84 protein-coding genes (2 of these 84 cut by a window edge) are annotated in these 115,343 nt (G+C 43.5%); 62 read left to right on the top strand and 22 right to left on the bottom strand.

The annotated features are described in order from the left end of the window. From ACEN82_RS15070 to uxuA, 28 genes are all read left to right on the top strand, one after another. Positions 1 to 867, top strand: partial view of an ATP-binding protein gene (locus ACEN82_RS15070; RefSeq protein WP_413317744.1) — the 3' portion only. 1,038 nt of this gene lie to the left of the window's left edge; 867 of the gene's 1,905 nt are visible here — the last part of the coding sequence; its start codon lies off the left edge, out of view; the stop codon is at positions 865 to 867. A 258-nt stretch (positions 868 to 1,125) separates the two neighbouring features. Further along, positions 1,126 to 2,196, top strand: a complete 1,071-nt coding sequence (locus tag ACEN82_RS15065; RefSeq protein WP_413317742.1) for a fatty acid desaturase — start codon at positions 1,126 to 1,128, stop codon at positions 2,194 to 2,196. A gap of 569 nt (positions 2,197 to 2,765) precedes the next feature. Beyond that, positions 2,766 to 4,295, top strand: coding sequence for a TolB family protein (locus ACEN82_RS15060; protein ID WP_413317740.1), 1,530 nt, complete (start codon positions 2,766 to 2,768; stop codon positions 4,293 to 4,295). A 16-nt stretch (positions 4,296 to 4,311) separates the two neighbouring features. Further along, positions 4,312 to 5,226 carry a TIM barrel protein gene (locus ACEN82_RS15055; protein ID WP_413317738.1) on the top strand — a complete coding sequence of 305 codons (915 nt, stop codon included), beginning with the start codon at positions 4,312 to 4,314 and terminating at the stop codon, positions 5,224 to 5,226. Between the two features lie 180 nt (positions 5,227 to 5,406). After that, positions 5,407 to 6,018, top strand: coding sequence for a gluconate 2-dehydrogenase subunit 3 family protein (locus ACEN82_RS15050; protein ID WP_413317736.1), 612 nt, complete (start codon positions 5,407 to 5,409; stop codon positions 6,016 to 6,018). A gap of 3 nt (positions 6,019 to 6,021) precedes the next feature. Continuing rightward, on the top strand, positions 6,022 to 7,740 hold the full coding sequence (locus ACEN82_RS15045; protein ID WP_413317734.1) for a GMC oxidoreductase: 1,719 nt from the start codon (positions 6,022 to 6,024) through the stop codon (positions 7,738 to 7,740). A 185-nt stretch (positions 7,741 to 7,925) separates the two neighbouring features. After that, entirely contained in the window at positions 7,926 to 9,605 is a 1,680-nt protein-coding gene (locus ACEN82_RS15040) for a GMC oxidoreductase (RefSeq protein ID WP_090524591.1), read from the top strand. Between the two features lie 36 nt (positions 9,606 to 9,641). Continuing rightward, entirely contained in the window at positions 9,642 to 11,069 is a 1,428-nt protein-coding gene (locus ACEN82_RS15035; protein WP_176623861.1) for a Gfo/Idh/MocA family protein, read from the top strand. Between the two features lie 110 nt (positions 11,070 to 11,179). Further along, entirely contained in the window at positions 11,180 to 11,746 is a 567-nt protein-coding gene (locus ACEN82_RS15030; RefSeq protein ID WP_090524595.1) for a gluconate 2-dehydrogenase subunit 3 family protein, read from the top strand. Between the two features lie 149 nt (positions 11,747 to 11,895). Then, positions 11,896 to 13,047: a Gfo/Idh/MocA family protein gene (locus tag ACEN82_RS15025; RefSeq protein WP_413317731.1), complete on the top strand. Its 1,152-nt coding sequence runs from the start codon at positions 11,896 to 11,898 to the stop codon at positions 13,045 to 13,047. A 26-nt stretch (positions 13,048 to 13,073) separates the two neighbouring features. Continuing rightward, positions 13,074 to 14,126: a sugar phosphate isomerase/epimerase family protein gene (locus tag ACEN82_RS15020; RefSeq protein WP_413317729.1), complete on the top strand. Its 1,053-nt coding sequence runs from the start codon at positions 13,074 to 13,076 to the stop codon at positions 14,124 to 14,126. 434 nt (positions 14,127 to 14,560) lie between these two features. Next, a complete protein-coding gene (locus tag ACEN82_RS15015; protein WP_112657970.1) occupies positions 14,561 to 15,868 on the top strand; it encodes an MFS transporter in 1,308 nt (435 codons plus the stop codon). Positions 15,869 to 16,010: 142 nt separating this feature from the next. Then, positions 16,011 to 16,454: a c-type cytochrome gene (locus tag ACEN82_RS15010; RefSeq protein WP_413317726.1), complete on the top strand. Its 444-nt coding sequence runs from the start codon at positions 16,011 to 16,013 to the stop codon at positions 16,452 to 16,454. A 34-nt stretch (positions 16,455 to 16,488) separates the two neighbouring features. Next, on the top strand, positions 16,489 to 17,739 hold the full coding sequence (locus tag ACEN82_RS15005) for a nucleoside permease (RefSeq protein WP_413317724.1): 1,251 nt from the start codon (positions 16,489 to 16,491) through the stop codon (positions 17,737 to 17,739). A 2-nt stretch (positions 17,740 to 17,741) separates the two neighbouring features. Beyond that, the gene (locus tag ACEN82_RS15000) at positions 17,742 to 18,635 is read left to right on the top strand and encodes a hydroxypyruvate isomerase family protein (protein WP_413317722.1); all 894 of its coding nucleotides are present in this window, start codon (positions 17,742 to 17,744) and stop codon (positions 18,633 to 18,635) included. A gap of 50 nt (positions 18,636 to 18,685) precedes the next feature. Beyond that, on the top strand, positions 18,686 to 19,561 hold the full coding sequence (locus ACEN82_RS14995) for a sugar phosphate isomerase/epimerase family protein (RefSeq protein ID WP_413317720.1): 876 nt from the start codon (positions 18,686 to 18,688) through the stop codon (positions 19,559 to 19,561). Positions 19,562 to 19,579: 18 nt separating this feature from the next. Further along, on the top strand, positions 19,580 to 20,350 hold the full coding sequence (locus ACEN82_RS14990; RefSeq protein ID WP_413317718.1) for a 3-keto-disaccharide hydrolase: 771 nt from the start codon (positions 19,580 to 19,582) through the stop codon (positions 20,348 to 20,350). Between the two features lie 303 nt (positions 20,351 to 20,653). Next, a complete protein-coding gene (locus tag ACEN82_RS14985) occupies positions 20,654 to 24,844 on the top strand; it encodes a hybrid sensor histidine kinase/response regulator (protein ID WP_413317716.1) in 4,191 nt (1,396 codons plus the stop codon). 32 nt (positions 24,845 to 24,876) lie between these two features. Next, positions 24,877 to 25,659, top strand: coding sequence for an NIPSNAP family protein (locus ACEN82_RS14980; protein ID WP_139159914.1), 783 nt, complete (start codon positions 24,877 to 24,879; stop codon positions 25,657 to 25,659). Positions 25,660 to 25,940: 281 nt separating this feature from the next. Beyond that, a complete protein-coding gene (locus tag ACEN82_RS14975; RefSeq protein WP_413317714.1) occupies positions 25,941 to 27,188 on the top strand; it encodes an efflux RND transporter periplasmic adaptor subunit in 1,248 nt (415 codons plus the stop codon). 303 nt (positions 27,189 to 27,491) lie between these two features. Further along, positions 27,492 to 28,949 carry a TolC family protein gene (locus ACEN82_RS14970; RefSeq protein WP_413317712.1) on the top strand — a complete coding sequence of 486 codons (1,458 nt, stop codon included), beginning with the start codon at positions 27,492 to 27,494 and terminating at the stop codon, positions 28,947 to 28,949. Between the two features lie 87 nt (positions 28,950 to 29,036). Continuing rightward, positions 29,037 to 29,702: an ABC transporter ATP-binding protein gene (locus tag ACEN82_RS14965; RefSeq protein WP_413317710.1), complete on the top strand. Its 666-nt coding sequence runs from the start codon at positions 29,037 to 29,039 to the stop codon at positions 29,700 to 29,702. Between the two features lie 24 nt (positions 29,703 to 29,726). Then, the gene (locus ACEN82_RS14960; protein WP_413317708.1) at positions 29,727 to 30,950 is read left to right on the top strand and encodes an ABC transporter permease; all 1,224 of its coding nucleotides are present in this window, start codon (positions 29,727 to 29,729) and stop codon (positions 30,948 to 30,950) included. A gap of 28 nt (positions 30,951 to 30,978) precedes the next feature. Beyond that, a complete protein-coding gene (locus ACEN82_RS14955; RefSeq protein ID WP_413317706.1) occupies positions 30,979 to 32,163 on the top strand; it encodes an ABC transporter permease in 1,185 nt (394 codons plus the stop codon). A gap of 21 nt (positions 32,164 to 32,184) precedes the next feature. Then, positions 32,185 to 33,558, top strand: a complete 1,374-nt coding sequence (locus tag ACEN82_RS14950; protein WP_090524622.1) for a sigma-54-dependent transcriptional regulator — start codon at positions 32,185 to 32,187, stop codon at positions 33,556 to 33,558. Beyond that, a complete protein-coding gene (locus ACEN82_RS14945) occupies positions 33,542 to 34,840 on the top strand; it encodes a sensor histidine kinase (protein WP_413317703.1) in 1,299 nt (432 codons plus the stop codon). Before ACEN82_RS14950 ends, ACEN82_RS14945 begins: the two co-directional genes overlap by 17 nt. A gap of 386 nt (positions 34,841 to 35,226) precedes the next feature. Beyond that, on the top strand, positions 35,227 to 36,897 hold the full coding sequence (locus ACEN82_RS14940) for a hypothetical protein (protein ID WP_413317701.1): 1,671 nt from the start codon (positions 35,227 to 35,229) through the stop codon (positions 36,895 to 36,897). A 764-nt stretch (positions 36,898 to 37,661) separates the two neighbouring features. Beyond that, positions 37,662 to 38,855 (top strand): mannonate dehydratase, encoded by a 1,194-nt coding sequence (uxuA, locus tag ACEN82_RS14935; RefSeq protein ID WP_413317699.1) that lies wholly within the window; start codon positions 37,662 to 37,664, stop codon positions 38,853 to 38,855. Positions 38,856 to 38,937: 82 nt separating this feature from the next. On the opposite strand, the gene ACEN82_RS14930 is transcribed toward uxuA, so the two are convergent. After that, the gene (locus ACEN82_RS14930; RefSeq protein ID WP_090524628.1) at positions 38,938 to 39,300 is read right to left on the bottom strand and encodes a nuclear transport factor 2 family protein; all 363 of its coding nucleotides are present in this window, start codon (positions 39,298 to 39,300) and stop codon (positions 38,938 to 38,940) included. Between the two features lie 183 nt (positions 39,301 to 39,483). Here ACEN82_RS14930 and ACEN82_RS14925 point away from each other — a divergent pair, with 183 nt between their 5' ends. The 5 genes from ACEN82_RS14925 (at position 39,484) to ACEN82_RS14905 (ending at position 43,447) form a co-directional block, all read left to right on the top strand. Then, positions 39,484 to 40,032 carry an RNA polymerase sigma factor gene (locus ACEN82_RS14925; RefSeq protein WP_413317697.1) on the top strand — a complete coding sequence of 183 codons (549 nt, stop codon included), beginning with the start codon at positions 39,484 to 39,486 and terminating at the stop codon, positions 40,030 to 40,032. A gap of 11 nt (positions 40,033 to 40,043) precedes the next feature. After that, entirely contained in the window at positions 40,044 to 40,859 is an 816-nt protein-coding gene (locus ACEN82_RS14920; protein WP_413317695.1) for a zf-HC2 domain-containing protein, read from the top strand. A 14-nt stretch (positions 40,860 to 40,873) separates the two neighbouring features. Next, positions 40,874 to 41,737 (top strand): DUF4097 family beta strand repeat-containing protein, encoded by an 864-nt coding sequence (locus tag ACEN82_RS14915; RefSeq protein ID WP_413317693.1) that lies wholly within the window; start codon positions 40,874 to 40,876, stop codon positions 41,735 to 41,737. A gap of 11 nt (positions 41,738 to 41,748) precedes the next feature. Continuing rightward, positions 41,749 to 42,573, top strand: coding sequence for a DUF4097 family beta strand repeat-containing protein (locus tag ACEN82_RS14910; protein ID WP_413317691.1), 825 nt, complete (start codon positions 41,749 to 41,751; stop codon positions 42,571 to 42,573). Between the two features lie 463 nt (positions 42,574 to 43,036). Then, the gene (locus ACEN82_RS14905; protein ID WP_413317689.1) at positions 43,037 to 43,447 is read left to right on the top strand and encodes an RNA recognition motif domain-containing protein; all 411 of its coding nucleotides are present in this window, start codon (positions 43,037 to 43,039) and stop codon (positions 43,445 to 43,447) included. Between the two features lie 88 nt (positions 43,448 to 43,535). On the opposite strand, the gene ACEN82_RS14900 is transcribed toward ACEN82_RS14905, so the two are convergent. After that, positions 43,536 to 44,879 carry an FAD-binding protein gene (locus tag ACEN82_RS14900; protein WP_413317687.1) on the bottom strand — a complete coding sequence of 448 codons (1,344 nt, stop codon included), beginning with the start codon at positions 44,877 to 44,879 and terminating at the stop codon, positions 43,536 to 43,538. Between the two features lie 252 nt (positions 44,880 to 45,131). On the opposite strand from ACEN82_RS14900, the gene ACEN82_RS14895 reads away from it, so the two are divergent. From ACEN82_RS14895 to ligD, 4 genes are all read left to right on the top strand, one after another. Further along, positions 45,132 to 45,776, top strand: coding sequence for a carbohydrate-binding family 9-like protein (locus tag ACEN82_RS14895; RefSeq protein WP_413317685.1), 645 nt, complete (start codon positions 45,132 to 45,134; stop codon positions 45,774 to 45,776). Between the two features lie 31 nt (positions 45,777 to 45,807). Beyond that, the gene (locus tag ACEN82_RS14890) at positions 45,808 to 47,103 is read left to right on the top strand and encodes a sugar MFS transporter (RefSeq protein ID WP_413317683.1); all 1,296 of its coding nucleotides are present in this window, start codon (positions 45,808 to 45,810) and stop codon (positions 47,101 to 47,103) included. A 496-nt stretch (positions 47,104 to 47,599) separates the two neighbouring features. After that, positions 47,600 to 47,776 carry a DUF3606 domain-containing protein gene (locus ACEN82_RS14885; RefSeq protein WP_175489907.1) on the top strand — a complete coding sequence of 59 codons (177 nt, stop codon included), beginning with the start codon at positions 47,600 to 47,602 and terminating at the stop codon, positions 47,774 to 47,776. A gap of 7 nt (positions 47,777 to 47,783) precedes the next feature. Continuing rightward, entirely contained in the window at positions 47,784 to 50,510 is a 2,727-nt protein-coding gene (gene ligD, locus ACEN82_RS14880) for a DNA ligase D (protein ID WP_413317681.1), read from the top strand. 136 nt (positions 50,511 to 50,646) lie between these two features. On the opposite strand, the gene ACEN82_RS14875 is transcribed toward ligD, so the two are convergent. Further along, on the bottom strand, positions 50,647 to 51,153 hold the full coding sequence (locus tag ACEN82_RS14875; RefSeq protein WP_373614187.1) for a hypothetical protein: 507 nt from the start codon (positions 51,151 to 51,153) through the stop codon (positions 50,647 to 50,649). Between the two features lie 208 nt (positions 51,154 to 51,361). Here ACEN82_RS14875 and msrA point away from each other — a divergent pair, with 208 nt between their 5' ends. The 3 genes from msrA (at position 51,362) to ACEN82_RS14860 (ending at position 53,666) form a co-directional block, all read left to right on the top strand. Continuing rightward, positions 51,362 to 51,970, top strand: coding sequence for a peptide-methionine (S)-S-oxide reductase MsrA (msrA, locus tag ACEN82_RS14870; protein WP_090526174.1), 609 nt, complete (start codon positions 51,362 to 51,364; stop codon positions 51,968 to 51,970). Then, positions 51,970 to 52,488, top strand: coding sequence for a peptide-methionine (R)-S-oxide reductase MsrB (gene msrB, locus ACEN82_RS14865; RefSeq protein WP_413317679.1), 519 nt, complete (start codon positions 51,970 to 51,972; stop codon positions 52,486 to 52,488). The genes msrA and msrB overlap by 1 nt, the downstream gene beginning before the upstream one ends. A 146-nt stretch (positions 52,489 to 52,634) precedes the next feature. Further along, the gene (locus ACEN82_RS14860; RefSeq protein WP_413317677.1) at positions 52,635 to 53,666 is read left to right on the top strand and encodes a class I fructose-bisphosphate aldolase; all 1,032 of its coding nucleotides are present in this window, start codon (positions 52,635 to 52,637) and stop codon (positions 53,664 to 53,666) included. A gap of 46 nt (positions 53,667 to 53,712) precedes the next feature. Here ACEN82_RS14860 and ACEN82_RS14855 read toward each other — a convergent pair whose 3' ends face one another. Next, positions 53,713 to 54,810, bottom strand: a complete 1,098-nt coding sequence (locus tag ACEN82_RS14855; RefSeq protein WP_413317675.1) for an alginate lyase family protein — start codon at positions 54,808 to 54,810, stop codon at positions 53,713 to 53,715. Between the two features lie 7 nt (positions 54,811 to 54,817). Beyond that, positions 54,818 to 56,380 carry a M20/M25/M40 family metallo-hydrolase gene (locus tag ACEN82_RS14850; RefSeq protein WP_413317673.1) on the bottom strand — a complete coding sequence of 521 codons (1,563 nt, stop codon included), beginning with the start codon at positions 56,378 to 56,380 and terminating at the stop codon, positions 54,818 to 54,820. Positions 56,381 to 56,586: 206 nt separating this feature from the next. Between ACEN82_RS14850 and ACEN82_RS14845 the strand changes: the two genes are divergently transcribed. The 7 genes from ACEN82_RS14845 to ACEN82_RS14815 all read left to right on the top strand — a co-directional run bounded on the left by ACEN82_RS14845 (position 56,587) and on the right by ACEN82_RS14815 (position 71,781). Next, complete coding sequence (locus tag ACEN82_RS14845) at positions 56,587 to 57,873, top strand: esterase-like activity of phytase family protein (protein WP_413317671.1); 1,287 nt, start codon at positions 56,587 to 56,589, stop codon at positions 57,871 to 57,873. Positions 57,874 to 58,290: 417 nt separating this feature from the next. After that, the gene (locus ACEN82_RS14840) at positions 58,291 to 61,491 is read left to right on the top strand and encodes a SusC/RagA family TonB-linked outer membrane protein (protein ID WP_188831639.1); all 3,201 of its coding nucleotides are present in this window, start codon (positions 58,291 to 58,293) and stop codon (positions 61,489 to 61,491) included. Between the two features lie 26 nt (positions 61,492 to 61,517). Then, a complete protein-coding gene (locus ACEN82_RS14835) occupies positions 61,518 to 63,257 on the top strand; it encodes a RagB/SusD family nutrient uptake outer membrane protein (RefSeq protein WP_413317668.1) in 1,740 nt (579 codons plus the stop codon). 97 nt (positions 63,258 to 63,354) lie between these two features. After that, entirely contained in the window at positions 63,355 to 66,924 is a 3,570-nt protein-coding gene (locus ACEN82_RS14830) for a VCBS repeat-containing protein (RefSeq protein WP_413317666.1), read from the top strand. 144 nt (positions 66,925 to 67,068) lie between these two features. Then, the gene (locus tag ACEN82_RS14825) at positions 67,069 to 68,904 is read left to right on the top strand and encodes a 3-keto-alpha-glucoside-1,2-lyase-like domain-containing protein (RefSeq protein WP_413317664.1); all 1,836 of its coding nucleotides are present in this window, start codon (positions 67,069 to 67,071) and stop codon (positions 68,902 to 68,904) included. Between the two features lie 12 nt (positions 68,905 to 68,916). After that, on the top strand, positions 68,917 to 70,881 hold the full coding sequence (locus ACEN82_RS14820; protein WP_413317662.1) for a hypothetical protein: 1,965 nt from the start codon (positions 68,917 to 68,919) through the stop codon (positions 70,879 to 70,881). A gap of 129 nt (positions 70,882 to 71,010) precedes the next feature. Further along, complete coding sequence (locus tag ACEN82_RS14815) at positions 71,011 to 71,781, top strand: 3-keto-disaccharide hydrolase (protein ID WP_413317660.1); 771 nt, start codon at positions 71,011 to 71,013, stop codon at positions 71,779 to 71,781. Between the two features lie 126 nt (positions 71,782 to 71,907). Here the strand turns inward: ACEN82_RS14815 and ACEN82_RS14810 are convergent, their stop codons facing one another. Both ACEN82_RS14810 and ACEN82_RS14805 read right to left on the bottom strand, forming a co-directional pair. Further along, positions 71,908 to 73,140, bottom strand: a complete 1,233-nt coding sequence (locus ACEN82_RS14810) for an MFS transporter (RefSeq protein ID WP_413317658.1) — start codon at positions 73,138 to 73,140, stop codon at positions 71,908 to 71,910. 56 nt (positions 73,141 to 73,196) lie between these two features. Then, on the bottom strand, positions 73,197 to 73,850 hold the full coding sequence (locus ACEN82_RS14805; RefSeq protein WP_413317656.1) for a FadR/GntR family transcriptional regulator: 654 nt from the start codon (positions 73,848 to 73,850) through the stop codon (positions 73,197 to 73,199). Between the two features lie 185 nt (positions 73,851 to 74,035). Here ACEN82_RS14805 and ACEN82_RS14800 point away from each other — a divergent pair, with 185 nt between their 5' ends. From ACEN82_RS14800 to ACEN82_RS14780, 5 genes are all read left to right on the top strand, one after another. Further along, a complete protein-coding gene (locus ACEN82_RS14800; RefSeq protein WP_413317654.1) occupies positions 74,036 to 74,644 on the top strand; it encodes an RNA polymerase sigma factor in 609 nt (202 codons plus the stop codon). A gap of 48 nt (positions 74,645 to 74,692) precedes the next feature. Then, positions 74,693 to 75,631, top strand: coding sequence for a FecR family protein (locus ACEN82_RS14795; RefSeq protein ID WP_413317652.1), 939 nt, complete (start codon positions 74,693 to 74,695; stop codon positions 75,629 to 75,631). 110 nt (positions 75,632 to 75,741) lie between these two features. Continuing rightward, positions 75,742 to 79,095: a SusC/RagA family TonB-linked outer membrane protein gene (locus ACEN82_RS14790; RefSeq protein ID WP_413317650.1), complete on the top strand. Its 3,354-nt coding sequence runs from the start codon at positions 75,742 to 75,744 to the stop codon at positions 79,093 to 79,095. 33 nt (positions 79,096 to 79,128) lie between these two features. Next, the gene (locus ACEN82_RS14785; RefSeq protein ID WP_413317648.1) at positions 79,129 to 80,643 is read left to right on the top strand and encodes a RagB/SusD family nutrient uptake outer membrane protein; all 1,515 of its coding nucleotides are present in this window, start codon (positions 79,129 to 79,131) and stop codon (positions 80,641 to 80,643) included. Positions 80,644 to 80,701: 58 nt separating this feature from the next. Continuing rightward, positions 80,702 to 82,540 carry an alkaline phosphatase gene (locus ACEN82_RS14780; RefSeq protein WP_413317646.1) on the top strand — a complete coding sequence of 613 codons (1,839 nt, stop codon included), beginning with the start codon at positions 80,702 to 80,704 and terminating at the stop codon, positions 82,538 to 82,540. A gap of 89 nt (positions 82,541 to 82,629) precedes the next feature. Here the strand turns inward: ACEN82_RS14780 and ACEN82_RS14775 are convergent, their stop codons facing one another. The 3 genes from ACEN82_RS14775 to ACEN82_RS14765 are packed head-to-tail and all read right to left on the bottom strand — an operon-like array spanning position 82,630 to position 86,538. Next, positions 82,630 to 83,361, bottom strand: a complete 732-nt coding sequence (locus ACEN82_RS14775; RefSeq protein WP_413317644.1) for an MIP/aquaporin family protein — start codon at positions 83,359 to 83,361, stop codon at positions 82,630 to 82,632. Positions 83,362 to 83,385: 24 nt separating this feature from the next. Next, the gene (gene glpK / locus ACEN82_RS14770) at positions 83,386 to 84,900 is read right to left on the bottom strand and encodes a glycerol kinase GlpK (RefSeq protein ID WP_413317642.1); all 1,515 of its coding nucleotides are present in this window, start codon (positions 84,898 to 84,900) and stop codon (positions 83,386 to 83,388) included. A gap of 57 nt (positions 84,901 to 84,957) precedes the next feature. Next, entirely contained in the window at positions 84,958 to 86,538 is a 1,581-nt protein-coding gene (locus ACEN82_RS14765) for a glycerol-3-phosphate dehydrogenase/oxidase (RefSeq protein WP_413317640.1), read from the bottom strand. A 152-nt stretch (positions 86,539 to 86,690) separates the two neighbouring features. Between ACEN82_RS14765 and ACEN82_RS14760 the strand changes: the two genes are divergently transcribed. Further along, positions 86,691 to 87,455, top strand: a complete 765-nt coding sequence (locus tag ACEN82_RS14760; RefSeq protein WP_413317638.1) for a DeoR/GlpR family DNA-binding transcription regulator — start codon at positions 86,691 to 86,693, stop codon at positions 87,453 to 87,455. 17 nt (positions 87,456 to 87,472) lie between these two features. Here the strand turns inward: ACEN82_RS14760 and ACEN82_RS14755 are convergent, their stop codons facing one another. Continuing rightward, positions 87,473 to 88,657 carry a tetratricopeptide repeat protein gene (locus ACEN82_RS14755; protein ID WP_413317636.1) on the bottom strand — a complete coding sequence of 395 codons (1,185 nt, stop codon included), beginning with the start codon at positions 88,655 to 88,657 and terminating at the stop codon, positions 87,473 to 87,475. Between the two features lie 27 nt (positions 88,658 to 88,684). Next, complete coding sequence (locus ACEN82_RS14750) at positions 88,685 to 89,719, bottom strand: LacI family DNA-binding transcriptional regulator (RefSeq protein ID WP_413317634.1); 1,035 nt, start codon at positions 89,717 to 89,719, stop codon at positions 88,685 to 88,687. A 258-nt stretch (positions 89,720 to 89,977) separates the two neighbouring features. Here ACEN82_RS14750 and ACEN82_RS14745 point away from each other — a divergent pair, with 258 nt between their 5' ends. From ACEN82_RS14745 to ACEN82_RS14725, 5 genes are all read left to right on the top strand, one after another. Further along, the gene (locus ACEN82_RS14745; RefSeq protein ID WP_413317632.1) at positions 89,978 to 90,598 is read left to right on the top strand and encodes an RNA polymerase sigma factor; all 621 of its coding nucleotides are present in this window, start codon (positions 89,978 to 89,980) and stop codon (positions 90,596 to 90,598) included. Positions 90,599 to 90,677: 79 nt separating this feature from the next. Continuing rightward, positions 90,678 to 91,712 (top strand): FecR family protein, encoded by a 1,035-nt coding sequence (locus ACEN82_RS14740; RefSeq protein WP_413317630.1) that lies wholly within the window; start codon positions 90,678 to 90,680, stop codon positions 91,710 to 91,712. 11 nt (positions 91,713 to 91,723) lie between these two features. Beyond that, entirely contained in the window at positions 91,724 to 95,176 is a 3,453-nt protein-coding gene (locus ACEN82_RS14735) for a SusC/RagA family TonB-linked outer membrane protein (RefSeq protein WP_413317628.1), read from the top strand. Between the two features lie 18 nt (positions 95,177 to 95,194). Continuing rightward, entirely contained in the window at positions 95,195 to 96,727 is a 1,533-nt protein-coding gene (locus ACEN82_RS14730) for a SusD/RagB family nutrient-binding outer membrane lipoprotein (protein ID WP_413317626.1), read from the top strand. 84 nt (positions 96,728 to 96,811) lie between these two features. Further along, complete coding sequence (locus ACEN82_RS14725; RefSeq protein WP_413317624.1) at positions 96,812 to 98,440, top strand: alpha-L-fucosidase; 1,629 nt, start codon at positions 96,812 to 96,814, stop codon at positions 98,438 to 98,440. A 366-nt stretch (positions 98,441 to 98,806) separates the two neighbouring features. Here the strand turns inward: ACEN82_RS14725 and ACEN82_RS14720 are convergent, their stop codons facing one another. The 6 genes from ACEN82_RS14720 to ACEN82_RS14695 all read right to left on the bottom strand — a co-directional run bounded on the left by ACEN82_RS14720 (position 98,807) and on the right by ACEN82_RS14695 (position 106,124). Next, on the bottom strand, positions 98,807 to 102,376 hold the full coding sequence (locus ACEN82_RS14720) for an ABC transporter permease/M1 family aminopeptidase (protein ID WP_413317622.1): 3,570 nt from the start codon (positions 102,374 to 102,376) through the stop codon (positions 98,807 to 98,809). A gap of 91 nt (positions 102,377 to 102,467) precedes the next feature. Then, entirely contained in the window at positions 102,468 to 103,355 is an 888-nt protein-coding gene (locus ACEN82_RS14715; RefSeq protein ID WP_413317620.1) for an ABC transporter ATP-binding protein, read from the bottom strand. 17 nt (positions 103,356 to 103,372) lie between these two features. Further along, positions 103,373 to 104,110 (bottom strand): hypothetical protein, encoded by a 738-nt coding sequence (locus tag ACEN82_RS14710; RefSeq protein ID WP_413317618.1) that lies wholly within the window; start codon positions 104,108 to 104,110, stop codon positions 103,373 to 103,375. Next, positions 104,094 to 104,501 carry a GntR family transcriptional regulator gene (locus ACEN82_RS14705; RefSeq protein ID WP_354482011.1) on the bottom strand — a complete coding sequence of 136 codons (408 nt, stop codon included), beginning with the start codon at positions 104,499 to 104,501 and terminating at the stop codon, positions 104,094 to 104,096. Before ACEN82_RS14705 ends, ACEN82_RS14710 begins: the two co-directional genes overlap by 17 nt. Positions 104,502 to 104,512: 11 nt before the next feature. Next, on the bottom strand, positions 104,513 to 105,283 hold the full coding sequence (locus ACEN82_RS14700) for a hypothetical protein (protein WP_413317616.1): 771 nt from the start codon (positions 105,281 to 105,283) through the stop codon (positions 104,513 to 104,515). Further along, the gene (locus ACEN82_RS14695) at positions 105,276 to 106,124 is read right to left on the bottom strand and encodes an ABC transporter ATP-binding protein (protein WP_413317614.1); all 849 of its coding nucleotides are present in this window, start codon (positions 106,122 to 106,124) and stop codon (positions 105,276 to 105,278) included. The genes ACEN82_RS14700 and ACEN82_RS14695 overlap by 8 nt, the downstream gene beginning before the upstream one ends. Before the next feature lie 122 nt (positions 106,125 to 106,246). Between ACEN82_RS14695 and ACEN82_RS14690 the strand changes: the two genes are divergently transcribed. Further along, complete coding sequence (locus tag ACEN82_RS14690) at positions 106,247 to 106,438, top strand: hypothetical protein (RefSeq protein WP_139159915.1); 192 nt, start codon at positions 106,247 to 106,249, stop codon at positions 106,436 to 106,438. A gap of 111 nt (positions 106,439 to 106,549) precedes the next feature. Then, positions 106,550 to 107,329: an exodeoxyribonuclease III gene (gene xth / locus ACEN82_RS14685; RefSeq protein ID WP_413317612.1), complete on the top strand. Its 780-nt coding sequence runs from the start codon at positions 106,550 to 106,552 to the stop codon at positions 107,327 to 107,329. A gap of 66 nt (positions 107,330 to 107,395) precedes the next feature. Here xth and ACEN82_RS14680 read toward each other — a convergent pair whose 3' ends face one another. From ACEN82_RS14680 to ACEN82_RS14665, 4 genes are all read right to left on the bottom strand, one after another. After that, positions 107,396 to 108,007 (bottom strand): hypothetical protein, encoded by a 612-nt coding sequence (locus ACEN82_RS14680; protein WP_413317610.1) that lies wholly within the window; start codon positions 108,005 to 108,007, stop codon positions 107,396 to 107,398. Positions 108,008 to 108,158: 151 nt separating this feature from the next. Continuing rightward, positions 108,159 to 110,018: a DNA topoisomerase 3 gene (locus ACEN82_RS14675; RefSeq protein WP_413317608.1), complete on the bottom strand. Its 1,860-nt coding sequence runs from the start codon at positions 110,016 to 110,018 to the stop codon at positions 108,159 to 108,161. Positions 110,019 to 110,145: 127 nt separating this feature from the next. Further along, positions 110,146 to 111,231, bottom strand: coding sequence for a phosphotransferase enzyme family protein (locus ACEN82_RS14670; RefSeq protein WP_413317606.1), 1,086 nt, complete (start codon positions 111,229 to 111,231; stop codon positions 110,146 to 110,148). A gap of 82 nt (positions 111,232 to 111,313) precedes the next feature. After that, the gene (locus ACEN82_RS14665) at positions 111,314 to 112,339 is read right to left on the bottom strand and encodes a LacI family DNA-binding transcriptional regulator (RefSeq protein ID WP_413317604.1); all 1,026 of its coding nucleotides are present in this window, start codon (positions 112,337 to 112,339) and stop codon (positions 111,314 to 111,316) included. 415 nt (positions 112,340 to 112,754) lie between these two features. On the opposite strand from ACEN82_RS14665, the gene ACEN82_RS14660 reads away from it, so the two are divergent. Both ACEN82_RS14660 and ACEN82_RS14655 read left to right on the top strand, forming a co-directional pair. After that, complete coding sequence (locus tag ACEN82_RS14660; RefSeq protein ID WP_413317602.1) at positions 112,755 to 114,068, top strand: DUF3472 domain-containing protein; 1,314 nt, start codon at positions 112,755 to 112,757, stop codon at positions 114,066 to 114,068. A 25-nt stretch (positions 114,069 to 114,093) separates the two neighbouring features. After that, positions 114,094 to 115,343, top strand: the 5' portion of a protein-coding gene (locus tag ACEN82_RS14655) for a Gfo/Idh/MocA family protein (RefSeq protein WP_413317600.1). Its footprint extends 100 nt past the window's final position; 1,250 of the gene's 1,350 nt are visible here — the first part of the coding sequence; its start codon is at positions 114,094 to 114,096; its stop codon lies beyond the right edge, outside the window.

The following is a 115,343-nucleotide window of genomic DNA, read 5'->3' as shown; positions in this document are numbered from 1 at the left end:
TTGCAAAAGGTTATAATCATTACACTGCTCATTTCATTGCTGGTTGTAATATTGGCTTTGTCGGTTACCTATTACCTTTATAAACAAAAGCGGGTTTTAAATAACCGGATGCGCAAGCAGCATAAAGCCTTATTAATTCAAAAAGAACTGATAGAAGACCAATCGGCAAACCTGGCAAATATTAATAATCTTAAAGATAAGTTACTGGCTGTAATAGGGCATGACCTGCGTACACCGCTTGCTAATCTGAATTCTATATTACGTTTATACAACACCCGTGTTTTAAGCGATGATGAAGTTCAGGACCTGATGAAGGAAATAGAGCCGGTAGTACAGGGTGCCGAATTAACCCTTTCAAACCTGCTTGAATGGGCGGGCAGCCAAATCAAAGGCGTTAATCTTGAAGCATCGGCAGTCGATATTTATTTAATTGGCAATGAAATCGGGAGGATTTTTAGTTACCTTTTTCAGCAAAAAAACATCAGGTTTGAAAACATGGCTCTACCCGGGATGTGTGTACAGGCCGATGAAAGGCATGTAAAAGTAGTTTTAAGTAACCTGGTTAGCAATGCTATTAAGTTTACGGGCAATTACGGTATTATTAGTTTACTAAGCACCGTTGATGAAGGCATGGTGGTGATCAGTGTTAACGATACCGGCAACGGTATTCCTGCAGAAAAACTTGGCAAGTTATTTAGCCTTAATACGAAATATACAGCAACAGGTACTTCCGGCGAGAAAGGCACCGGCATTGGTTTGTTTTTATGCAAGGAGCTTATTGAGTTTAACGGCGGCAGGCTTTGGGTAAATTCAGAAGTAAACAGGGGCAGCACCTTCAGTTTTAGTCTTCCTTTAGTAACAGATTAAACTCTCCTCAAAAATTATTCCTATTTTAAATTAATGGTCTGCTATACGATTAATGCTTATTAAGTAATATATAGCTGATATTAACTTTTATAATTTCTTATAAAGAAATTTAATTATTTTGAAAAAGTTTTAATCATTTGTTGGGTAATTTAAATCTATTTATCCCGTTGTTACGTATAAGCAGTTGGTACTTTTTACTATATTGTGACAATTTATAACAATTCTCCGACAATTTTAAACTAATCTCCCACACACTTAATGGCATTTTTAAACACTGTGCTCGAACCACCTGCATATGGTTGGACAGATGGACTTGGCAACCTCTCAAAACCTACTAACACACAAATTGTAAAAGAATTTTTTAAACGGCTAAATGTATTCAGGGATAAAAAAAACTGGCTTTCGTTTTTAAGCTGGTCGCTGGTGCTGGCTTTAGTGCCGTTCCTGGGGCTGTTCATCTTTAAATATTTCAGTATCACAGGTCTCATTGTTGCCTTTGTGTATGGAATGATCATTATGGGTACCCATGGCACCATCTGGCACCACAGGTATTGCACCCACGGAGCTTATAGTTTTAAAAATAATTTCTGGCGTTTTTTTACTCAAAACCTTACATTGAAGATCATCCCTGAAGAAATCTACGCAGTATCGCACCATGTGCACCACGCATTATCTGATCAGCCGGGCGATCCATACAATGCACAAGGTGGTTTTATGTATTGCTTTTTAGCTGATGTTAACCACCAGCCCATAGCACGAAACATGGACGAGGCCACTTACAAAAAATGTGTTAACCTGATGAAACACACCGGGGTAAATACAAATACTTACAAGCAGTATCAAAAATGGGGTACCTTGGCTAATCCAACCCGAACTATAATTGGTATTATACTGAACTGGGGCTTTTGGTTTACAGCTTTCTACCTTTTAGGCGGACCGGCATTAGCCTATGCTGTATTTGGCTCTGCCGGCATTTGGGCAGTTGGTGTACGTACATTTAACTACGAAGGTCATGGAAAAGGAAAAGATATGCGCCGTGAAGGTATCGACCATAACCGCGAGGATATGTCAATCAATCAGTTGTGGCCGGGTTATGTAGCAGGTGAGTGGCATAACAACCACCATTTATATCCTAAAAGCGCCCGCTCTGGCTTTAAACCATATCAGTTTGATTTGGCCTGGTGTTATATTAAAATGATGAGTATGCTGGGAGCTGTAAGCTCATACCGCGATTCAAAAGCTGATTTTTTGAAGGAATATTGTACACCTGTTCCGGTAGCAGTACCTGCAGCTGTACAGGTTACCGAAATATTAGTAGCTGCGGAGTAAGCTGTTATTAAATACATTAAAAGGCCAGAGCGAGGTGATTGCTATGGCCTTTTTGTTTGGTTTGCCGCCACTTTGGCTGCTGTTAGTATTGTCATCGTCATCTTGTGGAAAGAAGAAAAGGCGTGGGATTGCGCGATTCCCTCCCCTGGGAGGGTGTAGGGAGGGGTTTCGTCGACGTGCCTATACCGGAAATAGCAGATGAACCCCTCCCTGCCATTACACATTTCCATCACACCCCTCCCAGGGGAGGGAATTGAAAAACTTTTGCCGTTGTTGGTGTTGTCACCAACAACTATGCGCTGTGCAATTCAACTGGTGATCTCCGCTCTATGTCATCCGATGCGTTAACCTATCTGGTGGTTGTTGGTGACAACACCAACAACGGCAATGTGACAATACCAATAACAACAGCGTCCTGTTTTAATCTCCTCTCCGTGTTAAAATTACACTTTGTAAAAATCTGGCTATATATCAAAAATGTGGAGAATTGTTAAAATAGTACTATCTTAATAGCGAATTGATTATATACCTTAGTGAACCGATTATAGTGTACACTAAACACCAAACCAATGCGCTGTAAAATATTAAATGTTGTGTTATGCATAGCTTGCATTGCCTTGTTTTCTGCCCGGGTTAGTGCTCAGGACGTAGGAATATTTGAAGGCCAAACCGATGTTGGTACGGTCAAGCATCAGGGCAGCGGTGTATATGACGCTAAATTACAGCAATATACGCTTACCGGTTCGGGCCAGAATATCTGGGCTACGCATGATGATTTTCACTTTGTGTGGAAGAAAATGAAAGGCGATTTCATTCTTCGCACCAACGCTGCATTTATAGGCAAAGGTGTTGAAGCGCATCGCAAGGTTGGACTAATGGTTCGCACCACGCTTGATTCAAATTCAAAACATATCAATGCTGTTGTTCATGGTGATGGTCTTACCTCGTTGCAATACCGTAAAACAGTAAGCGGCATTACCGAAGAAAAGAAGGCATCCATTACCGCGGCCGATGTGATCCAGCTGGAACGCAAAGGTAATACCTATACCATGTCCGTTGCCCGCAAAGGTGATTTGTTTGTGAGCGAGGAGGTAACCGGTCTTGACCTGGGTGATGATGTTTATGTGGGCATTTTCATCTGTTCGCACAATGCGGATGTTACGGAGAAAGCGGTATTCAACAATACACGTATCGTCACACCCGCTCCGGCCACATTGATACCTTATAAACAATACTTAGGCAGCGCCATTGAGTTACTTGACCTCGAAAATCAGAACGCGACAGTGGTTTATCAGTCGCCAAAATCACTCCAGGCCCCAAACTGGACGCTTGATGGCAAATCACTCATTTATAACAGCGAAGGTTCACTTTTTAAATTCGATCTTAAATCGCATATACCAACGGTACTCAATACCGGCATCGCTAAAAATAATAATAACGACCACGTGCTTTCCTTCGATGGCAAAATGCTGGCTATCAGCAGCGGCGATGGTGGCCCATCAATAGGATACACAGTTTCGTCGGCCGGTGGCGAGGCTACACGGGTAACCCAAACCGGGCACGGCGCAAGTTATATGCATGGCTGGTCGCCCGATAAAAAGTACATCGTTTTTTGTGGTGAGCGCAATAAGGAATTTGATGTGTACCGCATTCCGGCCGGCGGCGGACCTGAAGAACGGCTTACCAACACACCCGGACTTGATGACGGCCCTGAATATTCGCCCGATGGAAAATACATCTACTTTAATTCGGTGCGCAGCGGCCTGATGCAGGTTTGGCGCATGAAAGCAGATGGCAGTGAACAAACCCAGCTTACTAATGATGATTATAACAATTGGTTCCCGCATATTTCGCCGGATGGTAAATGGATTGTCTATATCACCTTCCTTAAAAGCGAAGTATCCCCCGGCGACCATCCTTTTTATAAGCATGTATATTTAAGGCTGATGCCGGTAGGCGGAGGCCCCTCAAAAGTGGTAGCTTATTTATACGGCGGTCAGGGTACTATCAATACCCCGTCATGGGCGCCGGATAGTAAGCACCTGGCCTTTGTAAGCAACTCTGATTTATTGTTTCCTGTATTTCCAATAGCAAAATAACCTTAAACATATAACCATGTATACATCACGCAGATCATTTTTAAAAACCGGCGCAATGGCAGTAGCCGGGGCGGCACTACTTCCTGATAGTTTATTTGCCGCTACGGATAGTAAGCTTAAACGGGTAGGGGTGCAGCTTTACAGCGTACGCGATGCCATGAAGGCCGATCCGCAGGGAACGCTTAAAAAGATAGCTGATGCAGGTTACGCACATGTGGAACATGCTAATTACATCGACAGGAAATTTTACGGCTATACTGCCAAAGAATTTAAAAAGATCCTGGCCGACCTTGACCTGAAAATGCCAAGCGGCCATACTGTAATGACGCCTCAGCACTGGGATGCAACCAAAAATGATTTTACCGATGCGTGGAAATATACCGTTGAAGACGCGGCCACCATGGGGCAAAAGTTTGTGATAAGCCCATGGCTGGATGAAAAGGTACGTACAGATACTGATGCCCTGAAACGTACAATGGAACAGTTTAACAAATGCGGTGAGCTTTGCAAACAATCGTCAATGATGTTTGGCTACCACAACCATAACTTTGAGATCAGTACTAAAGTAGGCGATATTACCCTTTATGATTATATCATCCAAAATACTGATCCGGCTTTGGTGGCCCAGCAAATAGATATCGGTAACATGTACACTACCGGTGGCAGAGCGTTGGAGTTTATCAATAAATATCCCGGCCGTTTCCAGTCCATGCACGTAAAGGACGAGATTAAAGTACCGCCCCACGGAGGCGACGATACTGAAAGTACCGTTTTAGGCGCGGGGATCCTGCCAGTTAGGGATATTGTAAAGGCCGGGGCAAAAAAAGGAGGCACCTCTTTGTTCATTATTGAGCAGGAAGCATACCAGGGCAAAGACCCAATCGATTGTGTAAAAATTGATTTACAAATCATGAAAAAATGGGGCTATTAATAGTATAAGACTAACTTACACCCGTGAAGATTTAATTTTTACAGCCTTTGATTTTGAATTGTAATTATTAAGTTTGGGAGCATATTATAAATCATATTAAGCCTTTCTCGTTACCTGTTCAGTAAGCTAAAAGTTTTGTGACAGATAAATGGGCTTCGCTAAAACAATTTAGTTTAAACAATGGACCGGCGTACCGTCATTAAAAATCTGGCTTTGATAATAGGAGGGGCTGCATTGCTCCCGGCCTGTTCGCAGGATAAAGCAAAGTCGAAGGTTGCACTCAAAAATATCGATATCACTGCCGATCAGGAACAGTTGATAGGCGATGTAGCAGAAACTATTATACCTAAAACAACAACGCCGGGTGCGAAAGACCTGTTGCTTCATTTATTTGTATTGAAAATGGTGGATGACTGCTATAAAAAGGACGATCAGCAGGCGTTTGTAACCGGTATGGGACACTTTGCAGACCAATCCCAGAAATTATATAGTAAAACGTTTGACCAACTGGATACTAAAACCCGTGAAGCATTTTTGCTGGATATAGAAAAAGAGGGAAAGGCAGAAGAAGAGGCAGCCAGGAAAAACGCTGATAAAAAAGACGCTGCACCTGCCACGCCTCCTGCCGGCAAATATTCGCCCGAGCTTAAGAAGTTTTACAGCATAGTAAAAAGGCAAACCATCAACGGTTATACCAATTCAAAATATTTCATGACTAAAGAGGTGGTATATGAGCTTGTGCCGGGCAGGTACAATGCGCATTTCCCTTACAAACAAAAGCAAGCAGTATAAGTAATGGCTAATTTAAATATCGACAGCGTTAAAGAACGCACTTTCGACGCGATAGTAATTGGCTCGGGAATGAGCGGAGGATGGGCTGCTAAAGAGTTTGCGGACAAAGGACTCAAAACATTGATATTGGAGCGTGGCCGCGATGTGAAGCATATTAAGGACTACCCAACTACCAATATGTACCCCTGGGAGTTTGAACACCGGGGCGAATTGCCGATGGCTGTACAGGAAGCCAATCCTATTATAAACCGCTGTTATGCTTTTGGAGAAAGCGCCGCGCATTTTTTTGTTAAAGACGCCGAGCACCCATATATTCAGGATAAACCCTTCGACTGGATCCGTGGATACCAGGTTGGCGGCAAATCCCTGCTTTGGGCACGTCAAACCCAGCGCTGGAGCGATTTTGATTTTGAAGGCCCTGCCCGCGATGGTTTCGCGGTAGACTGGCCTATCCGTTACAAAGATATTGCACCATGGTATAGTTATGTAGAGAAATTCGCCGGCATTTCGGGTAACCGTGATGGCATTGCCGAATTGCCGGATGGTGAGTTCCTACCCGCATTCCCGTTAAATACTGTTGAAGAATATTTCAGAGATCACGTAAAAAGTAAGTATAAAAACCGACATGTGATCAGCGCTCGTTGCGCCCACCTGTCAACCCCTAATCAAATCCATCTGGATCAGGGCAGGGTACAATGCCAAAGGAGAACGATCTGTGAGCGTGGCTGCCCCTTTGGCGGCTATTTCAGCGCTAACGCTACCACTATCCCCTGGGCTTTAAAATCTGGCCACGCCACCTTAAGGCCATTTTCGGTAGTGGAATCTATTATATATGATGATAAGCTGGGTAAAGCTACGGGTGTGCGGGTTATTGATACCAATACCAAAGAAGCTATCGACTACTACGCCAAAGTAATATTTGTCAATGCAGCGGCGTTAAATACCAACCTGATATTGCTTAATTCCAAATCGCACCGCTTCCCTAATGGGCTGGGTAATGATAGCGGTGTGCTGGGTAAATATGTAGCTTTCCATAATTATTCGGCCCATATTGGTGCCGAGTATGACGGTGCAAAGGAATGGACTACAGATGGCCGGAACCCTGCAGGTGGTGGTTATATGCCAAGGTTCAGAAATGTGTACAAACAGGAAACTGATTTTTTACGCGGTTATGCTTCAGGCTTTGGCGCTTACAGATCCCCGCAGCGCAGCTGGGACGGCGTAGGTAGCAGTCTGAAAGATAACCTGGCTAACAAAGAGCTTGGCCCGTGGCGTGTAGGCTCGCACATGATGGGCGAAACCATCCCGAAGGAAAGCAATTTTGTAAGTCTTGATGACAAGCAAAAAGATGCCTGGGGCGTACCATTATTAAAGATGAACATTGATTACGACGATAACGATGAGAAGATGAAGAAGGATTATGTGGAGCAGTTAACCGAGATGTTCACCAGCGCGGGTTTTACCAACATTAAAGCCAGTACCGATAAACGAGCACCGGGGCTTGATATTCATGAAATGGGCGGTGCCCGTATGGGGAATGATCCTAAAACATCGATATTAAACAAATGGAATCAGGTGCATAGCGTTAAAAACGTATTTGTTACCGACGGCGCCAGCATGACGTCAACCTCGTGCCAAAATCCGTCACTAACTTATATGGCCTTTACGGCAAGGGCGGCCGATTATGCCATGAGCGAGATGAAGAAGGGGAACCTCTCCTAAATCCTCTCCAAAGGAGAGGACTTAAAAAGGGCGGCGTAAGGGGGGGGACCCTCTCCAAAGGAGAGGGCCGGGGTGAGGTCCTTCGTGTAAAAAAAACACAATGTAATATTTGGAAAATGAATTTTATTCATACATTTAACGACACAACCAAGTACTAAACAAATTTAACTAATCATATTATTCGTATGTCTGCAAACACTTATGACGCAATAGTCATTGGCTCAGGAATTTCAGGCGGGTGGGCTGCCAAGGAACTAACACAAAAGGGTTTGAAAACCATCATGCTTGAGCGTGGCCGTAATATTGAGCACATTAAAGATTACGTAAACGCAACCAAAGATCCATGGGAATTTCCGCACAGAGGCGGCCGTACCCAGAAAATGATTGATGATTACCCGGTTCTTAAACGCGACTATCCGTTAAATGAAACCAACCTTGACTATTGGGCAAGTGATAAAGATAGTCCTTATACAGAGATTAAACGTTTTGACTGGTTCCGTGGTTACCATGTAGGTGGCCGCTCACTGATGTGGGGACGCCAATCGTACCGCTGGGCTGATGTTGATTTTGAAGCCAACTTAAAAGATGGCATCGCTGTCGACTGGCCTATCCGCTACAAAGACATCGCTCCGTGGTATAGCTACGCCGAGCAATTTGCCGGGATCTCCGGTAATAAAGATGGTTTACCTATCCTTCCTGATGGCGATTTTATGCCGCCTATGGAAATGAACGTGGTTGAAAAAGACGTTTCAAAACGCTTGAAAGAATTTTATAAAGAAGCGCGTCACATGATCATCGGTCGTACGGCTAATATCACTGTACCGCATAACAACCGTACCAACTGCCAGTACCGTAACAAATGCTGGTTAGGTTGTCCGTTCGGTGCTTATTTCAGCACACAATCGGCTACATTGCCTGCGGCTATGGCTACCGGTAATTTAACCGTTCGCCCATGGTCTATCGTTACCAAAATATTGTACGATAAGGATACCAAAAAAGCCAAAGGCGTTGAGGTATTGGATGCTGAAACCAATAAAACTTATGAGTACTTCGCAAAGATCGTTTTCGTAAACGCATCAACCATTAACTCGGCCTGGATCCTGATGAACTCGGCAACCGACGTTTGGGAAGGTGGCTTAGGCAGCAGCAGCGGCGAGCTTGGCCATAATCTGATGGACCACCACCTTAATGTTAGCGCTTATGGCCGGATTGAAGGTTATGAGGATAAATATTATTTCGGTCGCCGTGCAAATGGTTTCTATATCCCTCGCTACCGTAACCTTAACGGCGAAAAGCGTGATTACATCCGTGGTTTCGGTTACCAGGGTTCGGCAAGCCGCGAAGGCTGGAGCCGTGACATTGCCGAACTGAACATTGGCGGTGCGTTTAAGGATGCATTGACCGAGCCAGGTTCATGGCATATAGGTATGGGCGCTTTTGGCGAAACATTGCCTTATCACGAAAACAAGGTTACCATCGACAAAACCAAAAAAGATAAATGGGGCTTGCCTGTTGTTGCCATTGATGCCGAATTGAAAGCGAATGAGCTGAAAATGCGTATCGATATGGAAAAAGACGGCAAAGAAATGCTGGAAGCTATTGGCGCTAAAGATGTACAAACTTCAAGCACTAATCCGTTCCTTGGCCGTGGTATTCACGAAATGGGTACCGCACGTATGGGCCGTGATCCAAAAACTTCAGTATTGAACGAGTGGAACCAGGTTTGGGATGCTAAGAACGTATTTGTTACCGATGGCTCATGTATGACTTCGGCAGCTTGCCAAAACCCATCGTTAACTTATATGGCCTTAACTGCACGTGCTGCTAACCATGCTGTTGAGATCCTAAAAAAAGGCGAAATTTAACCAACATCACATAAAAACAACCTAATAAAAACACCTATGACTGAAGAAAAGGACAAAACCCCAAACCCGTCGAGACGGCAATTTATTAAAAGCAGCGCCATAGCGGCCGCTGGTTTTATGATAGTTCCGCGCCATGTTTTGGGCGGTAAAGGTTTTATAGCTCCAAGCGACAAGTTATTGATTGCCGGCGTAGGTGCCGGTGGTAAAGGGCAAAGCGATATAGCTAATTTTTACAAAAGCGGCAAAGCCGAGATCGCCTTCCTGTGCGATGTTGACGACCGCAGAGCAGCAAGATCACGCAGCGATTTTCCTAAGGCAAAGTATTATAAAGACTGGCGCGAAATGTTTGACAAAGAACACAAGCATTTTGACGCTGTATCGGTTTCAACACCCGATCACAACCACGCTATTATTACCTACAATGCTATGCAGCTGAACAAGCACGTTTATGTTCAAAAGCCGCTAACGCATGACATCTGGGAAGCCCGCCTGTTAACCGAGGCAGCCAAAAAATATAAGGTAGTTACACAAATGGGTAACCAGGGTTCATCAAACGATGGTACACGTTTACTTTCAGAGTGGTATGATGCCGACTTGATTGGTGATGTGCACACTGTTTACTGCTGGACAAACCGCCCTGTTTGGCCTCAAGGTATTGCATGGCCGCCACCACAGCCAAACATTCCTAAAGAGTTGGATTGGGACCTGTGGTTAGGTACAGCACCTAAAAAAGATTACGTTGATAAACTGGTTCCGTTTAACTGGCGCGGCTGGTGGGATTACGGTACCGGCGCCCTTGGCGATATGGGCTGTCACCTGGTTGAAGCTCCTTTCCGCGTGTTGGGTATCCAATATGCAAAAGATGTACAGGCCAGCGTTGGCAGTGTTTACGTAGATGAGTTTAAAGAAGGCCATTTCCCTGAAAGCTGCCCTCCATCAAGCCACATCACTTTAACATTCCCTAAAACCGATAAAACCAAAGGTGATGTTACATTGCACTGGATGGATGGTGGTATCCAACCAGAAAGGCCTATCGAATTGCTGGCAAGTGAAAACTTTGGCGGTGAAGAAGGTAACGGTACTTTGTTCATCGGCACAAAAGGAAAAATGTACGCAAGTACTTATTCTGATGCGCCAACGTTGTTACCAAAATCGCTTACCAAAGATGCGAAAGCTCCGCAGAAATGGGCACGTGTACCGGGCGGCGCTAACGGCCACTATGCACAGTGGGTTGAAGGCTGTATTGCCGGTTACGGTAAAACAGAGCTAAGCTCATCGTTTGATAAGGCTGGTCCGCTTACTGAGGCTTTATTGATGGCTAACCTTGCGGTTCGCGGTCATGAGCTGAATGGCGGCAGGGTAAAATTGGTTTGGGATAACCAGGCTATGAAAGTTACCAACTTTGATGCTGTTAACCAATATATAAAACGCGATTACCGCGAAGGTTTCGTGTTAAAAGCGTAATTTAGGATACGTGATTAGTTGGGGAAAGACTTACGAAGTTTTTAAAACTTCGTAAGTCTGGTAAACACTAATTCACTAACCCAACTAATTCAGTAAATCAATAATTAAACATGAATAGAAGAGAAGCGATAGGCAGGGTAGGTTTGATCCTTGGCGGTACCATCATCGGCGCCGAGTTCTTCATCTCCGGATGTAAACCATCTTCGCCGAAAGTAAACGACCTTTTTACACAGGATGATGTGGCCCTGATGGATGAAATTGGCGAAACTATTTTACCTGCAACTTCAACCCCGGGTGCTAAAGCTGCCGAAATTGGCAAATTTATGACCGTAATGGTACAGGATTGCTATACTGCCGATGATCAGAAAATTTTCACCAAAGGCCTTAAAGACCTGAATGATGCGAGCGACAAAAAATTTGGCAAAAAGTTTTTAGAGGCTACACCTGAGCAACGTACCGAACTGTTAACCGAGCTTGACAAAGAGCAAAAAGCCTATACCAAAACAAAAAAACCGGAAGATCCTAACCATTACTTCAGGATGCTGAAGGAATTAACCCTGCTGGGTTTCTTCACTTCAAAACCGGGTGCCACACAGGCCTTACGTTATATAGCCGTTCCTGGTAAATATGACGGTAACCTGCCATACAAAAAAGGTGATAAAGCCTGGGCAACCTAAAAAATTGCAATATCAATTGATTATACCTTTGATTTTTATAAAATTTGAATTGCTATCAAAAACAGCATTATTACATAATGCTGTTTTTGATGTATACAATCGATTGAGAAGCGTTTAATCATCAAAAACATCAACCCCAACAAAAACAAATGAAATTAAGATTAGGAATGATAGGCGGCGGACAAGGTGCCTTTATTGGTGCCGTACACCGCATAGCTGCCCGTATTGATGGCGAATATGAACTGGTTTGCGGCGCTTTTAGCAGTAATGCCGAAAAATCACAGGCCAGCGGCCTTTTGCTTGGCTTACCGGCAAGCCGCTCATATAGCTCATACCAGGAACTTATCGAAAAAGAAAAGCAACTGCCCGAGGATGAACGTGTGCAGGTAATCAGCATTGTAACGCCTAATCATGTGCATTTTGCCCCAACCAAAATGGCGCTGGAGAATGGTTTTCACGTGGTGCTTGATAAACCCATGACCTTTTCGCTTGAGGAAGCTAAGGAACTGGAAAAAGTAGTTAGTGCATCGGGTAAACTTTTTTGCCTTACGCATACTTACACCGGTTACCCCATGGTTAAGGAAGCTAAGCAACTGATCAAAGCCGGTAAGATAGGAACCGTTAGAAAAGTTTATGTTGAATATCCGCAGGGATGGTTGAGCAGCTTTTTAGAAGGAGAAGATAACAAGCAAGCCTCATGGCGTACCGATCCGGGTAAAAGCGGGATTGCCGGTGCCATGGGCGATATCGGTACACACGCCTTTAACCTGGCCGAGTATGTTACCGGCTTACAGGTTACTAAAATTTGTGCGGATATTAACATCGTAGTTGAAGGCCGCAAGCTTGATGATGACGGCGCGGCGTTGTTAAAATTTAACAACGGTGCAAGCGGCGTGCTCACGGCTACCCAAATTGCAGCCGGCGAAGAAAATAATGTGAAGATCAGGGTTTATGGTGAAAAAGGCGGTTTGGAATGGCACCAGAGCGATGCTAACTCGCTTACGGTGATGTATACTGATAAACCTGCCGAAACCTGGCGCACCGGTGGTGGTTATACCAGCTCATTCGCGCAGCATAATACACGTACGCCTGCCGGTCACCCCGAAGGTTATTTGGAGGCATTCGCCAACCTGTACCGTAATTTTGCTTTGACTGTTAAAGCCGGTTTAGAAGGTAAGCAGGCCACTCCCGAAGAACTTGATTTTCCGGGTATCGAAGAAGGCGTTCGGGGAATGGCCTTTATCGAAAATGTGATAGCATCAGGTAAATCGGATGCCAAATGGACTGATTTCACTATTTAATTTACCATCTATTTAAAACAAAAAACATGACTACTATAAAAGGACCTGCCATATTTATAGCACAGTTTATAGGAGACGCGGCACCATTTAACAGCCTTGAATCTATTTGCCAGTGGGCAGCAGGTTTAGGCTACAAAGGTGTGCAATTGCCAACAAATGATACCCGTTTTATCGACCTGCAAAAGGCAGCCGAAAGCAAAACTTATGCTGATGAAATTAAAGGTATTGTTAATGCCGCAGGGTTGGAAATAACTGAGCTATCAACCCACCTTCAAGGCCAGCTGGTAGCGGTAAACCCGGTTTATGACGATCTGTTCGACGGTTTTGCACCCGAGCATTTACGTGGTAACCCGGCCGAAAGGCAAAAATGGGCTGTGCAGCAGTTGAAATATGCAGCGCAGGCTTCGAAAAATTTAGGTTTAAATGCTTCGGTTACCTTTAGCGGTGCCCTGCTTTGGCCTATGGTATACCCATGGCCGCAACGCCCTGCCGGGATTGTTGAAACCGCCTTTGGTGAACTGGCTAAACGCTGGACACCGATACTGGATGTTTACGAAGAAAACGGTATCGACCTTTGCTACGAGATTCATCCGGGCGAAGACCTGCATGATGGTATCACTTACGAAATGTTCCTTGATCATGTAAAAGGCCACAAACGCGCCAACTTACTGTATGATCCATCGCATTTTGTATTGCAGTGCCTGGATTACCTGGAATATATCGATCTGTACCATGAGCGCATAAAAATGTTCCATGTTAAAGATGCCGAGTTTAACCCAACAGGTCGCCAGGGTGTTTACGGTGGTTACCAGAACTGGGTTAACCGCGCAGGCCGTTTCCGCTCATTGGGTGATGGTCAGGTAGATTTTAAATCGATATTTAGTAAATTAACACAATATGATTATAAGGGATGGGCCGTGCTTGAATGGGAATGCGCGCTTAAACATCCGGAAGATGGTGCAAGAGAAGGCGCTCCATTCATTAAAGATCATATTATCCGTGTTACCGAACGTGCTTTTGATGATTTCGCCGCATCAGGTTCTGATGACGCTTTCAACAGGAAAACGTTAGGGATATAATTTTTTGATTTCGGAATTCGGATTTTCGATTTCGGATTTATCAAAAAAAAACGTCATGCCGAACTTGTTTCGGCACCCCACAAGATAGCTATGCGAGCGCTTAGCATGGCTGCCTGGCAAGTGGGGTGCTGAAGCAAGTTCAGCATTACGACATGATTTAAGACTTACGAAGTTTTTAAAACTTCGTAAGTCTGGATCTACAAATGCCAGATCAAAAACGGGTGTCATGCTGAGCCTGTCGAAGCATAGTGGGTTAGGCCTCTGCGCACGACCCTTCGACAAGCTCAGGATGACAGGCCTGCGCCCTGGTGTAATTAATGATTCGGCCTGTAAAGATGGGGTTTACCAACCGGCGAATACAGCTGAAACAATTCAGTAATAGCATTTTGATACAGCCAATTAACCAATTATCAAATAACCTTAAATAATTTAAAATGCAAACTATTAACCGTACACAGCTATTCAGGGCAAGCTGCCTGTCGTTGCTGGTAACCTCATTATCATTCGGTATCCGTGCCGGGATTTTGAATGACCAGGGCGTAAGATTTCATTTGAACGCTTCGCAACTGGGCACCATTGCAGCAACTGCTTTCTGGGGCTTTCCGCTGGCTATCATTGTAGGCGGCTTTATTGTCGATATCATTGGTATGAAAAAGCTGCTGGTGTCAGCCTTCGTATTTCACCTGGTGGGGATCCTGCTTACCATTTTTGCCAATGGCTACTGGACGCTGTTCCTTTCTACCTTAATGATTGGTATTGCTAATGGTACGGTTGAGGCTTCATGTAACCCGCTTGTAGCTTCGTTATATACAGATAATAAAACTACAAAGCTTAATCACTTTCACCTCTGGTTCCCGGCGGGCATCGTGATCGGTACGCTCATTGTGTTCGGACTGGATACCACTTTGGCCCATGGCGTATCGCCCAAACCATACTGGATTTCGCAGGTTGAAATTGCTTTGATGCTGATCCCTACCATTGCTTATGGGTACCTGTTCTCGAAATTGGATTTCCCGGTTACCGAGCGTGTATCTGCCGGTGTAAGTACCGAGGATATGTATAAGGCATTGATCAACCCCTTGTTCCTGTTCATGATCATTTGTATGTTCGGAACAGCTATTACCGAATTATTCACCAACCAATGGACTGACGTTTTATTCAAAACAGTTACGGACAACGCCATTCTTATTTTAACTTTTGTTGCCTCGGTACAGGTATTGGGCCGCGCGTTTGCAAGCCCTATAGTTCATCGTTTGGCGCCTCAGGGAGTGCTGCTGATCTCGGCCATATTATCAGCTTTGGGCATTTATTTGATGGTACACCTGCATGGTGATGCTATCTATTTTGCAGCAGTAGTTTTTGGTTTGGGGGTAGCTTTCTTCTGGCCATGTATGATAGGCTTTGTGGCCGAAAACCTGCCGCGTACAGGTGCCGTAGGTTTAAACCTGATGGGCGGTGCCGGTATGTTCGGGGTATCTATTTATATGATGTTCATGGGCGGTTTTTACGATAAAATCATGGCTTCGAAATTACCGGCGGGTGCCAGTTTGGACGCTTACCGTTCGGCGCCGGCGGGCTCGGATATGGCTAAAGCGTTTGATGCTGCACGGTCGGCTGCGGGTCCTGAAGTATTAAATACCACCCTGATTATCCCGATTGCATTAATCGTTGCATTTATAGGATTGGTAATTTATATGCGCTCACGTAAAAAAACCGCTTCATTAGGCGCTATATCGGTTTAATGAGGCTTTATTTATGATAAAAAATTGTAATTTTCGCCTCATTAACCAACCCAATTAAAATTACATGATGAAAAACAGCGGGGACTTTGTTAAGGAACAGATTTTCTGTTAGGTTATCATCGAAAACCACAATTAAACTTTTATGAAAAAAGTATTCTTTATTCTTTGTATCAGCGCAGTGGTTACTGCCTGTGGCGGAAATTCATCAAAAAACACCGGCGGTAGTGATAGCACTAACGGTGCAAATCAAACAGCCAAGGCTGCCAATTCTGACGCCGATACTGTAGTAGCAAAAACCGGTACCGAACCGGCAGGCGGTTCTGCAGGTTCATCAGCCGGCGAAAAATTAATTGCAACGTTAGATTGCAGCACCTGTCATAAAGTTGACACCAAGGTTATAGGCCCTGCATTCCAGGATATCGCTAAAAAATATGATGCTTCACAGGCTAATATCGATATGCTTGCCAAAAAAATCATCAGTGGCGGCAGCGGTAACTGGGGCAACATCGCCATGACCCCGCACCCTTCATTACCTGAAAGTGATGCCAAAGAAATTGTACAGTACATTTTATCATTAAAAAAATAATAAGGGTAATTAAATCCGACCTTAAAGTATAATTATGACTATCGGAATTAGGGTAAAACTTTCAACAATGATGTTCCTGGAGTTCTTTATCTGGGGCGCGTGGTTTGTAACAATGGGCACTTATTTAACGGTTACGTTAAAAGCTACCGGAACGCAAAATGCCGGTGCTTACGCAACGCAATCATTAGGTGCCATTATCGCTCCTTTTGTGATCGGACTTATTGCTGATAAATACTTTTCGGCACAAAGGATCCTGGGTGTACTGCACCTGTTGGGCGCGGCTTCACTTTATTATGCAACTACCATAGCTGATTTTGATAAGTTTTACCCTAATATCCTGTTTTACATGATCATTTACATGCCAACACTGGCACTGGTAAATTCGGTTTCATTTAAGCAGATGCAAAACCCCAGTAAGGAATTCCCTTTGATCAGGGTGTTCGGCACAGCCGGGTGGATCATTGCAGGGATAGTTATCGGCTTATTAGGATGGGAGAAAAGCGGAACGCTTGTGCTCACCTTCAAAATGGCATCAATAGCATCCCTCATATTGGGTTTATTGAGCTTTACATTGCCTGATACCCCTCCGGTAAAAAGAGGGCAGAAGACCACATTTGGCGATATCATTGGCTTAGATTCAATCGGCTTGTTAAAAAACAGGTCGTATTTAATTTTCTTTTTGGCGTCGGTAGCTATATGTGTACCATTGGCGTTTTACTACAACTTTACCAACCCTTTTTTAAATGAAGTGGGCGTTAAAGCCGCTGCCGGTGTACAGGCCATGGGGCAGGTATCCGAGCTGGCGTTCATGGCAGCGATGCCTTTGTTTTTTGTGCGGTTCGGTGTAAAAAAAATGCTGGCTATCGGTATGCTGGCCTGGGTACTGCGGTATATATTCTTTGCCTACGGCGACGCAGGTTCAAGCTACTGGATGCTTATTGCGGGTATAATAATGCATGGTATCTGTTACGATTTCTTCTTTGTAACCGGGCAGATCTATACCGATAATTTAGCGGGCGAGCGTTTTAAAAGCGCGGCCCAGGGCTTTATTACCTTAGCTACTTATGGCGTAGGTATGCTTATAGGTTCGTACATTTCAGGCCCTATTGTTGATCATTGGAAAGTATCAGATACATCACATAACTGGCAAACCATTTGGCTTATACCTGCAGGTATTGCCGCTGTGGTATTGATATTATTCCTCGCTTTATTTAAAGATAAAACAAGCATGGCCACAAAACCAGGTTTGGATATTCAGGAACCATCAGCACAAACCGAAATATAATTATGGCATCAAATCAAAACAGGCGGTCGGCTATCAAAAGCATGATCGCGGGCACGGCGGCAATTGGCGCGTCGGGCGTATTATCCTCATTTACCACCGAAACTGAAAAACATATGCAGGCTGATGATAAGCTCAAAGGCAATATTAACCATGCTGTATGCCGCTGGTGTTACGGCGATTTTACGGTAGATCAACTTTGTGCCGCCGCTAAGGATATCGGCATAAAAGGGATCGACCTGGTTGGCCCTTCAGACTGGCCTACACTTAAAAAATACGGTCTGTTCTCATCTATGTGCAATGGTGCCGAGATCAACCTTACCGACGGTTTTGGCGATAAACAGTTTCATGCCAAACTGCACGAAAATTATACCAAAATGATCCCGCTGGTTGCAGAGGCAGGTTATAAGAACCTGATCTGCTTTAGCGGCAGCCGTCGCGGTAAAACCGACGAGGAAGGCTGGAATAACTGCGTTGAAGGCCTTAAACCTATGGTAGCCCTTGCCGAAAAACACAATATCATACTGGTAATGGAATTGCTGAACAGCAAAATTGACCATAAAGATTACCAGTGCGACAGGGTAGAGTGGGGAGCAGAACTTTGCCGCAGGCTCGGTTCAGAACACTTTAAATTGCTGTATGATATTTATCACATGCAAATTGATGAGGGCGATGTGATCCGTAACATCCGTGCTAACCATCAATACATCGCTCATTACCATACCGGCGGTGTTCCCGGCCGTAACGAGATTGATGAAACACAGGAACTTTACTACCCGGCCATTATGCGTGCTATTGTTGAGGTAGGGCATAAAGGCTTCGTAGCCCAGGAGTTCATCCCAAAACAGAAAGACAAAATAGCTTCGCTTAAAAAGGCGGTGCATATTTGTGATGTTTAAACCTTACATCACCTTATCACTCTAAAAAGCTAAACTAATAAAACAAATACATGACAACCAGAAGAACATTTTTAGCACAAGCCGGATTAATGGCAGCAGGCGCAATGCTTGCGCCGAAATTGGTATCGGCGAAAGCTTCAAATAAAGTGGGCCTGCAATTGTATAGCCTGCGCGATCAATTACCCAAAGATGTAAAAGGTGTTATTGCACAAGTGGCAAAAGCCGGTTATAACGAGGTTGAAACCTTTGGCTTTAACAAAGAAACAGGATATTGGGGATTAAAAGGTAAAGAATTTAGTCAGCTATTAAAGGATAATGGCTTAACAACTCCAAGCGGTCATTATGGACTGGACGAATACTTTGGCTCTGGTAAAACTGACGACCTGAACGCATACATTGAGGTTGCCAATACCATTGGCCAGTCGCACATTATTATCCCTTCTTTAAACCACAACTTTATTAAAACTGTTGATGATTGTAAAGGCGTGGCCGAAAAAATGAACAAGATTGCCGGGATACTGAAAGCATCGGGCTTAAAATTAGGTTACCATAACCACAACTTTGAGTGGGCACCGGTTGGTGACACTACTTTTTACGATGTAGTGCTTGCCAATACCGATCCTAAACTGGTAGCCATGGAAATGGATATTTACTGGGTAGTGCGTGCCGGTAAAAACCCGGTTGAGATTTTTGAAAAACACCCCGGCCGTTTCGCTTTTGTGCATGTTAAAGACAGGGATAAAACCAATGCCGAACTGAATACTGAAATAGGTAACGGTGATATCGACTTTAAAACCATATTGGGTAAAGCTAAGCTTGCAGGCATTAAGCACTTTATTGTTGAGCAGGAAAACTATACCAATATCGACCCGTATGTGAGCATTGCAAAAAGCGCCTCATACCTAAAAAATACGCTTCACGTTTAAACCAATTATTTTAGAGAGATGAAATATCCATTAATACTAACCGCCCTTTTAGCAGGCAGCTGCTTCATGGCAAACGCGCAAAATGCCAAACCTGAAGACACCGAGATTTGGGAACCGGTACCTAAGGTAGTTACACCGGGCAAAAATTTAGGCGATGCCCCTTCAGACGCAATTATTTTGTTTAACGGTAAAGGCCTTGACGAATGGGTTTCTGTTGAAGATAAAACTCCGGCTAAATGGCTGGTTAAAGGTGATGTACTTACCGTAAATAAAGCTACAGGTAATATTGAAACCAAAAGAACTTTCAGCAATTACCAATTGCATATTGAATGGAAAGTGCCTGCTAACATTACAGGCAGCGGGCAGGCCCGCGGTAACAGCGGTGTATTCCTGGCCTCAATAGGTAAAGGTGACGCAGGCTATGAGCTGCAGGTTTTAGATTCGTATAATAACAAGACCTATGTTAACGGTATGGCAGGCAGCTTGTATAAGCAAGTGATCCCACTGGCAAACCCTGGTCGCAAACCCGGTGAGTGGAATGTTTATGATGTAATTTGGACCGCCCCTGTATTTAACGAAGACGGTTCATTGAAATCGGCAGCAAGAGCTACCGTATTTTTCAATGGCGTGTTGGTTGAAAACAACTTTGAGCTGCTTGGTCCTACTCAATACATCGGCAAACCATCTTATGAAGGTAAAAAACATGGCCCGTCGCCAATTAAGTTACAGGCCCATGGCGATAAGAGCGAGCCGCTTAGCTTCCGCAATATTTGGGTAAGAGAGCTGTAAACAACGCTGCTATTTTTGAAAATATGATGAGCCTCCCGGTAATGCCGGGAGGCTTTTTTTATGATATTTAAAGGCGAAATCTACGGTTGCTAAGCGCTGTCGCTATTTACATAGTGTATTTACTAATCAGTCTGTTAGCTTTGGTCTTTGTGTATTTCGCTTTCCGTTTTTATATCATTGCTTTTTTTTGTCTACATTAAACTTATAAATATTATAGCCGTATAAGTTAACTATAAACCATTTTGTTTCTCTTTTTAAGGAACGGATTTTCACGAAAATTAAAACTCAACACCGCCTGTTATTTTGAATATCTATAAATATTTATTTGTTGTGGTTGCCTTATTGATTGCCCGAAATGGGTTTTCGCAGGATAGGAACCTTAAGTTTGAGCATATTGGCACCCGGGAGGGCTTATCACAAATTAATGTAAGTACCATAATTCAGGATAGCCGGGGTTTTATGTGGATAGGTACCCGCGACGGCCTTAACCGGTATGACGGGTATAGCTTTGTGATATATAAGCACAGTATCCAGGATGATAATTCATTAAGCAGTAACCTGATATCAGACATTGCCGAAGATAAAGAGGGCAACATATGGCTGGCCACGCTTTTTGGCTTAAATAAGCTCGACCGCAAAACAGGTAAGTTTATACATTATTTTCATGACAGCGCCAATTCAAACAGCATCTCAAGCAATTTTGTAAACAGGCTGATATTTGATCATGATGGTATTTTATGGATAGGGAGCCAAAAAGGCGGGCTCGACAGGTTTGATATCTACCAAAATAAATTTACCCATTACAAACACAACGAGGCCGACCTGTCGTCATTAAGTGACGATGATGTAACAGCGTTAAAGGAAGACTCCAAGCACCGTTTATGGGTTGGTACCCTGAGCCACGGCCTTAACCTGTTTGACAGAAAGAAGGAAACTTTTACACGATATCAAAGTCAGCCGGGGGTAAATGCCAGCATTTCAGGAGGGTATGTAAGTACTATTTATGAAGATATTGCGGGCAGGTTATGGGTAGGAACCGAAGATGGCGGGCTTAATTTATTTGACCCGGGAAAAGGCACATTTAAACATTACCTCCAGAATAAAAAAGATTCGGGCACCATCTCGGGCTATACTGTTTTGGCATTAAGCATGGACCTGAACGGTAATTTGTGGGTAGGTACCGAAAATAATGGCGTTAATATCCTGAACCCGGTTACCGGAAAAATAACAGGCTATAAGCATGATGATATTGACAGGGGCAGTATGAATGGTAATTCCATTTACAGTATTTGCCGGGACAGGATGGGTAATATGTGGCTTGGGGCATTTAGCGGCGGCATTAACCTGTATAAGCGCAGTACCGAAAGCTTTTCGCATTTCAGGCATAGCTCATCGCCAAACAGCCTGGCCAATAATTTTGTACTTTGTCTGCATGAAGATGAGGATAGTAATATTTGGGTAGGTACCGACGGGGGCGGCGTTAATGTGTTTAACAAGGATGGTACTGTTAAACACTATGTGAATGATCCGGCTAATGCCAATAGTCTGGCAGGAAATTATGTATTGAACATCATCCAGGATTTTAAGGGTGACTTTTGGATAGGTACCTGGGCTGATGGTTTGTGCCGGTTTAATCCCCGCACCGGCAAGTTTACCAGCTTTAAACATGATCTGGCAAAACCCGGCAGCTTAAGTAATAACAATGTTTATGCCCTTACCCAAACCCGCGATAACCGCATTTGGGTAGGCACCTATAACGGCGGCCTCGACCTGTACGACGAAAAATCGGGCACATTTTCGGCTTTTAATTATGATCCTAATGATCCTAAAAGTATCAGCAGCGATAGGATCTATTCCCTGCTTGAGGATCATAACGGCAATTTTTGGGTTGGCACTTTTGATGCCGGCCTCAATTTGATGGATAGGAAAACAGGTACCTTTACCCGGTTTCAGCACGACGAGAAGCGTAACAGCATCAGCAATAACAGCGTCCCCGATTTGTTTGAGGATAGTAAAGGCCGCATCTGGATTAGTACACTTTCGGGGCTTAATCTATTTAACCCGGTTACCAAACATTTTACGGCGTTTACAACCAAAAATGGCTTACCAAGCGATGTTATTTATGCTGTGCGCGAAGATAAGTTGGGCGCCATATGGGTTAGCACCAATAATGGCTTATCCAACTATGATCCGGTTAAGAATACCTTTAAAAACTATACTATTGAAGATGGTTTACAGGATGAAGAATTTAAATCACATTCGGCCCTGCAAACTAAGGATGGCAGGATCTTTTTTGGGGGGATTAATGGTTTCAATTCCTTTACACCCGCACAGATCTTAAAACCATCCGCCTTTATGCCCCTGGTTATCACCAATTTTCAATTGTTCAATAAAACAGTGAAAATTGCCCGCGATAAAGATGATCCGTCACCCTTAAAACAGGATATCAGTGACACTAAGGAAATCAAATTATCATACAAACAATCGGTAATAACATTGCAGTATGCGGCGCTTGATTATTCTTCATCCGATAAAAAGAACTACAGCTATATCCTCGAAAATTTTGATACGGACTGGAATAACGTTGGTAGCCGCAACACGGCCTCCTACACTAATTTGCCGCCGGGCGAATATACCTTTAAGCTAAAATATCAGAATACGTCGGGCTTATGGTCGCCGCCTACCACTGGCTTGAAAATTACTATTGTGCCTCCGTTTTGGCTAACCTGGTGGTTTAAATTGATAGCAGCGGCAGCTATAATTGGTTTGATATACTTTATTTATGCATACCGGGTTAAGTTTTTAAGGGCACAGAAAATTGTATTGGAACGGCAGGTTAAAGAACGTACCGAAAGCCTGGTAAAGATGACAGCAAATGAACGCGTTGCCCGCAAGGCTGCAGAAGAAGCCCGTGAGGAAGCCGAAAGCGCCAATAAAGCCAAGAGTATTTTCTTGGCTACCATGAGCCACGAAATCCGGACACCTATGAACGGGGTTATTGGTATGGCAACATTACTGGCCAGTACCCGGCTTACCAGCGAGCAGGAGGAGTATACCGAAACCATAAAAAATTGCGGCGATGCCCTATTAACGGTTATTAATGATATCCTCGATTTTTCTAAAATTGAATCGGGCAATATGGAGCTTGACGAAGAGGATTTTGACCTGCGCGATTGTATAGAAGGCGTTTTGGATGTTTTTGCTGAGAAAGCTTCGCGGTTAAATCTTGACCTGGTTTACCAGGTTGAACATAATGTGCCGGTACAAATTATTTCCGATTCAATACGTCTTCGACAGATCCTGATTAACTTGGTAGGCAATGCGGTGAAATTCACAACCCAGGGCGAAGTTTTTATACTGGTAGGGGTAAAAGAGCAAAAAGATGACGACCTTGAATTGATCTTTAAAATAAGGGATACAGGCATCGGCATTGCCGAGGATAAACTGGAGCGCTTGTTTAAGCCGTTTTCGCAGGTTGATTCAAGTACCACACGTAAGTATGGGGGAACCGGTTTAGGTTTGGCTATAAGCGAAAAACTGGTTAAGCTGATGGGCGGCGAAATCAGCGTACAAAGTGAGATAGGCAGAGGGACTACTTTCTCGTTCACCATAAAATCAAAAGTGGGACAAAAGGTAAAACGAAATTACGTTTACCTTAACCTTGCCGAATTGGAAAACAAGCGGATTTTATTTGTTGATGACAATGCCACCAATCGCGATATAATTGACACGCAACTGAGGCAGTGGAAATATGAGCCTGTAGTTGTGGCATCGGCAACTGAGGCATTGAAAGTGCTTAACGATCAGGATGGGCATGTTGACCTGCTGATAACAGATATGAGCATGCCCGAAATGGATGGCCTGCAGCTGGCTAAAGAAGTAAAACGGAAATTTCCTGAAATGCCCATTGTATTATTAAGCTCGATAGGCAGTGAACAAAGTAAACGGGAAGACAACATATTTAATGCGGTATTGACTAAGCCTACAAAGCATAATCTGTTACATAAGCATATAGTTGAGCAGTTAAAAGCCGGCAGCGGTATTAAAACTGAGTACCAGCAGGTACAAACAGCGTTTTCTAAAGATTTTGCTAAAAATTACCCCATGAGCATTTTGATAGCCGAGGATAATTTAATAAATCAGAAACTTGCTATGCATATGTTAAGTAAAATGGGCTATAGCGCCGATATTGCGGAAAATGGGCATGTTGCGTTAAATGCTATGGTAACAAAACATTACAGCCTGATTTTGATGGATGTACAAATGCCCGATATGGATGGTTTGGAAGCAACGCGCTTTATCCGCAGTAATATGCAGGACCAGCCGGTAATTATTGCCATGACCGCTAACGCCATGCCCGAAGATAAGCAGGCATGTATTGACGCCGGCATGAATGATTACCTGAGCAAGCCCATGAAACTTTCCGACTTAATGGAGATGCTTGAAAAATGGGGTAAATATATAAACGGACATAATAAAGGTTTAATGAATTGACGTTATATTTACTTCGAAAATATAACGCAGTTATGAACCCTTTTGTTAAATCATCTATCGCTTTTTTTACCTGTTTATTTATCGCTGCAGTGGCATTGGCAAATGCACCGGCACGTAATTATTATCAACTTAAAATATACCATTACAAAACCCAGGCACAGGAAAATACCATTGAAAAGTATTTACAACAGGCCTATATACCTGCGCTGCACCGGGCCGGTATTAAGAATGTGGGTGTGTTTAAGCCTGTAAGCCAGGTAGATACCGCGAAGCTGTTATATGTATTTACACCCTTTCAATCATGGGATAAGTTGATGGGTATCGATCAAAAGTTACAGGCCGATGCGGCGTATCTTGCCGATGGAAAGGATTACATTGACGCCGCTTATAATGAGCAGCCTTATACCCGTTTGGAAACTATTATACTGCAGGCTTTTCCGGGCATGCCTTCAACAGCGGTGCCTAATTTGACCGCTAAAAAAGCCGATAGGGTTTATGAATTGCGCAGCTATGAAAGTCCTACCGAGAAATACAATGTCAATAAGGTAACCATGTTTAATGTGGGCGATGAAATAGGCCTGTTTAAACGGCTTGGTTTTAATGCCGTTTTTTATTCGGAGGTTATTGCGGGCAGCCATATGCCTAATTTAATGTACATGACCACTTTTAACAGTAAAGAAGACCGGGACAAGCATTGGGACACTTTTGGTAAAGATGCTTACTGGAAAACGCTTTCGGCTAAAGCTGAGTATCAGCATAACGTTTCCCATGCTGATATTATCTTTCTGCGCCCGGCAGATTACTCAGATTTTTAAGCGAACTTCTTGCTAACGAGCTTGATCTACAGGTGAATTTTTCGTCCCCTCAGGGTCTCTCGCAGAGGACCCTGAGGGGACACAACATCTCCGCCAGGAACAACTCAACGATATAAAAATTAATCAGCGAAATCAACGCGATCAAAAAAGAATCAACGGTCGATAACAGCTATTTTGTCCGATATCGATCACTTTTTTTAAATTAAAAACATGTAACTTATTGTTAGTTAATGTTTTAATATTGGTATAGCTCTTGCAAAACCTTATCCAAATTTATCACAATGGATAAGGAAATTACACTTGAAGTTACAGCTGCCAAACGCAAAAAAAGCGCGGTCGTCATCATTATCAGCATAGCTGTTTTGGTGCTTGCCGTAATGCTTTTGCGCGGATATATTAAATCAACCATTGCCAGGGCCGAAATTACAACCGCCAAAGTTGAAATCGGCAATATCGAAAACACCATCAATGCCACCGGCGAAGTTTTGCCGGAATTTGAAGAGATCATCACAAGCCCAATAAATGCATCCATCAAAAGTGCGCTGATGGATGCAGGTAATAAGGTTAAAGCCGGCCAATCGATATTAACGCTGGATAAATCGGCTACCCAAACCGATTACGAAAAACAAAAGTTCCAGCTCGAAACTAAACGCACCGAGATCAGCAAACTCAAGCTTGATCTGAACAAAAGCTTCTACGACATCCAATCAAACAATGATATTAAACAGCTTCACATCAGCAACCTTGCCGATGCCGTTGAAAATGCCAAACGCCTGTATAAAGCAGGTGGCGGCACCCGCGAAAATATTGAACAGGCCGAGCTTAACCTCAAAGTTTCACAGCTTGAAAAAAAGCAACTGGAAAACGAGATCAAAAGCAAGCAGCAAACCATGCAGCTGGAGATTAAAGAAGCCGAAATAGCTGCAGATATCCAGCAGAATGATTTGAAAGAATTACAACGTAAGCTTGACCTGGCCAACGTGGTGGCAACACGGGCAGGGGTGATCACCTATGTAAACAAAAATATTGGCGCCAATATCCACGAAGGTGAAACCCTGGCCCGTATCGCCGACCTGGGCAGTTTCAGGATCCAGGGCAGTATTTCTGATAACTCTGCCGATCAGCTGCATAGCGGCTTGCCGGTTATTGTACGGATCAATGATGATCAGTTAAGGGGACATGTAAGCAACGTATCCCCATCGGTACAAAACAGCATCATTTCGTTTGATGTGCAGCTGGATGACCGGGCCAGCAAATTGCTCCGGCCCAACATGAAAGTCGACGTTTTTTTGGTGACGGCTACACATAATAAAATTATGCGCGTGGCTAACGGCCCGGCATTTAAAGGCCCTTCTGTTCAGGACATTTTTGTACTGAACAATGGTAAAGCTGAACGCCGCACGGTACACATTGGTCTCACCAATTTTGACTATGTAGAGATCCGGGACGGCGTAAAACCCGGTGATGTGGTGATCACATCGGATATGAGCGAATATAAAAACTCGATGGAAGTGACGGTAAAAAATTAGAAACAGGAGCTTATGATACGGTTGGTGTTGTCACCGACAGATGCTGGGAAGAAAAAAAAATTGGGGATTGTGCGATTCCTTCCCCTGGGAGGGTGTAGGGAGGGGTTTCATCGAGGTACCTATTTGTTTGAAATAGCGGATAAACCCCTCCCTGCCACTACACATTTCCATCACACCCCTCCCAAGGGAGGGAATAAAAAAATCTTCCGAACACGAAAGGCGACAACACCAACAACGGCGGGAATAAATGAAAAAATTAAAACAAAAGTCTCACCCTTTAGGGGGAGATTTAGAGGGGGCATCATGAAATTTCTATACACCATATTATTATTAACCATAACCACAGGAGCGCTGGCTCACAATGGCACCGATACTCTGCGGCTAACGCTGCAGCAGGTGGTTGACATGGCCAAAGCCAATTCAATAGCCGCCAAGCAGGCTGCTACCGTACGCGAAACCAAGTACTGGGAATACCGCACCTACAAATCAAACTACCAGCCGCAGCTGGCCTTAAGCGGTACTTTACCGGGCTATACCAAAACATTTTCGCAGGTGCAGCAGCCCGATGGCACTATACTTTTCCAGCCTATTCATAATGATAACTCGTCGTTACAACTTAACTTTAGCCAAAGTATTACTGCTACCGGCGGTACTATTTATGGCACCACACAATTACAGCGGTTTGATGATTTTGACAGGCATAATGTATTGTATAACGGTATCCCTTACGGTATAAATTATTCACAGCCGCTGTTTCAGTTCAACAGCCTTAAATGGGATAAAAAAATTGAACCTTTAAAGTTTAACGAAAGCAAGCAGGTTTACATTGAAGCCCAGGAAAAGATAGCGGTTGACGTGGAAGGGTACTTTTTCGACCTGCTGCTGGCCCAGGTAAACCTCAAGATTGCCGAAACCAACTTAACTAATACCCAGGGGATCTTAAAGATAGCCAACCTCAAGTATGAGTTAGGGAAGGTATCAAAAAACGAGATCCTGCAACTACAGCTGGAAAAGATCAACGCACAGAAAGCCGTTGGCACAGCCAGGCGCGATATGGAGATTGCAACACTGAACCTGCGCAGTTTTACGGGGCAGGAAGGTAGTGAGCGGATAGTACTGGTAGTACCGAAAAATATTAGCCAGATGACCGTATCATCAGATAAAGTGCTGGCCGAAGCTTATGCCAACCGCTCGGATGCCATTGCTTTTTCACGCCGTATTGCAGAAGCAAAACGTGATGTGGCTAAAGCCAAAGGGCAAAATGGTTTAACCGCCACACTTACCGCCAGCCTGGGCTTTTCAAATACAGCTACCAATATTCCTGATGTATACAAGAACCCTCAAAACCAGCAATTGCTGCAGGTACAGCTTTCTATACCGATACTGGATTGGGGCAGGTCCAAATCCCGAGCTAAAACGGCTTTAGCAAACCAGCAGTTTACCGAGTATGCTGTTGAGCAGGATAAACAAACTTTTAAACAGCAGATAGTAACCCAGGTATCGCTTTTTAATGTAATGAAAGAGCAACTGGTTTATACCGCGCAGGCCGATAGCATAGCCGCCGAGAAATACCAGATAGCACGTGAACGCTACGTTTTAGGCGACCTAAGCATTACCGACCTTGGCATAGCCTTCCGCGAAAATGACCAGGCCCAGCGTGATTATGTAGCTGCCCTCCGTGATTTTTGGGGTGCTTACTACCAGTTGCGTTACCTTTCGCTCTACGACTTTGAAACAAACAAAAAAATCACCTATAACTAAATCAATAATTTATTTAAAAAAAATCTAAACACATAAACGATAAAAATCACTAAATCACTAATTCATTAAATCAATAATTAATTACTCATGATACGTTTACAAAACATTGAAAAGGTATACCGTACTGATACCGTAGAAACCCTGGCCCTGAACAGCGTAAGCCTTGACATTGCCAAAGGCGAATTTTTATCCATCATGGGCCCCTCGGGTTGCGGCAAAAGCACTCTGCTTAACATCATGGGCCTGCTCGACGCACCCTCAAAAGGACAGATCAGGATTGACGATCAAAAAACAGAAGGTATGAATGATAAGCAATTGGCCCGGTTCCGCAATAAAAAGCTGGGTTTTATTTTTCAAAGCTATCATCTTATTAACGACCTGCAGGTGCTTGACAATGTAGAGCTGCCGTTGCTTTACCGGGATACCACCGCCAAACAACGCCGTGAGCTGGCTGCCGAAGCACTGGAAAAGGTAGGGCTTGCTAACCGTTTAAAACATTTTCCTACACAACTGTCTGGCGGTCAGCGGCAGCGTGTAGCTATTGCAAGGGCCATTGTAGGCAAGCCCGAAATTATTTTAGCCGACGAGCCTACCGGCAACCTGGATAGCGCCATGGGCAATGAAATTATGGAGATCCTCCTTAACCTTAACCGTAACGACGGCACTACGATAGTAATGGTAACCCACGATGAAAATATGGCCCATAAAACCCACCGTTTGGTACGCCTGTTTGATGGCGCCCAGGTTCAATAATTAACCGGTTTTAAAACTAATGTTATGCTTAAAAATTATTTTAAAATAGCCATCGCGGTACTTAAGCGCCGCAAGTTTTTTACATTCATCAGCTTGTTCGGGATTAGTTTTACGCTGACCATCCTGATAGTTTTAACAGCTTTTATTGATAAGGTAATTGGCGATAACTACCCGGATAAAAAGCGTGACAGGTCATTGTATATTACCCGGATCCAGGAGTCGGGGGATAACAATATGATGTCGAGTACCTTATCTTATTATTTTTTAAGCCATTATACGGGTATGATGAAAACCCCTGTAAAGGTTGCCATATCATCTATGTTTAAGGGAACCAATACCTATGTCAACAACAAAAAGATAGCTGTAAACTTCAAATACACCAATGCCGATTACTGGGATGTGCTGGATTACGATTTTACAGAAGGGAAACCGTTTAATAAGCAGCAGGTAAGCAATGCAGATCGTGTAGCTATCATATCAGAAGATATGAAACGGCAATACTTTGGCGATGTAACACAGGTGGTAGGTAAGTACATTGAGGCAGATAACGTGAATTACAGGGTAATTGGTGTTGTTAAGAACGTACCGGTAACTAATTACATGCTTTACAGCGATATCTACCTGCCTTATACCGTATCAAAAGAAGATTATAAAAGCAAAGGTTATCTGGGCGGTTATCTGGGCATTCTGCTTGCCAACTCGCCAGGGGATGTCCCCAAAATGAAGGCCGAATATGAGAATATTATAAAACGGGTGCCTGTTGAACGAAAGGAATTTAAACACCTTTACAGCCATGCCAACACTTTTTTCAGGAGTTATGTTGATACCGGAAACGAAGAACATTCTGGCGTATTCATAGTAGTTACGGCCATAAGCATATTTGTATTTATTTTTACCCTGCTGCCAACGCTTAACCTTGTCAACATTAATATCACTCGTATTATGGAACGTTCGTCAGAAATTGGTGTACGGAAGGCTTTTGGTGCCTCGTCAAAAACATTGGTTTACCAGTTTATTGTCGAAAACCTGATACTTACTTTATTGGGCGGTTTAATTGGGATTGTTCTATCGCTGATTGTGCTTTCTGCCATCAATAACGCCAACCTCATAGCCAATCTTGAGTTAAGTATCAACTTTACAGTTTTATTTATTGGCTTGCTGGTTTGCCTTGTGTTTGGCCTGTTATCTGGCGTTTATCCGGCCTGGCGCATGTCAAAACTAAATGTGGTTACGGCATTAAAAGCTTAATGGTCATTTACTTTTAAATCAAAATATTATGTTCAAGCATTTATTTAAACTCATCTGGAATAAAAAGAAGCAGAACTTTCTGCTCATTACCGAGATGCTGGTATCCTTCCTGGTATTGTTTGCGGTATTTACACTTATGATGTATTACTATAACAATTACAAAAAGCCCATGGGTTTTGATTACCAGGATGTATGGGTTATTAATTATAACAATTCATATCAAACCAAAAATGTGGATTCGCTTAATCTTTATTACGAAACGCTTCGCAAAACAATAAAATCATTACCCCATATAAAAGAAATCACTTTTGTTAGCGGCAATATTCCGTTTTCATCACGGACAAACGAAAGCGGGTTGACTTTCAGGGGTAAGCACGTTCAACATCTTAATAATTTTACTGTTGAAGATTACTATCAAAAAGTAATGAATGTTACTTTATTAGAAGGGCGCTGGTTTGATAAGGAAGATGTGGTTGGCAAAAACAAAAGTATCATTATTGATGCTGCTTTAAAGGAAGCTACGTTTGGTAAAGAACCTGCTGTTGGGAAACTTTTAGGCAACGATGATGATAAAAACAAGTTTAAGGTAGTCGGGGTAATTCAAACTATAAAAAAGAACGGGGATTATTTAAACCCAGGGCCGGGTATGTATTTCAGAACGGATACAGGCTCATTCCGCTGGCTCGATAAGATCCTGGTAAAGGTTGATCATGGTGCCGATGCTGCCTTTGAAGGTAAACTGTACAAAACAATGGCCAACTATATGAAAAATGCCAATATCGAAATTGAACACCTTGCCAGTAAACGAACCGATGCTAACTACTTTGCTTTGGTGCCTATGATCATATTGGCTATCGTGAGCACATTCCTGGTGATTAACGTGGCGCTGGGCCTGTTTGGCGTATTGTGGTATAATATTAATAAGCGCAGGGGAGAGATAGGTTTACGCCGGGCCATTGGTGCTACAGGTGGCGCGGTATCAGCCCAATTAGTGTCCGAATCTATGATCCTGGCAACGCTGGCCCTTATTATCGGGACCTTTTTCGCGGCCCAGTTTCCATTGCTAAACGTTTTTGATTTGCCTGCAATTGTTTATATCGAAGGGATATTAATATCTGTTTTGTTTGTTTACCTGCTGGTGCTCATTTGTTCGCTTTACCCCGGCAAACAGGCCGCGGCTATTTACCCGGCTGTTGCTTTACACGAAGAATAATTACGATATTAACCGCCTGTTATGATATTGGTTATTGATGATGATATTGCCGTACGCACCTCGCTTATCCTGCTGCTAAAAAGCGAGGGGTATGATGCTGCAGGTACCGATGAGCCTGCCGAAGCCCTTAAGATCATTAAGAAAAAGGCTCCTGAGTTGGTCATTTTAGATCTTAATTTTTCGATAGATACATCAGGGCAGGAGGGAATGGAACTGCTTGCAAAGATCAAAGCTTTTAACAGCGCTATCCCCGTGATCCTGATCACCGGCTGGGGGAGCATTGAATTGGCAGTTAAAGGTATGAAACTGGGCGCCAATGATTTCATCAATAAGCCGTGGAATAACGAGTACCTTATTCAATCAGTTAAAACCCTGCTCGATCTGCAGGATAAAAAGACCGAGCACCATACCCGTAAGCAACTGGATAAAACCTACAACTTTGAAAATATTGTAGGCGAAGATCCCCGGATGCTCGATATCCTGGAAACCATTGGCCGGGTAGCCTCAACCGATGCATCGGTGCTGATCATGGGCGAAAGCGGCACAGGTAAAGAGCTGATAGCAGAGGCCATTCACCAAAATAGCCTGCGTCGTAATAAGCCGTTTATTAAAGTAAACCTTGGGGGCATCTCAACATCGTTGTTTGAAAGCGAAATGTTCGGCCATATCCGCGGAGCGTTTACCGATGCCCGGTTTGACAGGGTAGGCCGCTTTGAAATGGCAAATAAAGGCACCATTTTTTTAGATGAAATAGGCGACCTGGATGCCGGCAGCCAGGTAAAGCTGCTCCGCGTATTGCAGGACCGCACCTATGAAGTATTGGGCAGCAGCCGTACAAAAACGGTTGATACCCGTGTTGTTTGCGCCACAAATAAAAACCTTAACGAGATGGTGGCCCGGGGTACTTTTCGCGAGGATTTATTGTACCGGATCAACCTCATTACAGTTTACCTGCCGGCCCTGCGCGAACGGCCGAAGGATATTCCATTGTTGGTTAGCTTTTTTATTAATAACTTGAAGCAGATCTATAACCGGCCCAATTTGTCGGTAGCACCATCGGCTATGAAGTGGTTACAGCAGTTGCCTTTACCGGGCAATATACGGCAGTTGAAAAACCTGGTGGAGCGCTCCATTTTGGTGAGCCGCAGGGATGAACTGAGTATCGATGACTTCCGGTCGCAACTGGAATTATCACCTGTTAAAAAAGGAAACATCCAGTTGCCGGGCGTGGGTACTTTAACTTTAGAAGAGGTTGAGGTAGAGATGATAAAACGGGCTTTAGATCATCATAAAAACAAGATAAGCAAGGCTGCCGCTGCTTTGGGGCTTACGCGCAGCGCCCTGTACCGGCGGCTCGAGAAATACCAGATCCCGTACGATGAAGCTGAGGACTAAATACATTTTATTCGTAGTGATCCTGCACCTGCTAACCCTGGTGCTTACTTATTTTATTTTCAACGATAACAAGATCTATTTTATCATATCGGAGGTGGTTGTGATCATCTCTTCGGTAATTGCCGTGCAGCTTTACCGGCAGCTCATTCAGCCACTAAAAATGCTGATGCAGGGCGTTGAGGCTATTAAAGATAAAGATTTTAATGTGAAATTCCTTTCAACCGGCAAGCACGAGGTTGACGCGCTGATTGATGTTTATAACCAAATGATGGACGAGCTAAGAACCGAACGGACACGACAGGAGCAGCAGCATTTCTTTTTAGAAAAGCTGATCCATACCTCGCCAACAGGTATCATCATCCTTGATTTTGATGACCGTGTGCAGCAAATAAACCCTAAAGCTTTGCAGGTTTTGGGTATTGATGAAAAAGCGGTGGTTGGTGAATTGATTGGTGAATTAACCAACCCGATTTTTGAACATATCAAAGCTCTTAAATCGGGCGAAACGGAGGTAGTTAAGCTGGACGGTATCAACTCATTCAAACTCCAAAAATCGCATTTTATCGACCGGGGATTTTCGCGCCATTTTATTATGCTGGAGGATTTGACCGCTGAGATCCTGGCAGCAGAAAAGAAAGTTTATGGCAAAGTGATCAGGATGATGGCACATGAGGTGAACAATACCATAGGCCCGGTTAATTCCATCATGCAATCGGCTATGAAGACCGACCAGCTTTGGCAAAGTCACAATTTCGACCCGATAAAAGACGCCCTGCAGGTTGCAATGGACAGGAACCAGAACCTTAACCTGTTTATGCGCAATTTTGCCGATTTGGTGAAACTGCCGCCGGCCAACAAACAGCCTGTAGTATTGCAAAAGCTCTTAGCATCGGTAGTAAAGCTGATAAATATCCGTGCCAAAGAAAAAAATGTGGCGTTAGTCCTTCATTTACCCGAAGAACCGGTTAATATTATGGCTGATGAACAACAACTGGAGCAGGCATTCATCAACATTGTAAAAAACGCCATTGAGGCTATTGATGACCAGGGATCAGTAACCTTTACCATCAACCTCAAAGAAAAAAAGCTCGTTATCACTGATACCGGCAAGGGTATTACAGCCGAACAAAATGCCAACCTGTTTACTCCCTTCTTCAGTACCAAAAAAGACGGGCAGGGGATAGGCTTAACCCTGGTGCGCGAAATCATGCTGAACCACGGCTTTGAGTTTTCGTTGAAAACCGTTGCCGATCAGCAGACGGAGTTTGTAATTTATTTTTGATAACATAGGCGACGGGGCTATAAATATTGATGTGATGGTTGTATACTAATAAAAGTTATGTCATTGCGAGGAACGGCACAGGCAAAAGCATTTGGGGCGACGTGGCAATCTCGTAGCTATGCACATCGGACAAGCATTGGCTACGAGATTGCCGCGCTGCGCTCGCAATGACATAAAAAATCAATATCTCCGCCGCCACTCGGCCCCAGCCGAGTGGCAACTATCAAGCGGCCTCCGGCCGCCGTTGAAAAAGCCGGCCAGGGAAGAGGGTTGTGTCATGTCAATAAAAATCCAAGATTGTATTAGTTTTTGCTTAATCCTTTTAGTAACGTTGTAAACCAATTTAAATGTTACCTTAACAGATAATCACTGCAATTACATCTACTATGCAAAGACGGCATTTTATCAAAATTTCTGCAGCCACCGGTGCTGCAATGCTTTTTAGCAGGCTTACTTATTCGGCTGCAAACGGAGCCGCGATGATGAACGCTCCTGATGAGATTTGGGCTCAATCCGGTACCGATTGGGTTAAGCTTACTGCGTCAAACGGATTTCACTACGCGCATAAAGAAATAAGCGTAAGCTTGAAAACTAATGGTAATGCACTTGGCATATCCGTTTCATCACCAAAACAGGAATTAAACGCGATAAGATTAAAGTGGAAACACAACACTGCTGCATCAGCCAAGTTCCTGGGCGATCATTGGGAACGTTCTTATGGCGACCTGCAATGGAAAACCATGGTTGCCGGCATTAAAAATCCGTGGTATGTAATTATTCATGATGATAAGCAAACGGCTTGCTTCGGGGTAAAAACCGGTGCTAATAGTATTTGCTGGTGGGGCGTAAATAATGACAGCATTGAACTTACCCTGGATACAACTTCGGGTGGTGTGGGGGTGCTGCTGGGCGACAGGCAACTGCATGCTGCCGATATTATAACTACCAATGCTAAAACAGGAGAAGATACTTTTGCCGCAACCCATCGCTTTTGTAAAATGATGTGCGAAAAGCCGCGCATTCCAAAGCAACCGGTATATGGTATTAACGACTGGTATTTTGCCTATGGCAACAACTCGGCCGAACTTATCAGAAAAACCACCGCGATGATGGCCGAACTGGTTACCGATCATAGCAACAAACCATTTTCGGTAATTGATGCCGGTTGGGCCACTTATTCGCCATTATTACCCGGTGATGGTGGCTGGAATGATGACTTTTCAAAGCCAAACGATAAGTTTAAGGATATGCATGCGCTGGGCGATGAGATCAAAAAATTGGGTATGCGCCCCGGCTTGTGGATGCGTCCGCTTTGTGCTAAGCATGATGAAAAGGCCAGCTTGCTGGCTCCGAAGATTCCCGGAAGGGATGATCCGAAAAATCCGGTACTCGATCCAACCATCCCCGAAAATATAGCCCGCATTAAACATAATTTTAACGTGTACAAGCAATGGGGATACGAAATGGTAAAGCATGATTTTAGCACTTATGATATAGCAGGTCGCTGGGGTTTTGATATGAAGGACAGCTTTACTTCGCCGGGCTGGCATTTTAACGACAGGACAAAAACCAACGCCGAGATCATCCTGCACCTGTACCACTCCATCCGTGAAGCCGCGGGTGATGGCATTTATGTGATAGGTTGTAATACGATGAGCCACCTGTCGGCCGGGGTGTTTGAACTTTGCCGTATCGGCGATGATACCAGTGGTCATGAATGGGCGCGTACCCGTAAAATGGGCGTTAACACGCTCGCTTTCCGCCTGCCACAGCACAATGCCTTTTATGCAGTAGATGGCGATTGCGTAGGTCTTACTAAAGATATTGAATGGAAAAGGAACAAGCAGTGGCTGCAATTATTAGCCGAAAGCGGCGCACCGCTGTTCATCTCCGGTCAGCCCGAAGCCATGGGCGAAGAGCAAAAGAGAGCAGTTAAAACAGCTTTCGCACAAGCCGCCAAAGTACAGCCACTGGGCCAGCCATTGGACTGGATGGAAACAATAACACCCGCTAAATGGAAGCTGAACGGTACGGTGGTGGATTTTGATTGGGCGTAAACCAAGAGAGGGGCTTGTCACCCTGAGCCAGTCGAAGGGCCGCGCGCAAAGGCCTTGCCCACCATGCTTCGACTGGCTCAACATGGGCCGTTGAAAAAATCCCCTTTTCCGTCAGCAGGTAAGCTTCGGGTGAAAGCGGGCAGAACAATGGTGGCCTTGAGCGCAGGAAGGGGCATAGCAAGTTTTTGCAGAAGTAATGAGAAAGCGCGAGCGTAGCGGGGCAAAATAATTGCAGCCCGTGGTTCTGACCGCTTTGCAGGGCAAAGGCCTTGTGCGAAATGAAGCCTATCTGCTGATTTGACTTTTTGGATACTTTTGTGTCAAGACAAAAGTATCTGGCCCCGCGCGGCCAAGAGCGCGACTATGTAAGTTCAGTACCACTAATGTCTATTATCTGACCATAAGGGTAGCGCTTCATAATGACATGATTGAATGCTATATTGCTTGAGAACCCGGGCAGCACTCAAATTATTTGAATTAACTGTTAATCGATTAAAAAAATATAACGATTATTGGCGCGTGATAAATTGCAGCTTGATGTGTGTTTACTGACATGGCTGTGTCAGTGTTCAATTTTTAAAAATCAGGTGTTCAATGAAATAGGTTGTTAAATGTTATTTTATTGATTATTAGCGTTTTAGTTATTTTGTTGTAATGCTTTGAACAGTTAAGTGCTTGATTATCAATGTTGGTTTTTTTTGAAGTGTTCAACCTTTCTAAAATTGAACACCCTGTTTTGAATATTAAATCTACTACTATATAAAATGAGTGATACCAATACAAGCAATGCCTTCAGCATGATCAACACCATGCGTTGGTATGGCCCTAATGATCCGGTGAGTTTAGCTGATATCAGGCAGGCGGGTTGTACGGGTGTAGTAAGCGCCCTGCACCAGGTACCCAACGGCCAGGTATGGACAATTGAGGCCATTAACGAGCGCAAGGCGATCATTGAGGCTGCCGGGCTTACTTGGGACGTAGTTGAAAGCGTACCCGTACATGAAGCCATCAAAACCCAAACCGGCGACTACCTGCAATACATCGAAAACTATAAACAAAGCCTGCAAAATTTGGCGGCTTGCGGGATCCATATCGTTACCTATAACTTTATGCCCGTGCTGGACTGGACCCGTACCGATCTGGCTTTTACCGTTGAAGATGGCTCAAAAGCCCTCCGCTTTGAAAAAGCCGCTTTTATTGCCTTCGATGTATTTATGCTGAAAAGGGATGGGGCCGAACAGGAATATACCGCCGATGAACTTGCCCGTGCCAAAGCCCGTTTTGATGGTATGAGCGACGATGACAAGCAACTACTTCAGCGTAATATAATAGCCGGCCTGCCCGGTAGCGAAGAAAGCTTTACGCTGGATAAATTCAGGGAAGCCCTTGCTGCCTATGACGGCATTGATGCGGAAAGGCTGAGGCAAAACCTGATCTTTTTCCTGCAGCAGGTTATCCCGGTTGCCGATGCCAATAATATAAAAATGGTTATCCACCCGGACGATCCGCCGTACGCCATTTTGGGTCTGCCAAGGGTAGTAAGCACCGCCGAACATATCCATGCGCTTATTGAGGCTGTGCCTTCATTAAACAATGGTTTATGCTTCTGCACAGGTTCATACGGTGTAAGGCCGGATAATGACCTTCCGGCCATGGTAAAACAATTTGGCGACAGGATCAATTTCATTCACCTGCGCAGCACCCGCCGCAATGAGTTTGGCGATTTTTATGAGGATAACCACCTGGAAGGCGATGTGGATATGTACGCTGTGGTAAAAGAGTTGGTGCAGGTAATGAAACAACGTAAATTAAGTATCCCTATGCGCCCCGATCATGGTCACCAGATGCTTGATGACCTTAAAAAGAAAACTAATCCCGGTTATTCGGCCATTGGCAGGCTTCGCGGTCTTGCCGAATTAAGAGGGCTTGAGCTGGGTATTATCCGCTCAATGGAATAGTGATCTTTATTGCTCCGAAGATAAAAACAAAAGGCCTTTGCGGGTGCGAAGGCCTTTGTCATTTATTATTGGTTAGGTGCGCTTAGCCCATATTATAAAAAAACTGCTCGGCTATAATTTTTCCGTCTTTCACTTCATAAACCGCAATTTCATTCATTGGCATACGGCCGCCTTCTTTATAGGTAACATCCATATCCATGGTTACCGCGAAAAAATTACCGGTAACAATCGGGTCAGATACCTCGCCGCTGTGAATCTCCTGAACCGAGGCATACCAATATTCTGTTTTGCCTTTAACTGCCTCTTTACCTTCGGTAAGCTCCATTGGCGAACCTTTTGGCTCCCGGCTCACAATATTATCTGCATAAAGCTCATCAATAGCCTGAGTATGTTTGCCTTCACGGCAATACTGAACTAATTTTTCTGCTACTTCGGTGGTGGTCATGATCTTATGGTTTTAATTGTTTATATAAAGTTAGTTAATAACACTTCAAACCAATTGCCTGTTTGGTTTAAATTTCTGTTAAGTTTGATCTGCAATTGCATCTTCCGAAAAAAAAACTAAAATTTTCTGTAACCATTTTACGCCGCCGAAGTACTTAAGGTATATTACATAATTACAAACTGATTGAACACGCTTACAGACAATGCCATTATGCTTAAGGTGAAAGCCGGTGACCTTGACAGGATGGGTATGCTCTTTGAACGCTACAATCGGCAGTTGTACGGCTTTCTGTTCCACATGACCTACCAGCGCGAGCTAAGCGAGGACATGGTACAGCAAGTGTTTTATAAGATGCTCAAGTACAGGCACACCTTTACCGGCACCGGCGAATATATCCACTGGATGTACTCCATCGCCCGCAATGTGTTAAAAGATCACTGGCGCAAAAACAAACAGCAGGTACAACACGAGGGCGTGGAAGCGGCTGAAACCATGGCAGGGGGCCTGGCGCCGGATGAACAATTTGAAAAAAAGCAAGCTAAGGCCGAGCTTCACCGGGCCATGGAAAAATTGAGCGAAAGCCAACGCGAGATTTTAGCCCTGAGCCGTTTCCAGGAACTAAAATGCCAGGAGATAGCCGAAATACTGGGCATGACCGAAGGCACAGTAAAAGTGCGCATCCACCGGGCTATGCAGGAGCTTAAAAGTATTTATGTAAAAATGGAACGATAAAACAGTATAAGATGAAATGTGAGCTATATGAGGAACTGTTTACCGGTTGGATAAACAAAGAGTTAAGTCCTGAAGAAAATGGGGCTTTAGAACGGCATATTGCTGGCTGCGCCAATTGCCGTGAAGAGTTACAGGGACTTCAGCAAATATGGGATACAATCGGCCATATCGAAACACCCGAGCCATCGGCCAATATGGGGGTGAAGTTTTATGCTATGCTGGATACCTACAAAGAGTCGGTAAAAGAGCAAAGGAGTTTGTGGGCTGATATTAAATACCAGGTAAGCCGGATCTGGGAGCGGCAGCCACGCTGGCCAATGGCTTATAACCTGGCCATGGTGGTGCTTTTAGTAGGAGCTGGTTACCTGTTTTTCGGAAAATATAAAAGCGATGATCAGGATAAGCAACTGAAAGCCCTAAGCTCGCAGGTGCATGAGCTTAAACAAACCATGATGCTGGCCCTGCTTGAAAATCCATCAGCCTCCGAGCGGATCAGGGGGGTAAGCTATACCAGCGAGATCAAGCATGCAGATAAGCAGGTGATAGACGCTTTACTGGCTACGCTGAACAACGACCCCAATGTAAATGTACGCCTGAGCACGCTTGATGCGCTTACACATCTTACCGGTCACCCGGAAGTACGGGAAGGCCTCATCAAGTCAATAGTTGAGCAGGATTCGCCGCTGATGCAACTGGCCATTGCTGATGTGATGCTGAAACTGCAGGAAAAACGATCAGTAAAATCATTTAAAGAACTGCTGAAACAAAAAGGCCTTGATAATGGCGTTCGCGATAAAATCAAACAAACAATAACCCAACTAATTTAAAAATAAACCAAATCATGAAAAGATCACTATTACCTGTTTTAACAGGTCTGGGGCTTTGCCTTGTTCAAATTTCGGTCCATGCTCAGGATTTTAAGGAACATGTTAGCAAGCAATTTACCCTGCAGGGAGCGGCTTCGGGCACTACACTGGCCATTTACAATATCTGGGGCTCTATAACTGTGCAGGGATATTCGGGCAACCAGGTATCAATTGAGGTAGATGAAACCATCCGGGGCAAAAGCGCCGGCGATGTTGAAACCGGTAAAAAAGAAGTAAAACTGGGATTTGATCAAAAGGCTGATAGTATTATCGCTTACACGGCCGAACCCTATGATACCCGCCCGCGCCGCAACTGGAACCGGGAGGATCGTCATCATATAGACTATACGGTAAAATTAGAGTATACTGTTAAAGTGCCCTATGGTATGAACCTGTGCGTATCAACCGTAAACGATGGTAATGTTGAAGTTAAAGATGTATATGGGGCATTAAAAGTAAACAATGTAAACGGCGGCATAACCATTGCCAATGCCAAAGGTACAACCAGTGCACATACCATTAACGGGCCGCTTAATGTAACTTACCTCTCGGTGCCACCCGATGCTTCAAGCTATTATACACTTAATGGTAAGCTTGAAGTAACTTACCCGGCTAACCTGGCAGCTGATCTTGAATTTAAAAGTATGAACGGACAGTTTTATACCGATTTTCCAGATGCTGAGATTTTGCCTACAAGAGTAAGTAAAACCGAATCAAAAAACGGCAGCAGCACTACTTACAAGCTTAGTAAAAATAATGGCGTGCGAATAGGGGCGGGCGGAAAGCTATTTAAGTTTGAAACACTTAACGGCAATATTTATATCAAAAAACAACAATAAAAAATAACAACATGAAAACGATAAGATTTACAGGTATATTACTACTAACTGCGCTGTTAAGCACGAGGCTTTGGGCGCAGGATGGAGAAAAAGGGCAGTTGGTTGTGCCGTTAAGTGATCCGGGAAAGCCATATAAACTGGAAGTAGGACTGATCAATGGTTCTATAACCATAACAGGGTATGAAGGCAAGGATATTATTATTGATGCCCAGGGCGAAGAAAGAAAACACCGTGAAAAGGAACCGGCACCGGGCGGAATGAGGCGTTTATCGGCCGGGAGCAACCTGGATGTGCAGGCTCAGGAAAACAATAACCAAGTAAGCGTTCATGGCAGCCCTAATAAAACTACTAATTTGACTATTAAAGTGCCCATGAATAGTACAAGCGTTAAATTATCCACAGTAAATAATGGTAACATCAATGCCAGCAATCTGAGCGGTGACCTGGAAATACGGAATGTTAACGGCTATATCAAACTAAACAATATATCAGGATCTGTTGTGGCCAATACGGTTAACGGCAATGTTGAGGTCACCTTTAAAAGCATTGATGCAAAAGCGGCCATGGCATTTTCAACGCTCAACGGTAAGGTTGATGTTACGTTCCCGGCAAGCCTTAAGGCCAATGTAAAGTTAAAATCAGACCAGGGTGATATATTTACCGATTTTGATGTGGTAACCGAACAACGCAAACCGGTTGTTACAAAAAATAACGGTGAAAAAGGAATGTACAGCCTGAAGATGGAGGATTGGGTTTACGGGAAGATAGCCGGTGGCGGTCCCGAATTATTGATGAAAACCACCTTCGGCAGTCTTTATATCCGCAAGGCAAAATAATTAAGCGGTGTTTAATAAGTTTTAACCAGGCATTACATTATTGGGGAACTATGGGTAAATTTATCAGCAAATTTCACCAGTTAAATGGTAATGCCTGGCTTTAAGAGCATTGATAAAAGAAAATCAAGCAGTAAATTGTCAAGCAGTACCCCATACCATATCGATCCTTTGAATAGCATCGATTCACAGGCATAACACTCGCGTATATGTGAGCAGCTTAAGCTGCTAAATAAAAGTAAGTGATTGATTATGAGTTGAAATAATAATTCGGACGCTAAAGAGGCTTGAATGGGAGTAATCCAATACAATTGGCTACACAATTAGTGTGAAAAAGCATTCCGGGATAAGATCCGGAACGCTTTTTTTGTAAATAAGCCTTTAACAGATGGTTAAGCAATAGGCTAAACCATTTTTGTGCACTATATTTGCTGACTGGTTACCTATTGCAATTACTTGGTAGAGTATGATTAAGCTTTTTATCGTGGGTTTTCCGCGGGACATGGAAGAAATTGAACTTGTTGAACTGTTCAGTGCTTATGGCACGGTAAGTACCGTGAGGATAATTACCGATAAAGACAGCGGCATTAGTAAAGGTTATGGTTTTTTAGAAATGACTGATGAGGCAGGCGCTCAACGTGCAATTGACGCTATGAATGGTGCTACTATCGATGAGCGTGAGATAAGCGTGAGGATAGCAGAACAAAAGCACCAGCCGCAACAAAAGCAGCAATTTTCAAAACCTAAGCCGGGTTTTAACAAAGTAAAGCCGCAAGGTTACAACAGACCCCGCTTTCCGCGCGAAAATAACCGCTATGAGCAGCAGGACGCTGCGGCTCCGGTAAGAGCAAAACGCCCGCGCAGACAGCAGCCATAAGCTTTTTCGAAAAGCTTAAAGCAAAATGCTCGAGGCTAAAGGCTAATAAATTGATTTTTTAATTAGCAGCAGCCTTAGCCCATTGATTTCAGGAAGTATAAAGCTCGTTTGCTAAAAATTGGTTTCTGAATTTTCCATGCGGATCGTATTCGGCTACCAGGGCTTTAAAAGCATCCATCTTTTCGTAACGTGCTCTTAATATTTTAGCAGGGATGGTAAAGATCTTACCCCAGTGTGGTCTTGCTTTAAACGGAGAAAGCTCACGTTCAATTTGAGGGAGCAATTTCAATACAGCTTCTGTTTCCTGTTTCCAGGTAAAATGGATAGCCACCGATTTTTGATTATGGGCAGGGCTCATCCACAGGTCATCAGCGGCAATTGTGCGGATCTCGGTGATGAAAAGATGAGGGCCAATCTGCTTCCCTAATCGCGCCACTGCTTCGATAGCTTCAACGGCATGATCAAAAGGCACAAAAAACTCTGATTGCAGTTCCTTTCCGCTGCTTGGCGTAAAGCCCATTTTAAAATGTGGCAACCGCTCATACCATGGCCCCGGAACGCCCATTTGCTCGGTGCAGTTTTCGGCAGAGAGCCCTATAATTGGGTGCAGGTTTTTTGTAGCTGCTTTTGCTCCGTAAAATTCCTTCAGGTTTTCGTCTTTATCGGTACCCATCCGGCTTTTTATCCAAACTTCGTTAATATGGTCACTTTGCCAGTCGGTAAACAGGCTAACACTATACCCGGCCGAAACAATTTTTTCAAAATGCTGCTTTAGCTCGCTCATAGGCAAGCCCGTAAATACATATTGCTTCATCATATAAGTTGGCTGTATTTGCAGCGTAACTTTAGTAATTACACCCAAAGCTCCAAGCCCGACTACCACTGCATTTAGTTTGGCGGCATCTTTTGTTTTTGAAAGATGAACGATATTGCCATCAGCCTTAACAATTTCCAGGCCCACCACCGCGCTTGATAGGTTACCGTTTTTTACGCCAGAACCATGTGTTGCAGTTGTAATTGAGCCTGCTACTGAAATGTGAGGCAAAGAGGCGAGGTTATGCAGGGCAAAGCCTTCTTTATGCAGGTATGGCGCAAGTTCGCCGTATTTTATACCACCTTCAACCGTAACGGTATGGTTTTGTCTGTCAAGTGATACCACCTTGTTCAGGTCGCGTGTGGAGAGCAGGTTATCTTTACTGTCGGCAATGGTATTAAAGCAATGTCTTGTGCCCAATGCTTTTATTTTATCGTGTTTATTAATGAGCTGCTGTACCTCTTCAACCGATTTTGGGTAAAATACATTGCCTGTGCTGTAAGTTAAATTGCCCGACCAGTTTTGCAGGCGGGGTTGTTGCGCGAATGATTCGAATGATGATAATAAGGGAGACGCCATCAAGGTAGTACTTAATTGAATGAAAGTTTTTCTTTTCATAACAAATTGGTTAGTACAAGGTAGCTAATTATTAAGCAGAACTGAAAGAGAAATTGCAGGTGGTTCTCCGGTAAGTACAAGGATTGAAAAGTTTTTATATTTTTTTAATAAGTAAATAGAGATTATTAAATAATTTATAAACTTTTTGTTTATTTTGGTAGAAAAATTAACATTAGCGTATTAATTCTGCATGAATCATTGATTTGGGATGCGCTTTTGGTAAATTGAAACTAAACATTTTATAAAATAACAGTGAAGGAAGTTTACGCCCCCTTTATTCCGGGTACTTACAATGAAAATAACCTTGATGACCTATCGGTTTTGCTCGAAAAAGGAAAAAAGTACGCTATCGATAATCTTTTATGGAGTGATACCGGATATTTCCCATCAGTTGATTTTTCAATAGCTCATACCGAAAATGGTATCGCCTTAAAATATTTTGTAGAAGAGCAGTATACACAGGCAACTTATAAAACAGTAAATGATCCGGTTTATAAAGATAGCTGCGTAGAACTTTTTATAAGTTTTGCTGACGACCAAAATTATTACAACCTGGAATTTAATGCCCTCGGGACCGCGTTGGTTGGCTTTGGTAAAGATCGTAACGGTAGGGAAGCGGTACCTGATGATAAGGTGAGTGGTATAAAAACATTAAGTAATATCAAGTGGGCAAACGACCCAGCGGGTTTTAACACTTGGGAGTTAACATTGTTAGTCCCTTTCTCCATTTTTGTTTATCACGATGTTAAAACATTGAACGGAACTACAAGCAAGGCAAACTTTTTTAAATGCGGTGATGACCTGCCCGAGCCGCATTTTATAAGCTGGAGTAATATAGATAGCCCCGTGCCTGATTTTCATTTGTCGCAGTTTTTTGGTACGGTAAAATTCATTTAAAATAAAATACCTCTAAATAAAATAACATACTATGGCCCAGGCAACAAGTTCAGTAATCGAATCGCCGGTAAAAAGATCAGCGATAAACCCAATTGTAATTATCGGCGCTTTATTTTTCATTTTTGGTTTTGTTACCTGGATGAACGGAACACTCATTCCCTACTTAAAAATAGCGTGCGAGCTGAGTACCAAGGAAGCATATTTTGTAACTACGGCTTTTTATATTGCTTACGTTGTTATGGGTATTCCCGCCGGAAAAACCATCAAAAAGTTTGGATTTAAAAACGGGATGGCCATAGGCTTGTTTGTAATGGCCATAGGCGCATTGATATTTATCCCCGCTGCAATGACCCGTACTTACGGGATTTTTTTAATAGGCTTGTTTGTTCAGGGCACCGGGCTAACCGTGCTGCAAACCGCTTCAAACCCCTATATCACTATTTTGGGGCCTGTCGAAACTGCTGCCCGGCGGATCAGTATCATGGGGATCTGTAACAAGATCGCCGGCGCTTTAGCACCTGTTATTTTGGGTACTGTAGTACTCGCCAATATTGATTCGATAACCGAAAAGCTTAAAACTTTAAGTGCAGCAGAAAAAGCACTGGAGTTAAATGAGCTGGCATCAAGGGTGATTATGCCTTACAGTATCATGGTGGTAGTTTTGATTTTGCTGGCCATCCTTATTTATTTTTCATCATTACCCGAAATCAACACCGAGCATGAAGACGAAACGGTGGCTGCCGCAAATACCAATAAAACGAGTATTGTACAGTTTCCGCATTTGATGCTTGGCGTAGCAACCCTGTTTGTTTATGTAGGTGCCGAAGTTATTGCCGGCGATTCAATTTCACTTTACGGTACTTCTCAACATATCCCATTATCAACAGCTAAATTTTTTACATCATGTACTTTGATCTCCATGATCGTTGGTTACCTGGTTGGTGTTTTCTGTATCCCGAAACTGATCACACAACAAAAAGCTTTGGTAGCTTCGGCAATTTTGGGTATCATTTTAACCATTGCAACATTGTTAACTCACGGCTATGCATCGGTATTTTGTATTGCATTGCTTGGTTTGGCCAATTCGTTAATGTGGCCTGCTATATGGCCGCTGGCATTGGCCGGTTTAGGTCGCTTTACTAAAATAGCATCTTCATTATTGGTTATGGGTATTGCGGGCGGCGCTGTTTTGCCCCCGCTCTACGGTTATTTTTCGGAAAAGTTTTCGGCGCAGTCTGCCTATATTTTACTTGTTCCTATTTACCTGTTTATCCTTTATTATTCCACAATAGGGCATAAGGCCGGCAGGCAAAACATAAAAGCCTGATCGTAACATTCTTTTAAGCGTTTTATCTAAAAGCCTGGGAAGCGAAACTTCTCAGGCTTTGTTGTTTGAAACTGTCCTGAATGCGATTTAAAAACTGTTTATAGCACCAATAAAAGGTTGGTTGTTTGTCGCTAATAATCGTTATATAATCGTCGATACTTGAAATATAGTCAATTTTAATTAGTGGTATCTATGTAACATGCTGATATTTAAACAGTTGATAAACGGCACGCGGTATGCATAAGTTTTTTACAGCAAACCAAATTAAAACATCTAAAAAAATAACTATGGAAACATTTATATTCTGGGTAACCCGCTCGGTATTGCTTGCCTGCCTTGCCATACTGGTTTATATGATGATGCCAAACTACGCCGAACAAAGTGATGAGTGGGAATAAGCATGTGTCGATTAATAAATTTTATTACAATAATTTATTAATTAATAATCAAACCTTTAATTGGTCGATCTGTTAATATATCAATCATAAAACTAATCATGAACAACAGGAACAAAGCGGGATTGCATGATAACAGCCTCATCAATACCAGCGAAAATTATGAGGTTGAGTACTGGGCAAACAAATTTGGTGTTCGCCCGGAAAGGTTAAAAACAGCGGTACGTGCCGTTGGAAATTCAGCCGCCGCGGTAGCCAAATTTTTGAACAACAAATAGTATCACTATGAGCCTGGAAAAATATGCGGAAAAACGCGATTTTAGCAAAACCCGTGAACCTAAAGCGGGGAGAAGCAAGGACAAAGACCATCTGATGTTTGTGATCCAAAAGCATGATGCTTCGCGTTTACACTATGATTTCAGGCTTGAAATGGACGGCGTGCTTAAAAGCTGGGCTATACCCAAAGGCCCCTCAACCGATCCTAAAGTTAAGCGCCTTGCTATGATGGTTGAGGATCATCCTTTTGACTACCGGAATTTTGAAGGCCTCATCCCCAAAGGTGAATATGGCGGCGGTACCGTTATAGTTTGGGATGAGGGTACTTATGAACCCATTGAAGAGATCAAAGGCAAAAAGGCCCAGGAAAAACACCTGCTTAAACAACTCGAGGCCGGCTCGGTGAAGATCAAGCTCCATGGCGAAAAGCTGGAGGGTGAATATGCCCTTGTTAAAACCCATGGTATGGGCGAAAACGGCTGGCTGCTCATTAAGCACAATGATCAATTTGCGTCAGTTAAAGATATTACCAAAAAAGATAAATCCATTCTTTCCGGCAAAACCATCGAAAGTATGGAAAAAACCAGTGAAAAGGTTTGGCAGCACGGGCATGAAGAGGATGTAGAAAAGCCTGAAAAAACAGGTAAAAAAAAAGTCCTGAACGAACCCGTTGAACAACTGGGAAAGAAAGTAGACACTAATGATACGGAGGATTTTGATGTTGAACAACTACTAAAAAAAGCCCCTGAATCAAAAGCGCCAACTAAGATAAAGCCAATGAAGGCCACTCTTGTAGACGAACCTTTTGATGACCCCGATTGGCTTTACGAGGTTAAATGGGATGGCTATAGGGCCATTGCCGTGATCGACAAAAAAGGAGCGGAGCTGATCTCCCGTAATAATCTTCCTTTTGATAAATATTATCCAATTAATAAATTGCTGAAAGACTGGCAGATTAATGCTGTAATTGATGGCGAGATCCTGGTATTGAATGATAAAGGTGTTTCCGATTTTGGAGCGCTGCAAAACTGGCGGAGCGAGGCCGATGGCAATTTGGTTTATTACGTTTTCGATATCCTTTGGTACGAGGGTAAAAACCTGATGGGATTGCCCCTTAAACAACGCCAGGCTATCTTAAGTGCGGTTCTTCCCACCAATGATGAGCGCATCCGTCAAAGCAAAGTTTTTGATACAGGCGGGATTGAATTTTTTAACGCCGCCGAAAGAATAGGCCTGGAGGGAATCATCGCAAAAAAGGCCAGCAGTGTTTATACTTCCGATCTTCGCTCAAAAGAGTGGCTCAAAATAAAAGTGCAGCGCAGGCAGGAAGTGATCATTGCCGGCTTTACCAAAAACGCGGGCACTTCCAAATCGTTCAGCGCGCTGGTGCTTGCTTTATATGATGATAAAGGCAAACTACAGTATGCCGGTAAAGTGGGTACAGGCTTTTCTGATAAACTGCAGAAAGAAATGATGGAACAGTTTAAGCCGCTTATTACCGATAAAAGTCCGTTTGAGGTGGAGCCTGATGTGGATAAGCCATCAAGGTTTAGGCCGCAGCGCTTAGGGGCTAAGCCCACCTGGCTTAAACCAGAATTGGTTTGCGAGGTGGCATTTGCTGAGGTAACCGGCGATGGGGTGTTCAGGCAAGCCTCTTTTAAAGGGATGCGTAGCGATAAAAAAACAAAAGATGTTGTACTGGAAACTCCGAAACATACAGCCGAAACGGTTGAGGAAGCTGAAGGAGCTGATAACGATACACACGCTAAAGCCATTAAACCCGTGAAAAATACTGACCGGAAAACTCTGCTTAATCCTAAAGATGAAACCCAGGTACGCAAAATTTGCGGACATGAGCTTAAATTCACACATCTAAGCAAAGTTTACTGGCCCGAAGATGGTGTAACCAAGCGGGATATGTTCAATTACTATTACCAGGTCGCTGAATATATCTTGCCTTATTTAAAAGACAGGCCAATGTCGCTTAACAGGTTTCCTAATGGCATTCATGGGCCAAGTTTTTACCAAAAGGATGTGAAAGGTAAAGCCCCCGATTGGATCACTAAAACTTTCCCGTACACCACCAGCGAAGGGGAACATAAAGAATATTTAGTAGGTTCTGATGAATCTTATTTACTATGGATGGCATCACTGGGATGTATTGAAATGAACCCCTGGTTTAGCCGGGTACAATCGCCGGATAATCCTGATTACTGCGTGATCGACCTCGACCCGGATAAAAACACGTTCGACCAGGTTATTGCGGCCGCTTTGGAGGTAAAAAAAGTGCTTGACGCTATAGATGTACCTTCATACTGTAAAACATCGGGATCAACAGGGATGCATATTTATATCCCGTTGGGCGCGAAGTATGATTATGATCAATCGCAGATGTTTGCGCGGCTCGTGGTAGGCATTGTTCACAAGCAAATTCCCGATTATACAAGTTTGGAACGTATGGTAGCCAAGCGAAATGGTAAAATGTACCTTGATTTTCTGCAGAACCGTCCGGGAGCTACCATAGCGGGGCCGTATTCCTTGCGACCTAAACCTGGTGCTACTGTTTCTATGCCCCTGCATTGGGACGAAGTGAAACCCGGGCTCACCATGAAAGATTTTACCATTTTTAATTCCATCGACCGCCTTAAAGAAACCGGCGACCTTTTTAAAGGTGTGCTGGCAAAAGGCATCGACCTGGAAAAAACTATTAAGAAGGCGAAGAGTGTGTTTGAGTGAGGTATGTTAATCTATAGCAAAAAAAGACCTCATTGCGAGGAACGAAGCAATCCCAAACTATACAGAACGGCTTTGCAAATCGGGGATTGCTTAGTTCATCGTAATCATATTGTGCTATCCTCACATATTTAAGGTACTAAGCCACAGCAGCCGATAGTATTATCCCATTATGCGCATTCACTACACCGTTGGCATAGCCATTATTATCTATGAACATCTTTTCGTTTTCTATCAGGAAATGCGCTCCGCCAACAAAGAAATTTCCTTTAATGGTTAATACATGGTCAGGATGCTGCGCGTGGATCTCATTCAGCACATGGCTTGATAAACCGCTGTATTCATGCGGATCGAACTGATAAACGTCCAGCACAGGCTCCGCGTGTCCGGGTTGAAATACCTTAATACGGCCTTTAGTTACATCAAGGCGTATATCAGCGCCGTTTTCATTGGCATTAGCACTTATCCTGATCGTTTCGCCGTTAGGAGCGTTGATATTGGCCTCGATGGTAAGCACTTTACCTTTTTGCTCATTATAAAATGAAAGGATCCTCAAAAACTCAATATTACTAAGCCCATCGCTATAAGTAAGCGTATTTTGCTCGCACAAAAATATGGTAGTCCCAAAAATGAATGCATGTTTCATGACGGAAATTTTAATAGGTTAATTGATATTGATACAATTAGCAAAATCTCAAAATGTTTTAAATTTCCATTATTCTTTCAAAGTAAAATAGCATGTTTTGTCAAACAACTATCACAAAGCATTAATATGGTAATTTTGCTCAACGCTACCCATGTTTTTTACGTTAGTTGCTATAGATACGCATCGTATTAAAACCTATATGTTATACATGAAAAAAATAACTTGTTTCATAGCTGTACTGTTAACGGCTTGTTTCTCCGTGTCGGCATCTGCCCCTAAAAAAGTGTTAGATACCGCAACTTTTGCTACAGGGTGCTTCTGGTGCACCGAAGCTAAATTTCAGCAATTAAAAGGGGTTGAAAAAGTGATCTCCGGATTTTCCGGCGGGCATGTGGCCAACCCATCTTACGAGTTGGTTTGTACCGGTACAACCGGTCATGCAGAAGCTTGCAATATTATCTACGACCCGGCAAAAATTACCTACGACGAATTGCTGGCTGCATTTTTTGTGGCGCATGACCCAACGCAATTAAACAGGCAGGGTAATGATGTAGGCACACAATACCGGTCGGCTATATTTTATCATAATGCCCGGCAAAAGCAAAAGGCCCAATATTACATTACGAAGCTGAATGCCGAAAAAGCTTATAAAGATCCGATTGTAACACAGGTAGTTCCATACAAAGCTTTTTACAAGGCCGAAGACTATCACCAGAACTATTTTAACCAGAATGGCAGCCAACCATACTGTAAATATGTGATCCAGCCCGAACTGGAGAAGTTTAAAAAAGTGTTTAAAGATAAACTGAAGCAATAATGAAAGCGGTATTTATGATAGCAGCGCTGTTGTTTTTTACAACGGGAATGTTTGCACAGCAGGCAAAGACAATAAAGGGGCACGAAAATAATCCTTATTACTCCAATACCGATACCCGGCATTTAAATGTATCGAACGCCGAGTGGAAAAAAATCCTGCCGCCTGCTTTGTACGCCACAGCAAGAGAACAGGAAACCGAACGTGCATTTACCGGTAAATACTGGAACAAGGATACTAAAGGCACTTATTACTGCGCGGTATGCGGCAATAAACTTTTTCGCTCAGATGCCAAATTTGCAAGCGACTGTGGCTGGCCGAGTTTTTATGAACCTGTGCGCAAAAACAGTGTAATTTATAAAGAGGATAACTCGTACGGCATGCAGCGTACGGAGGTGATCTGCGCCCGCTGTGATTCGCACCTGGGGCATATATTTGATGATGGTCCGCCGCCAACACATAAAAGGTTTTGTATGAACTCCGTTTCTCTTGATTTTGTACCTGAGGGATTTGGACTGTAAGCTGGCGTGACAATTATTAACGACCGGTTCGTTACATCAAATTACCTGCTAAAGTCATCCACAAGTAAACCTGCAATATTCTCTTTGCCGCTTGAAACAAGTATGAATTAACTTGTGTTATTCAGCAACAATCAAGCAAATGACTTATGGAACTGCAAAGCCTGAAAAATATCGCAAAACAGCTGATGGCCGGTAATAAAGGCCTTTTGGCAATGGACGAAAGCACTGCTACCTGTAACAAACGTTTTAAAGCACTTAATATCCCGCAAACGGAAGAGTACCGACGAAAGTATCGCGAGCTGATTGTGACTACGCCGAGGCTTGAGGAAGCCATTAGCGGTGCTATTTTGTTTGATGAAACCATAGAACAAAGAACTGTGGACGGTAAGCTGTTTATAGATATATTGAAGGAGAAGGGCATTATCCCCGGCATTAAGGTAGATGAAAGCGCGAGGGATATGGATGGCTTTCCCGGCGAAAAAATCACTGAGGGCCTCGATGGCTTGCAGGAACGTTTGGCCGGATATTATGAAGCAGGCGCTCGTTTTGCCAAATGGCGTGCCGTTATAACCATAGGTGAAAATACTCCAACAAGTGGAAGCATCAAAGCCAATGCTTTTCTATTGGCCCGCTACGCGATTATTTGCCAGGAGGCAGGCGTTGTGCCCATTGTGGAACCCGAAGTTTTAATGGACGGCGATCACTCGCTTCAAACTTGTGCTGAAGTAACTAATGAGGTTTTGCATGCTGTATTTAACCAGTTGTACCAGCAAAGGGTAAATTTTGAGGGTATGATATTAAAGCCCAATATGATAGTGCCTGGTATTAAAGCTACCCAACAAGATAGTGCAGATGTGGTAGCCGATGCCACCATCAATTGTTTCCTTCGATGTGTGCCTGCTGCTGTGCCCGGTATCGCGTTCCTTTCGGGCGGGCAATCGCCCGAACTGGCCTCCGAACGGTTAAACGCTATGCATGTACGCTTTAAAGATAAAATGCCCTGGGCATTAACTTTTTCATATTCAAGGGCGGTGCAGCAGCCTGCCTTGGAGAAATGGGGCGGTAAAGATGAAAATATTGAAGAGGCACAAAAGCTGTTATATGAACGTGCCCATATTAATACAGTAGCCCGTGATGGCAAATATACGCCAGAGCTGGAGAAGCATCCGGTAGCATAAAACAAAAACGCCGCCTTTTTCGGGCGGCGTTTTTGTTGGGTTGTTTTTATAGTCCCTTAACTTTGTAATGGGTATAGGTAGTAAAACCTAAAAAGGTATTGTCGATAGGGACGCCAAGCGGTGCTTGTAAACCTCTTAAATATTTTAAGTTATCGGTATCGTAGTAGCCATAGGCAACCTCAACTCCCGGAAAAATTCGGCTGTTTAGGTTACAGTAATCGCAGCCCGTTTTTTGCTCGTAGGCTTTCCGCATAAAATCATAGCCAAGACTGATGTTTTTGGAACCGATCTCCCATAAACTGCTATCTCCCCTTATTTTGGCGATGGCAGCAGCATACGCATAGGCCGTTAGCGAATATTGATAATGAACGCAATCTTTACGAACGCATAGCTCAGGCAGGGTACCGTCTGCCTGAATGATGTTGGGCAATTCTTTTACCAACAAATCATACCCAGCACGATAAACCGAATCCTGATCTAAAAACACACCGATAGCCATTTTTGCATATCCGGCCGATGCATCCCAGTTGTTTTTATAATCGGGGATCTTGCTGATGTAATTATCCTTTACATTGATAAGATATTTATTAAACTGCTCAATGTCAGCCGCCGTCCATCCCGCTGATTTACCCTTAACTTTATAATACCTGATAATCTCGGCGGCCGCAACAAAACACGGGGTAGTCCATGAAGCTTCCAAATCGGGTTGGTTTGGATTGGTTTTTCCTTCCAGCAAGCCATACTCCTTGAAAGCATATGCCCAACCGTTAAGTAAGCCTATCGCCTTTTTTGCATAATCAGCGTTACCGGTAGCAGCCCAAGCCAATGCAAAGGCGTACACCAGCTCGCAATCTTTTCTGATCTGCGTTTTTGACGGTGATGTAGCCCCATTTGAACCTACAATGATGGTGGATGGGAACGACGCCGGGTACTCATGATCTTTAATAAAATCCAGCACCTTTTGGTAGGCTGCGGTGCGCATTGTATCACCGGCCTTTAGTTGTGTGCTGATGAGGTCCAAACTGCCCCTGGTATTTAAAATACCAGGATGCACAAATTTGGTTTTATTGTTTTCCTGTGCCTGCAAACTAAAGCTTAAGAGCAGCAACAGGAATGTAAATAAGGCCGTTTTATTATATCTCATCTTCAGCCTACTTATCCAATCCGCCGCGGCGCGTTGCTTTAACCTGCGCCGGCCATTTAATGCCTTCGGTTTTGGTATTAACGGTTTTTTGCGGGTCTTCGCTGGCCATATAAACCATGATGGCGGCTAAAATGGCATTGTTTTTCAGATCGTCGAAAACAACTTTATCATAAGTATCGCGGTTGGTGTGCCAGGTATATGACCCGTACGACCAGTTAAGCGAACCCAAAGAAAAGCCGGGCGCACCAACAGCTACAAACGATGCAAAATCAGACCCGCCACCGCCTGGCTGACCAGGAAATACAGTTTTGATCCGGTTTTTGATCGTATCCGGTACAGCGGCAAGCCATCTGCTTAAATAATCCTTAGCTTCCACAAAACCCTGCCCGGTAAGGTTTACTACGCGGCCGGTACCATTATCCTGATTAAACAGGGCTTGCAGATTACTAACAATTTCGGGATGGTCCTCAACAAAAGCACGTGAGCCGTTCAGGCCTTCCTCTTCGCTGCCCCAATGGCCTACTAATATGGTACGTTTTGGGTGTGGATAGAATTTTTTCAGCAGGCGCATGGCTTCCATCATGGTCAAGGTACCTGTACCATTATCAGTAGCACCCGTGCCGCCATCCCACGAATCAAAGTGCGCGCTCAGCATTACATACTCATTAGGTTTTTCGCTTCCTTTGATTTCGGCAATGGTATTAAAGGTTGGCACTACACCTAATTCTTTTGATTCGCAATGAATACTAATCACCGGCTTGTTGCCCGATTCACTCAGGCGGTAAAGCATGCCATAATCTTCCAATGCAATATCAACCGTAGGCACAATTTTGGTATAAGCCGCAAAGATCTTATCAACCCCAAACCCGGCCGACCAGTTATTGGTCAGGATACCTGCTGCGCCCGCATTTTCCAATGCTACAGGCAAAGTTTTATTGGTAAACCCGGTTTTGCTGATGCGTTTTTTCCATGCATCGGTTTGGGCGGTGCGTTCGGCTTTCATTTTGTCAAATGATTCCTTCAGCGCAAACTCCTGCCAGTTATCATCGGGCCTGCCCGTTGGCTGCAGCATCGAGATCATTACAAATTTACCCTTTACATTGGGGAGCCATTGTTGAAAGGCTACCGAATCAGCCACGTCCGGTAAAATAATCACCTCGGCGGTGGTGGTCTTTTTACCCATGCCCGGGCTCCAGGCCAGTTGCGTGCCTTCTAATGATTTTACCCTTGGCGATACCATATCAATATGCGAGATCCCTCGTTCCCAGCCGCGCCATTCGCCCCATTTTTCGTTTTTAGCCTGGATGTCCCAGCTTTTGTATTTAGCAACTGCCCAATCGTTTGCCTGTTTCATTTGCGGCGTACCAACCAAACGGGGGCCGATACCATCAAACAGCTCATGCGCCAGCTTTTCCAGTTGAGAGTTGGTGGTTTCTTCGGTCATGATGCTGTTAATAACCGGGTTAGTTGATTGTGCCGAAGCTATGCCGCTGCAAAGCAGCATGCCCAAAACAAAAGGCCTTGCCTTGTTCCAAAGGTTGTTGCAGGTATAATGGTAAATATGTTTCATAAGGTTAAAAATATGAAAAAGCGGATGAGGTAATACGTTTTATCTTAAACGATATTGGTAAGTAACATAAATATTGCAAAATGTTGAGTTGTTGACATGTTAAGATTTAATAGAATTTGTACCTGTAGGTTAAATTATTGTTATAGAATTAACAATAGGTTTACATATGGCCGATTCCTTTGTAAAACTAATCGATCACTTATCAAATGAAAAAACAATTCCTTAGCGTCATCGCGTTATCCGCGGCGATCCTTTCTTCCTGCCACGATGATAATAAGATAAACCCATTCAGCTATCCTGATATGGCCGAGGCGCAAAATCCGGCTATCCTTTTCACCACTGCCGACGGTGTAAAGGTTTATAATGGCGGCTTTGGATCGGCAGTGGCAGCAGATCCTAACCAGAAGGACGTGTTTTACCTACTTACCGACCGTGGTTCAAACGTTGCCGGGCAGACAGCCAATTCCATCATCATCGGTAAACCAGACTTTGATCCGCAGATAGGTAAGTTCAGGTTAAAGGATGATAAACTGGTATTGGAACAAACCATAGAGTTGAAAAATGCCAACGGCGGGAAATTAAATGGTTTACCAAACCCCGCCGGAATGGGAGCTTCAGGCGAAATTCCATTTGATCTGAGCGGAAATCAGTTATCACCAAGTGCTGATGGTATTGATTCGGAAGGTTTGGTTTTGGCAGCCGACGGTACTTTTTGGGTAAGCGATGAATACGGTCCGCATATTGTTCACTTTGATGCCAGCGGTAAAACCATCGAACGCATTAACCCTTACGGATCAGGAACCGGTGGCCGTAAAATCCCGGCCGTATTTGCTACCCGCAGGGCTAACCGCGGTATGGAAGGGTTGGCTATCACACCCGATGGCAAAACACTGGTTGGCATGATGCAATCGCCAATGTATAACCCATCTAAAGCAAAGGTTGCTAACTCAACTGTATTGCGCATCCTTACCTTTGATATTGCAACGGGCAATACAAAACAGTATGCTTACCTTATGGATAATACTTCATTAACAGGCGTTAGCGATATAACCGCTGTTAATGCCACTACATTTTTAACTATTGAACGCGATGGTAAGTTCGGAGGTGCGCCTACCGATCCAGCTACGTTTAAAAAAGTATTTAAAATAGATATCAGCAATGCCACCGATATCTCCGACCCCGCGAACGGTGCCAACGGCAAATTATATAACACCAAAACTGTTGAAGAGCTTAATGATGCCGCCGGTTTACAGGCAGCCGGTATTACCCCAGTTACCAAATCGCTGGTGCTCGATTTACTTAAAGACTTGCCAAAGGTATACCCTCATGATAAAGCCGAAGGTTTGGCTTTGTTGCCCGGTAATATCCTCGCTATATCAAATGACGACGATTTTGGTGTTGTTGATAACGGTAAAAATGGCTTTGCAGCTAAAATTCTGCCTGCTACAAATTCGGTTGACAGGAACAGGATCTATTTTGTGAAGCTAAAATAGGGGATTTAAAAAGTTAAAAATGATCAATGCCTTCCGGTGTTAACTGGTAGGCATTTTTGTTTATACAACCTGCACAACGTTAGGGTAATGTTTTAAAATTAAAATCAATTTTATTGTTAAAATAACATTTATTCGGTGATTTAATTTTAACATTGATATGTATTATTTTATCACAATGGCGATAATATATTGGCTTTTGGTTTTGTTTTTAAGTTTTAACTAATTGATAGTTAGTTATTTGAAATTTTAAATTTATATTTTTAGGTTATGTTAAAATAATACAAAAAACCACTCATATCGTATTATAATCGATTGTTACCTCTGGCTACTTTTACTTAGCATATAATCTCTTTGGCGACAACTGTTAAGAAGTGATCATGTGCTTTAAACCAATTTTAACAAATTAAAGTAAAACGTATGAGAGGAAAACTACGTATCAAAAAAGTTGTGGCCTTATTCTGTACAAGTTTATCATTTGTGTTGATAAGCCTGTCGGGGCAAGCCCAAAGTAAATTGATTACCGGTAAGATCACCGGTTCGGACAACGGACTACCTTTGCCGGGTGTTACCGTTAAGATAAAAGGGAGCACGCAGGCTGCGGGTTCAAAGGCCGATGGCACCTACTCAATAACCGCCGGCAACAATGAAACACTTGTTTTTAGCTTTGTTGGCTTCTTAAACCAGGAAGTTGCCATAAACGGCAGATCGGTTATTAACGTATCATTAGTGCCTGATAATAAAACACTAACCGAGGTAGTTGTTGTGGGTTATGGTACTACTAAGCGTAAAGATTTAACGGGGGCTATTAGTTCAATCAACGCCGATCAGGTAGGTAAAGTACCTGTGACCAGCGTTGACCAGGCTTTGCAAGGCCGGGCAGCGGGTGTACAGGTTACTAATAATGATGGTGCACCCGGTAGCAGCGTGAGTGTATTGATCAGGGGGGTAGGTAGTTTGGCTACAAATGGTAATGAGCCCCTATATGTGGTTGATGGTTACCCGATCAGCGGAGGCTTAAATAACGTTAATCCTAATGATATAGCTAATATTGATGTGTTGAAAGATGCTTCGGCAACAGCTATTTATGGTGTTAGGGCAGCAAACGGCGTTGTCATCATTACTACAAAAAAAGGTCGGAAGGATGGTGGGGTGCAGGTATCGTTAGATGCCTATGGTTCATTGCAATCAAAACCCAAAAAGTATAAAGTTCTTAACGCTCAGCAATGGGCAACCCTGGCCAATGAAGATCACGCATCTGAAGGTAATTTTACAGAATTGCCTGAATGGGCAAATCCTTCGGCATTAACCAGTGTTGACTGGCAGGATGCAATTTATCGCCAGGGGGCAAAACAGAGCTACAACCTTGGTATACGCGGAGGCAACGAAAAAATTCAATCTGCCTTTTCAGCTGGTTATTATGACCAAAAGGGGATTGTTTTAGGTTCATATTTTAAGCGGTTAAACCTGGGTATGAATATTGATTATACCGTAAGTAAATGGCTTAAATCATCTACCAGTGCTAAGTATTCAAGGCAGGATCAAAATAATCCATTTGGTTCAGGATCATTGCAGCAATTAACAGAGCTTATCCCTACGCTTGATGGTGGTAATAAGTTAACCAACCAGATAAAAGACAAAAATGGGAACTATGGTTTTTATAACCCGATCAATATTTACACAAAAAGCTGGAACAATCCATTATATACTATTGAAAAAAACGATTATAAAAACCTAAATAATTACCTTTTGGCAAGTAGCTCATTGGAGGCTACTATTATAGACGGGCTTAAGATCAAAACCAATGCGGGCCTAAACGTAAGCGACTATTCGGGTTACTTCTTTCAACCGGAAGACCTTCGCTGGCAGGAGCAATATGGTTTAAGTGGTGCTAATCAAAATTCTGTTTATTCGCAAAGCGCTAATAACACTTTTGAGTGGTTATGGGAAAATACCATATCGTATGATAAAACCTTCGGAAAGCATGCTATTAACTTTGTTGGTGGTGTTTCAGCACAATCAAATACCTACCGGTATATGACAGGTACCGGAGATAAATTGATCAATAATGCCCTTCGGGATCTGGCGCAGGTTAACGATCTTGTTGTTACAGGCAGCCAGTATACAACAACTTTTGCTTCACAATTTGGACGGTTAATCTATAAATACAATGACAAATATATTGTAACAGGTACCGTTAGGCGCGATGGTTCGTCGAAATTTGCTAACGGGCATCAATATGGTGTATTCCCTTCGGGTTCCGTAGCCTGGAAAGCTAAAGAAGAATCATTCCTGAAAAACGTTGCATGGCTGTCTGATCTGAAGTTCAGAGGAGGGTATGGTGAAGTTGGTAATCAGGGCTCTATTCCATTATTTCAATATAATGCCTTATATTCATCAGGTGGTGCAGCTACTACCGGCACAAACGTGGGCTATCCATTTGGTAAAAATGGTTCGTCAGGAGAGGTTTATCAACCCGGTTTGGCACCAACACAACCTGCCAACCCAGACCTGCGATGGGAAACTGATTACCAAACTGACATTGGTATGGATGCTGCCTTCCTGAATGGCGCGCTTACTTTTACAGTTGATTATTATAACAGGAGATCGAAAGACTTTTTGTTAAACCTTCCTGTATCGTCACAAACTGGCTTTAGCCAAAACCTGGCCCAAAATGTTGGTGAAATCAATAACAAAGGTTTTGAATTTGCCGTAAACTATAACCATACTGTAAATGATTTCAGGTATGGTTTGGGTTTAACCTTTACCACAGTTAAGAATAAATTAGTTAGCATTAACAAAAGCTTAACCTTTATTGATAACCTTACCACGGTTACCGGTCTTAACGGTAATGGCTGGGGCCAATTCAGCGAAACCAATATCGGGCAGGCTGTAGGTGAATTTTTTGGTTATAAATCGCTGGGGATTTTTCAGTCGCAGGCGCAAATTAATGCTTTAAACGCCGCGGCTGCAGCTAAATTCCCAAGTAACCCATATTACTGGAAAAGCGTTACCCAACCCGGAGACCGTTACTATGCGGACACTAATGGCGACGGACAGGTTACCCCTTCAGACAGGACAAGCCTCGGTAGTCCGATCCCTAAATTTTATGGCGGTTTAAACCTCGATTTTGCCTATAAGGCATTTGATCTTAACGCATACTTCTACGGCTCTTACGGAAATAAGATCCTGAATTATCAGCAAAGGACGCTTGAAAGCTTTCAGGCCCCGGGTTTTGTTGGTGTTGAAAACGTAGGTTACGATTATTATGTTAATCACTGGACCCCAAGCAATCCATCAAACCGTTATGCAAGGCTTACATATAATGATGATACCAGCGCAAATAATGTACCATCAAGTGTATATGTTGAAGATGGTAGCTATCTCCGTTTAAGGAACCTTACCCTGGGTTATACATTACCATCTGACGTCACCAAAAGGTTAACACTATCAAAAGTGAGGATTTACTTTTCCACCCAGAATTTGTTTACTATAACCGGGTATAAAGGTCTGGATCCTGAAATTGGCACAGCTAATGGAAGTGCAACAGCATCTGGTATTGATGCGGGTAATTACCCTTCATCTAAGTTTTATACACTTGGTTTAAATGTAACTTTCTAATTGGGCAGCGATAAAACAGTAAAGAAATGAAAATCAATAAAAAATATATCACACTAATTGCTCTCGGTGCCACACTTATGGTTCCATTGAGCTGTAAAAAGAATTTTCTTGACCAAACAAGCTATACACAGCTCACTAAAGATGCTTATTTTAATAAAGCATCTGACGGTATAGCGCTTGTAAACTCAATTTATGATACCTATCAAAATGCCGACTTGCTAAAAAAGTCGATCTGGTATTATGCTAACTTTCAAACCCATGATTTTTTTAACTGGGGAAATGACCGCTTTTATAATTACTACGCAATAACTACAGATTTTGGCCCGATCAGGACGTTTTGGCAACGTGCTTATGTGGGTATATCTCGGGCTAACTCTGCAATTGAAATCATTCCCGAAATGAAAGCCAAAGGGATTCTTGACGAAAGTTTAGCTAACCGATTGCTTGGTGAAGCCTACTTTTTACGCGGAATGACCTATTACTATCTGGCGGGTAGTTTTGGCGGTGTGCCACTGGAGCTTAAATCAGTAACTGATGGTTTAACAGCAAGAAGTACACAAGAACAAGTATTTGCACAGGTAATTGCCGACACCAAGCAGGCTGCAACTTTATTACCATGGAGGGAAGATTTGCCGGCTTCTGAACTTGGAAGGGCAACAAAAGGTGCTGCTTTAGCTTATGAAGGTGCCGCGCAAATGTGGAATAAAGATTACGCCGGTGCATTGGCAAACTTTAACCAGTTGGATGGGCATTTTTCACTGATGCCTAATTTTATAGATGTAAATGAATACAACCATCAAAATAATGCTGAGTCGATATTTGAGGTGCAGTTCACAGTAGCAGGTACCCAAAGTTGGGGTGCAGGTAATGAAGTAGCCTGGATTTCGGATTTTAGCTGGCCGGAGGAGGTTTCAAACTTCGGTTATGATTATGCCAATCCGGGATTATATTATTCATACCAGGCTGGTGACAAACGTAAACTGGCAACAGTGATTGGCCCCGGCGATGAGAACATTAGTCCGGGAATTATAGGTCGGGGCGGCATTAAAGCTTATCCTTTAGTAGTAGCAGGTTTTGCGAGCTCCGATCCTAAGGTAAAAGCTAAATACACTGGGGATGACGGTAAGATCATCAATACCTGTGGTACACATGCCAATCCATGGTATGGTTCTGACGGTGATGGCTTACGTACCGGTTTCTACTGTGCTAAAATGTGGCGTGACCCCAACCTTGATGCTAACTCCGGCAATTCAACAATTTTTGGCGCTCAAAATCAAATACTGTTACGTTATGCCGAAGTATTGCTTGATAAAGCCGAGTGCCAGATCCGTACAGGTGACGCGGCAGGTGGCCTGGCCACGATTAAAAAGGTAAGAGACCGTGCGTGGGGCGGCACTGCGCCGGCTGTAATGCAGGATGGTGCAAATTATGACGGTTCGGCTTCAAGCCCAATCACAGACCCACTGCAAATGGTTTATAGCGAGTACAGGCATGAACTTTCGGGTGAATATTCTGTGTTTTATAACCTGCGCAGGGCTGGTGTAGCTGCCGAATTCATTAAAAAAGCTTACGGTACAGTCGACAACAATACCAACATGATCCCTAACCCTAACACTGCAGATGCAAAGCTTGATGCAGATAACGGTTTAAAGCTTCATGGCTTGTATAATACATCACTTCCGGTAGGTCGTGATCTTTATCCTATTCCGCAGCTTGAGCGTGGGCTAAACCCTAATTTAACTCAAAATCCGGCATACGGTAATTAGTATATTGTTATCATTTAACAGAAAAGGCTTCTCCCGCAGGGAGAAAGCCTTTTTGTGTTAATTATTATCTTTAAAGAATAAACCAATCCCCTAATTGATGAAGAAAATTTTATCCATCGTTATACTATGTTCATCTGCCTTATTCTCCTGTAAAAAAGCTTCACTTTTTCGGCAGGTTTCATCATCTCATTCGGGCATTCATTTTAAAAATGAGATCATCGAAAACGATTCGATTAACCCGTTAGACCTGGTTAATATTTACAATGGAGGGGGCGTAGGGGTGGGCGATTTTAATGGCGATGGCCTGCCCGATTTATACTTTACAGGTAATATGGTGGCAAGCAAGCTATATCTTAATAAAGGTGATTTTAAGTTTGATGATATTACCGATGCCGCGGGTGTAAATGGCGCGGGCCGATGGGGAAGGGGTATTGCGGTAGTTGATATCAACAATGATGGTTTACCGGACCTTTACATTTGCAACACCATTACCAAAGACTCGCTGAAAAGGCGGAATATACTATACGTTAACCAGGGGAAAGGCAACGATGGTATTCCTCATTTTAAAAATGAGGCTTCAGAATATGGTCTGGAAGCAGGCGCACAATCAACCATGGCAAGCTTTTTTGACTATGACAACGATGGCGACCTGGATATGTACCTTACTGTGAACAGCGCCACGGCAAGTTACAACCCTAATTTATTCGGTAACTCAAATTATACGGCAAATCATAGCCGGGGCAGGTTGTACCGTAACGATTGGGATGAAAAATTACATCATGGCGTGTTTCATGATGTATCCGCACAGGCAGGTATTAACCTGGATGGTTACGGCCATGCAGCCACGACGGTCGATTTTAACAACGACGGGTGGAAAGACATTTACGTATCGGATGATTTTATATCAAACAACATCCTGTACATCAACAACCATGATGGTACCTTTACCAATCGCACTAAAGAGTATTTTAAACACACATCCTACAACGCTATGGGGCAGGATGTTATCGATATCAATAACGATGGCTTGCCCGATGTTGTTGAACTGGACATGAATCCGGAGGACAACTATCGCAAAAAGATGATCCTCGGTCCTAATAGTTATCAAACTTATCAAAACTTTGATATTTATGGTACACAGTACCAGTACGTACGCAATACCCTGCAATTAAACCAGGGGCCGCGTTTAGGACAGAATGGCGCTATTGGCGCTCCCGCTTTTAGCGAAATAAGCTTTTTAAGTGGCATTGCCCAAACCGACTGGAGCTGGACACCGCTGATCACCGATTTTAATAATGACGGCTACCGGGACATGATCGTAACCAACGGCTTCCCTAAGGATGTGTCTGACCACGACTTTATGACTTACCGTGAGCAGGCCTATGCCGTTACTTCCAAACAAAAAGTTTTGGATCAAATCCCCGAAATTAAGCTGCATAACTATGCTTTTGCGAATAACGGCAATCTCACCTTTACCGATGTGAGTAAGGATTGGGGGCTAAACCTGCCAACATTTTCAAACGGGGCTGTATATGTCGATCTGGATAACGATGGCGCCATGGATATGGTTGTTAATAATATCAATGACGAAGCGCTGGTTTACCGCAATACATCGCGTGATGATAAAAATAAGCTTGATAAAACCCACTACCTGCAAATCAGCTTTAAAGGTGATAGGCAAAATATTAACGGCTTAGGTGCTACGGCCGAGATATTTTACGATAAGGATAAGACACAGGTATATGAAAATGATCCCTACCGGGGATATATTTCATCGGTACAAAGTATAGCGCATTTCGGTCTGGGTAAAGTTACCACAATAGATTCGGTTTTGATCAAATGGCCGAATGGCAAAAGAGAAAAGCTGACAAACCTAAAAGCAGATCAGTTAATAAAGGTTGATATAAAAAATGCTCAGGACCCTTATTCCCTGGTTCAGCCGCAAATAGCCGCGAACGCTTTATTTAAAGAAATAACAGATTCCATAGGGATTCATTATACCAACAAGGGAAGCGGTTTTCTTGATTTTAATATCCAGAAACTACTGCCACACAAACTTTCTGAGTATAATCCGGCTTTAGCCGTGGGCGATATCGACGGCAATGGCTTTGATGATTTGATCATCGGCGGTACTGCCTACGATCAGGCGCAGGTCTTTTTCCAGATGCCCGATGGCAAATTTAACCGCCGTAACCTGTTAGCAGGCGATATTAATCCTGTCCATAATTTTCAAGATGAAGGTTTGTTGCTTTTTGATGCCAATGGTGATGGCAAGCTTGATTTATATGCGGCCAGTGGGGGTTACGAATTTGCAGCAAATGGCCCTGAATACCAGGACAGGCTTTATATCAATGATGGCAAAGGCAATTTTACGCTTACAACGGATGCTTTGCCTTCAAACCTCACCAGCAAACTTTGCGTACGGGCTTGTGATTATAATAAAGATGGCAAGCCCGACCTGTTTGTATCAGGAAGAGTTGAGCCATGGAAATACCCCAACCCGGTTTCGAGTTTTATTTTGCGGAACGATAGTGAAAATGGTCATGCAAAATTTACGGATGTTACAACACAGGTAGCCCCGGCTTTGAAAAACATAGGCATGATTTGCGATGCCTTGTTTACCGATTATGATAACGACGGCTGGCCCGACCTGGTCATGGCCGGCGAGTGGATGCCGGTAACATTCCTTAAAAATGAACATGGTAAGTTTGTTAATACCACAGTTCAATCCGGCCTGGGCAATAAGCTGGGTTGGTGGAACTCATTGGTGGCCGGAGATTTCAGGCATACCGGCCGCACGGATTATATTGTCGGGAATTTGGGCGAGAATAGCCTGATCAAAGCCAGTGACCAATATCCTGTTTACATTACAGCTAAAGAATTTGATAAAAGTGGCATCTACAGCGCGATTCCGTCTATTTTCCTACCCGATCAAAACGGGGACAAAAAAGAGTACCCAATGTACGGTCGCGATGATATGCTGAAGCAAATGATCAGCATGAGAAAAAAGTTTACCAATTATCGCTCGTACGCTTTGGCAACTATGGACGAGGTGCTTTCACCCGAACAGAGGAGCGGCGCGTTGAGGCTGAAAGCTAATACATTACAATCATGTTTTTTAAGGAATGATGGTAATGGTAAATTTACAGCTATCCCGCTGCCGGTTGAAGCCCAGGTATCGGTATTAAACGGTATGGAAACCGGCGATTTTGACGGGGATGGAAACCTCGATGTAATTATCAATGGCAACGATTATGGCAGTGATGCTACCATCGGGCGTTATGATGCGCTGAACGGTTTAATGCTGAAAGGTGACGGCAAAGGCAACTTTAAGCCATTAAGCATTGTGCAAAGCGGTATTTATATTCCGGGGGATGGTAAGGCCCTGGTTAAGTTCCGTGATAAAAATGGGCAGGTAATATTGGCCGCCAGTCAGCATAAAGATGTTTTAAAAGTTTTCAGATCAGAAAATAAAACAAAAACTATCCCGGTTAAGGCCAATGATGTTTATGCACTGATTAAATATAAGAACGGCAATACCTCAAGGCAGGAATTTTATTTTGGCTCATCTTTTTTATCGCAGTCGGCAAGGTTTATACAGCTTAATGACAAAATATTAAGCGTTACCGTTTTTGATGATAAGGGTAATCAAAGGCTTGTAAATTAGGTGTTTTACCATCGGGTGAAATTATACCGGAAATTGATTAAAATATTTCGTAATCGATTGCGTAAATTAATTATCTTGCGTCGCTAATATAAGGCCGCATTGTTATGCGCTTTAGCCAATAAACCATATTATAATTAAAAATCAATGCATTGCTTTAATCAATCTCCTAAACTCTTCGGCAGAAAAAAGTTTTGGATAGTATGTGTTTGCCTGTTGGGTTGCCAGCAACTCAGGGCGCAAAACACGGTACCTCTTACTGATCTTTCTTTTTTTGATAATCCTTCACCTAACTGGAAAGTAGCAGCCGGCGTACAGTCTGATATTGCACAGGATGAAGTTTTAACCCTTAAAGACGGCAACGGGATTTTGGTAAACCTGCCCGGCAAAAAGGACGCGAAAGACCTATTTACCAAAACCACTTATGGAGATGCCGATCTTGAGCTTGATTATATGATGGCCAGGGGTTCAAATTCCGGCATCTATTTGCAGGGGAGATATGAAATCCAGCTATTGGATAGCTGGGGAACGGTAAACCCAAAATCGGGAGACAACGGTGGTATTTATGAACGCTGGGACGATAGCAAGCCCGAAGGTCAGCAAGGTTACGATGGCCATGCGCCAAGGCAAAATGCCAGCCGTGCGCCGGGTTTGTGGCAGCACATGAAAATTTCGTTCCAGGCGCCGCGCTTTGATGGCAACGGCCAAAAAATCAGCAACGCCAGGGTGCTTTACGTTTGGCTCAATGGTGTTTTGATCCAGGATAATGTTGAGCTTGCCGGGCCAACCCGCGGGGCTTTTGACAATAAGGAAGCGGCCACCGGTCCGCTGCGTTTGCAGGGCGATCATGGCCCCGTAGCTTTCAGGAACATCAGGATAACCAGTTTTGACAAGCCTCACCCTGCACTTTCAAACCTGAAATACTGGGTTTATAAAGATGGGGTTATTGAGGGAGATAGTTATAAGACACTAAAACCCGAATCAGAAGGAACTTCGCCTGTATTATCATCAAACCAGGGTAAGCTTACCAATGATTTCCTAATCCGTTATACCGGCAGTATTCAAATTAAAGAAGCTGGTGAATACGTTTTTAAACTAAATGTACCGGGTGGTAAAGGCAAGTTGCGTATTGACGGCGCCGATGCCGTTATGTTAACCGAAAACAGGGGTGAGGGTAAGGCCCAGTTACAACCCGGCGATCATCCGTTTGAATTACTCTACTCAAAAACTGTCGACTGGGCCAGGCCGGCTTTAGGGCTTACGGTGTCAGGCCCGGGCATCCGCGAGTATTTATTGAGCGATGCCAATGTAAGCAACAATGATCCTGTTGATCCTATTTTGATTAATGCAACTTCAAATACTGTATTACGGAGCTTTTCTGATTTACCGGGAGGTATCAGGGTTACCCATGGTGTAAATGTAGGCAGCCCTGAACTGTTGCATTACACTTACGATTTGGATAAAGGAATGATTGTACAACTCTGGCGTGGTGGTTTCTTAGATGCCACACCCATGTGGCATGACAGGGGTGACGGCTCATCGCGCCCGGCTGGTTCTGTACAATATCTTGGCAAACCTGTCCCTGCTATCGAAAAGCTGAGCGATGCAAATGCCGCCTGGGCTTTGGATACTGCCGGTACAGGGTACAGGCCAAAAGGCTATGTTTTGAATGCCGACGATGTTCCTGCATTTAAGTACAATATTTATGGCACTTCGGTAAATGATGCCAGCAGTGTGATGGATAAAGGGCAAGGCATCCACCGGGAAATAACCCTTGCTAATGCAGTAGACGGCCTGTTTTATCACCTGGCGTCCGGCAATATCGAAACACTTGGCAATGGATTATATGTCATTGATGATAAATCCTATTATATCCGTATTGATGATGCCGGCGGCGCCAAACCTGTCGTTCGTGATGCGGGAGGGAAGCAGGAGCTTATTATTCCTATCCAAAAGAAATTAACCTATTCTATCATTTTTTAAGCTGCCTTGATCATGAACAATACTTTAAAACAAATGATAAACAAGGGCACGTTTTTATTTACGCTTATAATTATCGCGCTGTTGAGCGATATCAAAAATACCTTTGCCCAGGCCGAATCGCCTAAAGAGGATGACTTTTTTAAGATCATGAAAGTGCCAGCGCCTGAGGGTACTATTCTGGAAGTTGGCGGTTTGTGTACGCTGCCTAATGGCACCCTGGCGGTAACTACCCGTCGTGGAGATATATTTATGGTCGAAAATCCAACCGGTCTGCATCCTTTTTTCCGCAAGTTTGCTTCTGGCTTGCATGAGGTGCTGGGTGCCGCCTGGAAAGATGGTGCGTTGTACGTTGTTCAGCGCGGCGAATTGACCAAGCTGGTTGATACCAATATGGATGGTAAGGCCGATGTTTTTGAAACCATTTATGCATGGCCATTATCTGGTAACTATCATGAGTATAGCTTTGGGCCTAAGATAGCGCCCGATGGCTCATTCTTTGTGACTTTAAACCTTGGCTTCCCGCCCGATTGGTGGCACCCGAAAAGCTTTGTGCCTTACCGGGGCTGGGCTTTAAATATTAAGGAAGATGGCACTGTTACGCCATGGGCGGCAGGCTTGCGTTCGCCTTGCGGTATCAGCATGATTGATGGCGAACTTTGGTATGCCGATAATCAGGGCGACTGGGTTGGTTCAGGTAGTATCATGCCGATCAAAAAAGGGGCTTTTATGGGGCATCCTTCAAGCCTGGTTTGGACAGGTTTACCTAACTCGCCGCTAAAACTCACTTCCGAGCAATTCTTTGCCAAAAACAACCCGAGGATAGAATTTGATAAAAACGGCCAACCGGTTAAGCCGCAGGATATTGTTAATGAAAAATTTAAAACGGAGTTTGAGGCTAAAAAGGAAATCCCTGAATTACAACTGCCCGCGGTTTGGTTACCGCATGGGATCTTAGGAATCTCCAACTCCGAAATTGTTAAAATCCCTGAAGGCGCATTTGGCCCTTTTGCCGGGCAATTACTAATCTGCGACCAGGGCCAAAGTATGGTTGACAGGGTGTTTTTAGAGAAGGTTAACGGCGAATACCAGGGCGCGGCCTGGGCTTTCAGAAGCGGTTTCCAGTCGGGCATAGTAAGGTTGGCCTGGTTACCTGATGGTTCATTGGCTACAGGCGAAACCAACCGTGGCTGGGGATCTGCCGGGGAGGCCACTATGGGCTTGCAGCGATTGGTATGGAACAATAAAGTTCCGTTTGAGATGCGTGCTATCCGTGCAATGCCCGATGGTTTTGAGATAGAGTTTACCAAGCCGGTTGATAAGAAAGTAGCTGAAGATATTGCTTCATACTCTGTAGAAAGCTATATCTATAAATACCATGGCGTATATGGCAGTCCGCCGGTGAATACCGAAAAATGCCCGATAGCAGGTGTTAAGGTATCAGCAGATGGTTTGAAAGCACGCCTGATTGTAAATAACCTGCGTAAATATTACATCCATACTATTACGCTTGCGGCTATCCGCGATAAGGAGAACTATTTTAATCTTGTTCATCCAACAGCATATTACACGTTAAACAATATCCCCGAAGGGCAAAAGCTTTCCATGACAGAAGTTAGCACGGTAAATTCGGCAAAAGCAACAGCTTCAGCTGATCTGAAAAAGGGTGTTGTTGGGAAGAAAGGTACAGCAGTAAAATCCGCCGCATCGGTAAATGCCATTCCTACTTATGCCGAGATCCAGCCTATCTTATTGAAAAATACATGTCTGTCGTGCCATAATGCAACAAAAAGGCAGGTTGGCCCGGCATATGTTGATGTTGCTAAACGGAAATACAGCGTGGCCGAGCTTATCCAGTTGATCCATAGCCCTAAGCCTGAGCACTGGCCTGATTATTCAACACCGATGCCGCCGATGCCGCAGGTACCTAAAGATGAAGCCCGCAAGATAGCTTTATGGATCAAATCGCTTGCGAAATAAAGCTGGAAGCGAAGGCTTAAAGCAAAAAGCTAAGGGCCTTGTCTTAAAAGCTTTCAGCCTTTAGCTTTAGGCTTTCAGCTAAACATGAATTAGTTATCTGATTATTTAACCCTGATCAATTGTTTTAAAATGAAACGCAAACTTATTTTTACTGCTTTATTAGCAGGCTGTTCTTTAACAATATTCGCGCAGCAAAATGCCAAGCCGGAGGATACCGAGATCTGGTCGCCGGTACCGGCGGTGGTTACACCGGGTAAAACTCTGGGCGATGCCCCTTCTGACGCTATTATTTTGTTCGATGGTAAAAACCTCGACGAATGGGTAGCCACCAACGATAGTACGTCAAGTCATAAATGGAAAGTTGATAATAAAATTATTACGGTAGATAAAACCGCAGGCGATATCCAAACCAAACGTAAATTCATGGATTTTCAGTTACATATTGAATATCGCATCCCTTCAAACATAACCGGCAGCGGACAAGCACGCGGTAACAGCGGCATTTTCCTGGCGGCCCTGCCATGGGGAGCCGGTGGTTATGAGTTGCAGGTGCTTGATAACTATAATAATAAAACCTATGTGAACGGGCAGGTGGGCAGTTTATACAAACAAGCTATCCCCCTGGCAAACGCTTGTCGCAAACCCGGAGAGTGGCAAACCTACGACGTAATCTGGACAGCTCCTCGTTTTAATGAGGATGGTTCACTGAAATCAGCGGCCCGCGCTACCGCAATTCATAATGGTGTGTTGGTTCAAAACAATACCTCATTAATAGGAGATACCCCGTATATCGGCAAGCCTGAATATCGCAAGCATGGTGCTTCACCAATTAAGCTGCAAGCTCATGGCGATAAAAGTGAGCCTATCAGTTATAGGGATATTTGGGTAAGGGAATTATAAGAGGAAGGTTATTGTGCGGTACGAAGCAATCCCAAACTGTACAGAGAGACTTGTATAGCTGCTCTGCTAATCGGGGATTGCTTCGTTCCTCGCAATGACGCATTGAATTAGCCTATGTTGTTTTGTTTAACCCTTCACCGCCCTCTTTCCTTCAATATTTGGCAGCAAACCAGTGAAAATACCTATCAGCGGTAAATACGCACAGATCTTAAATACATAGTTGATACTGGTCATATCTGCAACTTTACCCAACACTGCGGAGCCTAAACCGCCCATTCCAAAGGCAAGGCCGAAGAATAAACCCGCTATCAATCCGACTTTTCCTGGTACCAACTCAGTTGCGTAAACTAAGATGGCCGAAAATGCTGATGAAAGGATTAGCCCGATAAACACAGATAAAACACCGGTCCAAAACAATGACACGTAGGGTAGGAGCATGGTAAAGGGCGCTACACCCAATATCGAAATCCAGATGATATATTTACGGCCAAAGCGGTCGCCCAGTGGCCCTCCGAATAATGTTCCGGCTGCTACTGATCCTAAAAACATAAACAGATAAATTTGTGATTGCTGAATGCTTAAGTGGAACTTATTGATCAGGAAGAAAGTATAATAGCTGGTGATGCTGGCCAGATAAAAATATTTGGAGAATATAAGCACCAGCAAAATGCCCAGGGAGAATATCACCCTTCTTTTGGAGATGTTCAACTGAACGGTTTCTTTAGCATTTTTGTTTTTTGCATTAAAACTGAGGCGTTCGGCATACCATTTAGCTATGCGGAGCAATACCAAAATTCCGGCGAAGGCGATAAGGCAAAACCAGATCACGTTTGATTGTCCGTAAGGGATCACGATAAGAGCTGCAAGCAGCGGTCCAATAGCGCTGCCGGCATTACCACCCAGCTGAAAAATAGATTGAGCCAGCCCTTTTTTACCTCCCGATGCTAAATGTGCTACCCGCGATGACTCCGGGTGAAATATGGATGAGCCAATACCAATAAGACTTACGGCCATCAGCATAATATAAAAGTTGCCGGCAAAAGAGGCCAGCAGCAGTCCTGATAAAGTAAAGCCCATACCAATTGCCAATGAGTATGGCTTTGGTTTTTTGTCGGTATAAAGCCCTACAAAGGGTTGCAAAATAGAGGCTGTAATTTGATAAGTAAACGTAATAAGCCCTATTTGAGTAAAATTAAGGCTAAACCGTTGTTTGATAAGCGGGTATATGGACGGTATAACCGATTGCAGCATATCATTAATAAAATGGGCTAAGCTGATAGTAAACAAAATTGAATACACAGTATGCTGAACCAATTTTTTAGGTTCTGTGGCAGAAATTGTTGGCGATGTAGATTCCATTGGTGATAGATTAAATTATAAAACATTATATCATCAGATGAATTTGATGAAATTTTTTAATATTGATGAATTTCGATAACGGTATTCCAGGCCTGTTTCGAATCGCAATCGAGAATGTTTTTCAGGAGCTTTTCGTGCAGGTGCTGGGTTTCGATAAAAATGCGCGTATCAGGGTGGATTTCAGTGAACCAGTTTTTTAAATGGACGGCTGCCGTTTTATATAGATCGCTCAGGATCTCGTTTTTTGATGCTTCTGCAATAGCGATGTGAAATTTAACATCAGCGTCAATACACTCTTCCAATAGCCCGGCTTCGGCAGTTCTGTTCCGGGTTTCTAAATGGCTTTTCATGTTAAAAATATCTTTTTGCGAACGGTTTATAGCAGCTTTTTCGGCTATTTTCATCTCCAGTAATTGTCTTACCTCATCAAGGTCCTGAGAGCGGGCACGTTTTAAACGGGCTTCCATAGGCTCAGGATTACTGGCTGTGCGTTCCACAAAAGTCCCTGCACCCTGCTGGATTCTGAGCAGGCCCAAATGTACCAGACTTTTAGTTGCTTCGCGGATGCTTGAGCGCCCCACGCCAAACTCGGCCATTAGTTCGGGTTCGGTAGGCAACTTGTCGTTTACCCGGTAATGGCCGCTGCTTATCTGTTCTTTCAGTTTTTCTGCTATCTCTTGTGCCAGCGATCTTTTAATAATTTTGCTCATTTGTAAATCATCAGATGAATTGCAAAGGTATAGGTTTGTTTGAGAAATAAAAGTTATTTTGGGGGGCAAAATCTATTTTAAAAAAATAGTGCCAATTATTAGCCTGTGTTTTCTAAAGCATTAATATATATTTAAATTTAGCTTAACATTTGTGCCGTTACTTTGATGCTATAAAAATACCCCTTGTGAAACAATATTCGGATGCACAACTTTTACTTGAACTGCAGAGCGGTAACGCCGGTGCATTCAGGGAGATTTATGAGCGCTACGCCGATAGGTTAATTGCCTTCGCGTTAAAGAAAACGCAAAACGAGGATGAAGCGATGGATATGGTGCAGGAACTGTTTCTATCCATATGGAAAAATCGTAATACTATCCAGGTAAATGGTGCGCTTGAAGCTTACCTCATGGTTTCTGTTAATTACATGAGCTATAAGTGGTATAAAAAGCAAAGCATCAAGCCACGACCGTTAGATGACGTTTCCGAATCACAGGAAACTTATGAACACAGCACGGACCAAAAACTTTCACTTGCCGAATTGCACCTACTGATAAATCAGGAAATTGCGGATATGCCCGAAAAGATGCGCCAGGTGTATCTGTGCAGCCGCGAGCGGGACATGACCGGCCCGCAGATTGCCGAGTTTTTAGGTTTATCGCACCAAACCGTACGCAACCAGATCAGCAATGCCTTAAGCAGGTTGAAGAAATCTGTTCAGAAGTATTATGATGTCATCCCCTTTGATAATTACAGCAGATTTTTGTTGCTGATTATTTTTTTCAAAAAGTTATAGTACACTCCTCCATCTCCGGTCACTTATCAGGTATAAAGCCCCTGTTAGGTGAATCAAAGAAAAATAAAAAAACTACTCAATAAGTTTAACGCCGGCAAATGTACCGACGAGGAATTGCAGCTTTTACAACAACTGATGCATAACCTTGACACGGATGCCAAAACCGGCGACAATGTTAAAGCCCTTAAGCAGCCGCTTTGGGAACGTATAGAAAAACAAACTATAGATAAAGGTAAAGTCCGCAGGCTAAATACCACATGGTTAAAAGTTGCCGCCGCTGTTTTGGTAGCTGTATGTGCCGGACTGTTCTACTCAAAATTAGCTACCCGTAAAAATGAGCAAATTGCTTACCAGGTAATCACTGCCCCTGAGGGCAGCATGAAACAGGTAATACTGCCAGATAGCTCAACCGTTCAGTTAAATGCGGGTACATCGTTAAAGTTCCCGGTTAGTTTTGGCGATACGAAAAGAGAAGTAACGCTGATAAATGGCGAGGCGTTTTTTGACGTGAAACATGATGTGAAGCGGCCATTTATGGTGCATGCCGCAAAAGTTATTACTCAAGTACTCGGTACATCGTTCAATATTAAATTTTATAAAGAGCTGCCCGATATACAGGTTTATGTGAACAGCGGCAAGGTTGAGGTTCATGATCAGCATCATACTTTGGGTTTTTATACCCCGAGGCAGCAGTTAATCTATAACAAACAACATGAAAGCTTTACACGCCAGGAACTAACGGCCGATCATTCACTAAGCTGGATGCATGATGAGCTGATACTGGATAATGCGTCATTTAAGGAGATCACCGTTTATCTGCAAAATCGCTACAGCGTGAATTTTAAATACAATGAAAAACGGCTGGCGCAGCAGCATTATTCGGTAAGGTTTTCAAATAAGTTGAATATCAGGCAGGTGCTGGATATACTTCAGTTTATTGATGGCCGAAAGTATAAGTTAAACGGAGATACAGTAAATATTAAATAACAATATAAAAGGAAAACCAATGCCTGCTCCAACAGGCACTGGCTCAATTAAGTGTAGCTGCCAAAACTAAAAGCCAACAGGCAGTTACTAATCACTTTAAAAACAAATGTATGGAAAAATCTTTAACCCGGATTTCAAGAAGATTAATCTCAGCAATTTTGTTGCTGGTAACAACCCTGACGGCAGTATTGCCCTCACGCGCCTTCGCCGAGCGTAGTGTATCGCTGATGGATCAGCCGGTAACCGTAAAGTTTGCCGATGAAACCATGGACGCCTCGCTCGAGAAACTCAAAAAAGCGGTAAATACCGTTGCATTTAACTACAAGATGGATGATGTGGCCGCGGTAAAAGTAAAGGCAAATTCATTTGTTAACAAACCATTAAAAGATGTGCTTAACGCTTTAACTGCCAATACGCAATTGGAGTACCGCGAAAAGTACGGCACTATTATCATCTCGCACAAAAAGGTGGTACGTGCACCCGAAAAAATTACGGTGACCGGAACAGTGACCGATAAAGACGGTCCGCTGGCCGGCGTGGCTGTACGCAGCAAAACTTCAACTGCCGCCACTTCAACCGATGTTAATGGTAATTTTAAAATTACTGTTGAAAAGGGCGAGGTGCTGGTTTTTAGCTTTATCGGCTACAAAAGCCGCGAAGTTACCGCCGGTCAATCGCCGCTTAGCATTACTTTGGAGGCCGACGTTACGGGTTTAAACGCCGTAGTAGTGGTAGGTTACGGTACTCAAAAAAATACCGATGTAACCGGTTCGGTAGGTTCGTTAAAAGTTAGTAATGTTAAAGATCGTTCGGTAGGCTCGGTGACCGAAATGTTGCAGGGACAAATTGCAGGTGTTACTGTACTAAACGAGGGCGGCGATCCAACTTCGGGCCCAAGCATCCGCTTGCGTGGTCAAAGCTCTTTCAATAATGAAGGTCCGTTGATGGTTGTTGACGGTACCATTTATAACGGCGGCCCGATCGATCCTTCGGACATCGAATCTATCGACGTATTGAAAGATTCATATGCTGCCATCTATGGTGCTAAAGCTGCCGGCGGTGTAATTTTGATCACTACCAAACGCGGTAAACAAGGTAAAACCAACCTTGACATTACCGCAAAAGGCGGCGTACAAAACGCCTTGAAAATATTACAGGCCTTAAACGCTGCTGATTATGCAGATGCTATAAATACTGCTTATGATAACGCAGGCAAAACCCGTTTGCCAGCTTTTGACGCCACTGTAAACCCTGATTCGCGTGTAACCCGTACCAACTGGACAGATGCCTTGTTCAGAACAGGCTACATACAGGATTATAACCTGAATATCAGCGGCGGTAGCGAAAAATCTACTTTTTATATTTCGGGAGGGTATCGTAAAAATGATGCGATTCTGTTAAATACCAATGCTATCCGCTATAACTTTCGAGTAAACTCCGATCATCAGATCAATAACTGGTTAAAGATTGGCGAAAGTTTCTCTTATTCATATAACAACGGTCAGGGTGCTAATACTACAAGCGCTTACACTGGTGCTATCTTATCGGCTATATTTTATCCGCCAAACGCTTCTATTTACAATGCCGATGGCAGCTTTGGTGGCGTACCCGCCCAATACGCAGGTTCATATGGCGACGTTATCAACCCGGTTGCTTACTTAAAGCGCCTGGATAACAGTGATGCTGTAAATAGCTTTAACGTGAACCCCTATGTAGAAGTAAGCCTGATCAAAGGTTTGAAATTTCGCTCAAACCTGGGCATAACCAAAAATTCTGAAACTATCAAAAACTTCAGCACACGAGTGCTGGAGCCCGGTAAAAAGTTTTTTGATAACTTCCTTTTCCAGGAGCAAAACAATACACGCACTATCCTGGCCGAGCAGACTTTAAACTTCGACAGGACTTTTGGTAATCATCACGTAAGTGCTTTGGCAGGTTATACTTATCAGAATGATACCCAGGAGTTTTTCAGCGTTAACACAGATAACTACCTGAGCGAAGATCCTGCTTATCGTTATATTATCAACGGTAGTCTTAATCCAACAGGCGTACCGCTACAAGGCAACAAGAACGAATCTGCTTTGATCTCATATCTGGGCAGGATCGGTTATGATTATGCAGGCAAATACTTTATCAACGGTATCATCCGTCGTGATGCTACTTCATTGTTAACAAGTAAAAACCGCACCGAGGTTTATCCTGGTGTATCTGCAGGCTGGTTAATCAGTAAAGAATCATTTTTTCCTACCGATGCATTGGTGTCATTTGCTAAGTTAAGGGCAAGTTATGGCCAGTCAGGTAACCTTGCAGGTTTGCCAAGCTTCCCTACTTCAGTTTCTTTAAGTAAAACCGCAGGTTATTTAGGCAATCCGGCTACAGCTATTACTGGTTCGGCTGTTGATGGTTTGGCCAACCTTAATCTTAAATGGGAAAAAGCTACGCAAACCGATATCGGTGTTGATTTAGGCCTGATGAATGGTAAGATCAATGTTACTGCCGATGTGTTTCAGAAAAGAAATACCCGCTTCCTCTTCCAGCCTCCGGTTGCAGCGGTTTATGGTGTGTCAAATCCTCCGTTTGTTAACGGTGGTCAGATCACAAACAGAGGTATTGAGTTGGCGGTTAAATACCAGGGAAGCGTTGGTGAATTCCATTATAATTTAGCAGCTAACGGATCATACATCAAAAACAAAATTGATAACATACTTCCAGGTCAGCAAACCATCCTTTCTGGTCCAACTGTAAGGGATAACCTGGTGCCTGTATGGTTACAACAGGGGTATTCTTTGTATTCGTTCTTTGGATACAAAACCGCTGGCTTATTCCAATCGCAGGATGAGGTAAATAATTATAAAGGATCTTCGGGTACGCTTATTCAACCAAATGCAAAACCAGGCGATATCAAATTCCAGGATCTTAATAATGACGGTAAAATAACCGAGGCCGACAAAACTTACCTGGGTACACCTTTCCCTAAAATTAGCTATGGTTTTACGGCAAACTTTAACTACGGCCCGTTTGATATGAGCGTGTTTTTGCAAGGTGTAGCAGGTAATAAACTTTTCAATGCTGTTAAATACACAGGTTTAAATGCATCTATCCAAAACTATAACCTGCTGGCCGACGCTAAAAATGCCTGGACACCAACCCATACCAACACCAATATCCCGCGCTTATCTGCAAGTGATGCAAACGGCAACTTTGGTAACGTATCTGACTTTTATGTTGAGAACGGTTCATACATGCGTATCAAAAACGTAACGCTTGGTTACACACTGCCAAAAGCGCTGATGACTAAAATTGGTGTACGCAGCGCCCGCATTTTTGCCAATGCACAAAACCTGGTCACATTTACCAAATACACAGGTCTTGATCCGGAAGTGGGCATCAACCAAAACGGTGTTGATTTAGGCTTGTACCCACAGGCAAGGATTATTTTAATAGGTGTTAACGTAGGCTTATAATTAATCAGGAACCACAATTAAGAAGATACAGAGATGAAATTCAAAAATATAATTAGCAAAGGCTTAATGGGGGTAATGGTTATTGCATTGGCCCAAAGCTGCAAAAAAGGCACTTTAGATAATATTAAACCAACCGGTACGCCAACCAGTACCAACTTCTGGAAAACAGCTGCTGATGCCCAGGCAGCCGCCAATGGGTTATATGAAAAACAAAGCAACAGCGAAGACCTTTATGGCCGCGGTTTCTTTTGGTTCATTAACGCCAGCGATGATATGGTTGTTGGCCGTACATCTGCCGACAGGGAAAATATCAAAAACTTTATCTGTACCGGTAACGAGAGTAGTATTTACGCGCCATGGCAACTGCATTTTGTAGTGATGAAACGTGCTAATGACGTGATCAACAATGTGCCGAACATTAACATGGATGCGGCTACCAAAAACTTTATTTTGGGCCAGGCTTACTTTATCCACGCTGTAATGCACCTGGAAATTGCCGATCTATACGGATCAGACAAACAAGGCGCTCCTTTGCAAAATCGCGCTAATCCGTTAGCGTTCCCGGCGCAATTGCCTTCAGTTAAAGATAACTACGCTTATATCGAGGCTGATTTGAAAAAGGCAGCTTCTTTATTGCCTTATTTCGATAAACTGGCTGCTGCCGATAAAGGCCGTGCTCATAAAACTGCTGCTTATGCTTATTTGGCTAAAACTTACCTGCATGCTAAGGATTACGCTAATGCCGAAAAATATGCCGACTCGGTTATCCTCAGCGGAAAACATGCTTTGCTAAGCAATTACGCCGATGTATTCAAAATCGCTAATAACTACAGCTCTGAGTATATCTGGTCGGTTGCAAGTAACCTGAATGGCCAGAGTATTTTGCCTGGTGCAATGCTGGAGAACAAAGGCTGGGGTTTATATAACGGCTTCGGTTATTATCAGCCTACCAAAGAGCTTGTTGATGAGTTTGAAGCAGGCGATAAAAGGCTTCCGGCTACTATCCTGCAAAAAGGCGATAGCTTCCAGTATTTCGGTCAAACTTATACTTACCCAATTGGTGGTAAAAGCAATAGCTTAACCGGTTACCAGTTTAATAAATACATGGAACCGTTTAGCTATGCAGGTGGTATTCACGTAAGCCCTAACGGCGATGAGCCATCTACAGATTTAAACGTGCCGTTGTTGCGTTATGCCGAGATCTTGCTGATTAAAGCCGAAGCGCAGATCATGCAGGGCAAAAACGGTGATGCCGCGCTTAACCAGGTGCGTGTACGTGCAGGATTGCCCCCGATTACTAATGCCACAATGGCAAACCTCAAACACGAACGCCGCGTTGAATTGGCGGGTGAGTGGAGCGATCGCAATTTCGACCTGGTACGCTGGGGCGATGCGCAGGCAATTTACGCAAAACCGTTACATGGTTCAGATGGCTCAATTGTATGGAAAGCTCGTAACTTTGACCCGGCAAGGGATAACGTTTGGCCAATTCCGCCAAAAGATATCCAGATAAGCCAGGGCCAGCTGAAACAGAATGCCGGCTGGTAATTGACATATTGAAACTTACAAAACCGGGCACAGCCCGGTTTTGCTATATCTATACCAAATGAAAAAAAGTACTACCCTAATTACGCTGGCGGCGCTGCTGGCAAACGTTGGTTTAACGGCCAATGCGCAGGTTAAAAACTACACTGTAGCCGACGCGCATTCCCACAACGATTACAAAAACAACATCCCTTTTTACCGCGCTTATGAAAAAGGTTTCGGTTCTATCGAGGCCGACTGTTATGCCGTTAACGGGCAGTTGATGGTGGCACACGATAAAAAGGAGATTGACGCTAAGCGGTCGTTAAAGATCTTGTACATCGATCCGCTGATTGAAAAATTTAAACGCGACCCACAGCGCCATCTAAGGCTGCTTATCGAAATTAAGGAAGATCATAAGGCGGTATTGCCCTTGGTGATCAAAGAACTGAAACCGTTAGAACAGTATTTTGATTATGAAGATCACCCGGGCAGGTTATCAATAGTAATGACCGGCGCGGTACCCCCTGCGGCAGAGATGACCAATTATCCGGCCTGGATCTCGTTTGATGTTGACCATATGAACGGCTTTACACCGGCGCAATGGAAAAAGATTGGCATGGTAAGCTTTCCGTTTGGCAAATACATGCACTGGAACGGTAAAGGTGTATTGAATAACGAAGAGATCGCGAGGATAAAAGCGGGGATCGATAGCGTACATAACTCCGGTAAAAAGGTGCGTTTTTGGGAAACTCCCGATACCAAAAGCAGTTGGCTGGCGCTGATCCGTTTAGGCGTTGATGTAATTGGGACTGATAAAATAGAAGAGCTTGGCGATTTTCTTAATAAAAAGCCAACAAGCGAATACACCGCGCCGCAGCCATATACTATTTATAAACCGACTTACAAATCGGACGGAGCGGTTAAGAAAGTTAAAAACATCATTTTGTGTATCGGCGATGGCATGGGCTTATCGCAGATCTATTCAACCTATACCGCCAACCGCGGCCAGTTGAATATTTTCCAGATGCTGAACATTGGCTTTTCAGTAACTAATTCTGCCGATGCTTATATCACTGATTCGGCTGCAGGAGCCACCGCTTTTGCATCAGGCCAAAAAACTAACGACAGGGCAATAGGCGTTGATCCTTCAGGTGAACCGTTAAAATCATTAGCTGACTATAGTGCCGAGGCAGGCAAAAAGACTGCTGATATTGTTGCCTGCGAATTGACAGACGCAACTCCGGCGGCATTCTATGCGCATGATTCGGAACGGAGCCACTCTACGGCCATTGCCAATCAAATTACTTCATCGCCTATTGATATTTTTCTGGGCTCGGGATACAAAGATTTTATCTGGCCGGTTAATGGTGAAAGTCCTGTTGATAAAATGAAAAAGAGGGGATACACGGTGATCCGCAACTTTGATGAGTTTTTGAATAGCTCGGCGCCTAAGATCCTGGGTTTGATGGATGATAGCGTAACTCGCCCGAAAATGGAAGGTAGGGGGAATTATCTGCCGCTGGCATTCAATAAAGTAACCCAAACGTTCAAAAATGCTCCTAATGGTTTCTTTATGATGATTGAGGGCTCGCAGATTGACCATGGCGGTCACGCTAATAACCTGAAACAGGTGATCACCGAAAATAGCGATTTTGATCGTGTAGTTGGCGATGCCCTGAAGTTTGCTGATGAAGATGGCGAAACCCTGGTAATTGTAACCGCCGATCATGAAACAGGCGGCTTAACCCTGCTTGATGGCAGTATCAACAACGGTTATGTATGGGGCGATTTTAGCACCAATGATCATACCGGTACCCCGGTTCCGGTTTTTAGCTATGGCTCGCATTCTCTGGATTTCAGAGGAGTTTACAGCAATACCGAGATCTTTAACAAGATTAAGTCGTTGTTGCAGTACTAGCACATTGATGGCTGCATTAGCTTAACAGAGCTTTTAAAGCCTAACGAAGCCTTTAAAACTTCGTTAGGCTAATGCTGTTTTGATGAGATTTATAGCTTAATTGAAAGATACAATACAGCGGCCATGGAAGCCCCAACCAATGGGCCGATAATAGGGATCCACGCATAGGCCCAATCGCTCGTTCCTTTGCCTTTTATCGGTAATAGCATATGCATAAAGCGCGGCCCAAGATCACGGGCCGGGTTGATAGCATAGCCGGTTGTGCCTCCTAATGATAACCCGATCACCCAAACCAGTAATGCTACCGGGATAGCGCCTACTGAACCCAGACCAATAGGGGTTTTAGCAGGCGTGATTTCGGCACCGGCTATGTAGAAAATGGTGAAGAGCAGTACAAAAGCACCTATTACCTCGCTGGCGATGTTTGATATGTAATTGCGTACGGCAGGACCGGTACAAAACACGGCCAATATAGAAGCCGGATCATTTGTGCGTTTAAAATGATCGTAATACATTACCCAAACTAAAAAGGCGCCGATACAAGCGCCCGCAAACTGTGCGATAATGTAAGGCACAACGTTTGCCCAGGCAAACTTACCCGCAATAGCGAGGGCTATGGTTACGGCAGGGTTAAGGTGCGCGCCGCTGTACGGGCCTGCAACAACTACTCCTACAAAAACGGCTAATCCCCAGGCAGTGGTAATCACTATCCATCCGCTGTTGTTTCCTTTGGTATCTTTTAAAACTACGTTGGCTACTACACCATCACCCAATAATATCAGGAGCATGGTGCCTATCAGTTCGGCTACAAATGGAGACATGTTAAAATATTTAAAAGATGGATATTAAATAACTGTTACAGGATGCCCGGAATTTGACCAGCATTGAGCAGTGCTTACCGCACGTTTCCAACCTGCTATGCCGGTTTTTACTTCGTCAAGATCGTCAGCCGGAGTAAATTCGGCTTCGGCGGCCCACAAGTGCTGAATTTCGGCTATGTCTTTCCAATAACCTACTGCCAGCCCGGCCATATAGGCTACACCAAGTGCGGTGGTTTCGGTAACTTCTGGTCGGATAACCTTGCAGTTCAATACATCCGATTGAAATTGCATCAGCAGGTTATTGGCTGTTGCGCCACCATCAACTCGTAACTCTTTTATTTCCATGCCTGCGTCGGCCTCCATAGCTTTAAGCACATCCATGGTTTGGTAGGCTATTGATGCCAGTGCAGCCCTTGAAATATGAGCGGCTGTAGCACCACGGGTTAAGCCAACTATTGCGCCACGCACTTCCGGGTCCCAGTAGGGAGCGCCCAGGCCAGCAAATGCCGGTACAAAATAAACGCCTGCGGTATCTTTTACCGAAGTAGCCAGTTTCTCAACATCTGCCGAAGTTTTGATAATGCCCAGGCCATCGCGCAGCCATTGTACTACCGCACCGCCTATAAAAATGCTGCCTTCAAAAGCATAGGTGATTTCGCCGTTTATTTTCCAGGCGATGGTGGTAAGCAGATTGTTTTTTGATTTGATAAACTCATGCCCGATATTCATCAGCATAAAACAGCCTGTGCCATAGGTGTTTTTAACCATAGCTTTATCAATACACATTTGTCCGAATAAAGCCGCATGCTGATCTCCTGCTATGCCTGCTATCGGGATCCGTTGTGCAAACAAATTATTGGCTGTTTGTCCATATAGCTCGCTTGATTGTTTTACTTCGGGCAAGATACTTTTGGGGATATTGAACAGTTGAAGCAACTCCTCGTCCCATTGTTGTGTGCGGATGTTGAACAGAATTGTACGGCCGGCATTGGTTACATCGGTAGCGTGAACTTCGCTGCGGGTTAACTGCCAGATGAGCCAGCTGTCAACCGTGCCAAAGGCCAGTTCACCGGCTTCGGCCTGTGCCCTGGCACCTTCAACATTGTCCAGGAGCCATTTTATTTTTGAGCCGGAAAAGTAAGCATCTATTACCAGGCCGGTTTTATCGCGGATCATTTCGCTATGACCGTTTTGCTTTAGTTCATCGCAAAAGGCGGCGGTACGCCTGTCCTGCCAAACAATGGCGTTATGAATTGGTTCGCCGGTTTTGCGGTTCCAAACTATGGTGGTTTCGCGCTGATTAGTTATACCTATGGCTTTAATATTGCCGCCACCCAAGCCTGCTTTTGCAATAGCTTCTGCGGCAACCCCAATCTGGCCTGCCCAAATCTCATTAGGGTCGTGTTCAACCCAGCCGGGCTTAGGAAAGTATTGCTTAAATTCTTTTTGTGCCGAAGCAATAATTTTACCTGTATGATCAAAAACTATTGCCCGCGAACTGGTAGTGCCCTGGTCTAGCGCTAAAATATATTCCTGCATAATTTGGTTTGGTTTACCTTGGTTTATTTATTGAATATCACATTAAATTTGCTCATTTTAATGTGGTGTTAGTATATAATTTTTTGCTGTTTCGTTAAATGCATTAATCTGTGCGGCTTCCCATGCTGCATCTTTTCCCAACTCAGCGGCCATAAGGTGTGCTACTTCGGCAGTCATTTCGGTAGCTAAGCGGGCATCTAAAAATAGTACACGGGTACGGCGCGCCAGGATATCCTCAACAGTACGCGCCATTTCATTCCTTACCGACCAGATTACCTCAGCCTTAGTATACCTATCTTTAGGGTGAACCGGGTTTCCCCAATCCGGGTTTTCATTTTGCAGTGCTACAATCTTTTCAATGTCGGCACCATAAACAAACATAGGGTTGGTACGGTCGGGGTTAGGGCGACTGCCATGGATAGATAATGAAGCAGTTTTACAGGGCTCGTTTTTAAGCCCGCCAACCTCAATAGCCTTATCAACAATATCTTCGGCCATTTTGCGATAGGTAGTCCACTTACCGCCGGTTATGGTAATTAAGCCGGACGCGGAAACGATTAATTTATGGCTTCGGGAAATTTCCTTTGTTTTTGATGATCCATCTTGTGGGGCGGCAAGCGGTCGTAAACCCGCAAATACACTTAATACATCGGCACGGGTAGGGGCTTTGGTGAGGTATTTGCCCGCGGTTCGTAGTATAAATTCCACTTCTTCGTCCAGTGCCACCGGCTCAAGGCTGTGCGAGTTGATTAGGGTATCTGTAGTGCCTATCAATAATTTCTCATGCCAGGGAACTGCAAAAAGTACGCGCCCATCTTCCGTTTTAGGGATCATCAGGGCATCATCCGTCGGTAAAAACGAACGGTCGAGAACAAGGTGTACGCCCTGGCTTGGCCTAACCATCGGTTTTTTCTCCGGCGTATCCATTTTTAGTACCTCGTCAACAAATACGCCGGTAGCATTGATCACTGTTTTGGCTTTTAATTGATAACTGGTGCCGGTTTCAATGTCGGTAGATCTAACGCCTGTAATTTTATCATCCGTGGTTTTGATTAATCCGGTTACTTTAAAGTAATTCAATAAAGTTGCACCTTGTTCAATGGCGGTTTGCGCCAGGTTAATTGCCAGCCGCGAATCGTCAAATTGCCCGTCGTGATAAACCACCCCGCCATGAAGCCCTTTTTCTCGTATTCCCGGCAGTCGTTTAGTGGTTTCTTTTTTGGAAATGTGTTTTGCCCGGCCAAAGCTTAGTTTGCCGGCCAGCAGGTCATAAATACTGAGTCCGATGGTATAAAAGACACCGTCCCACCAGCTATAATTGGGAATAATGAAGCTTTCGTTTTTTACAAGGTGTGGTGCGTTTTGTAATAATAATCCCCGTTCGCGCAAGGCTTCACGAACAAGGCCTATATCTCCCTGTGCCAAATAGCGTACCCCGCCATGAACCAGTTTGGTGGCGCGGCTTGAAGTTCCCTTGGCAAAATCGGCTTGTTCCAGTAATAATGCAGAGAAGCCACGCGACGCTGCATCGACAGCCGCGCCAAGCCCTGTAGCTCCGCCACCTATGATGATCAGATCCCAGATCTTTTCGGTATCGTTAAGGTGGCTAAGATTCGCTTCTCTTGTAAATGAGTTCATTTCATTTCGATATTTATTCAAATATATAAAATCGAAATAAAAACAAAACTAAATGAAATTAAAAATAATTTTATTTAGTTACATTTGACTAACAAGGAGCGCAGCAAGCTTTATAAACATTACAATTAATTTTTCTTTTTAATTTAGCGATTATGAGTAAAAACACCGACCGGCATAAGTTTATCCTGCAAAAAGTTGAGACAGACGGCTTTGTGAACGTGCAGGACCTGAGCAACCAGTTAAGTGTTTCGGAAGTTACCATCCGAAAGGACCTGAAACTTTTGGAAGATAAAAACCTACTTTTCAGAACGCATGGTGGTGCAAGCAAAACAAACCCTTATGCCAATGACAGGCCGGTAGCCGAAAAGGAGAAGCTGAATGGTCCCGAAAAGAGAAAAATTGCCGCAGAAGCCGCGGTAAGGATAGAAGCGAATGACTCAGTGATTATAGCTTCGGGAACCACGATGCTTGCCCTTGCCCGTGCTATGCAGCCAAACAGGCATCTTACGGTAGTTACCGCGGCTTTGCCGGTAGCGCTCGAGCTTCTACAGCATCCGCAGGTTGATATTGTTCAATTGGGCGGGCAAATGCGAAGTACCTCCTCATCGGTAACAGGCAATTATGCCGAACTGATGCTGGACGATATGTTATGCGGTGTATTGTTTTTAGGTGTAGATGGTATCGACCCGGAAATAGGGCTGACTACTACTAATTTATCCGAAGCCCGGCTTAACCAGAAAATGATCAATGCGGCCCAAACTACCATTGTATTGGCCGATAGTACCAAATTTGGTAAGCGGGGCCTGGCAAAAATTTGCGCGCTTGATCAAATCAACGAGATCATTACCGATAGTGGTATAAGCCCGGCAATGCTCAATATGCTGGAAGAAAAGGGGGTGAAGGTAACGGTGGTTTAATGGTATATAGTTAGAAGTCAATTAATCTGCTTTATTAATTGCAGTACTTCGTCTCCATATTTTTCTGTATAGCCAAATTTTAATGCAAAGTCAAAGTTTTGTAAGGCATCTTCGTTGTTGCCTTGTTCCATTAAAATGATCCCTTTGTTTTTATAAGCGTAAGCATTACCCTTATGTAATGCTAAGGATTTATCGATGAGTGCCATGGCACCGTTTACATCCCCAAGTTTAAATTTTGAAAAGCCAAGGTTATTCAACGTAAAAGAAGCAGTAGCATCCATGGCGATGGCTTTTTCAAAGAAAGGAATAGATTCTGTGTATTGTTCTTGTTTTGAAAGATTGAAACCCTTATGGTTTAAAAGCTCCTTGTCATCGGGATTCATGGCGAGCAATTTATCAAGGATAATTGCAGATTTATCGTGGCTGCCAATTATATCATAGATATAGGCTTTTGTGACTTCATAATTAATATTATCCGAATCAGGTCTGTTTTCAATTAGTTCGTCTATTAACTTTAATGCCGATTGGTAATCACCTGATTTGTATTTCCCACAGGCTATCAAATCTTTAAGATACAAGTCATCCGGGGACAGGCTTAAACCTGTCTCACAAATTTTAATCACATCTTCAAACTGATAATAGTAATAAAGAGCGACCGCAGTCTCATAAATCTGCTGTGTTTTTTTAATCTTTTTTCCGGTTATTTCGAGTAAGAAAATCTCAACCTTGTTATATGTTTTGGCTCGAATGACATCGAAAGGGGCGGAGAATTTTTTAATTTTCTTTTTGAAATAGTCTTCGGTTATATCTTCAATTAAAATACCTGCTCTCTCAACTGGCCCTGTTATTGTTTTATCTTCAAAACTGAGGATAGCCAGCAGCAAATGGATACTGTTTATTGACCGTTGTTCATTTATTCTGGCAATAGTGTACGCGTGCTTTACTGTACGTTCAGCCCAAACCGTTAATGCGAAGTCATCTTTTATTGTTTGAGTGCCATTAGCCGGATATAAGTCTCTTATCTGTTTATCTAAAACCTCTGCATCAATGGCCTGTAAGTATTTACCCGCTAAACATGTCTCTTTCAATATCGCCAAAAACAAATGGACACAATCAATAAAGCCGTGTTTCATCTCCAAGGCTAAAAGTCTGGATCTTGCTGCTATTATGGTAAAATCATCTTTGGGCTTTGAATATGGCATTATTGGGTTTGTTAACCGAAGCTAATTTTAAACTATACCTTTCGCTGAAGATGACCTCACAATCAATTGCGTATCCACTTTCTCAGTCGTAAACTCTTCAATAGGCCATTTGCTTTCTATTGTTTTAATAAGCATTTCTGTAGCCATTTGCCCAATCTGGAAGGCAGGCTGGCGAACCACAGTTAACGGCGGATCAAACAGGTCAACAACATCTGAGTTGGTGAAGCCGGCTATCGCGATATCTCCCGGAACTTTTAAGCCCCATTTTTTTAATATCGATATACTGCTGATGGTAAGCCTGTCGCTGCCGCTAAAAATAGCCTCGGGCTTGTCATCCAATGCCAGCAATTCTTTCAGCACAAGCTCCACTTCGTCGTGGATCATGCCGCCATGGTTGCAATGTTTAAGGTATTCGGGCCTGAACTCGATGCCATGTTTATCAAGTGCCGCCTTGTAGCCTTCAAAGCGCTCGTGGCTTATGAGCAGGTTATTTGAGTTGGTAAGGTGCGCTATTTTGGTAAAACCTGAGTTAATCAAAGCTTCGGTGCCATTAAACGAGCCCTGGAAATTATTGGCTATTACCTTGTGGGTGTTCAGATCGGGCGCTGCCCTGTCAAAAAATACGATAGGAAAGCCTTTATCCAGCAGGTATTTATATTGAGATGTATCGGTTGTTTGAGCCGATAATGACACCAATAAGCCATCTACATGTCGCGATAGCAGGTGTTTTACATTGGCGCTTTCCCTGTCAAATGATTCATGTGTTTGGGTGATGATAACGTGGTATCCCCGGTTATACGCTATGGATTCGATGCCGTTAATAGCCTGCGAAAAATAGTCATTAGCCACCTCGCAAACCACCACGCCTATAGAATGGCTTTTTTGTTCTTTAAGGCTTAAAGCAATAGGGTTAGGCCGGTAGTTGATTTTTTCAGCGTACTCAAGGACAAGCTTTTTGGTTTCGGTGCCTATTTCGTAACTTCCGTTCAGCGCCCTTGATACCGTTGATGTTGACACACCTAAAGCCTTGGCAATATCCTTAATAGTAACTGATTCAAACATAATTTAGCGTGGCGATCGGTTTTTAAATATCAGGAAATATTTGATACGGGCTAAGTTATTTTAAAAATTGAAATATTTGAGTGTTTTCCATTGTCAAAAGGGTGTGGCTTTTTGGCGATGATTTCTTCAATTCCGGCAAAAGCAATTTTATATCAATTTAATTGTATTATTGATTTTTAATTAGGTGTAAAATTATTGTTATAATTATTACATTGTACCTGATTTCAATTGTAAAACGTTTTGTCCCCTGGTTAAGCTATGTCTCACGAACAAATTGTTCATGACGATCATAATACTGCTGTCTGGCTTGCTTTTAAAGAAGGCAATTGGGAAGCCTACACGCAACTGTATAATCAGTATTTTAAAATCCTCAATAATTACGGGCATAAATTTACCAGGGACGTTAACGTAATTGAAGATGCCATACATGATCTTTTTATCAGACTTTGGACAAACAGGGCAGGGCTTGGCAATCCAGCTTCAGTAAAAAACTACCTCTTCAAATCATTGCGCAGCATTATTTTTCGTAAGCTGCAATCAAGATCGCGCTTTGTTGATATTGAGGATGAAGCTGAACATAACTTTCCTTTTGAAATTTCATTCGACCAGCAGCTCATGGCCGATGAGGAAGAACAGGAATTACAAAAGAAGATTAAATTTCATGTAAAAGCTTTGCCTGCACGGCAGCAGGAAATTATATACCTGCGTTTTTATGAGGGTTTAGGTTATGATGAAATTGCCGATATTATGGAAATAAACATCAGTTCGGCCTATAAACTGATCTATAAAGCATTCGATAACCTCCAGGATGTGCTAAAAACTTCAAAATTGGCTATTGTTTTAGCCCTGTATTCGTGCTTCTGCATAAATAATCATTAAAAAATAAATTTTTTTTCAGTTTGTAGGGATAATTGGGGTAGGGTGCTGTCTATAAGGAGTAAATAACACCTTATAAACAATGCAGATAGCCAAATACAGTAATTATACCCTGCCGGATTTTTTAGAGGACGATGATTTTCTCCGTTTTGTGATCAATCCCACACATAACGACACTGTTTTTTGGCAGCAGGTCACAGCAGAATATCCGCAACAGAAAGAAATAATTGCCGAAGCTTCAAAAATTATTAAAGCATACCGTAAACAGGATGTTTTTACCAACGAAGAAAATCAATCGAAAGTTTGGCAGAGGATTGAATCAACGTTGCAAAAAGATCGGGTTAAGCCAAAGATCTTCACATTAAACGGGTTCCTCCGTGTTGCTGCGATGTTGTTGCTTGTATCCTCCATAGGTATCGCTTTATGGCTGATAAAAGGCAGGCAAAATGAAATTGATACTACTTATGGAGAGTTGAGCACTGTCACCTTGCCCGATGGCTCAACCGTGGTGCTCAATGGTAACTCGAAATTAACTTACTCCGATAACTGGGATAAAAATTCAAGAGAGGTTTGGATAAATGGAGAAGGATTGTTCAATGTAACGCATATCAATAAAGACCCAGCCCATATTAAGCCTTCTGAAAGATTTATTGTGCATTGCCCTGATATGGATATTGAGGTGTTGGGCACAACTTTTAATGTCAGAAGCAGGCATAATAAAACCAACGTAGGTTTAGTTCAGGGAAAGATCAGGCTTGATTACGTTGATGCCGTAACGGGGAAACAATCGCTTATTATGAAACCGGGCGATTACGTGCAGCATACTTATAAAAAAGCACTTACCCGCATTACTCTTCCCGCTCCTGAAAAAATCACCAAATGGACAAAACACCAGCTTTTATTTAATGATGCCAGCCTGGCGCAGATCAGCGAGATCATGACCGATGATTACGGCTATCAGGTTGATTTTTCAAGCCCTGACTTAGCCAATTTCAAAATAGAAGGTGAGATCAACGTGCCTAATGTTGAGGAACTGATTGAAACTATATCCACCACACTTCCGGTGAAAATTACCCGAACAGACAAAAATATCACTATAACAAAATTAAACCCCTAAACTAATAACTTATGAGAAAACTCGACTCATTCATTTTTTTAAGATGTTGCTGTTTCCTGATGGTATTGCTTGGCCGGTCGGCATACGGCTATGCCCAAGTGGCATTAACCAGTAACAACAGGATCCACGCAAAAACCTTCGGTTATTCAACATCGCAGGCTGTTGAAAGCAAAGTGCTCCTGAAAGATGCACTTGAAAACCTGAAAAAACAATTCAATGTTCAGATAGCTTACCAGGAAGGCTTGCTTGATAACAAGTTTGTGCCTGCAAATTTAACAAGCAACATCAGCCAGTTAACGCTTGACGATAATTTGAAACAATTGTTATCGGCCTTTCAGTTAACATATCGTAAGATAAATGATAACCAGATCTCGATTTTTACGATAAAGGACTTTATTTCTTCAACCAATGCAGCTGTTGCAGCAGTTACATTAACAGGTAAGGTAGTGGATGCAGGCGATGGTCAGCCGGTTGTTGGCGCATCGGTTTATTTAAAAATGGATAATAAGGTAGGTGCAATTACCGATATTACAGGCAGCTTCAGATTGATAGTGCCTGATAAGTATTCGGGGAAACCATTAACCCTTGTGGTAGCCTTTATAGGATATAATCAGGAAGAGGTTGCCGTAAACGATCCTGCATCGCCTTTACAAATTAAACTGGCCCCCAATAACAAAGCACTTAATGAGGTTGTGGTTACTGCCCTTGGTATCAGCAAGCAAAAAAAATCATTGGGCTATTCGGTGACTGAGGTTAAGGGTACCGAATTTACCCAGGCCCGTGAAAATAACGTAGCCAACGCGCTTACCGGTAAAGTAGCCGGTGTTAACGCGGCGGGCTTATCAACCGGTCCGGGTGGTTCAAGCCGCGTGGTGATCAGGGGTAACGGTGGCCTTGCAGGTGATAACCAGCCGTTATATGTGGTGAACGGTATGCCGATTGATAACAGCGTACCCGGTGGCCCTGCTACAGTTAATGGCATTACCAATAACGTTGACCGCGGCGACGGTATAGCAGCCATAAACCCCGACGATATCGAATCGATTAGTGTACTTAAAGGAGGCACAGCAGCGGCGCTTTATGGTTCACGGGCGGCAAATGGTGTTATTTTGATAACTACCAAGAAAGGCCGGATCCAGAAAGGGGTAGGGGTTGAGTTTAACTCGACAGCCACCTATGATAATGTAGCTGTATTCCCAGATTACCAGTACGAGTACGGGCAGGGCGATGGCGGCGTAAAACCAACCTCCTTGGCGGCTGCGCAGGCAAGCGGAAGGCGCTCATGGGGTTCGAAAATTGACGGCTCTACTGATTATGTAGCTGTTGATGGGAAAACCCACCCTTATGTTGCACAGAAAAATAATCTTAAAAACTATTATCAAACAGGTAGTACTTATACCAACAGTCTGGCTTTTTTGGGCGGCAACGAAGCTTTTACCTACAGGTTTTCGGCTGCCGATTTGAACAGTAAAGGTATTTTGCCGGGTACTACCTATGATCGTAAAACTTTTAATCTCGCCCTGAACGGCAAACTGAGCGATAAGCTATCGATTGAGGCTTTAGCACAATACAACGTTGAAACCGGTCATAACCGTACAGGCGCAGGCGATGCTTTGGGCAACCCAAACTGGACCCCGCTTGAGGTTGCTAATACCGTTGATGTTCGCTGGTTGAAGCCGGGTTATGATGCTTTGGGCAATGAACAGATCTGGAACGATGCATCCATCGCGTCAAACGGATATTTTGTGATCAATAAATACAAGGAAGATGATGTGAAGAACCGTTTTATTGGCCAGGGATCGGTTATTTACTCGCCCATAAAAAGCCTTACTTTCAAAGCCACCATCAGCCGCGACTTTTTCAATTACAACTATACCAATATACTACCAACCGGTACATTGTACATACCTAATGGCCAATATGCAGGCATTAAATCGGATGTGTCTGAAACCAACGAGTTAGCTACCGTTAGTTATAAAACAAAGATCATCAGTGATTTAAATATAAATGTTTTGGGCGGTGTAAACAGTCGTAAAAACACAACCAACCAACTAACGTTTAACGGGTCGCAATTTACGATTCCGTATTTTTATAGCTTTACCAATCTTGCGGTTTCATCAACTACACCATATAATGCCAAGGTAGTCACCAATTCGGTTTTTGGCTCGGCCGATTTTGATTACAAGAGTTTGTTCTTCTTATCATTCACAGGGAGGAAGGATTGGTTTTCAACACTGAGCCCGAAAAGCAACAGTATATTTTATCCAAGCGTAGGCGGTAGTTTTATCCTGTCAGACGCGGTTAAACTTCCTGAATTTTTTAACCTTGCTAAACTGCGCGGTTCATGGGCGCAGGTAGGCGGCGGCGCTCCCGATCCGTATGTTATTAACCTTACTTACAGTAACGTACCAAGCGCCGGGCAGCCACTGCAAAACGTAACCAGTAATAATATTACCAACAGCAATCTTAAGCCATATACTTCAACAACATTTGAAGGCGGTTTTGAATTGCAGATGCTTAAGAGCCGTTTAGGTTTGGACGTTACCTTGTATGATCGTAAAACTACTAATGATATCGTAAATACAGCTATTTCTTCAACATCGGGCTACAATAACGTAATCCTGAACGTTGGTGAGGTAAGCAATAGGGGTATAGAGGTTTTATTGAACGGTACGCCCGTTAAAACAGGCAGCTTTACCTGGACAGCAAGTTATAACGTAGCCTATAATGATAACAAGGTAGTTAAACTGGCGCCAGGCCTTAGCACTATTCAGCTGGCTAATTCGGTGGGTAACTGGGGTATTTTAGATAATATTGAAGGTAAACCCTTTGGTATGATCGTGGGTACCCGTATGCAAAAGGATGCTAATGGTAATGTAGTGTTTAACGCTACCACGGGCTTACCGGTACAAACCCCACTACAGCAATTGGGTAAAAGCGTTGCCCCGCTTACCATGGGTTTAACCAACGAATTCAGGTATAAACGGTTCTCGTTAAACTTCCTGGTTGATGGCAAATTTGGTAACAAGGTGTTTTCGGTTATGGAGGTTTACGCCACCCGTTTGGGTTTGATGAAATCAACGTTGCCGGGTCGCGAAAACGGCTTAGTATTGAACGGTGTTGATCAAACCGGCGCGCCTTATACCCGTACGGTGCCGGTGAGCGGTTTAAGGTCATACTATGATAACTATAAAACGTATTCCGACCTGTTTTTGCACGATGGCAGCTTTGTTAAGCTTCGCCAGGTTATCCTGTCATATGCGCTTCCAACAAGTCTTTTAAACAAAGTGAAGATCCAGTCGGCCAGTATCTCTTTTGTGGCCCGGAACCTTTGGACTATTTATAAGCAAACAGACAATTTTGATCCGGAGCAAAGTTTTACCAACAGTAATGCACAGGGCTTCGAGTCTATCGGTTTACCACGTACCCGCTCACTTGGAGTAAACCTGGCTGTTAAGTTTTAATACTTTAAATTGAAAACGATGAAAAGACATTTAACCAAATATATTTATTGTTCCCTGGTAATGCTCGGCATTATCGCCACGCAATCGTGTACCAAAAATTTTGATACGCTTAATGTTAACCCGGATGCCTCATCAAAGGCGGTTCCACAGTATATTTTTACCAAAGCGCAGTATGATGGTACGGCCCGGATGCTTGATTTGTTGCTGGGTACCATGCAGTATACTACCAGCTTTAATGATGTGGCCGGTTTTGGATCAAAATATGTGTTGAGCCAAAGCCCGCAGTCGGCAGCCGCTTTCACCAATGCTTACCCAAATGAAATCAACGAATTAGTTGAGGTTTTAAAGGCAGTTGGTACCGATGCTTCGCAGGTAAACCTGCAGGCCGAAGCGCGGATCTGGAAAGTATATTGCTTTAGCAGGCTTACCGACTTGTATGGCGATATCCCATATTCGCAGGCTGCACTGGGTTATAACCAGGCTATATATAAGCCTGTTTACGATGCACAAAAAGACATCTATGCCGATTTATTGAAAGAGCTTGACCAGGCAGCCCAAAGCCTTGATGCTGCCAAGACAACTTTCGGTTCGGCCGATTTAATTTATGGCGGCAATACCGTAAAGTGGAAAAAGTTTGCTTACTCGCTTATGCTCAGGTGTGCCATGCGCATGACCAAAGTTGATATCGCTCAAGCGCAAACATGGGCAGCAAAAGCTATAGCGGGCGGTGTTATTTTAGATGATGCCGATGTGGCCAAAGTAGCTTACGTTGGTGCCGGCCAGGACATCAACAAAAACCCCTTAGCGCTTGATCTTTATAACAACGATTATATTGCAGGTAACGGCAGTACCAATACCGAAGGAGGCAAGTACCAGGATGTGTTTATCAATTATCTGAAAGCCAATAAAGATCCTCGCCTGGCTGTTTTATCCGTAGTATGGAACGGTGGCGTGGCTGATACTACTTCAGCTATTCAAAAAGGTATGTCAGCAGGATTAAATGCCAAACCCGCCGATTTTGTAACCTATTCAGAGCCAAACCCTAAAACGATATTGCTGTTAAATTCTCCGCGATTGGTTTTTACCGCTGCCGAAAGCTATTTCCTGTTATCTGAAGCTGCCGCAAGGGGATGGTATACTGCTGCTACTGCCGAGACATTATACCAAAATGGTATTGCTGCATCTATGCGCCAATGGAGCATCATTGCAGGCAGCGCAGGTACTATAACAACAGCTCAAATAAACTCTTATATCAACGCGCATCCATTCAATACAGGCGGCACGCTTGATCAAAAAATGGAGCAGATCTATACCCAGTTTTGGGTTGGCATATTTCCTGATGCACAAGAGGTTTTTGCAAGCTATAGGCGTACCGGCTACCCCGCACTTGTACCAAATAATTATGTTGGTAATGCTACAGGCGGTAAAATATTCAGACGGATGTTATACCCTGTTGGCGAGCAAAACCTTAACGCGGCATCATATGCCGCTGCTATCTCCCGTCAAGGGCCGGATGATTTTTTAACCCGGATGTGGTGGGATAAACAATAATGTTAAAGTTTGATTTGTTAAATTAATTGATGTTGTATCGGGGAGGGCGTGGGGCCTTCCCTGATTTTTTTAAACGGCTTTTTGATGTATAAGAAATACCTTTTTTTCCTGCTGCTGCTTTGTTGTATTCAGCGCGTATCGGCACAAAATGATTTGGTTAAGGATGATAATGCAAGTAATTATAACCTGAACAAACCCGAGCGCGAACTGTGGCTTAAAAATACCGGCTTGGGCTTGTTTATTCATTTTAGTATGGATAGCCAGCTGGGTGTGGTGATCAGTCACTCGCTGGTTGGGGCAAGTGACGATTACGTAAACCGTTATTTTAATGAGCTGCCCAAAACTTTTGATCCCTCCAAGTTCGATCCGCACCAGATAGCAACGCTGGCAAAACTGGCCGGAATGAAATACATCGTATTCACTACCAAGCATCATTCGGGTTTTTGTATGTGGGATACCAAAACAACCGATTTTAGTATAACGCATACACCATACAAGAAAGATCTGTTAAAAGAGTTTGTGGATGCCACTCGCGAAGCAGGATTGCAGGTGGGTTTTTATTTTTCGCCTGAGGATTTTAACTTTCTTCGTGACCATCATATACCTATTAGTCGTACCGATGTTAAGATGGATGCGCAAACCCGGCGTGAATATGATGAGTACACCCGGAAGCAATGCGAAGAACTGATGACCAACTATGGTAAAATAGATGTCCTTTTTATAGATGGCGATCCAAAGGAAGTGGTAAAGCAAACCTGCTGGAAGTTACAGCCGGATTTGCTGATAACCCGGGGCGCAATCAAAACCCCCGAACAGATCATGCCGGGTGCCATGATCAATGAGCCATGGCTGTCATGCATTACGATGGGCACTGCCTGGGGATATCAGCCAACTAACGAGCGCTATAAATCGGGCACTCAGTTGATATGTTTATTGATAGAGGCGAGGGCCAAAGGTGGCTCCCTGTTGCTAAACGTTGGTCCGAAGCCTGATGGGGTATTGCCCATTGAGCAGGAAGAGCGGCTAAGGGAAGTGTCGGCCTGGTATTTTGTTAACCGCGAATGTATTGATAGCGTGCGAAGCTGGGTGATCAGCAAGGAAGGCGATACCTGGTTTACCGCAAAAGGCGGGCATACACTTTATGCCATAGTTACCAACGCTGCTGATTGGAAGGAGGGGACCCGCAAAACTTTTCTGATCCGTTCGGCCATTGCCACTGATAAAACTCAGGTAAGCGTGTTAGGACAAAACAGCAGGATCATTGAATATAAAACCGATGATGTAAGCTGTAGGTACAAGCAAACTGATAAGGGGCTTGAAGTATCTGTTGTTAAGGCGCAGCGTATTTATGATGATCACCGCTGGCCTAATCCTGTAGTGATTAAACTGGAAAACGTTGCCCCCGTTTTTAAAGAAGCTGCCATAGTTGAAACCGGCGCAGATTTAAAAATAAAGACCGGTGCGGTTTTAAAAGGGAAAGTCCTGAATTACAAAGATATTTCGGCAAAAAGGGCCCGGTTTGATTATCGACCCTATCATGGACAGGTTGAAACATTATATGCGGGTAAGTGGACGGCCGGTAGCTGGGTAAATATCCATGCCGATGGCACTTTCGAAGCAATTCTTCCACTAAAAGCCGATTACGAATACAAGGCTGTAGTTGAACAGGCTAATGTTGAAATAGAAGGGGAGAACAAATTATTTAAGCCGTAATATTGCGTAAGAAGCTGTTTGAAAATGGAGGAAAGTATTTTTGTAGAGAAGCATAATTGCGTCTTCCGAAGGACAAGGCGTGTTTAATAGGTGAGCACGCATAAATTGCATGCGGGAGACGCATGTGATGCGTCTCTACATTTGGAAATTGTCGTTTATAGGTAGATAAAACTTCATTGCCGTTGGTTTTAACCAACGGAATAATGAGTAGTGATAAGAGGGCTTCAGCCCAAATCTGCTTGCATAATTGGGCTAAAGCCAGGGCTTTTCAGTTTTTTACCGTTGGTTAAAACGGCAATAAATGTTTTTTAACAGTTCCAAGATTCTGAAAAACGGGGCTACAATATATGTAACCCCGTTTTAGTTTTAAAGGTCTTTGATATTATCGTTAGGATTTCTGTCAATGAGTTTACTGAACGGATCGATTCCTACAGAGGCAGGTTGACCTTTAACAATAACACTGAATTGCTGTACCCCGCGTTTAAGCTTATACTTTTTGATGTACAGGGTATTACTCACCATCCGGTTACCGGCACCTTGAACCTGCTTACCGAAAATCCCGATATCAATATAATCGTTCATGTTTACAGCCGGGATATCGTTGTTTTTGGCATCCTTCCAAACTTTGCCAACATCAAGCTTAAAAGTAATTTTATATTCATTTTTATTACCTGTCGGTTTGCTGCTGGCTTCAACCACCCTGTTATCATATAGTGTGATCTTTTGCCAGGTATCGGTAAGGTAATACTGCAGCGAATCGGGCACATGCTTTTGAAGGCATTGATAAAGATTGTTGGCGCCGGCAAACGGGCCGTCTGTTTTAAAAGTATAGGCCTTTTTAAATTCGCGCAGTGCCACGTTCAGACTGTCTTCGCCAATCAGGTCGCGCAAACCATACAGTGCCACGCTTGCTTTTCCACCCCATAAAAACCATTGATTGGCCTTGATCAAGGGATGCTCGTTTTCATTAAGGTGCCGCCTGATAAACAGGTAATACCATAACTGGTCTAAAACGATATAACGCATGTTGTCCTTACCGTATTTATGTTCGGACATTACCAGTTGATCATAGTTTGAAAGGCCCTCGGGGATCACTAAACTTCCTACAGTGCTGTTTGGGGCTGTCTGGAAACGCCACCATTGTTGTGACAGCAGCCTTGTTGTATTGGCATAGCAATAATCAAAGCTATTGGGATCCCTGAAATCGGCATTCCAGCCAAAGTATTCTGCGTAAGTGTCCAGCGTTGTCATGGAGGCATCCTGCGGACCGTAAACAGACGTTTCCACCAGTCGGATATCATTAAACGGATAGGCACCATAAACCTTGCTGTAATAATTTAAACCATCTTTATAAGCCGCGATATACCTGTCGATATTGGTGCTGTGCTCAGGATTATAATAGACCTCGATATTTACGTTGTGGTCCAGTTGAACAGCGGCTTTTTTTACGGCCAGTCTTTCTGATATAATACCCATCGGCATGTACATACCCGGTTTATCCTGCACATAGTGAAAGTAATTACGACCGTTTTGCTGCCATTGTTTTACGAGCCGGCCGGGCACGATAGCGGTTTGATCGGCCAGGGTGCCAACGGTTACATCAAGTTTTAAAAGGTCGGCCGCTCTTCCTGCTTTTAAGGTGTTAATGCCTTCGGGATTATTTTGCTGTATTTCCTCTTCCTTTTTTTCGGGCAAACCAGCCTTTTTGCGTTCATAAGGACTGTTTAATTCGTCATCTTCATCGTAGCCTAAACCCGGTAATCCTCCGTTAAAGAAGGTACCGTTGTTAATGAGAGCCGCAGCATACATGCCATTGGTAAACCCTTTATGTACTATTTCTGAGTTGATTTCTAACGTTAATGAATCACCCGGCATTAGCGGCTTTATGAACTTGTATAACCGAAAGTCGGCAGTATCTGTCTTCGGCCTGAAACAGTTGAAAAATCCACGGGGATAAAGCAGCGGGGTAGTAAACGGAACTAATACGCCATTGGTTTTAAGCGAATAATTGGTGAGCTCATCGCCGTCGAGCAGCATTTGTGATATGGCAACTTTGTTTTTATTGATGATGGTTACCAATGCGTGTGTAGCTACCTGTTGTTTATCCGGGTAAAGCTCTACCTGCATTTTTATGCTGGTTACTTTAGGCAGGGGAAGGTGCTCATATTTTTTGAGCGATTTTTCATACTGCACGGCCCTTGCGGTATTTTCATACTTGATGAGATAGTTGTTTAAAAAGCTCACATTGTAGTAATTCCATGCGCCTACAGCCAAAAATGCTATGGCTACTATTACAGTGATCAAGGCTGTACTGCGATTGAAGCGCTGAGATAGCAGGCGTAATCGTTCTTTAAAGGACGATGTTACGCCCCGGTAATAAAATAATCCCGAAACAACGATCAGCAAACCAGCAAACAACATCCAGTACAGGTTGAACCAGCTAATGGGCGCTGCCATATGCCCTATGCCGGTCATATCAGATATTCCCGACGATGGCGTATAGGAATACAGCAATAGGTTATAATCAAAAGTGCCGGTTTTGCGCAAAAAGAAAACAATCACCCATAAAAACACGCCTATGCCATGCGCTGCAAATTTGTTGTTGATAACAACGTGTACAACATAGCAAAATACAACCATCTCCAGCAGTGCAGGCAGCAATATGTAGGCTATGTAGAGAAAGTACACTGATAGATTCAATGTGTGATAACCTTTTAATAATTGAACGATAACCCCGGTTAGTATGGGTAGGAAGGATAAGCCGGTGCCAATGAGCAATAGGGTGATTAGCTTCGATCCGTTTAAAATCCAGTTTGGAGGCGGGAGAGAGTCATTAATAAAAGCATAGCGGGTTGTCCTGTCGCGGTGCAGGGTTTCGCCGGTATAAAACATCAGGATAAAGAAAATGAAGAAGGGAAAGGCATCATTGAAAATCGCCAACAACGTAACTGTACGCGGAAAATCCGGTACGCCATTCCTGTTGTCGCCAAGCCAGAATACAAAACCGAGGAATAAGCTGCCGGCGATTAATATGATCCAGAAGTAGTTATCGCGGATGATGTTAAGCAGCTCAACCTTTACCAGGTTACTCAAGGTATTCCTGCTGTACTTGCCTGTAAAGCTAACTGTGGGTTTAATGATTACGGCATTCCGGGCTTTAACACCAACTTCGTCAATGGCTGCTTTATCACGTCGGCCACTAAAAAAGCGCTCAAAATTAAACCGTAGATAAGTGAAAATTACAACAAGTAACCCAATACCACCCCATACAATACGGTTAAGCATAAACGTGCCAGTTACGGGGAACAACGTGGTGTTTTGTTCAACAGTGCTTGAAGAGCTGCTTTGCATCCTGATACCGTTAAGCCCAAAAGGATCACTGAGGTTTATTACCGTGGGGTTGTTAATATGGTTAAGAAAAAACAACGCGATGAAGTAAAAAAGGAACAGCAGGATACCGCCAAAGTAAATAACCTTTACATTGCGGGTGATGGCTACAAGTCCAAAAAACAATGAAGAAGTGAACAAAACGTTAGGCAGCCCGATTGTGAAAAACGGGTGCAGATAGTAAATGAGGTTATTGGGGCCGTATTGTTTTGCATCCGTCCATCCCATAGCAGGGCCCAGTTTGGTGCCTATGAAGGCGCCAATGATAACCGCTGTTGAGATCATGACCATGAAAACGAACGAGCCCAGGTAACGGCCCCAGAAATAACCTGCTTTGGTGATAGGGTAGGTTAGGTAATAATCTTTTGTGTTGTATTCAATGTCGCGGTATAAGGCAGTGCCCATAATTGATGAACTCACAAGCGTCATCATCATAGTGATGCCCGAACACCACAACGCAAGTACATAAGGCGCGTTGATGTGCTCTTTTTCGCCTAATGGTAACGAGCCTGTTGAAAAAGTGAACACTGTAAATATCAGTGCTGCCAAAAAATAAAGGTAAACGGCTGGCCTGCGGACCCGATTCCGGATCTCGAACAGAAATATTTTAAGGAACATAAACTATTGGTTTATAGTAGTTTTAAATGGTATCTACATCTATACGTGTGGCGATATTGCTGAAGTACACATCTTCCAGGTTTGGCGTGCTGCTGATAAAACCGTTGCCGGGGTCGGCTTCGTTGATAATGCGGATGTGGAGTTTACCGGTTTTAAGCTGCGTTGATATCACCTGGTAATCATCTTTGTAAAAGCCCAGTTCTGATTGGGTGATCACCTTGCTGTAAATTTTTCCGTTCAGCTCATTTACTGCGCTTTCCGGATCTCCTGCGTATAAGACCTCGCCCTGGCAAATAATGGCAAAATTGGCGCAAAGCGTACTTACATCCTCAACAATATGGGTCGACAGGATCACGATGGTGTTTTCACCCAGGCGGCTCAGCAGGTTGTAAAAACGGTTTCGCTCAGCCGGGTCAAGGCCCGCTGTGGGTTCGTCAACAATAATAAGTTTAGGGTTACCGATTAGTGCTTGTGCTATTCCAAAACGCTGTTTCATACCGCCGGAGTAGGTGCCAAGGTGCTTTTTCCGGTCTTTATAAAGGTTTACGTTTTCCAGTAATTGAAGCACAAGGTCTTTGCGTTCGGTGTTGTTGCCAACCCCTTTGAGCTGGGCAATATGGTCGAGCATTCGTTCGGCCGATATTTTGGGATAAACACCAAACTCCTGTGGCAGGTAACCGAGTAGCTGTCTAACTTCGGTTTTATTTTTCAATACATCCAGTTCATCTAAAAAAATGCTGCCTTTATCGGCTTCCTGCAGGGTGGCTATGGTACGCATCAGTGATGACTTACCGGCGCCGTTTGGGCCAAGCAGGCCAAACATGCCATTATTAAGGGTCAGCGAAACATCTTTTAAAGCATGTACGCCGTTGGCATAGGTTTTTGATAGCGAGTTGATTACTAATTTCATGATTTGCTAAGTTTTGGTCATTTATTATTACAGATCATCCTTGTATTTCCGTTCAGGATGAGTTTAGCGCTGTCGGCAAGTTTATAGGTTATGTTGCTGAGGCTATCGTCCTTGATCCACAAGCGGCTTTTGTTTCGGATATCAAGATTTGTTTTTGCAAATTGGTTACCTGTTTCAATAGATAGATTTGAAGAGCTATTGTAGCTTTTGCCTATGACGGCATTTAATACATTAAACTTATTGTTTTTTAACAGGACAGTGGAAGCATTGTCCTGGATAATGTTGAGCCCGTCCCCGCTGAAACCACTGATGGTAGTAACGCGCCATTTGAAGTCTTGCGCGGCAGTGGTATCGACAATTTGAGTGTCGCCTGCCTTATATTTTGCATCGGCGTAAAACGCGTTTAATTGCGGCATGGATATGTACAGAACGTTTGAGGCTTGTACATTATGAAAGTTATCTTTAAACGCGGCACGAATAAAGAGCGAATCGTGCCGTTGTTCAATTTTCATGAACTCCATGGCGGCAGGGTCAGCAAGTATTTTGAATGGCCCTTGAACCAGCATAATATTGATAGCCGTCGATGAACCAAGCTCAATAACCTTGAAATTTCTGAAATTTAGGGTGTTAAAGCCATTATAAGGGTTTTTATACTCACCTTTAAAATATTCTGCTTTTAACTGAAAGTCATATATCCCAACCGAAACTATCAGTAACAATACCGCGGTAAGTAAGAATTTATTGCTTGTTTTCATCGTTGCTTGCCTGGTTTAATTCATTATTTTGTTGCGCCTGGAAATGTTGATATTGCAGGCTGATCTCATCTATTGATATACCTAACAGGTACATGTTTTTAAAAAGTTCGGGTAGGTTCTGACGCACAAAGTTTTCTTTGCGGTAAGCTTTTACTTTGTCAAAGCCATCCTCTGCCACAAATAAACCCAGGCCGCGTTTGTTATAAATAATTTCGAGCCCCTGCAAAAATTCGTACGATCGCATAACCGTATTTGGGTTTACTTCCAGGTCAACCGCCATATCACGTACCGATGGGATCTTTTGCCCGCCGGGCCATTTGCCCATCAGGATCTGATCGCTCACAAAAGCCGCTATCTGGAGGTATATCGCTTCGTTATCTTTAAATTCCATGATCGTCTTTTTTAAGCCTGTTTCTCTTTGAACCTAAAATATGCCGCTATCCAGATCAGCAGCGATATAATAGGAACCACAATAAAAGCCCAGGCAGATTGCTGCGCATTTAAACCAATGGAGTAAAAGTTCATACCATCCTGGAAATTGAGAAATGAAAAAGGCGTTACCGGTTTGATTGGCCTGCCAACAATAAATCTTACGAACACTGTATTCACAAGGATTAGCAGTGCATAAAAAATAAAGAAACTGAAACCTGTTTTTATAAAGTGTAATTTTTCGAACCGGATTGCTCCATATATCGTGACGGCATGCAGCAAGGAAAACAATATCATCACCAGTACAAATTTATCCTGAAACAGGGTGAGTATTTCAATTTGATGCCCCGGCCAGGGTTTGAGATTGATCAGGATAAATAATACCAGGTAAAAAACGCCTGTGTACACCAAAAGGAATATAACATACGAATAAACCCAGCCGACCATAAACTTCTCGAGTTGTGATGCAGGCAGGGTTAACATTGGAACTGCCCGGCGCTTATCGCCCAGATCAGTAAAAACAGTGCTTGTAAATAATGGCCCTGCGATAATCATGAGTACTCCGAACATGGCCATCTGAAAGCCGGCATCTACCGGGCCAGGGATCATATAAAACACAAACGAACCGCCAAGTAAAAATACCCCTGCCAAAACCGCTGCCGACATTAAATAGGCGCGGTAATGCTCAACAGTGTGCTTCATAAACAACAGGCCAAAGCGCTTTAAACTGAAGTAATTATTCATGATTTGTACTTGGTTTTAGTGCGTTTAATAATTTGCTGCTATTGGTTGTTGCTGCGTTAAATAATAACTCAAGGTCCATTTTTCCGTACTTGCCGGTGGTGTTTTGTACAATAGCGTATTTGCCCATGAGGGTTTCTTCTTCGTACAGCGCATTCATCCCGGTAAGGTCTTTAAAAACACCGAAAAATAATTTCTCGGTAAGCTCATCTATCGAGTTCTCAATTACGATGCGGTGATCGTCCAAAATCAACACGGTATCAATAAGACTGTCCAAATCCCTCACCTGGTGGGTTGAAATAATAATGCAGCGCTCGTCATTTAAAACAGATGCTATCAATTTTCTGAACTGAACCTTTGAAGGAATATCAAGCCCGTTGGTGGGTTCATCAAGTATCAGTACACTGGTATTGGTAGCCATTCCGAAAGCGATGATCATTTTTTTTTGCTGTCCGTATGACATTCTGGTCATTAACAGATCCGGATCAATATCCAATATTTTCAGATAACTGTAAAAGTCGGTAATGCTGAAGGCAGGGTAGAAGCTTGCTGTCCGGGCCAAAAACTGGCCTGGAGTTAATGCCGGTACGTGAACTTCTTCGGCAATAAAATAAAGGTCTTGTAAAGTGGATACCAGGCGCTTTGAGCTTTTTGTTCCGTTAATAAGGCAATGGCCCGATTGCGGAAAAGCCAGACCGGCGATATTTTTCAGCAGGGTTGATTTCCCGGCTCCGTTTTTACCCAACAGGCCATAAATGTGGCCGGCCTTTAATGAAAGGTTCAGATTTTTGAACAACGGCTTCCGGTTGTTGTAGCTAAAATTCAAATTGCTTATTTGAATCATATCATAGTGTATTAGTGTGGTAGTACACTGCAAATGTAATTAAAGATTTTTAAAATCCAAGAGTATTTTAATTACTGAGAATCTTTCTGAAAACCAATTATAAGCTTAACAGTTAATAAGGTATGTCAAAGAAGAGAACCATGCCAAACGAGCCAGATGAAATGCCGGTAAACCCGGAGCGGCCGGAGATCAGGCAGCCTACGGACCCCGGAGAGCCGGAAATGCCCGAAGAAGCGCCGGAAAATATCCCGAATGAAATCCCCGATACTGAGCCAAGCCAGCCTGAAGTGGACCCGGATGAGTTTGAAAAGTAAGGGAATAATTTACCGCTCATGAATCATTGCAACTAATTGATTGCGATGGGTGGCCGTGCTTTTAATATTTTGGAACATGCATGATATAACCTAAACTATTTAAATTGCATCATGAAAATAGCTACGTATAACGTAAATGGTGTAAATGGGCGCCTGCCTGTTTTACTCCGCTGGTTAAAGGAAACATCCCCTGACGTTGCCTGCTTGCAGGAACTTAAAGCTCCACAGGAAAACTTTCCGGAGCAGGCCATACTTGATGCAGGTTATAAAGCCATCTGGCATGGCCAAAAAAGCTGGAACGGCGTTGCAATACTGGCAAAAGACAGGGAAATTACAGAGGTATGCCGCGCACTTCCCGGCGATCCGGAAGATGAGCATAGCCGTTATATTGAAGCACTTGTTGATGGTATTACCATTGGCTGCCTGTACCTGCCCAACGGAAACCCGGCCCCCGGCCCTAAATTTGATTATAAATTAGGTTGGTTTGAACGCCTTAAAATTCACGCAGCCGGTTTACTTGCTGCTGATAAACCGGTTATATTAACCGGCGATTATAATGTTATGCCTACCGAGCTCGATGTTTATAAACCCGAGCGCTGGGTAAATGACGCGCTCTTTCGCCCTGAAACACGCGCAGCCTTTAAAACACTGGTAGAACAGGGCTGGACGGATGCTATCCGCAAAATTTATCCTACCGAAGTGATCTATACATTCTTCGATTATTTCCGCGATGCCTACGGCCGTAACGCCGGTTTACGGATCGATCATTTTTTACTGAGCCCTCACCTGGAAAAACGTCTTGTAGCTGCAGGTGTAAACCGGGATGTACGAGGCTGGGAAAAAACGAGTGATCATGCACCTGTTTGGATTGAACTGAAGGATGCTGAATGAGTTTAAGAATTGAAGACTTACGAAGTTTTTAAAACTTCGTAAGTCTGGTTCAAAAACTTGTTGCACTTACCTCCGCATACCAATGTTTTCGTGCACCCATTTGGCCTCTTCTTCCGGAGTTACTTTATCAATGGTACTGTTTACCCTGCTAAAAGTAGCCCCGGGGAAATCATAAGGTTTGCTATCGTCAAAAAACGGACCGACAACGCCAAGCATCCACCCGTTTTTAGCAGCCCAGTGGGGTGGGTTTACACGGTATTTAAACACCTCGTAGTGGATAAAATTTTTTCTGCCGTCAAAATCAATGGTAACCCGTTTAATATGTTCAATTTCGTCAGGGCAGGCATCCAATTCGGTAGGGAACTCCAGCCATTGGGCCAGTGAGCTTTCCGCTCCTTTAATAAGCGTAAGGTATGCCTCCGGGAACAAGTGTAATTCCTCAAGTTCTTTTAAATACAAAAAGGTGTCGTAGCGGGTAAGCGGGTTTTTGGCAAAGGGCAAAACATCTTCGGCGGTTAAACCTGTAGCCGCTTCCGCCTTTTTATAAAGTGGTAAAATCCTTGCTGATCGCTCCAATTCAAGTTTCTTCTTTTTCTTCTTAACATCAAATAACCTGAAAGCCGCAAATGCTATAATAAAAACTATAATGGTAATTACAATAAGCGTGATTAGATCCATAATGCAATGAATGTAAGCTTTTATGCATACAAATATCAAATTTATCGTGTTACCAAAGTAAAATCGACACTTAACGTTTTAACCGGCGCCCGAGTAGTTGCAGTTAAGGCCCTGTTATCCTTATTGATAGCGCTATCCATGTCGCCATTCTTTAGGCTGTAACTTTGCTCCCGGCCGCTTCCATAGCCGGGATTTTTAATGATTTTCCCTGCGCCAGTAATTCGGAAGTGATGGCTCGTGTATAGGTTTTGATCTCGTTCTGGAATTCGGTAACCGAAGCTCCTGAGCGGATCTCTTCCAAACGTTTTTCCCATGTTCCGGTAAGTTCGGCCTGGGCTATCTGCTGATTTTTTACTACTTCATAAACGGCAATGCCGGTAGTTGTGGGTACCAGGTTTTTCTTTTCCCTGATAATATAATTGCGTTTAAGCAGGGTTTCGATGATGGCTGCCCTTGTTGCCGGCGTTCCAAGGCCGCTGTCTTTCATAGCGTAACGCAGCTCTTCGTCGTCAATCTCTTTGCCTGCTGTTTCCAATGCTTTAAGCAGGGTGGCTTCGTTGTATAGTGGCCGGGGTTTGGTTTGTTTTTCGAGCAGGGCTTTGGCAGTTATGGGTAGGTTTTCACCCTGGGTTACTTTAGGCAGCGTTGCGTTCTCTTCGTCTTTTTTATCGTCTTCCTTATCATTGAATACAGAACGCCAGCCGGCAGTATGGATTACCGTTCCGCTGGCGTTGAATTTAGCGCCCGATTGCACCACAATTTTTGTGACTTCCTTAATACAATCCTGATGAAATGCTTCGAGCATACGACCGGCCACCATATCGTAAACAGCCTGCTGATCGGCCGAAAGCTGGTGCGGGTTTTCGCCGGTGGTAAGCACGGCGTGGTGATCTGTTACCTTTTTTGCATTTACACTTCGTTTGTTAAGCGTAGCGCTGCCCAACGCAATGGCTTGTTTGCCAAACAGCGGATGTTGTTCCAGCTTTTCAATCAACGCAGGTACACCCGCAAAAACATCGTCGCCTATATAGCGGCTACCGGTACGGGGATAGGTAACCAGTTTGTTTTCATACAGGTTTTGGAGAATGGTAAGGGTTTGATCGGCAGTGAAACCTTTGCGTTTATTGGCTTCCTGTTGCAGGCTGCTCAAATCATGCAATAGCGGAGGTGGCTCTTTACGGGGTTTGGCTTCCACTTGTAAAATATGGCCGCCCTGCGGAAAGCCGCCTTCAACATCCTGCACCTTGTCAAGTACTGCCTGTGCTTCATCTTTGGTTTTATAATTTTCGGACGATATGGCTTTAAATACCTGCCCGTCTTTATCGGGGTGAATGCTTACCTGGTAAAAGGTTTCGGGTACGAAGTTTTTGTTTTCGAGGTACCGAGAACAGATCATGGCAAGGGTGGGGGTTTGCACCCTGCCTAATGAAAGTACCGCACCACGGATCCCCGAAGAAAGACTAAGTGCCTGCGTGGCGTTCATACCCACCAGCCAGTCCGACTGGGAACGGCAATGGGCCGAATTGAACAGTGTATCATAATCGCTGCCGGGCTTCAGGTTCCGGAAGCCTTCTTTGATAGCCTCATCAGTTTGCGATGAGATCCAGAGCCTTTTAAAAGGCTTTTTGCATTTTAAGTAATAGTAAATATAGCGAAAGATGAGTTCCCCTTCGCGCCCGGCATCCGTTGCTACAATGATCTCAGTGGATTCATCAAATAGCTTTTGAATGGTATCCAGTTGTTTTTTTACTGATGGATCATCCACCAAACCATCCTTGGTTTTTACTTTACGAATAGAAAGCTTAAACTTTTGAGGCAGCATCGGCAGGTGCTGAACGCTCCAGCCGTAATAGCCATACTCCTGCGGGGCGGCAAGTTGTAACAGGTGACCGAAAGCCCAGGTAAAGGTGAAACCCTTGCCTTCAATATAACCGTCTTTCTTTGTAGTCGCCCCAAAAACTTTGGCAATTTCCCTGGCTACAGATGGTTTTTCGGCTATAATAACTTTCATAAATGTTGTTTCCCATGCCCCGGTTTAGGCCGGTTGCTGCCAATACGGGCGTCGAAAGTATGAATTTCGCGAGGCCTGTGCAAGGTTTGTTGGTAACATTGTGCGGCCCGACAGGTTGAATGACCTGTTAAATGCCGTTGGCGGTGGTCAGTAATTCTTTATCTACACCGGCAATTATTTCTCTAAATACAGGTTCGGCATTGATGTAACCTTCAAGTAGTTTAAACTGGTTTTTAGCCCTGATCAAATTATGCCCTTCATATTGGGTGCCATAGTAAATATCGTTATTTAAAAAATCGGTTAAAAAACGGAGGCCCTGCATATAGATCATTAGTTTGCCCGAAAAGGTGAAATACTGTTTTTCAGTTTCAGTAAGGATGTTGCTCATTTCGCTCATATAACCTTTATATATCGCTCTGAAAAAATCTGTCCTGATGATAATCTTATCCAGATCTTTTTCCTCTTCGTTGGCGGGCGATAAATAGGTACGCATCATGTCGCCAACATCGCTTAAATAATAGCCGGGCATTACTGTATCAAGGTCAACAATACATAGCGCTTTTTGCTCTTTGTCAAACAGTACGTTATTTATTTTGGTATCGTGGTGGATCACCCGGAGCGAGATTTCGTTATTGGTTGTAAACAGGTTATAGGTATGCAATATGTTGATATGATCATCAGCAGCTTTTACTTCCTTAGCTGCCTGTTCCTGTTTTCGGGGTTCGGCTGTTTTTAAAGCCTGTTCAAACTGTGCAACCCGTAATTTTAGATTATGAAAATCCGGAAGTGTGTATTCGAGTTTGCTGATGTCAAAATGGTTTAACAAACGGGTAAACCGGCCAAACTGCACCGCAGCGCTATAGGCTTCCTTTGTATCCTGCAAAAAATTTACTGTATGTGACCCTTCAATAAATGGGAAAAGCCGGTAAAACTTACCGTCGACAGCTTGAATGATCGATTTCCCTTTTTGATTCTTTAACGGGGCTACAAATAAATAACCTGGATTGTGTTTATCAAGATATTCTTTGATTAGTACAAGGTTGCTGTCGATATGATGGGGCCTTTTGAAAACAGCGACGTTGATTTGCTGAAGAATATAGGAATGGTTAGCACCACTTATTTTATAAGTATAGTTTATTAAACCCGAGCCAAAAGGCCGGATATGGTATTCAGAAACGTTTAATCCAAAATTTATTAGGATATCATCAAACATATTATAGACGTTAACTCATCAAACATAGCTAATTTCATAAACGATAGCCATGCGCAAACGTTTGAGTGTTTTTTGTTTAGGTTTATTTTTTGTTTTCAACCAGTTGCGATTCAATGATCACTTTGTAAAAGGCGCTTGGTTCATTGCCGCCGGTACCCTGGTGGTGCAGCAGGTCCATCAAAATGTCAGTTGCTTTTTGCCCCTGTAAATATGGGAATTGTTCAACCGAAGCGGCAGGAATATTCTCCATATAATTGATTAGCGGTAAATTGGCATAGCTTACAAATTCAAGGTCCTTATTTATTTTGATGTTTAATTTACTGGCGTGTTTAATAGCAAAAAGTGCTACATAATCATTAAAGGTTACTATAGCGGTTGGTTTGCGTTTGCTGGCCAATAATTCATCTAAAGCTTTCCTGGTGCCTTCTTCGGTAAGGTCGCACGAAACTATGAGCGAAGGGTCATATTTAAGCCTGTTTTTGGTCATGGCTTTGATGTAGCCCTCTTTACGCTCACCGGTAGCAACCATGGTTTGCGGCCCGTTGATCATGCCTATTGCCCGGTGACCTTTTTTTAGCAGGTAACTAACTGCCTCAATAGTGCCGATTTCCATATTGCAGGCTACATAATGGATGTTGGGTATGGCCGGGATCCTATCGAAATAAACTACCGGGATATTGTATTTTTTTAAGTTTTCAAAATGCTGGTACGAGGAGGTATTTTTCCCTACCGATACAAGCAGGCCATCAACCCGGTGGTTTTTCATTTTTTCAACCAGCTGTTTTTCCTTTTGCTCATCATCATGTGATTGTGCCAGCAATACGGTATAATTTTTTTTATAGGCAGTATCTTCAATAGCGCTTATGGCCGAGGAGAAGAAAGCCTCCGAAAGCTCGGGTAAAATGACCCCGATGGTGAGGGTTTTGCCCTTTTGCAAAAAAATAGCGGTTTGGTTAGGCTCATAGTTTAACTCGCCGGCCAGCTTTTTAACTTTTGCCCTTGTGGTGAGTCCTATGCTCGGATGATCATGCAAGGCCCTTGAAACTGTAGAAACCGAGATGCCTAATATTTGTGCTATCTCTTTTATAGTAGTTGGCTTTGTTTGCATTAATTACGGGCTAATGTTGTTTTTATAGTTAAAGTTAAGCGATTATTATGAAATAGCTTGTATTAACTGCATTGCAAACGTTTGCGTGCTAAATCATCAGTTTGCATAGGTTGGCCGGTTAGCATAGTGGAGATTTGAACATTAGCGGTGGCATATAGTACCCTTTAATTTTATTTAGAGAGCCCCGCTTATCTGCAATAAAGAAATAATCGCTTAGCAGGCGTATTTACCTCCAATTTTAGAGGCCGAAGTTATCAAGCCATAATGTTTGATAAATACCTTTTTTTCAATTAATGCCAGTTAAGGGATAATTATGCCCATTTTTCAAACGTTTGCGTTGAAATTGAAGCATTTATTTTTTCCTAAAGCCACTAATGCGAGTACATTTATGAAACGATACTTGTGTTATAACCCAATGATGAAGAAAACCGCTATAATTTGTCTTTCAATATTGTTTATTGTCATCGGAAATAGAGTTGCTATCGCGCAGACGGTACATATTGATGCTTCAAAGCTGCGTCACGTTATCCCGTTTGGCGGTAATGCCTGGGTAAATGCGCCGGATACCATAACCGACGAAGGGTTGATTGGCCTGAGAAGCATAAAATCCACCGCTAATATTTATTTCAGGGTTAGTGTTGCACAGGACCTTGAGCTTGCGCTGGTGGTACGGGTGCCGCAGGGGAACAGTACGCTGCTGTTATCGGCAGGAAAAAATGCTGTCGTCAAAAAAATAAGCAACACAAGGTTTGATACTGTCAGTTTTGGGAAGGTTCACATCAGTCGGCCGGGTTATGTAAAGATCAGTTTAAAAGGCATCAGTAAAACCGGGACTGTTTATGCAGATGTATCTGACCTGGTAATTACCCTGCAAAAGCCGGATAATGATATTTCATATGTTGCAAAAGGCAGCTCATTTCATTTTGGCAGAAGGGGGCCTTCTGTACATTTGCGTTACCCTGTCCTAACCGACAAAGAGAATAAAGTAAAATGGTTTTATAATGAGATCATAGTACCGAAAGGACAGGATGTGATCGGCTCCTATTTTATGGCCGATGGTTTTGGCGAGGGATACTTCGGTATGCAGGTAAATTCCGCAACCGAACGCCGCGTATTATTTTCGGTATGGAGCCCTTTTAATACCGAAGACCCTAAAAGCATCCCGGATAGCATGCGCATTAAACGGGTTAAGAGTGGCAGTAATGTGCATATAGGTGAGTTCGGGAATGAGGGCTCGGGAGGCCAAAGTTATATGCGTTTCCCATGGAAAGCCGGACAAGCCTATGCCTTCTTGCTGAGTGCCGAACCTGACAATGCGAAGCACACCACTACTTATACTGCTTACTTTAAAAATATATCCGCCGGGAAATGGTTTTTAATAGCCAGCTTTACCCGCCCGCAAAAGGCTACTTACTTAACGCATTTATATTCGTTTGTTGAGAATTTTGAACCCGAAAATGGCGATAAGGTACGTAAGGCTTATTTCACCAACCAGTGGATATGCGATAGCGAAAACAATTGGCAGGAACTTACCCACGCCATCTATACCGGCGATGCTACAGCCAATGCTAATTATCGTAAAGATTATGCCGGAGGAAAAGAAGGTGATAAGTTCTTTCTGCAAAACGGAGGTTTCTTTGATAATTATATCCAGCTCAAAACCCCTTATGATCGTGAACCAACAGGAAAGAAGCCTGTAATTGACTTTGAAAAATTACCCAATAAATAAGCCCCCAAAAACCTCAATATTATATATGGAAAGAAGACAATTTTTGAAAACCAGCGCAATTGCAGCAGCAGGTTTTAGCATTTTACCGTCAGGAAGGCTGTTTGCATCGGCACCTGTAAAAGTCCGTTTAGGTTACATAGGCGTAGGCGCCCGCGGCATGAGCCATATTGCCGAAGGTTTGCTTCGCGATGATGTGGAGATCGTTGCCATTTGCGATACGCAGGAAAGTTCACTGAAAATTTGCCGCGAATACATCGCCAAAAAAGGCCATGCACCCGTAAAGGAATACACCGGCGGACTGGATGCCTACAAAAAGCTGCTGGATCATAAAGATATTGATGCGGTAATTATTGCTACCCCATGGCAGTTTCACCACCCACAGGCTATTGACGCTATGAAAGCCGGAAAGTATGTTGGTTGTGAAGTAATTGCCGGTCTTACGGTTGAAGATCACTGGGATATCGTTAACACTTCAGAAAAAACAGGTATCCCGTACATGACGCTCGAAAACGTTTGTTACCGTCGTGATGTGATGGCTGCCTTAAATATGGTGCGCCAGGACCTGTTTGGCGAAATCGTCCATTTGGAAGGCGGATATCAGCATAATTTAAGAGGTGTATTGTTCAATAACGGTAAGCAATATTATGGCGGAGGCGTTGAGTATGGCCCCAAAGCCCTGAGCGAAGCTCAATGGCGTACGCAGTTCAATATCGATGTGGATGGTGATATTTACCCAACCCACGGCGCCGGTCCATGTATGCATTATGCTAATATTAATGCAGGTAACCGCTTTACTAACCTGGTATCATTTAGCAGCAAAGCAAAGGGTTTGGCAGCATACGTAGAAGAATTATCGCCTGGTCACCCGAATGCTAAGATCCATTACAAAAACGGTGACGTAACCACTACGATGATCAATTGTGCCAATGGTGAAACGGTGTTACTGAGCCATGATACACACCTGCCCCGTCCATATTCATTAGGTTTCCGTGTACAGGGTACTAAAGGTTTATGGATGGATGTAAACAAAAGCGTTTATATTGATCATAAATCAAAAGAAGATGATTCATGGGATCCGGCAAAGGAATGGTTTGATAAATATGACCATCCGCTTTGGAAAAAATACGAAAAGTTTGCCGAGGGTGCCGGCCACGGTGGTATGGACTGGTTTGTGTTTAACGCCTTTGTTGAATCAGTAAAGCAAAAACGCCAAACACCTATTGATGTTTATGATTCTGTTACCATGAGTGTAATTACGCCCTTGTCAACAAAATC

This window comes from Mucilaginibacter sp. Mucisp73, assembly GCF_059491465.1.
Note: the sequence above shows the minus strand (reverse complement) of the source record. Positions and strands in the feature narration are given on the sequence as shown.

What these genes read in the sequence shown, in the direction of transcription:
- ACEN82_RS15065 (WP_413317742.1), top strand. Translation starts at nt 1,126, where the DNA reads ATGGCATTTTTAAACACTGTGCTCGAACCACCTGCATATGGTTGGACA.
- ACEN82_RS15060 (WP_413317740.1), top strand. Translation starts at nt 2,766, where the DNA reads ATGCGCTGTAAAATATTAAATGTTGTGTTATGCATAGCTTGCATTGCC.
- ACEN82_RS15055 (WP_413317738.1), top strand. Translation starts at nt 4,312, where the DNA reads ATGTATACATCACGCAGATCATTTTTAAAAACCGGCGCAATGGCAGTA.
- ACEN82_RS15050 (WP_413317736.1), top strand. Translation starts at nt 5,407, where the DNA reads ATGGACCGGCGTACCGTCATTAAAAATCTGGCTTTGATAATAGGAGGG.
- ACEN82_RS15045 (WP_413317734.1), top strand. Translation starts at nt 6,022, where the DNA reads ATGGCTAATTTAAATATCGACAGCGTTAAAGAACGCACTTTCGACGCG.
- ACEN82_RS15040 (WP_090524591.1), top strand. Translation starts at nt 7,926, where the DNA reads ATGTCTGCAAACACTTATGACGCAATAGTCATTGGCTCAGGAATTTCA.
- ACEN82_RS15035 (WP_176623861.1), top strand. Translation starts at nt 9,642, where the DNA reads ATGACTGAAGAAAAGGACAAAACCCCAAACCCGTCGAGACGGCAATTT.
- ACEN82_RS15030 (WP_090524595.1), top strand. Translation starts at nt 11,180, where the DNA reads ATGAATAGAAGAGAAGCGATAGGCAGGGTAGGTTTGATCCTTGGCGGT.
- ACEN82_RS15025 (WP_413317731.1), top strand. Translation starts at nt 11,896, where the DNA reads ATGAAATTAAGATTAGGAATGATAGGCGGCGGACAAGGTGCCTTTATT.
- ACEN82_RS15020 (WP_413317729.1), top strand. Translation starts at nt 13,074, where the DNA reads ATGACTACTATAAAAGGACCTGCCATATTTATAGCACAGTTTATAGGA.
- ACEN82_RS15015 (WP_112657970.1), top strand. Translation starts at nt 14,561, where the DNA reads ATGCAAACTATTAACCGTACACAGCTATTCAGGGCAAGCTGCCTGTCG.
- ACEN82_RS15010 (WP_413317726.1), top strand. Translation starts at nt 16,011, where the DNA reads ATGAAAAAAGTATTCTTTATTCTTTGTATCAGCGCAGTGGTTACTGCC.
- ACEN82_RS15005 (WP_413317724.1), top strand. Translation starts at nt 16,489, where the DNA reads ATGACTATCGGAATTAGGGTAAAACTTTCAACAATGATGTTCCTGGAG.
- ACEN82_RS15000 (WP_413317722.1), top strand. Translation starts at nt 17,742, where the DNA reads ATGGCATCAAATCAAAACAGGCGGTCGGCTATCAAAAGCATGATCGCG.
- ACEN82_RS14995 (WP_413317720.1), top strand. Translation starts at nt 18,686, where the DNA reads ATGACAACCAGAAGAACATTTTTAGCACAAGCCGGATTAATGGCAGCA.
- ACEN82_RS14990 (WP_413317718.1), top strand. Translation starts at nt 19,580, where the DNA reads ATGAAATATCCATTAATACTAACCGCCCTTTTAGCAGGCAGCTGCTTC.
- ACEN82_RS14980 (WP_139159914.1), top strand. Translation starts at nt 24,877, where the DNA reads ATGAACCCTTTTGTTAAATCATCTATCGCTTTTTTTACCTGTTTATTT.
- ACEN82_RS14975 (WP_413317714.1), top strand. Translation starts at nt 25,941, where the DNA reads ATGGATAAGGAAATTACACTTGAAGTTACAGCTGCCAAACGCAAAAAA.
- ACEN82_RS14970 (WP_413317712.1), top strand. Translation starts at nt 27,492, where the DNA reads ATGAAATTTCTATACACCATATTATTATTAACCATAACCACAGGAGCG.
- ACEN82_RS14965 (WP_413317710.1), top strand. Translation starts at nt 29,037, where the DNA reads ATGATACGTTTACAAAACATTGAAAAGGTATACCGTACTGATACCGTA.
- ACEN82_RS14960 (WP_413317708.1), top strand. Translation starts at nt 29,727, where the DNA reads ATGCTTAAAAATTATTTTAAAATAGCCATCGCGGTACTTAAGCGCCGC.
- ACEN82_RS14955 (WP_413317706.1), top strand. Translation starts at nt 30,979, where the DNA reads ATGTTCAAGCATTTATTTAAACTCATCTGGAATAAAAAGAAGCAGAAC.
- ACEN82_RS14950 (WP_090524622.1), top strand. Translation starts at nt 32,185, where the DNA reads ATGATATTGGTTATTGATGATGATATTGCCGTACGCACCTCGCTTATC.
- ACEN82_RS14945 (WP_413317703.1), top strand. Translation starts at nt 33,542, where the DNA reads ATGAAGCTGAGGACTAAATACATTTTATTCGTAGTGATCCTGCACCTG.
- ACEN82_RS14940 (WP_413317701.1), top strand. Translation starts at nt 35,227, where the DNA reads ATGCAAAGACGGCATTTTATCAAAATTTCTGCAGCCACCGGTGCTGCA.
- uxuA (WP_413317699.1), top strand. Translation starts at nt 37,662, where the DNA reads ATGAGTGATACCAATACAAGCAATGCCTTCAGCATGATCAACACCATG.
- ACEN82_RS14930 (WP_090524628.1), bottom strand. Translation starts at nt 39,300, where the DNA reads ATGACCACCACCGAAGTAGCAGAAAAATTAGTTCAGTATTGCCGTGAA.
- ACEN82_RS14920 (WP_413317695.1), top strand. Translation starts at nt 40,044, where the DNA reads ATGAAATGTGAGCTATATGAGGAACTGTTTACCGGTTGGATAAACAAA.
- ACEN82_RS14915 (WP_413317693.1), top strand. Translation starts at nt 40,874, where the DNA reads ATGAAAAGATCACTATTACCTGTTTTAACAGGTCTGGGGCTTTGCCTT.
- ACEN82_RS14910 (WP_413317691.1), top strand. Translation starts at nt 41,749, where the DNA reads ATGAAAACGATAAGATTTACAGGTATATTACTACTAACTGCGCTGTTA.
- ACEN82_RS14905 (WP_413317689.1), top strand. Translation starts at nt 43,037, where the DNA reads ATGATTAAGCTTTTTATCGTGGGTTTTCCGCGGGACATGGAAGAAATT.
- ACEN82_RS14900 (WP_413317687.1), bottom strand. Translation starts at nt 44,879, where the DNA reads ATGAAAAGAAAAACTTTCATTCAATTAAGTACTACCTTGATGGCGTCT.
- ACEN82_RS14890 (WP_413317683.1), top strand. Translation starts at nt 45,808, where the DNA reads ATGGCCCAGGCAACAAGTTCAGTAATCGAATCGCCGGTAAAAAGATCA.
- ACEN82_RS14885 (WP_175489907.1), top strand. Translation starts at nt 47,600, where the DNA reads ATGAACAACAGGAACAAAGCGGGATTGCATGATAACAGCCTCATCAAT.
- ligD (WP_413317681.1), top strand. Translation starts at nt 47,784, where the DNA reads ATGAGCCTGGAAAAATATGCGGAAAAACGCGATTTTAGCAAAACCCGT.
- ACEN82_RS14875 (WP_373614187.1), bottom strand. Translation starts at nt 51,153, where the DNA reads ATGAAACATGCATTCATTTTTGGGACTACCATATTTTTGTGCGAGCAA.
- msrA (WP_090526174.1), top strand. Translation starts at nt 51,362, where the DNA reads ATGAAAAAAATAACTTGTTTCATAGCTGTACTGTTAACGGCTTGTTTC.
- msrB (WP_413317679.1), top strand. Translation starts at nt 51,970, where the DNA reads ATGAAAGCGGTATTTATGATAGCAGCGCTGTTGTTTTTTACAACGGGA.
- ACEN82_RS14860 (WP_413317677.1), top strand. Translation starts at nt 52,635, where the DNA reads ATGGAACTGCAAAGCCTGAAAAATATCGCAAAACAGCTGATGGCCGGT.
- ACEN82_RS14855 (WP_413317675.1), bottom strand. Translation starts at nt 54,810, where the DNA reads ATGAGATATAATAAAACGGCCTTATTTACATTCCTGTTGCTGCTCTTA.
- ACEN82_RS14850 (WP_413317673.1), bottom strand. Translation starts at nt 56,380, where the DNA reads ATGAAACATATTTACCATTATACCTGCAACAACCTTTGGAACAAGGCA.
- ACEN82_RS14845 (WP_413317671.1), top strand. Translation starts at nt 56,587, where the DNA reads ATGAAAAAACAATTCCTTAGCGTCATCGCGTTATCCGCGGCGATCCTT.
- ACEN82_RS14840 (WP_188831639.1), top strand. Translation starts at nt 58,291, where the DNA reads ATGAGAGGAAAACTACGTATCAAAAAAGTTGTGGCCTTATTCTGTACA.
- ACEN82_RS14835 (WP_413317668.1), top strand. Translation starts at nt 61,518, where the DNA reads ATGAAAATCAATAAAAAATATATCACACTAATTGCTCTCGGTGCCACA.
- ACEN82_RS14830 (WP_413317666.1), top strand. Translation starts at nt 63,355, where the DNA reads ATGAAGAAAATTTTATCCATCGTTATACTATGTTCATCTGCCTTATTC.
- ACEN82_RS14825 (WP_413317664.1), top strand. Translation starts at nt 67,069, where the DNA reads ATGCATTGCTTTAATCAATCTCCTAAACTCTTCGGCAGAAAAAAGTTT.
- ACEN82_RS14820 (WP_413317662.1), top strand. Translation starts at nt 68,917, where the DNA reads ATGAACAATACTTTAAAACAAATGATAAACAAGGGCACGTTTTTATTT.
- ACEN82_RS14815 (WP_413317660.1), top strand. Translation starts at nt 71,011, where the DNA reads ATGAAACGCAAACTTATTTTTACTGCTTTATTAGCAGGCTGTTCTTTA.
- ACEN82_RS14810 (WP_413317658.1), bottom strand. Translation starts at nt 73,140, where the DNA reads ATGGAATCTACATCGCCAACAATTTCTGCCACAGAACCTAAAAAATTG.
- ACEN82_RS14805 (WP_413317656.1), bottom strand. Translation starts at nt 73,850, where the DNA reads ATGAGCAAAATTATTAAAAGATCGCTGGCACAAGAGATAGCAGAAAAA.
- ACEN82_RS14790 (WP_413317650.1), top strand. Translation starts at nt 75,742, where the DNA reads ATGGAAAAATCTTTAACCCGGATTTCAAGAAGATTAATCTCAGCAATT.
- ACEN82_RS14785 (WP_413317648.1), top strand. Translation starts at nt 79,129, where the DNA reads ATGAAATTCAAAAATATAATTAGCAAAGGCTTAATGGGGGTAATGGTT.
- ACEN82_RS14780 (WP_413317646.1), top strand. Translation starts at nt 80,702, where the DNA reads ATGAAAAAAAGTACTACCCTAATTACGCTGGCGGCGCTGCTGGCAAAC.
- ACEN82_RS14775 (WP_413317644.1), bottom strand. Translation starts at nt 83,361, where the DNA reads ATGTCTCCATTTGTAGCCGAACTGATAGGCACCATGCTCCTGATATTA.
- glpK (WP_413317642.1), bottom strand. Translation starts at nt 84,900, where the DNA reads ATGCAGGAATATATTTTAGCGCTAGACCAGGGCACTACCAGTTCGCGG.
- ACEN82_RS14765 (WP_413317640.1), bottom strand. Translation starts at nt 86,538, where the DNA reads ATGAACTCATTTACAAGAGAAGCGAATCTTAGCCACCTTAACGATACC.
- ACEN82_RS14760 (WP_413317638.1), top strand. Translation starts at nt 86,691, where the DNA reads ATGAGTAAAAACACCGACCGGCATAAGTTTATCCTGCAAAAAGTTGAG.
- ACEN82_RS14755 (WP_413317636.1), bottom strand. Translation starts at nt 88,657, where the DNA reads ATGCCATATTCAAAGCCCAAAGATGATTTTACCATAATAGCAGCAAGA.
- ACEN82_RS14750 (WP_413317634.1), bottom strand. Translation starts at nt 89,719, where the DNA reads ATGTTTGAATCAGTTACTATTAAGGATATTGCCAAGGCTTTAGGTGTG.
- ACEN82_RS14745 (WP_413317632.1), top strand. Translation starts at nt 89,978, where the DNA reads ATGTCTCACGAACAAATTGTTCATGACGATCATAATACTGCTGTCTGG.
- ACEN82_RS14740 (WP_413317630.1), top strand. Translation starts at nt 90,678, where the DNA reads ATGCAGATAGCCAAATACAGTAATTATACCCTGCCGGATTTTTTAGAG.
- ACEN82_RS14735 (WP_413317628.1), top strand. Translation starts at nt 91,724, where the DNA reads ATGAGAAAACTCGACTCATTCATTTTTTTAAGATGTTGCTGTTTCCTG.
- ACEN82_RS14730 (WP_413317626.1), top strand. Translation starts at nt 95,195, where the DNA reads ATGAAAAGACATTTAACCAAATATATTTATTGTTCCCTGGTAATGCTC.
- ACEN82_RS14725 (WP_413317624.1), top strand. Translation starts at nt 96,812, where the DNA reads ATGTATAAGAAATACCTTTTTTTCCTGCTGCTGCTTTGTTGTATTCAG.
- ACEN82_RS14715 (WP_413317620.1), bottom strand. Translation starts at nt 103,355, where the DNA reads ATGAAATTAGTAATCAACTCGCTATCAAAAACCTATGCCAACGGCGTA.
- ACEN82_RS14710 (WP_413317618.1), bottom strand. Translation starts at nt 104,110, where the DNA reads ATGAAAACAAGCAATAAATTCTTACTTACCGCGGTATTGTTACTGATA.
- ACEN82_RS14705 (WP_354482011.1), bottom strand. Translation starts at nt 104,501, where the DNA reads ATGGAATTTAAAGATAACGAAGCGATATACCTCCAGATAGCGGCTTTT.
- ACEN82_RS14700 (WP_413317616.1), bottom strand. Translation starts at nt 105,283, where the DNA reads ATGAATAATTACTTCAGTTTAAAGCGCTTTGGCCTGTTGTTTATGAAG.
- ACEN82_RS14695 (WP_413317614.1), bottom strand. Translation starts at nt 106,124, where the DNA reads ATGATTCAAATAAGCAATTTGAATTTTAGCTACAACAACCGGAAGCCG.
- ACEN82_RS14690 (WP_139159915.1), top strand. Translation starts at nt 106,247, where the DNA reads ATGTCAAAGAAGAGAACCATGCCAAACGAGCCAGATGAAATGCCGGTA.
- xth (WP_413317612.1), top strand. Translation starts at nt 106,550, where the DNA reads ATGAAAATAGCTACGTATAACGTAAATGGTGTAAATGGGCGCCTGCCT.
- ACEN82_RS14680 (WP_413317610.1), bottom strand. Translation starts at nt 108,007, where the DNA reads ATGGATCTAATCACGCTTATTGTAATTACCATTATAGTTTTTATTATA.
- ACEN82_RS14675 (WP_413317608.1), bottom strand. Translation starts at nt 110,018, where the DNA reads ATGAAAGTTATTATAGCCGAAAAACCATCTGTAGCCAGGGAAATTGCC.
- ACEN82_RS14670 (WP_413317606.1), bottom strand. Translation starts at nt 111,231, where the DNA reads ATGTTTGATGATATCCTAATAAATTTTGGATTAAACGTTTCTGAATAC.
- ACEN82_RS14665 (WP_413317604.1), bottom strand. Translation starts at nt 112,339, where the DNA reads ATGCAAACAAAGCCAACTACTATAAAAGAGATAGCACAAATATTAGGC.
- ACEN82_RS14660 (WP_413317602.1), top strand. Translation starts at nt 112,755, where the DNA reads ATGATGAAGAAAACCGCTATAATTTGTCTTTCAATATTGTTTATTGTC.